Origin of the sequence: Thioalkalivibrio sp. ALE28 (genome assembly GCF_000377425.1) — a bacterium.
In the GTDB taxonomy this organism is placed as follows: Bacteria; Pseudomonadota; Gammaproteobacteria; order Ectothiorhodospirales; family Ectothiorhodospiraceae; genus Thioalkalivibrio.
Map to the genome: position 1 here is coordinate 1 of NZ_KB898096.1, position 114760 is coordinate 114760.

Below are 114760 nucleotides of genomic sequence, written 5' to 3' on the forward strand. Positions count from 1 at the left end.
CCCATCACAAGCACATGAAGAGCACCAACATGCTCGAGCGGCTGAACGAGGAGATCCGCCGCCGGACCCGGGTGGTCCGGATCTTCCCCAACACCCACAGCTGTCTACGCCTGGTACGGGCCCTGGCCGTCGAAATCCACGAAGGCTGGCTGGAGGACAACCGCTACCTGAACATGGATCTGCTCAAAGAGCACAAGAAAATCCTGCTGAGGCAGGCCGAGGCCGCCTGAGCCATACCGACCAACCGAACATGGCTGACTCACTTCTGCACAACTTGACGCACACAACCTACCGGGCCGTTGCCTCGATCCGCCCCTGCAGTCTTGCGATCCGTGCTTTGGCCCGGGGCCCGGATGCCAGTTGCCCGGCATACTGCAGCGCGCGTTTCCAGTCCCGGCGCTGGTGCTCGTGGTATTTGGCCAGCGCCTCCAGTGCCTCCTGGACGCCCTGCTCCGCCAGCGCCTCCCAGACGGGCACGGCCTGGTCATATCGCCCCTCGCGACGCCATTCGCGCGCAAGCCACAACCGGCCGGCTGGCGACAGCTGGTGCTGGTGGGATTCGAGCAGCCGCCGGGCAGTGTCCGCGCCCTGCAGGCGTTCCTGTAGGCGCGCGGCGCCCTCCACCGATGCCCCATGGGCCGCGGGCTGTAACAGCACGGACGCCAGCACCGGACCCAGCAGGGTCAGGGACAGGATGTCGTCGGTGTTGTGCCGGACGACGCGTTCCAGTTCCTCGCTGCGCCCGGAGACAAGATAGTCCTTCCAGGCCCACGGGGCCTCGGCCCCGGGCAGATCGTCCTGACGATCGAGTCCCAGCAGGCGCTCCTCGACCGTTCGCAGGCGACAGTCCGGCCAGGCGTGGCTAAACAGGCTGCGCACCGGGCGCAGGAAATCGGTGTGCGCGGCCTCCTGCGCATCCGGGCGTCGCTGCATACGACGACGATCTCGGAGCAGCGGCAGATCGAAGGTCTTGCCGTTGTAGCTGACGAGGTGGTCGCACTCGCTCAGCGCGGCGTCGACCGCTTCCAGCAGGGCCCCCTCGCCCGCGAACGCCGTCGTCAACCACTGACGCAGGCGGACCCGGCCATCCCAAAGGGTCGCCAGCCCGACCAGAAACGCGACCGTCCCGGCACCCCCGGCGAGGCCCGTGGTCTCGGTATCGATAAAACCCAGGCGCTGATCGGTGTTCCAGAACGGCATTGCCGGTTCGCGCGCCCGTGCCAGGGTATGTCGGCCATGGGCGTGGCAATCTGGCATCGCGCGGTCGAGCTGGATCACCTGTGGCGTCAGGAGTTCGCCATCCAAGCGCCTGGCCAGCTCTTCGGGCGGGGTGGCGGATTCGGCGGCTGTACGGTTCGGCCGTGTTCGACCGGTGCCCGCCCCACCCATACGGTCGAGCCGGGCCCGGATCTCGTCCAGCACGTTGCCCTTGCCCGATGCGGCCCCGGCACTGTGAGGATCCGCCGAGGTCCGGCCAGGGGCCGGCGGTTCGCTACCGGACTGGCGGCGCAGGGTGTTCAGGCGGTCATGCAGACCCATGGGATTCCAGGCCCTCCAGGACCGTGATCGCAGCCTGTTTCGGCGAGAACCCGCGCACCTCGTCACTGGCCAGGATGGGTCCGATGCAGCCCGGACAGCCGTGGGCACAGTCGCACTGCCGGATGAGGGTCAATGCGTCGCCGATGACCCGTTGGCGCGCATCGAACAGGGGCGCGGACAGGCCGACGCCGCCCGGATAGTGGTCGTACAGAAACACGGCCGGGCGAAAGCGGCCCGCCTGTTCCGGATCGCACTCGCCGCCATCCAGCGTGCGCAACTGGCCGCGGCCGTTCGCGCCCACGGTGGCAAACCAGCGGGCATCACCATCGCCCACCGCCCGGCCCAGATCCTGCGGCTCGGACATCACCACCAGTGCGGCCACGTGGTGCATGGCGTAGGCGGCACCGAGAAAGCCATCCAGGGCCTCGTGGCGAGAGGCGAAGCGCTGTTCCAGCGCCTCGGGTGCCATCTGCCACCAGACGGCCGTGGTGTGCATCTCCTGGTCCGGCAGGTGGATGTTGCCGTAGCCGATGTTCTCGTGGGTGTAGTAGCGGATCTTCTTGTAGCCGGGAATGCGCCGGACGATGTGGACCTCGCCGCGTGCGGCCTCGCCCTGCCCCGCCGGGCTGCGTTCGAAGCCGTCGAGGATCTTCAGGCGGGTGTAGTCGATGGCGTCGGTGTAGTAGTCCGCGCGGGTGCGCGTGACGAAGGCCTTGCGCCCGGTCCAGTCCAGCCGCTCAACTTGGTAGGGCACGGCCTGGACCAGATAGATCGCCCCTTCGTACAGCGTCTCGGCCGCGCTGGAGAAATCCACCTCGGCGATGATCTGTTGCTGGCCGTCGGTCGTGTCCACGACCACGAAGTTGCCCTCGGCGACGGAGCGCAGGCTGACGCTCTGGGCGGGGTAGCTGTCCTCGGTCCAGTGCCAGGTATCCGACTCGCGGTGCAGGACGCCCTGCTCCTCCAGATAGGCCAGCAGAGACTCCAGATCCTCGCCACCAAAGGTCTCGCCCTTGCGGAAGGGCAGCTCGAAGGCCGCGCAGCGCACGTGATCCAGCAGGATCAGAAGCTGATCCGGCGCGATGCGCGCCTGTTCCGGGGACTGACCGAGGAAGAACTCCGGGTTCCGGATGATGTACTGGTCCAGCGGATCGGAACTGGCGACCAGCACGCCCAGCGACGGGCGGTTACGCCGGCCGGCCCGGCCCAGACGCTGCCAAGTGCTGGCAATGGTCCCGGGGTACCCGGTCAGCAGGCAGACATCGAGGCTGCCGATATCCACCCCCAGCTCCAGCGCGGAGGTGGCGATGACGCAATCGACGTTGCCGCTGCGCAGCGCCTTCTCGGTCTGGCGGCGCTCGTTCGGGAGGTAACCACCCCGGTACGCCGCGACGCGCGAGGCCTTGCGCGGGTCGTTGTCGAACACGTCTTTCATGTAGCGGGTGATCACTTCGACCATCAGTCGGGTGCGCGCAAAGATGATGGTGGTGAGCTTGCCGCGCAGGGCCATGCGTGCGATTCGCGTGACCTGGGAACGGGCCGAGGCGCGGATGCCGAGATCCGCGTTGACCACCGGCGGGTTCCACAGCAGCAGATGGCGTTCCCCGGCCGGTGCCCCGCTCTCGGTGATCGCCGTCACCGGCTCGCCGACCAGACCCGAGGCCAGTTCTTCCGGGTTGGCGATGGTCGCCGAGCTCATGATGAAAACCGGGTCCGCCCCATAGAACCGGCAGATACGGCGTAGCCGCCGCATCACGTTCGCCACGTGGGAACCGAACACGCCGCGATAGGTGTGCGTCTCGTCGATCACCACGTACTGCAGGCTCTCGAAGAACTGGGCCCACTTGGTGTGGTGCGGCAGGACGCCCTGGTGAAGCATGTCCGGGTTGGTCACGACGATGTCGCCCCGGGTGCGCACCGCCTTGCGGGCATCCCCCGGGGTATCGCCGTCGAAGGTATAGGCGCGCACGCCGAGGTCCCCGGCCTCATTGAGCTCCATGAGCTCCGCGACCTGGTCCTGCGATAGCGCCTTGGTCGGGAACAGGTACAACGCCTTGGCCTTGTTCTCGCGGGCCGCTTGAAGGACCGGAAGGTTGTAACAAAGCGTCTTGCCGGACGCGGTCGGGGTCACGACCACCGTGTGTTGTCCGGCGCGGATCTGGTCCCAGGCGGCACGCTGATGGCTGTAGAGCTGTTCCACGCCCCGGGCTCGGAGCGCGCCGGCAATGGCCGGATCAAGATCCGCGGGCAGGTCGGCGTACTGGGCGGGGCGCGCCGGCAGGACCAGCTCACCGGTAATGCGCTTGGCGTAGCGCTCCTTGATGCGCTCGACCAGTCGCCGCGCGCCGGCGCCTTCGCCCGGCCCCTCCACGTGTGATTCGGGTTCGGTGAGTTCGGGGAGGACGCGCGCCGGTTCGGTCATGGCAATGTTCTCGCGGGAGCCGTACAGTGGCGATCATAGCCCGGAGAACAAACGGAGAACAATGTTCTCTTCCCTGCGCGATCACGATCCTGGAGAACGGATGCCATGGAGGCACTGACCCCGCACCAGCGTCGGGTGCTTGAGGCCCTGCAGCGCTTCGCGGCCGAGGGGCACGCGCCAAGTCTGGACGAGTTGGCCGAGACCCTGGGTCTCCGCTCACGCGGGTCCCTGCACAAGCACATTCGCGCCCTGGAGGCGGCGGGCTACGTAAAGCCCGCCCAGGGACGCCATCGAGGCATCCGGTTGGCCGATGACGTGCTGGATTCGCCTGTCGCCGAAGGCATGACGGGACCCGGCTCATGGGGCTCCGGCACCCTGCCTCTTCTGGGCCGCATCGCGGCGGGCCAGCCAATCGAGGCGCTGGCGCACCCCGAACCCGTGGAGGTACCGCCGGCCCTGCGCGGGCATGGCGAGTGCTATGTCCTCGAGGTAAAGGGCGACTCCATGCAGGACGCCGGCATCCTCGACGGCGACTGGGTGGTCATCGAGTCGCGCAGCCATGCCCGCAACGGTGAGATCGTGGTCGCCCTGATCGACGACGGAGACGCCACCCTCAAGCGGATCGAACAGACCCCGGATGGCGTCCTGCTGCATGCGGCGAACCCGGCCTACGCGCCGCTCTTGGTCGCCCCGGACCAGGTCCGCATCCAGGGAGTGCTCGTCGGCCAGATGCGCCGTTACTCCTCGTCGATGTAGTCCTTCAACAGGCGAAGTCGAACGGGTGCAGCGGCGGCTCGGCCGGGTGGATCCAGGCGGGTTTGCCCTGCCTCCACTGCCAGGCCGCCAGACCCGCGGCACACGCGGCCACCGAGTGATCACTGACCTGGTCGAGATCGCACACCCCGTAGAGCCCCTGCCCCTCCAGCCAGGCCAGCAGCTCGCGGCGCGCCTCCGGCTCATGCTTCATGGCCTTCAATGTCGCCACCGAGGCGCCCCTCAGGACCATCGCCACGGTGGGGTGCACCTCCACCACCCGGGCGTCCGGACGCTCGCTGCCGAGCATGCGGCTGACCGCCACACCCCGCAGCGTCAGGTAGGCCATGCGCGGTGCGGAAGGGGCCATGACGGTTCCGGCCGGCAAACCGTGTTCGACCGCCACGCGTCGCAGGGACTGGTCGGATGTGCGACTGCCTCCGGTGGGCCAATACGACAGGGGCGCATCCAGCCCGACAATCGCGCCCGCGGGTATCCGGTCCAGGATCGCCTGATCGTTCGCTCCCGCCAGCAGCTCCAGCAGATGGAGCGCGCCACCCTGTTCGCGGAACACGGCGACGGAGGTATGCGCGGCACTGCCGGGGCCGGACAGGTCCACCCCGATGATCGTCTGCCCCATTCGATCGACCTCGGCTCGCTGCTGACGAAGGGCCACCATCGCATCGATCCTGACCGGATGCGATCAAAACCGGGATCGCGTGGTCCGAAAGGAACCGTCACAAACATGGTGAGCAGCGCAGCCAATGAATTCTCCAGATGTGGAACGCGACCGAACCGTTGACCCGGACGAGGTGCAACGCTACCGCGCCCTGGCCGAGATGTGGTGGCAACCGGATGGAAGACTCTGGCCCCTGCACGTGCTCAATCGACTGCGCAGCGACTACATCCGGGATCAGCTCTGCCGGTCGCTCGGATGCGACCCGGAGGCCGACCGCCCCCTGGCCGGCCTGCGCATGCTCGATATCGGCTGCGGCGGCGGCCTGCTGAGCGAGGCGATGGCCCGCATGGGCGCGGACGTGCTCGGGGTGGATGTTGTCAACCGCAACATCGCCGCGGCGCGGCATCACGCCGGGGAACAAGGCCTGGATGTCCGCTACGAGGTCAACACCGCCGAGGCCCTCGCCGCACGCGGGGAAGCCTTCGACGTGATCCTCAACATGGAGGTGGTCGAACACGTCGCGGACCTGCCCGCGTTCATGGGGAGCGTCAACCGGATGCTCCGTCCCGGCGGCCACACCTTCGTGGCCACCATCAACCGCAATCCTCTCTCGTTCGTGGTGGCGATTGTCGGCGCCGAGTACCTGTTCCGCATCCTGCCCCGGGGCACCCATCAGTGGAAGCGCTTTGTCACGCCGCGAGAAACGCGGGAGCTGCTGGCCCGGGACGGCCTGGAGCCCGTGGCGCAGACGGGGGTCAAGGTAAATCCACTTAACCGCCGGATGTGGCTGTCGCGATCCATGAGCGTCAACTACATGATCCTGGCACGAAAGGCTGCAGCCTGAAGGCCGGGCTCGCTGTATGACGCTCTCGCTGGTGCATCATCCCGACTACACGATCGACCTGCCCGATGGGCATCCGTTTCCGATGGCGAAATTCCGGGTGCTCCGGGAACGGCTGGAGACGGAGCTGGCCGACACGGCAGTCACCTGGCTGCAACCGGAGATCGCCGCGCGGGCAACCCTGTTGCGGGTACATACGCCCGAATATCTCGACGACTTCCTGTCCGGCCGGACCAGCAAGGCCGCCCAGAGGCGCAGCGGGTTCCAGTGGTCCGAGGCACTGGTGGAGCGCGTGCGGCTGGAGACCGGCGGCACCCTGCTGACCGTGGAGGCCGCTCTGGCCGAGGGTCTGGCACTGAACACCGCCGGCGGCACCCACCATGCCCACGCGGGGTTCGCGAGCGGGTACTGCCTGATCAACGATATTGCGGTCGCAGCGGCCCATGCGCGCGCCGAGGGATGGGTCCGGCGCGTCCTGATCGTCGATCTCGACGTCCACCAGGGCGACGGCACGGCCGCGATCTTCGCGGACACCCCCGAGGTCGTGACCTTTTCCATGCACGCGGGGACCAATTTCCCGGCCCGCAAGACCCCCGGCGACCATGACATCGAACTGGCCCGACACACCGGCGACGATGCCTATCTGGCGGCCCTGCGGGATGTGCTGGCGGTCCTGCTACGGGACGTGCGTCCCGATCTGGTGATCTACGACGCAGGCGTCGACGTGCATGGCGCGGACCGACTGGGACACCTGGACCTGACGGATGACGGGATCGAGGCCCGTGACCGGCATGTGCTGCAGGTCTGCCGCGAGATGGCCACACCCGTGGCGGCGGTCATCGGCGGGGGCTACGACCGCGACATTGCTGCGCTCGCCGATCGCCATGCGATTATCCATCGGACCGCCGCGTATCTGTGACAAGCCCTTGCCCCGGGCAACCGCATGGCCCACTAGTCGTACGGCGGTGCCTGATCTTCCGGACCGGTATCACCGTCGGATATGGCTACGACCAGGCAGGAGGCGCGGCTGCCATGGGTGGTCAGCACCCGCCACTCCTCCACCGCCAGGCCGGCGGCGGCGAGCTGCGCGCGGAGATCGGCCTCGTAGGTCACGTGCCCGAAATCGATCGTTGTGATCCGTCGCAGCAAGGGTTTCAGGATCTCCATCCAGCGCACAGGGCGCCGCTGGATTGTCTGGGTGAACATGAAGCGGCCACCGGGTGCCAGCAGGCCCTTGCAGTGGCGCAGTGCCTGTTCCGGATCGGGTAGCAGCATGAAGCTGGCCGAGAAATACACCACTTCGTAGGGCCCGGCCGCGTGGTCGTACACCGATTCCTGGCGCACCTCGACGCAGTCGGCCAGCGATGACCCCTCCAGCCGCTGGCGGGCCCGCCGGACGTAGTCGCCATCGATGTCGATGCCGGTCAGCCGCAATCGCTTGCGCCTCACGTCCCCGGCATTCGCCAGCAGCGACCCGGCCGTGCCGATGCCCACATCCAGCACCCGGGCCCCGTCGGGCATCCGCTCCAGCGCCGCCGCGTACCAGCGAGCCGTCAGCCGGAGAATCAGGAAATCATAGATCACACTTCGCATCGGACTCCTCGGCAAAGCCCGGACGGGTATCGCAGAGACGAACCGGGCCCTGCGCATCCTCGCAGTTCGCCCTGTCGCCTTCCATCCCGATCGCCCGTTCCGGTACACCCCCATAAGTGGCATTTTGCTTGCATATCGACCCGAGAGGGCGGAAACGGCAACTATCCGTCGCACGACGGTGGGCCCGTCCCTCAATGACGAAAAGGCAATGATTGCCAAGGAGGGTCACAAGATGATCAATCTGTTCCTTACCCGACGCCAACTGTTCTTCCTGGTGCTGGGCACCCCGCTGGTTACGGTCCTGCTGTTCGTTCTGGGCGTCTTTTCGGGTGCCGCCATCGGCGCCCCCGGGCCACTTGTCGGCGAACCCGAACCGGCGGGGACCGAGACCACCACCAACTCCACTACGGCCTCTGAAAGCACCCGTACCGGCCTGCTGGATGCCGCGGCACCCTTGCCGAGCCGCGACGGCGATGACGTTGCATACCCGCTCTTCTCACCGGCGCACCATTTCGGCCACATCGAGAGGGAAAACCGGGAAGCATCGGGGGTAGAACCTGCACCGCACCGTCAGGATGGGCCAACCGAAGACGCCACGGCATCCGATCCGCTGTATTCCATTCAGGCCGGCGTATTCACCGAACTGGAGAACGCCAGGAAGCTGCATCAGACACTGAAGGCGCGCGGGCTTACCAGCCGGCTGGAAGTGGTGGACGGACCCGATCCGGCCTCCGAACGCTACCGGGTTCGCATCGGGCTGTTCGACTCGCGAGTAGCCGCGACGGCCGCTCTGGATGCACAGGAAGGGGATACGCTCGCAGATGCGTTTATCGTCGAGCGTCCGTTGAACCGCTCCTGAAGTCGCGCCTCAGTCCGTTCGTGGCAGGCTGCCCAGGTAGCGTTCCTGGTCCGGGCTTTCGATCGCGCCGGGACGGGCGGACCGAACCTTCCGGATGGCCGCCTCCGGTGCTAGCCCGCGTTCGATGAGGGTCAGGGCGGCAATTGTACCCGCACGGCCCTGACCACCCCCGCAATGGAACGCCACGCGCTCCCCGTCCCGCAACCACTGGTGGATCCGTGGGCCGACGTCCCTCCAGCCCGCCTCCCAGGGGCGGTCCGGGGCAGCCATGTCGCCGATTGGAAGATGCAGCCAGCGCATGCCCGCCGCCTGCACGCGCGCGCCCAGATCCGCCACCCCGAGATCCGACAATTCGCCTGGCTGGTTCAGGGTGACCACCACGCTCGCGCCCCAGCTGCGGAGCGCGTCCAGATCCGCCTGGACATCCTGCAGTGCACAGGTCGTTCGATCCCGGCGCTTGCCGGGGCATCGCGTCATGCCGATCGCCCCACCCTCGGGAAGCTGGATCGCCCCAATGTCGAGAGCGGGCTGTTCGTCGGTACCGGGCTGCATCACAAGGCGCTCCAGCGCGTCGGGAATGGCCCTTCAGTGTAGCGCTGGAGCAGACAGCCGGTGCTACCCATTCCTGCGCGAACGTGCCCGGTTTCTTGCGTATGGATCGATACTGTTTTTCTATACAGCATATGGAGCCCACTTCATCCCCTCGACCCGAACCCCCTGCCTACGCCGAACTGACGAGCCTCAGCAACTTCTCGTTCCTGCGCGGGGCATCACACCCGGAGGAACTGGTCGAGCGGGCGCGTGCGCTGGGCTATCGCGCGCTGGCGCTGACCGATATCGCCTCGTTGGCGGGCGTGGTACGCGCGCACGCGGTGGCGAAGGACTGCGGGCTACACCTGATCCTGGGGGCGACCTTCCGGCTCGCGGACGGCCCCGCCCTGACGCTGCTGGTGCGCAATGCGGCGGGCTACGCCGCCCTGTGCCGGCTGATCACCCGGGCCCGCGGCGCGGCGGACAAGGGGCACTATCATCTGTCGCGAGCCGATCTCGACACCCTGCCCGCCGAGGCCCGCACCGGCTGGCACGTCCTGCTGCGCATCGAGCCCGAGATCGCGGAGCCGACGCTCGCCGAAGCGGCGCCGGCGCGCTTCACCAACGGCGAGCGCTGCCTCCGCCCGCGCGACGTCGGCCTGGACCCGGACGGCGCCCTGGCCCCGCAGCGGCAGACCCTGACCGCCGAGCCGCTGGGCTTTCCCTACCACGAGTCGCCGCACGCCGGGGGTTCCGATGCCCACGTCCAGTCGCGCCGCTCCGTGCAGGAGTCGCCACAGCACCTCGGCGTACCATTGCAAGGTAAGGCGGACGATCAGCAGATTGTAGATCGCGCTACGAATAGAAGATTCGTCGATTATTCGACGGACCGTTGAATGAGGTCGGTGGGGTAGCCACCATACCGGACACAACGGGCCCACAGGGGTTGGTGGAACAAGGACCAGCGCTCGGCGATCGCACTGTGTGAATAGTCTACGTGAAACACACGCCCGCTCTTGAGAGAAAAGCCCACCACCGTAATCACTTCGTAATACCTTTACCCTACTTTACGACTACGTCGGGCCCGCATATTGCTTGCCGCTTGCCGCATCCGCTCACACCCACCTTCCCGAACCTCAGCACAAATGGCCTCCCTTGCTGGCGTGACGTTCCCCGCCACGTTATCCTTGAGTATGTCCACCTTCCAAACGGTTCGATGAACGCCTACCGACGAAGAACCAAAACCGCAGGCTTTGGCAGCCGCTCGATTAAGCATGATGAAATCGACCTCAAGCTCGCCTTGGTCAGCAGATATTACGCAAATCGAACGATCGCGGAGTCCCTAAATGACTGAGGCCACCATTGCAGGTTCGGCGCTTGTTCGAATTCTAGTTGTCGATGATGAACTACCGATCATCGAGGAGCTAGTAGAGTGCCTGGAAAGCACCGGCCACCCTTGCTGCACTGCGCAATCCGCAGAAGAGGCACGAGAGAAGTTCCTGAAACATCCTGATATCGGGATCATCCTGACGGATATCAAGATGCCTCAGGAGGATGGAATCCAGTTTGTGGACTGGCTGGTGCGACAACATGACGATGAGCGGGTCTTTGAGACCGCCGTGTTTACCGGACACGGGTCTCACGAAAAGGCAGTAGAAGCAATGCGTGCCGGAGTGCGGGACTACTTCCAAAAACCACTCGATCTTGAGCATGTCACCCAATCAGTCGAGAACCTGCGCGAGCGTGTACTCAAACGCCGGGCGACACAAAGGATACCCGGCGAAGTCGAGAATCGGCTGGAGTCACTGGGGAGCTCCCTATCTGAGATCTCGGAGAACCTCGCAGTTCTGCGCAGTCAGGTCGGCCTGGACACCGCTGAGCAGAAACCCGCGCCCCAGTCGGCCTCTCACCTTCCCCACGTGAATCATTCCGACTTCGACCGACTGACTGCACGTCAAAAAGAAGTGGTAAAACTGGTGGCCAATGCATACAGTAACTACCAAATTGCGTATGAACTAGGCATTACCGAGAACACCGTAAAACTCTATGTCTCCCAGGTTTTGCATACCCTAGGCCTCACCAACCGGACGCAACTCGCGCTCGCAGCGACCCGGGAACAGTTCAGCGATCATCATCAGTCCCATCCCGCGCAGGATTAATATGCGCACAAAAATGCACACGCGCACACTCTTCCTTCCGACGAGGGCACCAAACGGCGCCGCGCCGCTAGAGCCAGGAAACGGCACCCGCTGAGCATGTGGGAGCGGGCGGCTACACGGCCCGTGTTCCACCTACCCGCGTCGCGACAGGCAACCGGATCCTGAACCTCGCTCCCTGGGGTGTGTTCTCGACTTCGATCGTGCCCCCCATGTCCTTCACGATTCCGAAACTGACCGACAGCCCCAGCCCCGTGCCCTTCCCCACCTCCTTGGTAGTAAAGAACGGCTCGAATACCTGGTCCATCCGGTCCGGTTCGACCCCACCTCCCGAGTCCTCCACTACCAGCTCCACCAAACCCTCACCGGTGCAGGGGGCGACGCTTAGTTCTATCCGGTCGTCGCAGGCCTCGGGATTGCACTGCCCCGACTCGTCGGCTGCCGAGCGTTTCTCCCGAATGGCATCGCGACTGTTGATCATCAGATTCATCAGCACCTGCTCCAACTGGTCGCGATGACCGAGGACCTGTTCCGAACCCGTACCGGCAGAAATCATGCGGACGTCAATTCCTTCGCATTCCAGCTGTTCGCGTATCAGGATCTGAGAGTTTCGAGCGGCCTCGGTCACGGAGAACAAACCCGGCTCCGGGGCGCTCTTGCGCCCGAACATCCTCATCTGATCAATGATCGAGGATGCACGAGAGACCTGATCTTCAATCCGATCAAGCTTTCCGAGGAGCGCATCCGCTGCCGGGGTGCCCTCCTCAATATGACGGCGGGCATTGAAGGCAGCCATCCGGACGACATTAAGCGGTTGGTTCAGTTCATGCGCCATGCCGGTCGCCATCTCGCCTATCGTGCCCATCTTCGCTGCGTGGATCAGCTTCTCCTGGGCCTCTTTAAGGTCCGTGTGGTCATGCCCCACCACCTGGACTTCGAGCAGATCACCCTCGGTGGAGAAAAATCCACGTTCAGCCCACGTGATCCAGCGTGCACCGCGGCCCGGTACCTGGACCCTCATCTCGTATTCCTGGACGGGCTGTCTCGGGGAAAGCCGCGCGATACGCTCACCCACGCGAGAACGTTCTTCTTCCGGCAGGAATGAAAGCCAGTCCCGGCCTTCCACCGAATGGCTGCCTTGACCGAACGTTTCGACGAATGCCTGATTCGCGAACTTGAGCCTGAAATTCGTGCCGTAACGGCAGATGAAGGAGGGGGCGTCATCCACGATGGCCTTGTAACGCCGCTGGCTGGCGTAGACCTCGGCCTCGACCTGCTTGTGTTGCGTGACGTCCAGAAAGATTCCGACGACTTCATCCGTGACATCCGCGTCGCCACCCGTGCGGTTCGCATCTTCGAACACCCAGCGATAGGTTCCATTCTCGTCCCGGAGACGATAGATCGCGGAGAAATGGCCGCTTTCGGCAAGAGTCGACAGGCGATCACGAATCACATGCAGATCGGCAGGATGGACGCGGGCGGCCAGTGCACGTGATTCCGGAAAGTTCTTCTCGATCCGCCCCAGCACTCTCTGGAACGATTCACTCACGTATTCGAGTTCAAGGTCCTCCGAACCAAACCGACACACGTACACGGCCATGGGGGCACAGTTAATGAGATTTTCGAGGCGGCGTGTAGCCTGGCGCGCCTCGGTGGTCTTCCGGTGGGTTTCGGTGATCTCGGTCAGCGTTCCCCGCACGACCCGCTGCCCCTTCTCTGGGGCCGCATACCACGCGCGCACACGGAACCACCTGAATCCATCCAATGATTCGGGTGTCGGGACCTGCAAGTCCAGTTGCGCAGCCTGCCCCGTCGCGTCTACGTCGTGAATCATCCGCTCCAGGCGCTCCGAGTCACGATGCGAGAAGCAGCCACAGAGCGTCTCCAGCGTTCCCGTCTGACCGTCCGGTAACGGGACAAGCCGCCGGGTACCTCTGGACCAGATCAAGGTGTTGGTCAGTGGACACCATTCCCAGTGGCCCAGATCATTCGCCGTTTCGGCGTCTTGCCAACGCTGGCGCTCGTCGCGTAACGCAACACTGGCCGCGCTCAACCTCAGGAATGCGGCAAGGACATCGGACACGGGCGCCAGCGCATCGAGTTGCTCCTGGCCCATGTTTTTTTCCGCGCGAACCGACTCCGCAATCAGGCTTCCGACAAGACATCCCTCGGCCAGCAACGGAGAGATCAGCACAGACCGGGCGAACCGCCCCGCCATGACCCGTTCCACGGACGCATCCAGCCCCGGCATAGGCTCCGCGGGGGCACGCCTACTTTCATGAACATATCCTTCCCCTCGGGCCAGACGTGATGCGAGATCCGGCAACACGCAGTAACGCTCTGGACCAATCGCCGGCGCGGAACTCGCCTGCAGCGACTCCCACTGGGCCACGACGCGCAGGATCGCCCCGGACCCGTGCCGGGCCCGTTCCACAATCAGCAGACGGTCCGCGCCCATGACCTGACCGATGCGCATACAGATCCTGGGCAACGGTTGAAGCTCGGGCGAGGGATGCGCAAGTGCGAGGGTGCGCGCGACGTCGCCCAGTACTGTCGGCCAGTCTGCCTCACGGGTGCTCATGCCCGGCCTCCGTGGAAAAAACCGATACGCGGCCAGGAGTCGCCCGGGATGATCGGTCTACCTCGTCCCACTGCACGTCCGCTGTTCAGCGACCAAAGAGAGCCCCCCCAAAAGAACGCCGATGCATGGATACGATCCGGGCTGCGCCGCGTATCAAGCTCCGGGAGAATGGCGCAACAGGGCACAGCAGAACCTCCATGCACATCTTGCTAGAAGTCGATGGAGGAGCGTGCCCGCAGTTGCGGCGGAAGTCGCGGGACCGCCCCCACCAGGGGCAGCTCGATCGGCACCAGAACCGGAGCCGCCTCGTAGGGGTACGTCACCTCGACCTGGAGCAACCGATCTTCTATCGAGCTGCTCACCGTAAACTCCCCCGGGGAAAGCGCCACCATGAGCGAATCCTCCAGGAACGCACGGGTGCGGCCTTCTGCTCGGGCACGCAGCTGATCCTCGTAGTCCTCCTGACGCGGATCCACGGCCACCGCCACCCGCGCGCCCTCGGCGACCGCCATGTGTATGCTTTGCGAGATCAATAGCGGGAAGGCATACGAGACCAGCGCATAGAAAATCGCAAAGAACAGCACGAACACCAAAGCGAACTCGATCGCCACCGCCCCTTCCTGGCATCGGGCCCCACGCCGCGCTCTGTACTGACGTCTCATGCTGACAACCCTCCCCACTCGGCCTACGCTCTGAGCACTCGGCCCAACGCCAACCAACCGCCATGCCCTGTCGCACCGTCCGGCGCATCGGCTAGCTCTCCGTGGGGCAAGCCGACCGAGACGTGCCATCCGCCTTCTTTAGCGAACCAGGTCAACCCCACCCTCCCGCAGGTCCATGAGCGTGACCTCGACCTGCCCGATATCCGCACCCAGAAAACGCAGGACCGGATCGGCCAGGCCCTGCCCAATCTCCTCTACGACTGGAACCAGGATGGGCTCCAGAACGGCGTCCAGTAGGGGGCCGGCAAGCTCGGCCGGAATCCCCTCATCCTGAAGCTCGATCAGCAGCGAATCCTCGAGTTCGATCAATGCCTCGCCCAATGCCTCTCCCAACGAAACGCTGTGTGTCGCAGAGTCACTTGGCAAATCCTCGGGCCCCTCCACCTCGAAGACCACGCTTTCCGGAGCCGCGTTGCCCAGGCCGGCCTCGGCCCGCAAGTCCACGCGATAGGTCTCGCCCACGACGGGAAGGACACTGCCCAGCCCCAGCGCATCCTGCACCTCGATCTCGATCCACGCTGGCGGCCACTCCGGCTCCCCGGTTACCGTGATTTCGTCAAAGTGCCCGATCCCTGCTGTTGCAGCGCTTGGCCGCGTCCCAATCCCGACCTCGACCGGCGTTCCTCCCGATTCACGACAGGAGAGCCGTTCCACCCACACCTCCCCCTCGGCGGCCGCGACCGCGACCCCCAGCTGCGTCCGGACCGCCTGCCCCAGCAACTCGAACGCGAGATACGTCTCCACCTGCAAATGCACCTGGGCCGTCGTGACGTGGGTTCGCCATTCGCCGTTGTCGTCTCGCCCCGGCGGTCCAATGGCGATCTGCGGGGGTTCGATCACGCGCAATTCCGCGACCACATCGGCGCCACCGATACCGCCCAGCGCCACCGGAAGTTCCATGTCCAGGCGTACCGCCTCATCGCCTGTCGCGACCATGGCAGCAGCCATTAACGTGTCGAGCACGCCAAGACGAGCACCGAACACCGCATCGCCGTCGACGCCTTCATACACGTTCATGAATGTGCCCAGCCGGATGAGGGTATCCGTAACCGAACCCGTGGCGAGAAGCTGGTTTCTCAACACGCTCGCATTCACCGCGCCCGGATTCTCTCGCCCCACGGCCTCCACCAGCACGTCGATCAGGTCGCCCAGGAGCACCTCGCTCATCAGCACGGCATCGGCATCGAGTACGCGTGCATCGGCCGCAATCAAGCCAAGGCCCTCGGCGAGCTCATCCAGACGAATCGAGGTCTGCGCCAGCCCCTCGTAGGCCCCGACAGACAACTCCATATCGGCACCCAGCATCTCGTTCAGCAGACTGTTCAGCAGGGCCCCCTCACCCGAACTCAGGTTGGCGAGCCTGGAACCTGCGGACACAGCAACCACGGGGTCCCGCCGAGCAACCGCTTCCGCGGCCAGCTGCGTCTTTTCACCGAACAGACCACCGAGAACCAGGCTGGTGGGGACTTCGTTGCGAGCCACCACCCGCACGGCTTCGGGGTGGTCCCGTTCATCGACCTCGAATCCGCGCACACCGTCCTGCCGTACGACGCGACCCAGCAGGACGGCATCGGACTCCTGATCCAAGCGCCCCGAATAGCCGTTGGCAAGCGCATTCGCCTGCGCCGTACTCGCAGCCTGGGTATGCGTAGCCGCACATCCGGTATGTCGCAGAGCCGTCTCCAGCGCGGCCGTATCCGCAATGCGCTGTAAACTTCTCTGCTCCACGAACAGACGCCCCAGGTCAATGACTAGAGCAAGAGCCAGGATACCCGCCATCAACGTCACCGCAGCGACCAGGCCGATCGCGCCCCGTTGGTGGCGCCCCCCCATTCGGGGCGCACGGGTGTAACGCGCCACGGCTGGCGCCCTACTGGCCTTCATCGGGCCGGACCGAGCCTCAACGTGTTCCGAAGCTGTCACGAGGGAAATAGGTCTCCGGAATCGGGTGCTCGAAGGACTCCAGGTAACGACCGAGCGCACGCGTGCGGGCGGCTTCGGGCAGGCCCTGTGTTGTTGGCGAGGCCTGTTCACCGCCCCGCTGCACCTGTAGCCAGTCGCGGGTCGCCTCGCCCACCGGCTCCGTGACCGGCCGAACCTCCTCTGACCCGTCTGCACGAACCACACCGGATATACCCAACAGAAACCCTGTCAGTACCGCCACCACGGCCGCGGCGGAAACCCGGAATTCAAGACCACGTGTGTTCATCTGGCCACTCCGCTTTATTCATTCGAAACTCGGTCCGTCCGGCATACCCAACTCGCCTTCCTGCGGACTCTGCTGAAGCAAACCCTCCATGTCGCCCGATGCTTCCAAGTTCCGGAGTTCATCCAGCGCCCGGAATCTTTGATCGAGCCGAACGATCAGGTCCTCTCCGACTTTGTATTGCCGCATGAGTTGATCCATCCCTTCCGTATCGTCACGCTTCATGAGCACCAGCAATAGATTCTCGAGCGCACGTTCGTCTCCATTGCTCAACTCCAGGGCCGTCCTCAGTTCGAACTCGGCGGCCTCCTCCTGTCCCTGAATCAGCAGTACGAAGCCGTAGTCATTGCGTACCCGAGCCACATTCGGGAGTTCTTCACGAGCAATCCTCAGGGTCTCCGCCGCTTCGCCGTAGCGACCTGCGCGCACGTCCAGTAGTGCCAATCCATGATGGGCGACGCCCCGGAAGCAAGCGTGGTCGCGCAGCGCCTCGAACTCGTCACGCGCCTCATCATGCCCAATCCGACCCAGAATCTGTGCTCGGGCAAGCTTCACCTCGGCGGCTTCCTGTCCTAGCGAGTCCAGTTCCGCAAGAGCCGCGTAAGGCCTCCCATCGGCCATCATCTCCTCGGCCAGTTGCATCCCCATCTGCGCGTCCGAATCCAGTGCGGACTCGCAGGCACGAGCATTACCCGTCGAAGACTGCTGGCCTCCTCCCGTAGTGGCCGCGCACCCTGACAACAGAACCACTCCACACACCAGCACCACGGTTCTGCTAGCCATGGAGTCCCCCCAGAGCCGATATCAGACTCACAAAACCCGGTGCGGCCAGCACCGCCAGCAATGCGGGAAACAGAAAGACCATCATGACAACGCTCATTTTGGCGGACATCTTGGTAACCTTTTCCTGCACCCGCGTCTGCTGGCGGTCCTCAATCAGTGTCATCAGACGTTGCAGTGGCTCGCGCACGCTGCCCCCCTGTTGTACAAGCTGTTTCACAATCAGCACCGTATCGTCCAGTTCCGGAACCACCAGGATGCGGGCCATATCTCCCAACGCCTCGTCCAGCCCCAGCCCTGTCCCAACTCGCTGCAACGCTATATCCAGTTCCCGAGCCAGATCGGGTGCAAGTGCACGCCCCTCCTGTGCCACCACTCGCAGTGCCCCTTCCACGGAATGCCCGGAATCAAACAGAAGCCTCAGCAATTGCACCACAACCTGTACCTGATCCCCAATGCGCGTCTGACGACGGTAGGCCACGGTCGCGAGGATGTGTCGCGGCAGCACAAACGCAGCAAGCCCCAGCAAGGCAACGATTACCACCGTCTCCGCATCCAGGCCACCGGCCGCCATGAACATCAGCACCGAAACGATCAGGACTCCCCACGGCAACGTGCGCAGCAGCAAGGCCGCCACTGCTCGTTCACGCGCCCGAACGAGTCCAGCCCGCCGCAACAACAGATCCATATCGAGGTCGGTAGCGGGACGCATCAGTACCGCTTGCCAGAGCGTGCCCTTCCGCGCCGATGTCTTGCCCGGAATTTCCCGCATGCCCAGGGCACTGGACTCGCCGATGCGTTGCGCAACTAGGCGATGTTCGCGCATCCGCATCAGGAGGGTGGCCGCCAGCAGGCTCACGGCCACGCCCGCCATCAGGATCGCCACGACGATGAACGTCCAGTGCATCATGTCGTCCCTGCCCCCCTCATAACGACCTCATCATGCGCCACAAGAAGAGCACGCCCAGCGCCTGCCAGACCACCGCGCCACCCAGCACCCAGGGACCCTGGGGCGTCTCCAGCAGGGTTGCGTAGTAGTCCGGGTTCATCGCCACCGTATAGGCCGCAATCCCGACCGGAAGCACTCCGAGGACAACCGCACTGATGCGAGTTTCGCCGGTAAGCGCCTTGAGCTGGCGGTAGGCACGTTCGCGACGCCTCAATGCCCAAACGACCTGATCCATCAAGTCCCGCGCGCTGCCCCCGTACCGAAGGTTGAACCGCACCCCCAGCGCAACCAGCCGCAGGGAATCGAGCCGATGGATCTCCGCCGCCTCGTGCAGCGCCTCGCCCAGACTGCCGCCCAGCTCCACCTCCCGGCGCACCCGCCGCATCACGTCCTGTAATGGCGGGCGGGTCTCCTCGGCCGCGGCCCACATCGCTATCGTCAGGGTGCGACCGGCCTGCAGACCACGACTGACGTGCTCTACAAAACCCGGAAGCTGGGAAACGATCTGGCGTGTTCGCCGACGCCCCTGAACTTCGATCAACCCGTAAACAAGCCCCAGCCCGAGTACGATCCCAAGCACCGCCCCCGGCACACCGGCAAACAGCATTCCGAGCAAGGCTGCGAGGGACCAGATCACCAGAATGAAGTATCCGTGCACACGCTGGTCGGCCAGCCCGGACCGCAAGAATAGGCGTTCCACCGGCCCGGGTACTCGGACGCGGGCCGAGGCTGGCGAAGCCCCCAAACGCGCGTATACCCGTTCCGCATCCCGGCGCGGTTTCACCAATGACAGCGCCACAATGGCCATTGCCATCAGCACGACCGACAGCGTCAGAAGGGCATACGAATAGAACTCCATACGCAGTCTCCCGAGGGTCGTGATTTGCCAGGACGCAAGCCGGACTCACCAGTGGCCGCGTAGTTTGCTGCCCGTCACGGGCGCGTCCTGGTGGACGAACGCCTGACGCTCGCGATCGAACTCGAACAGCACACTCATCACGTACTGTCCATCACGAACCGCAGCCAGCTCACTGATCTCGCTTACGTAGCGCCGTCCGTTCGGCAATCGCCCGAGCTGTACCACCAGATCCACCGCCGCCACGATCATCTGGCGTACAGTGGCTTCCGCAATCTGACGCCCGGCCATGCCGAACAGCATCTCCATCCTCAACAGTGCATCCCGTGCGCTGTTCGCGTGCACGGTGGACATTGAGCCGTCATGCCCGGTGTTCATCGCCTGCATCATGTCCACCACTTCGTCACCCCGGACCTCACCCAGAATGATCCGGTCGGGGCGCATGCGCAGGGCATTCCTGACGAGGTCCCGTGCGCTGACCTCGCCGTAGCCTTCGACATTCGGAGGGCGTGTTTCCATGCGTACCACGTGTCCGTGATCGAGACGCAGCTCAGCCGTGTCCTCGATGGTCACGACACGTTCATCCTGCCCGACAAATCCACTCAGTACGTTCAGTAAAGTGGTCTTTCCGGTACTGGTCCCGCCGCTGACTAGAATGTTGGCCCGCCGGCTCACCGACGCTCGCAAGAACCCCAGCATCTCGTCGTTCATCGTGTGATGGGCAACGAGGTCGGTGGCTTTCAGCTGCTCATCCGGAAACTTGCGGATCGACAGGCAGGGGCCGTCCAGGGCCACGGGAGGGATGATCGCGTTGACCCGGCTCCCATCCGGCGTACGGCCGTCGACCATGGGGCTGGCTTCGTCTAGCCGTCGCCCGAGTGGTGCCAGAATCCGTTCAATGACCCGCATCACGTGGGCATCATCGACAAACTGGCGATCGGTTTCGTACAGGCGCCCGCCCCGCTCCACCACGATTCGGCGAGGACCATTAACGAGTATCTCGGACACCGTCGGGTCGGCCAGAAGACACTGCAGTGGCCCAAGACCCACCAGCTCGTCGACCAGATCTTCGGTCAAGCGGTCCAGGTCGTGTCTCGTCAACGCCAGCTGATACCCACTGACAAAGCGAGCGACCTTGTCCCCGACATACTCCAGAACAGCGGGGCGGACCCAATCCAGCACCTCGACGCCGTCTTCCTCGATGGCATCGATCAAGTAGCGATGCAACCGATTCTTCAGCTCCTGCTCGTCAGGCTGGTCACGCAACGCCAGCCCCGCGCCAAAGCCCCCCACCTTCACGACCGCCTCCGGAACACCAACCCCCAGCTTCCACGTCTCTCCAAAGACGTCGACCCCAGCGTACGGTCCACCAGCTGTCGGAGGGTCTTCAGATATCGGTCCCCAGGTGCCAACTCGAACAGGCTTTTTCCGAGATTGATCGCTCGCAACCGCAGGCCCGGGTTACTCCTCAGCGTTCCGACCAATGGCGCACCCAGTCGGCTGGCGACCGTAGCCGCTTCAGGTGCCGCCCGAGGCAGATACCGATCCACCACAATCCCCAGGGATTGCACATGGGTCCCTCCTTCGCGCATCCGCTCCAGCAATCTCTGGTTCTGCCGACAACTGGGCACTGTTTGGTCCACGACCTGAAAAACATGGTCAGCGTTGTTCAGCATCGACCGCAGAAACTCTCCGTCCGGAAGCCCTCCGAGATTCACAATCACATGGGTGAAATGGCGTCTCAGGGCACCCAGCAAGAGATGCAATTCGGTGGTGGATACGTCCTCCGCAGCCTGATCCTCGGGCATGGAAAGCACCTGAATACCCGAGGCGTGCCGGGACAGGGCCGTTTCCAGCAGGGTGGGGTCCATGCGCCGTACGTTCCTCATGGCGTCGAAGAACGTGAAGTTCGATTCCATGCCCAGCAACGCCAGTGAGTCGGCGGGCGGGAGGCCCAGGTCCACGAGGACAACGCTGGCCTCCGGGACCGCTTCGTTAACCGTCAGCGCCAGATGCGAAGCAAAAAATGCGTTGTCCACACCGGGGCGAGCATTGATGGTGGCCAGAACCTGGGCCCTGGCCGTCGGATCCGCGCGCTCGAGCGGTGAGCGTTCGAGGCTACGGCGAACAAGCGCACGAACCTCACTGGCACGGGACCCGACGGTAATAAAGTCCCGCGCGCCGGCCCTCATCGCCGCCAGCAGCTCGTCCTGCGAGACCCCATCGCCGACCGCCACAACCGTCAGTAGAGGCCTGGATGCCAGCACCCCCTCGATCAGCGTACTGGCCCGCGCCGTGTTCTCGCGGCTGATCCCGACGAACAGGATGGGTGCATCGCTCAGGTCCAGAACGCCCATGACCGCATCCAGGTTCTCGCTGCCCGCAGGGATGACCGTACCCAGATCACTCAAACTCAGCTTGAGCCATTCCAGCTCTGGTCCGTCCGGAAGAGCTGCGACAAACCGGTACAGCACGTCGTCACTCAACCCGTTAGTTGTCATTCCAGAGCCCATCCTCCCCGAAGCGGGACGCCTCAAAGCGACCATCCTCCAGGAACCACTGTTGTGCGGCATTCGGCCGATAGTTCCGGTATCCCTCACCCGGCATATCCGGCAACTGGGCATCACGAGCAAGCGGCTGCACCAGATGGGGTGTCACGATCATGATCAGCTCGCGATCGTCAGCCTGAATATTGGACGAGCGAAAGAACGCACCGAGAACCGGGATGTCTCCCAATCCGGGAAACTTGTCCACTTGAGATGCGGTACGACTACTGACGAGCCCCGAGATCACGAAGCTCTCGCCGTCACCGAGCGAAACCGTGGTATCCGTGCGGCGCACACGGATCCCCGGGACATGGATGTCGTTGACCCGGATGCCGGCCGAATCATCCAGTTCGCTGACCTCCGGAGCCACTTTGAGCGTCATGCGATCACCATCAATGACCGTTGGGGTCAGCGAGACCCGTACGCCGAACTCCTTGAACTGCACACTGATGGAGTCCGAACCACTGCTGGGTACGGGAACCGGAAATTCTCCGCCGGCATGGAATACCGCACTCTGGCCACTCAGGGCCACCAAACTTGGCTCGGCCAGCGTATATGCGAAGTCGTTACTTTCCAGGGCATTCAGCAGTGCCAGAAAACGATCGCCACCTCCGCCATAAAAGACGTTGAATCCGGAATTCGACGGCGGAATGCCCGCCGAACCTGGCCCAATCGCACCGGGACGCACGCGGCCATCTACGACCCCGGGAGAGCCCAACAGAAAGTTGGAAGAACTTCGCCGACCGAGGATCGAAGCCCCCAGCTCGCGCATCTTGGAGCGACTGACCTCTACCAAGCGAATATCCGTCTGCACCTGCATCGGCAAGTCCGCCACCTGAGCGCTGCTCCGTTCCTGTTCCAGAACGTCCAGGGCTTCCCGGCTACTGACTCGAATGAGGGAGCGTTCGGGTTCGGCGTGGCATTGGGTCCAGACGTACAGCGAGGTCAACCCCCCGTCGATCCCTGTCACGAGAATGGTCTGCCGATCCAGCACATCGACATCCGCCACCTCCGGATCCCCAACCGCTACTCTTTCGATTGAGGCAGGGAACTCCCGGGTCTGTTGGACACCCGCATCAAGATGCTGAATTCGCGGCATCCAAGGCTCATCGCCGCCACAATCTGCGCCGGCTGCCGCCATGGACACCAGGCACATCAAACCCGCCACAAGCGGCTCAATCCGCCTCCGCGACCGGAGCGGTAGCCCATGGCCGATTCCCAGCATTCTCTCGAGCCCCATCGCACCGTCCCCCTGTCTCAATCCTGTGACGGCCGCACCGATTCACGCTGGACTCCGCGATGCAGGAACACCGGAGGCACTGGCGCCGCCTCCCCGTCAACCTCGGTTTCCACCGCAGGTTGTGGCGTCAGCGGTTCCAGTGCCGCGCGATCAACCCCAACCCGATCGTCCCGACCGCCGGGCGTCTTCAGTTCCTCGATCGCCATTGGCAGGCGTTCGCCCCGCACGGCCTCCTCTGCAGCCACAAACGCGTCGGCGTCGAAATCGGACCTACGATTGCTGGACGGACGCGCCGCCAGACGCAGCACACCGGCCCTGTCAGCCAGCATCAATGTGGTGGCCTGTTCGAGGGGCACGGCCAGAACCGCCGTCTGAGCACCGCGCTGTCGGCGTTCTCCAGCCTCGTCTTCTGTGTCGACCATTCCATCCGGCGGAATCGAGAGTTCGGACCCATACGCCAGCACGCGGAGATCCTCGTGCACTCGCTGCGCGACCCCGCTGCCACCGCGGCTATCGAGATAGAGGAGCACGTCCACACGATCGTCTGGTGCCAGGTAGCCACCGGCCCCGACGACATCGTCCACTTGAATGGCGACCGCTCGCTCACCCGGCCGCAGGCTCCGAGTTAGCTGACTGGCACGGAAAAAACGCCCCTCGAGCAACAACTCGCCAGACCGGATTCGACCGGCCGTGGTCAGACCCACGACCTCTTCCTTATCACTGAATGCAAGCGGGGGGAGGGAGCGGAGGTGCTCCGTGTACAGGTCGTCCGCTGTGACTTGGGTCCCAGGTTCAAGATCCCGCGCCGCAAAAACGACGGGAGTCCCGGGCTCGGCCACAACGGCCTCGCCTACGCCATCCTCCGTCTCGGAGGAGGTGCCCTGTCCCGAAAACGAAGGCTGGTCCGGCTTATCGTGCTGGGAAATCAGAATCCCCGCCCACGCCAAAACCAGCGCGGAGAGCAGAAACAGACCTGCCAGCGCGATCAACACGCGACTGTTCATGAAGTCCCCTGCTACAAGTGTCCCGAGCCGTTCGGCGCGCCCCCTGCGAATCGAACGGGCTCCGGACATCACTACCCGATAGTAGTCAGCACAACGGTATAGACCAAACGTAGTTAATTTTCACTTTTCACACACTACTTCTTTCCAACTAGGCCTTTGGATTTCCAAACCGGTCACACCCCCATGACCACTCGGAATTTAAGTGCATTTTCGTATCACTCCTGTTCCTTGTTACGCATCCGGGTGCGACTACATCGCACCAAAGGAGCACCAACAATGATAACGATGCTTAAACGGCTGGCAGCGGACGAGGAAGGGGCCTCGGCCATTGAATATGCCTTGATTGCTGCATTAATCGCAGTTGCCATCATCGCGGGAGCGACGGCGCTCGGGGAGGACCTGGGAGCGATCTTCAGCCATATCTCGGGGGTACTGGGATCGGAGGTGCCTGACTGAGAACTACGCTTGAGCAACGCACTTGCACGAAATGTGATCGCCTGACGCGTGGGAGCCAAGTTGTGTGATCTTTATCACCTTTCTGGCGATCGTATGGGCGGGAACCTGCGGTGCGTTCGACGTCAACCGGGGACAAATCCCCAACATCCTGACCATTCCCGCGATTGTTGCGGGGATGGTCAGTCTTTTGCTGACCCAGAATGCGCTTATCGGAAGCGCAACCATCCTTAATACGGCGCTCGCAGCGACCCTCGCCGTGATACTGACGTTGCCCGGGTTTGCACTGAGACAACTGGGTGGTGGCGACGTCAAGATGCTTCTGGCCATCGCCCTGATGGCTGGAATTGCGCCCACGCTTACCGCGTTCGTGGTCGCAAGTCTCTCGGTTGCAGTGGCCTTCCTGGCAAGGATGCTTAGCAACGGAGAGGGCCGACGAACATTGCCCACTAACCCGGAAGCCAGATCCGTTCCGTCCCGAGTCCGGCTTCGTTATGGACCCGGCCTGGCCGCAGGTTTCATTGGGCATCTTCTATACAGCGCCTTCTTCGCCTCCGCATAAACCCGGCGGACCCTCCGCGCGGTTTCCGAGAAACGGAGCCCATGCACCCATGTCATTACACTTCGGGCAACAAATTAACCCCTGAGATCCCAACTCAGACGAAGGTTGATGCGCCCATCCCGACTCCCGGTTTCCACGTCCTGGTCACCAACAGGGACCGCATACTCGATCCCGAAGCGGTACATACGCCCTCGAGCCACCTCAATCCCGACCGCGGCTGACGCGATGTCATGCTCCACCCTTCTCTGGTTGAACCGCGTAGCCGCTCCATCCAGGACAACATACGGTTCGACCCGGTCGATCCATTGACCGTCAACCGCGCGCAAATATCGAAGTTCAACCTCTCCAGCGGCGCCGTAGTCGCCCTTCGCCTGACCTTCACTGTATCCCCGCCCAAAGCGATTGCCCCCGTAATGCCCTCGCTCCGGCTCGGGCAACGTATCCCCGGACCAGAAGGCCGCTACGCGCGTGCCCAAGCGCCAGGTTTGATCAAACGTCTGAATCCATCGGCCCTCAATTCCGAGTCGGGTGAAATGGAGTTCCTCTGACCGCTCCAGTGGCACACTCGCTTGCGCGTTCTGCAACACCAGTTCATTACGATTCCCGCCAAGGTCGACTCCCTGGCGAACGTCAACCCGCAACTCAAGGCGCCGCCCGTCCCTTGCCTTGCGCATCGTAGAGCGCAACTCCGCGACGGAGTAGTCCAGGTCCTGCTGCAGGGTCACATCGTTCCCGAGATCGTACTGCGACCGCTGTTCCCGACGATCCAGCCGGATGCCGGCCGTCCATGACAGGCTCGGAGACAACAGCACCGGATAGTCGAGTCCAGCGGTGTATCGGTCTGCGACTTTGTCCTGCCATAGCCGAACATCCCCGTTCCGCGGCAACGAGGCTTCCTGCTCCGTATCAAAACGACTGGCGCTTGCCTGGAACTGCAGGCCATCGGTCCCGATCTCCTGCTGGTACTCGGCGGCATAGAACCGTTCCTCGTTTTCACCAACCGGGATCAGACTCGACAGTGACAGGCGGTCCGCGAAGCGTGTGTTGGACTGGAGCCGGATGTTGGCCAGCAACCGAAACTCGTCCACGTCGCCACCCGTGACCGCGAAACTGGGCGCTACCCGGCGCATACCGCTTTCCTGCACCCGCAGCGTGGTCGCGCCATTGGGCGTACGGGGTACCGGCGCATTTACCTCCAGGTCCGCTCCAGGGATGCGGGCGATCAACACCGTGTAGCGGTCAAAGGTTTTCTGCGTTAAAGGGCGTTCTCCAACCACACGTTCGGCGAGTGCCTGCACCCTGTTTCTAACGGGTGCGTGATCGACCTCAATCTCCGTACGCGCAATAAATCCCTCCACCACGAACACTCTGACGACCCCATCGGAAAAGCTCTGCCGAGGCAGGTAGGCATAGGAGAGCGGATACCCCGCATCCTGATACCGCCGGGTGATTCCCTGGACGGCGTCCACGATCTCTCCGACGGTGACACGCGTTCCAGGCATTCCCTTGAAGTCACGCGCCAGATCCTCGACCTCGAAGACGGTACCTCCGAGAAAGTTGACATGCGAGACCTCGACCGTTGCATCACGTGTCAGCTCTTCGGCCGGATCCGGCAAACTCACCCGTGCCCGTGTCCATTCCTCGTCCCTCTCCTGCAACAGCTGCAGGCCTGGGGATAACGACGGGCTCTGCTCGTCCACCACATCGGGCAGATCCTGTGCATACACCGGGCTCCCACTCATTAACAGGCCCGCTGCCAGCAACCCCGCGCACCAGTACGTCCTGCACTCTGTTCCGGCCCTGACGCACGAGGCACGCCGTGTGCGTCTGCCATTCCCGATCCTTTCCATGTGCCCCCCCCCAAAACACGCTAGCCCGTCCGCGCCCGGGCACAGACGATCCCGAGATTCCGGGAGCGAAAGGCCCGTGACCGGCCCACCAAGAAGGTCCGGCTGGTGACTCCCCTGCCGAACCTCCTTTGCCGGGCATTCCAATGAACTCCGCCCAGCGAGCTAGTGGCGCGTCACTGATTCGTCAGAGTGCCCAAAGCCCCGCCAAGAGCCTCCTTCAGGCCGTCCAGCGCTTCCGACTGGTCCTCTCCTCCGTCCAGGTCGTTTTCGATTCGACCGAGCCCGTCGGTCAGGCTATCTGCCGAACCCAGATCCGATTCCGGAACCACGCCGCCCAGGCCGTCTGCGAGACCAGGGGCCACGGCGAGCAGTCGACCGACCTCCCCAACCATCAGGTCTGTACCCCCCATCGACAGAGGCGACTCGTCGGCCAGTCCCGTCAGCACACCGGCCGAACGCGAGAGGTCCTCCAATGCAGCAGGGGACAGGTCCAAACCATCCTTACCAAACCGTTCATCGAACGTCCCCAGTTTCGCGACCAGCTCGTTAACAGGGTCGCCACCATCCAGACCATCTGGGAATGATTCGCGAAAGCGGTCCTCAAGCTCCCCAATGTCAATCGGTGCGTCACCCTCGTCTGAAGCGGTCAGGAGCTGACCTGTCGACGACAACAGATGGCCACCCCCTGTCATAATCGACTCCGCACCCGCCAAACGCGGATCCAGCGCGCCGAACTCTTGCGCACTAGCCACCACCACGGCCGCGGCCTCGTCAAGCAGCTCGCTCGCAACCGGTCCAATCAGAAGAGCATCGCCCGCTTGTCCCAATCCGTCCTCGGTTTTGATCAGGACCGGCCGAACGACCGCACTCAGCTCGGAGGTCCCTGCACCCAGAACCTCCCCCCCGGTAAACTCGGCCGAAAGGCGGTCACCAAAAGCAGTCAGCTTGATTCCAAGCTCACTCACGATCCCACCAAGCGTCGACACCGCGCCGCTCTTTTCGTCCATTTGCATTAGCACCGGCAAGCTGTTCAGGGACTCGATCATGGCACCAAGAGCCACGACCGCCTCGCCGCCACCGGCGGCCAGCCCTCCCCCTGACGCGGCAGTCGTCCCGAGGAAGTTCTCCTCAGAACGATAATGTCCCAGCCCATCGTCCACTCCCGACGAGAAAGTCTGAATTCCCCCTCCAAGCGCGATCAGAACCTCGCCGGTGCCCGACGTCACCTCTCCGCCAACCGGCATCTCGGTCTGGCTGATCTCGCCACCGAGCATGGCCACGGTTTCGCCAACACCATCCCCCGACTCAGCCCCTGACTGCGCGGTCTGTTCAATACCGGAACCCGACGGTCCGCCCGAGTCACTCTCATCCTCCCTGACTAGCGACGAGCTTCCCGAGCCTGAACACGCTGAGAGCAGAAACAGAGAAACCAAAGCCGCCGCGAGCATCCGATTCTTATATTGTTCAATCATCGCCATCACTCCTATATCCGGCACTACCGACACAAAGTAGTTCTGGACCTACTTTGTTAACGTAAGCGATGGGGATCGTTCGCGTGATCCCCCTCACACCAAAATCGTGATAGGAATGACTAAAGAAAGCACGACCTCTTTAGACCTAGTACTTACGGATTACCCGGCCTCTCTTATCTCTTCATGATTAACGCGAACCCACTAACACCAAATCACTGATCGTTTGCCCTTGACAGCGACCAATATTAAACATACTAATATATCCCCCGACGAGCCTTCTCCTATGTTGGACGCTATAGTTGACAGGCCTTTCCACACACGGTGAAATAACTTCACGAAAATCCGGATAACGTAATAATCGTGTTCCATCTCTCATATGAGAGATCTCCAAACTGTCCTGAGAGATACCCCCTGTCTCGAAGGCAGTGCTTTCCTTATGGAAAGGGCATGAGGAGGCGAGATTATTCTTCCTCCTCTTTTTTTGACTCTTACACGATGACCCGGCAAACCCAGAACGCCGCGTGAGCTGTTCCACCCTCATGAACCCAGCGCACCACAAGTCCGTCAATGGGAAAGTGCCCGACCTAAGGAGACGCTGATTTCATCTCGCGTTCGCGCTCGAGTCGGTTTTGCGTGCGAACAAGGCGCGACGACTGCCGTGCGGTCATTCTGCACAAGGGAGCCGCAACGCCGTGCGCGCGCCCGTTTTTGATCAACAACGGGCGGACGATCCCCTTCCTTCATTAATTTGTGGGGTTGGAACCCCAGGTCCCCAATCCTGCGTTGCGCCCCGAAGTCATCAAAAACGTGCGGGTAGAACCACTACCCGCTGGCCGACGCGCCTGGTCTCGGAGAACCTGGGGTACCAACGCGGACGCGCGATTCAATCGGCGTCTCCCTAGACCCCCACGGGCAGGCACATTGATATTCAGCGTCTCCCTCATTTTTTTGGTTGAAGATCAGTGGCCCCGCCTCGAGACCTGCTCGTGTCCGACAATCGCACGGGTGACCGAATTCTCCGGGGTCTCCCGGAGAAAGCCTATCTACGCCTCCGATAACGAACGCGCGCCCCGCATTAACGAAAGAGCCGCTCGGACAGCCCGGCTATGAGGGCCAATCCGAACGGCTACTGGGCGACGGCCAAGGCAACGCCGCTTCGCTTCAGGAAACTCCTTCCGGCTTAGATCACCAATCGAAATCGTCCGCCTCTTCCTCATAACCTGCCACTGCCTGCAGCACTTCCTCGAGCACCCCCGGCGAGCGGCGCAATTGCATAAAGCTGTTCGCCCCAATCATTCCCAGGTCAGGCCAGTGCACCGCCATGCGAAAGCGCATATGCAACGCCTCGATGGTGCCGTCGTGCACCAGGATCTCGTACGGCAGGTAGGCCGTATGGCGAAACTCGCCTACATCCACAGTGTTTAGCTTGTGAACGTCCGAGGCATCCTTCGGCGCTCCCTGCCCCTCCCGGACCGAGATACCGTAGAGCGTTACATCGTGTTCAGGAATCTCCAGCTTGTAGATTTTCCGAACCCCGCTTTCTCCCGACGACAAGCTCTCCTCAAGCACCGACATCGCCGCTTCGCTACTGGCATGGCTCCCCAGCTCGTACGGCGCGTCGAAACGCTCCATACCCATCATGTAGCGATAGCGCCTCAGTTCGCGCTCCGAAAGGCCGTCTTCGGAGCCGAAGGTATGCTCGTACCCGATCGCTTCCTTCAGCTCGTCTTGCACTGCCGACACATCCTGTTCCACGCGGTAGGCGTGACTGAAGTACTCCAGGTTGTTGTAACTGACCTGTACCTCTCCATTGACCTCGGTGATGGCGACTCGGACTGGTGCCAAGTACGCGGAACGGGGGTTGTCTTCAGCAACTGCCATCAGGTCGCCATGCGTTGCCACGACCACATGCGCCGTTTCGCTAACCGGATACTCTCCGACCAGCTTGAAACCCCCGTCTTCCAGCGCGCCGGATACGCGTTCCGCCACCTCCTCCACGCTGCCGTTGTCTGCCGTTTCCGCAAGCACAAAAGGCTTTAGTGGTTCAGCCGCCAGCGCTCCGGGCGATGCCCCAAGCGCCGCCGCCACGAGAGCGATACACATTCCATTTAAACGCTTATAGCTTGTTACCATTTTACTATCCTCACCTTGGGTGGTTAGGTCTTGGACGTACCGGTTTTTCATCAAGACCAACTGGCCATACGGCTAGAACCGGTATCCGATCCCTACTTCGATTTCGTACTGACTCATTTCAATCTCTACATCCTGCTGATCAAAGAACGCGTGTTCCCCCCGCACCGACTCCTTCGGCGCGTACATTGCAGAGAAACTCAGCTCCATACGATCGCCTATCTGTCGCGTGGCGCCGACCGTGTAGTGTTCCTTGATGACACCGGGGGCCAGGATATTAAGGGTCACCTCATCCGCGCTGACAGGATTCTGGCCGTAGTTGTATCCGGCACGGAACGTCCAGTTACCACGGGTCTCGTATTGCACCCCGACCTTGTAGATATCAATATCGTCCCATCCAAAACCTGGACCTCGCGATGAACCCAGGCGCTCGCCATCCTCGGTCAGGCGTGTGACCGAGTTACCGACCGAATCCACCTCCGAGTAGTTAATCTGCGAGTAGTCCGCGGCAACGGTTAGGCGTGGGGTGATGTAAATTGCGGCACCGACACCCCATGTGGACGGGATATCGAAACTCCCCTGCTCCGCAAACAGGCCCCGATAGTCGTCAAAACCTCCGTGCCGCTGACGCGACTGATAGCTCGCACCCACAGACGCCCAGTCCCCAATGTCGGTCTGCATGCCAAGGCGTACGCCGTAGCCCCAGCTGTCGTCATATCCGTTGTCACTAACGTGGTCCGGACTCTCGCTGAACTGTTCGAACTGGCCCAGACCATAGGCCTCGAAACGCTGGTAGCTGATGACTGGGCTGAATCCAAATCGCCACTGCCCTTGCTCACCAAAACTGGTGGCAAAGGTAGGAAGGACCATTAACTGCATCAAATCCACGCCGGCCGCCCCCTCGCAGAAGGGTCCAGTCTGCGTTCCGATTGGGGAGCCTGCCGGGCCCGAACAACCCTCGTTATTCTCAAAACCCGGGTAATTGGTGTTCAGGCCACCATTCCCGACAACCGTAACGCCCCAAGATGACCGCTCATCGATCTGCCGTACGAAACCGAATGAAGGGATGAAGAAGTTACGCTCGCGACTTTCTATTTTTTGGTTGTTGGTATTAAGCGGGACCAATGTCTCTTCCACAAGCGAAAGGAACAAAGCATCCATCGCTGCGGCGACTCGGTCAGGTGATTCGTCGAGATCGTCGGCGATCTCCTCCAACGTGCTTGCGTCTAGAAGAGCCCCAGGGTCGTCCAGGAGACCACCATCATCGTCACCGGACAGCGCATCCTCCAGCTCCTCGACCGAAACGCCTAGTTCATTGGCGGCGGCGGCAAGTCCTTCTTCTAGGTTCTCTTCGGTTATGTCGAGGTTCTCGGCGATCGTCTCGAAGTCCGTTGGCTCGAGACCCGGGCCAAATACCTCATAGGACCGTTCGGGTCTGAAGTACGCGAGTGCCCCATCGATACGAGACTCCATTCCGGCAATCCCGGCCGGGTTGGTTGCAGGAGCGAAGGCATCTTGGGAGATTGCCATTCCAACGCCCCCCATACCCTTGGCCTTGGTTCCGAATCCATGTGCAAAGTAGCCGTTGGTCGCATGGGAGAGACCGCTCGAACCGACTAACAGTGCTACCGAAACGGTCAGCATTGACCGTTTTATCAAATGATTCCCCATAACATCCTCCTGAGATGGCTCTCAGTTCTATTGTTTTATGGCCTTTTCCAGCTGGAGCCAGATATCTTGAGAAAAGCCCGCTGGAACGCCGGGGCCTCCAGTGAAGGGCCTCCGGTTAAGCCCCTGTGGCGCTTGAAGGCGAGCCGTCAATAGTCAAACGCCGAGATCATGCTATTGGTGGAGAGATGCAAAAAGCACGATGCCCTTAGGCCTACTACTTTGGATGTATCGCCGCGTAGATAAGTGTTCGAGGTACGGAATAGATCTTAGGTTTTTCTAATCTTGTAATGTGCTAATTCTGTTTGCTGTTAGTGTTCGACAGCGGGCGCTCGAAAAGCGTGAGCATATGCAAACAGTTCGATCGGCGCCGGATAGTCGGGGTTAGAGCGTTAGAGCGTTAGAGTGGCGATCATTCCGGCGCGGTCTCGCCCACCGGTACAGAAGAAGACCACGCCCGGCACAACCGCACCGTTGTCCGGGCGGGTAGATCCGTTTGCACATCGCGTGTACCGCGCTCGAGCCGACGCCGGTCGACCTATGTGCCGTGGAAGAGGCTCATGGCGATGGCGCCGGCGGGGTCGCAGGGTGCCGATGGTCAGAGATAACGGTACCGGGAGGTTGGTTACCGCTCATCGCTGTTCACTCGCGGCGATGGAGTTTCCAACGTACCCGGCACGTTTGTTCCGGACAGTCCCGCAACACCCACCAGAGTCAGGGTTCTTGCTCAACCCATTTACTGTTTATATACACAGTATATGGGTCGGACCTCCAACTCCGCTGTACATACCCCTGACTACGCCGAGTTGACGAGCGTCAGCAACTTCTCGTTCCTGCGCGGGGCCTCGCACCCGGAGGAGCTGGTGGAGCGCTCCCGGGCGCTGGGCTACTGCGCGCTGGCGCTGACGGATATCGCCTCGCTAGCCGGCGTGGTCCGCGCCCACGCGGCGGCAAAGGACTGCGGCCTGCACCTGATCCTGGGGGCGACCTTCCGGCTGGCACACGGCCCCGCCCTGACCCTGCTGGTGCGCAATGCGGCGGGCTATGCCGCGCTGTGCCGTCTGATCACCCGGGCGCGCGGGGCGGCGGACAAGGGGCACTACCACCTGACGCAGGCGGACCTCGACGCCCTGCCCGCCGAGGCCCGTGCCGGCTGGCACGCCCTGCTGCGCATCGAGCCCGAGATCGCGGAGCCGACGCTCGCCGAAGCGGCCCGCTGGCTGGCCGGGTGGGCCGTGCCGGACCAGGCCCATCTGGCAGTCAGCCAGTTACGCACGCCGGAGGATGCCCCGCTCGCGACCCGCGCACGGCAGCTCGCCGAAGCGACGGGGCTCCCGATCGTCGCCTGCGGCGATGTGCACATGCACGCTCGCGGCCGGCGCGCCCTGCAGGACGTGCTGACCGCCCTGCGCCTGCGCACCACCGTCGCGGAGGCGGGGCAGGCGCGCTTCCCCAACGGCGAACGCTGCCTGCGCCCACGCGACGACCTGGCCGCGCTCTACCCCGCCGCCTGGCTCGCGGCCAGTGTGCGGATCGCGCGGGACTGCGACTTCTCGCTGGACGCGGTCACCTACCGCTACCCGACCGATCCCCTGCCCTGGGACACGAGCCCGGCCGCCTACCTGCGCGAGGAGACTCTGAAGGGGGCGCGTGGCCGCTGGCCCGACGGCATACCGCCGAAGGTGACGGAGCAGATCGAGCGCGAGCTCGAGATCATCGCGCAGCTTGGCTACGAGCCCTACTTCCTGACGGTCTACGACATCGTGCGCTTTGCCCGCAGCCGCGGGATCCTGTGCCAGGGGCGCGGCTCGGCGGCGAACTCCGCCGTTTGTTATGCCCTCGGCATCACGGCAGTGGATCCCTCGCGCTCCAGCATGCTGTTCGAGCGCTTCATCTCCGCCGAGCGTGGCGAGCCGCCGGATATCGATGTCGACTTCGAGCACGAGCGCCGCGAGGAAGTGATCCAGTACATCTACCAGCGCTACGGCCGCGAGCGCGCCGCACTGGCCTGTACCGTGATCCGTTACCGCCGCCGCAGCGCCCTGCGCGACGTCGGCCGCGCGCTGGGCATCTCGCGTGCGCGGCTGGACGCCCTGACCGCCAACCTCGCCTGGTGGGACGACGGCATTCCCGCCGAGCGCCTGCGCGAGGTCGGGCTGGACCCGGACGGCGCCCTGGCCCGCCAGTGGCAGACGCTGACCGCCGAACTGCTGGGCTTCCCGCGCCACCTGTCGCAGCACACCGGCGGCTTCGTGATCGCCGACGGCCGGCTGGACGAGCTGGTGCCCATCGAGAACGCGGCCATGCCGGAGCGTTCGGTGATCCAATGGGACAAGGATGATCTTGATGCCGTCGGGCTGCTCAAGATCGACGTGCTGGCGCTGGGCATGCTTTCCTGCGTGCGCCGCGCGCTGGAGCTGATGGCGCAGCACCGGGGCCGCGACTGGGGCCTGGCCGACATCCCCGCCGAGGACCCGGCGGTCTATCGCATGCTGCAGAAGGCCGACACCCTGGGCGTGTTCCAGATCGAGTCACGTGCGCAGATGAGCATGCTGCCGCGCCTGAAGCCCGCGAATTTCTACGATCTGGTGATCGAGATCGCCATCGTGCGCCCCGGCCCGATCCAGGGCGAGATGGTGCACCCGTATCTGAAGCGCCGCGCCCACCCGGAGCGGGTGCGCTATCCGAATGCCGAAGTGAAGCGCGTGCTCGGGCGTACCCTCGGCGTGCCGATCTTCCAGGAACAGGTGATCGAGCTGGCGATGGTCGCGGCCGGCTTCTCCGCCGGCGAGGCGGACGGGCTGCGCCGAGCGATCGGGGCCTGGCGCCGCACCGGCCAGCTCGCGCGCTACCGCGAGCGCCTGATGGAGGGCATGCGCAGCCGCGGTTATCCGGAGAAATTCGCCGAGCAGTTGTACAAGCAGATCCTCGGCTTTGGCGAATACGGCTTCCCCGAGTCGCACTCGGCCAGCTTTGCCCTGATCACCTACGTCTCCTCCTGGCTCAAGTGCCACGAGCCGGCGATCTTTGCCTGCGCCCTGCTGAACAGCCAGCCGATGGGCTTTTACGCCCCGGCGCAGATCGTCGCCGATGCCCGCCGCCACGGCGTGGAGGTGCGCCCGGTGGACGTGCGCTGTAGTGACTGGGAGTGCACGGTGGAGCCGGTCGCCAATAACGACGCGCTGGCCTTGCGTCTGGGCCTGAACCGTGTCGGCGGGCTCGGTCGCGATGTGGCCGAACGCATCGTCGCCGCACGCGCCAAGCGCCCGCTCGCCGACGTGCCGGATCTGGTGGCACGCGCCGCCCTCACCCGCGCCCAGGCCAATCGCCTCGCTCGCGCCAACGCCCTGAAGGGCCTGGCCGGCAACCGCCACCAGGCACGCTGGGCAACAGAGGCGGTGGAGGAACCCCTGCCGCTGTTCGCCGAGACCTCCGGCGAGAGCGTGCGCGAAGCCGATGTGACCCCGTTGTTGCCGCGCCCGGATGCGGTAGACGAACTGGTGCAGGACTACGCCACCCAGGGCCTGAGCCTGGGCCCGCACCCGCTGGCCCTGATGCGTCCGTTCCTGGAGCAGCGTCGGCTGGCCACCGCCGCCCGGCTACTCGAACAGTCCGGCTTTAGTGGCGCCCGCTACGCCGGGCTCGTGATCACCCGCCAGCGCCCCGGCTCGGCCAACGGCACAGTCTTCCTGACCCTCGAGGACGAGAGCGGAACGCTGAATCTCATCGTCTGGCCGGACCGCGTGGAGCGCTTTCGCGCCGAGGTCCTGCACGGCCGCCTGCTGGAAGCCCACGGCGAGTGGCAATACAGCGAAGGTGTCGGCCACCTGATCGTGCAACGCCTGATCGACCGCAGCGCCTGGCTGGGCGAACTCGCCACCCACTCCCGCGATTTCGGCTGAACCGGGGATGGGCTGGCTACGAATTCCCGGAGGTTTTGCGCACGGTGCCCGCCATCGCCATGCAAAAGACTTCCAGGTCATTCAGATGATCGGTCAAAATCAGACGAACCTTTGCCGGATCGACGCTCTGATATCCGTGGACCAGGATGTTGCGAAACCCTGCCATTGCCGCCAGGACTTCTGCCAAATCCGATTCGATCACATCATCCCAAGCGAGGAGAAAGAACAACTGCCGGTTACTCTCCGGCTCCCCCAGCCGTCGTTCCGAAACCCAGTGTGAGGCAACATCCAGAGCGGCCTGAATGGCCAACTGCAGGGTGTGTTCGACGAATCGCCGTTCCCTGACATCACTCTCCAGTTGCTCCGGGCGGGCCAACTCCTTTAACTCCCGCACACAGGTCTCGATAAAAGCCAGCTTCTTCTGCAGTAGGGCGCGATCCATCATGCGTTTCCTGCCTGGCGATATTCCTCCAGGTATGGGAGAAGATCGAAATACCGGTTACGGGCATCCACTTCGAAGGCAACCCTGCGGGGCGCGTCGGATTCGAACACGACAACGCCATCCCGTAGTACACGGTGGATCAGATCCGCGCCTGCCTTTTGGAGATCGATCAAGTCGACCGTGCACCCGGTCGCGTCTTCGAGATCCATCTGCAGGAGCGCAAGTGGATTAAGGAGACCCTCAGCCACGGGCTCGACCATCAGCACCGCGAGGTCAATGTCACTCCCCACCCGCGCTTCTCCACGGCTGTGACTACCGAACAGGTACGCACAAACCACCCCCGGCTCGGTCGAGAGGCGCTCACCCAGAACACGGGCGATCTTGGGGATTTCGGTTCCAGAGACCATTTCCGGATTCTCCGGCGCGCATCGCGTGTTTGCAAGACACGCTTCAGCCGTCTCCGGGTGGTGTCAAACGCGGCCGGTGAGGTGGCCGATGCGCTGGCTGAGTTTTTCCCAAGCGCCCTCCAGGGCGGCCAGCGGGTCGCGGCGGCGCAGGGCCCGGCGCGAGTGGATCCACTGGCCGGTCGGCCCGGCCGGTTCGGTATCGTGAGCGGCCTCGATGATGCGCGCGACGACGGCGAACTGGTTGTACTCCTCCAGCACGCGGCGCCGCGCCTCGAGGATGTGCGGCAGCCGCTGTTCGTATTCGTTGTCGCGGATCGCGCGGCGAATGCGCTCGGCCGTCCCTTCGACATCGTCGATGTCGATGGCAATGAAGCTCTCCGGCGGGAAGTAGTCCGCGGCATTCGGCGCGCCGTAGTAGAACGGCAGCGTGGCGCCGAGGAAGGCGTCCGCCAGCTTCTCGGTCCAGTGATGCGGCCCCACGTAGTTCTCCACCGCGACGTGATAGCGGTAGGCATCCAGGCATTCGGCCTTGTCGTCCAGCGGCTGTACGCCCTTGCCGAAGATCTCCAGCTCCGGCAGTTGGGCCTTCAGCGCCCAGGTGAAGTCGTAGCGCCGCCGATGCAGGGTGTGCCGTTGGCGCTTGGCCGAGCACATGGTGGCGATGTCGCGGGTCTTTTCCAGCGGCGGGTTCGCCCGCATGTCGTTGTACGGCCGTTCACCCTGGCTGCCGAAGCCGTAGTACCAGATCATCCCCTGCTGGGAATGGATGCGCCGCCGGTGCTTGAGCGCCCATTCCGGGTGCGAGGTCAGTACCCGGCCGAACTGGCGCGTAAAGCGCCGGCCGTAGGACTTGATCGAGGGCGGCTCCATGGTCACCAGCAGGGTGTGCTCGGCGCCACAGGCGAGGCGTTCGCTGTAATGCCGGTTGCGCCCGGTGTTGGACGGGAATTCGTCGTACACCACCAGCCAGTCGTACTCGGTGGCCTGCGGGTCGAAGGTGAACTCGCAACGCCCCCAGCGCGCCTCGCCGTCCGGCAACTGGTGACGCCAGATCGCCTCGCGCATCGTCGACAGGAACTTGACCCGGATCCGGTCCGTCGGCGAATCGCTCACCGGTTGGCTCCGCCGTGTTCCAGGAACTCGGCATAGGCCCCGGCCAGCCCTTCGTCGAGCCCGATGCGGGCCTTCCAGCCCAGCGCCGCGAGGCGCGACACATCCAGCTGCTTGCGCGGGGTGCCATCCGGCTTCGAGCGGTCAAAGCGCAGCTCGCCCCGGAAGCCGACCACGCCGGCCACCCGCTGCGCCAGTTCGGCAATGGTCAGATCCTCGCCCGTGCCCACGTTGATGTGGCTCAGCATCGGCTCGGTGTGCTCCGCGTACGTGGTCTGGTCGAGGTTCATCACGTGCACGCAGGCCCCCGCCATGTCATCCACATGCAGGAACTCGCGGCGCGGGGTCCCGCTGCCCCAGACGGTCACGTAATCGGCGCCGGCCTGTTTCGCCTCGTGAAAGCGCCGGATCAGCCCGGGGATCACGTGGCTGTTCTCCGGGTGGTAGTTGTCGCCCGGGCCGTAGAGGTTGGTCGGCATGACCGAGCGATAGTCCGTGCCGTACTGCCGGTTGTAGCTCTCGCACAGCTTGATGCCCGCGATCTTGGCGATGGCGTAGGGCTCGTTGGTCGGCTCCAGCGGCCCGGTCAGCAGGGCGGCCTCCGCGATCGGCTGCGGGGCCTCGCGCGGGTAGATGCAGCTGGAGCCAAGAAAGAGCAACCGCCGTACGCCGGCGCCGTGGGCGGCGTGAATTACGTTGGTCTGGATCGCCAGGTTGTCGCGGATGAACTCGGCCGGATAGGTGTTGTTGGCGTGAATCCCGCCCACCTTCGCCGCCGCCAGATAGACCTGGTCCGGGCGTTCCACGCGCATGAACGCCTCCACCGCGGCCTGATCGGTCAGGTCGAGCTCGGCGTGGGTGCGGGTCAGCAGCTCCACGCCCGGCCAGTCCTCGAGCTGGCGGCAGATGGCGCTGCCCACCATCCCCCGATGCCCGGCGACGAAGACGCGCTGCGGCTTACTCATGGCGGCTCAGGGTGCGGTAGCCGTGGTCGCGCACCAGCTCGTCGCGTTCGGCGCTTCTGAGGTCTTCGCGCACCATCTCGGCCACCAGTTCCTCGAAGCGGATGCGCGGTTCCCAGCCCAGCTCGCGCCTGGCCTTGCTGGCATCCCCCAGCAGGGTCTCGACCTCGGTGGGCCGGAAATAGCGCGGGTCTACCGACACAATGCAGCGGCCCTTGTCGTCAAAGCCCTGCTCGTCCACGCCCTCCCCGCGCCATTCGATGCGCATGCCCAGCTCATGGGCCGCGGCGTCGACAAAGTCGCGTACGCTGTGCTGTTCGCCAGTGGCGATCACGTAGTCGTCCGGGGTGTCCTGCTGCAGCATCAGCCACTGCATCTCGACGTAGTCGCGGGCATGGCCCCAGTCGCGTTTCGCGTCCAGGTTGCCGAGGTACAGCCGTTCCTGCAGCCCGAGTTTGATGCGCGCGAGGGCGCGGGTGATCTTGCGGGTGACGAAGGTCTCCCCGCGTACCGGGGATTCGTGGTTGAACAGGATGCCGTTGCAGGCATACATGCCGTACGCCTCGCGGTAGTTGACCACGATCCAGTAGGCATACAGCTTGGCCACCGCATAGGGGCTGCGCGGGTAGAACGGGGTGGTTTCGTCCTGCGGCGTGGCCTGCACCTTGCCGTAGAGCTCCGAGGTGCTCGCCTGGTAGAAGCGCGTGGTCTGCTCCATGCCGAGGATGCGGATTGCCTCCAGCAGGCGCAGGGTGCCCAGGGAATCCGAGTTGGCGGTGTATTCCGGCTCCTCGAAGGAGACCGCCACGTGCGACTGCGCGGCCAGGTTGTAGATCTCGTCCGGCTGCACCTGCTGGATGATGCGGATCAGGCAGGTTGAGTCGGTCAGATCGCCGTGGTGCAGGATGAAGCGGCGATCGCTCTCGTGCGGGTCCTGATACAGGTGGTCGATGCGATCGGTATTGAACAGCGAGGAACGACGCTTGATGCCGTGTACCTCGTAGCCCTTGTCCAGCAGGAACTCGGCCAGGTAGGCCCCGTCCTGTCCGGTGATCCCGGTGATCAATGCCACTTTGGCCATATCGACTCCCGCTGCCGGGCGGCGTGCGCCCCACGCCCCGCCCAAAACGCGGGATCATACCATTCCCGCCCCCGGCGGCACGTGCTTCAGGCGCGCCCGTAGACGTCCTCCAGGCGCACGATGTCGTCCTCGCCCAGATAACTGCCGGACTGCACCTCGATCAGCTCCAGCGGCAGCGCGCCGGGATTCTCCAGGCAGTGCACCTGCCCGATCGGGATGAAGGTCGACTCGTTCTCGGTGACCAGGTAATTCTGTTCGCCGTTGGTAACGCGCGCGGTACCGCTGACGACCACCCAGTGTTCCGCCCGGTGGTGATGCATCTGCAGCGACAGGCGCGCGCCGGGATTCACGGTGATGCGCTTGACCTGATAGCGCGACCCGGTATCGATGGATTCATAGCAGCCCCAGGGCCGGTACACCACGGTGTGGTCCACGTGCTCGCTACGGTCGGCCGCCTGCAGGCGTTCGACGATGCGCTTGACGTCCTGCACCCGGTCGCGGTCGGCCACCAGCACGGCGTCGCGGGTGGCCACTACCGCCAGATTGCGCAGCCCGATGCCCGCGACCAGCAGACCATCGGCATCCACCACGCAGCCCTCGCTGTCTTCCAGCAGGCAGTCCCCGCGCAGCGTGTTGCCCTGCTCGTCCACGCCCCGCACCCCCGCCAGGGCCGACCACGAGCCGATGTCACTCCAGCCAGCCGCCAGCGGCGTGACGGCGGCGTGCTCGGTCCGCTCCATCACGGCATAGTCGACCGAGATATGGGGGGCCGCCGCAAACGCGTCGGGGTCCACCCGGAGGAAGTCGAGGTCTTCCCGCGCGTTCTCCAGGGCGCTCCGGCAAGCAGACACGATGACGGGTTCGAAACGTTCCAGTTCTTCCAGATACTGCGACGCCCGAAACACGAACATCCCGCTGTTCCAGAGGTAATCGCCGCGCTCGATGTACTCGCGGGCCGTGGTCGCGTCCGGCTTTTCCACGAAGCGGGCGACGCGCGCGCCATCCGCGCCCAGTGCCTCGCCCTGCTGGATATAGCCATAGCCGGTCTCCGGCGCCGTGGGCACGATCCCGAAGGTCACGAGATGCCCCGCCTCGGCCAGCGCCATCGCCCGCACCACCGCGTCCCGGAAGGCCTCGGGATCGCCGATGTGGTGATCCGCCGCCAACACCAGGAGCAGCGGATCGCGCCCCTCGGACCGCGCCTGCAATGCCGCCAGCGCGATCGCCGGGGCGGTATTGCGGCCCTCGGGCTCCAGCAGGATGCGTGCCTGCTGTACGCCTGCCGCGCGCAGTTGTTCGGCCGCCAGGAAACGGTGCTCGACATTGGCCAGCACCAGCGGCGGGGCCGCGCCCAGACCGTCCAGTCGCTGGGCGGTCTGCTGCAGCAGGGTCTGTTCCCCGGTCAGGGGCAGGAACTGTTTCGGATAATGGCTGCGGGATACCGGCCACAGGCGGGTGCCCGAGCCGCCGGCCAGGATCACCGGTTGCAGTTCGATCCGGCTTTGCGTCTGTTCCATCGTCCTTAACCCCGTATCAGGCGGGAAATCTCGTCCACGCGGCGCTCCAGCAGGGCCGGGTCCGCGCGGGTCTCCACGTTCAGGCGCAGCAGCGGTTCGGTATTCGAGCTGCGCAGGTTGAACCGCCAGTCGGCGAATTCCAGGCTGACGCCATCCGTGTGATCCTCCTCCCCGCCCTGCCCGGCGTAGGCCTGCAGCACGCGCTCGCTGGCCGCTGCGGCGTCCTCCACCTCGAAGTTCAACTCGCCGCTGCAGGGGTAGCGGGCCATGCGCTCGGCGACCATCTCGCCCAGGGACTGTTCGCGCCGCCCCATCAGTTCGGCCACTCGCAGCCACGGCAGCATGCCGGTATCGCAGTAGTAGAAATCGCGGAAATAGTGGTGCGCGCTCATCTCGCCACCGTAGATGGCGTCCTCGAGGCGCAGCCGCTCTTTCATGAAGGCATGCCCGGTCTTCGACTGGATCGGCTCGCCGCCCGCGGCGCGCACCATCTCGATGGTGTTCCAGGTCAGGCGCGGATCATGGACGATACGCTCGCCGGCATGGCCGTCCAGGCAGGCCTCCGCGAGCAGGCCGACGATGTAGTACCCCTCGATGAAGTTCCCCTGGGCGTCGAACAGGAAACAGCGGTCGAAGTCCCCGTCCCAGGCCACGCCCAGATCCGCGCCATGAGTCCGCACCGCATTGGCGGTGGCGGCGCGGTTCTCCGGCAGTAGCGGGTTCGGGATGCCATTGGGAAATCGACCGTCCGGCTCGAAATTGACCCGGATCAGCTCGAACGGCAGATGCGGCTCCAGCGCCTCCAGCACCGGGCCCGCGCCGCCGTTGCCCGGATTGACCACGATCTTCAGGGGCGGCAGGGCCTCGCGCTGGATCGAGGCAAGCAGCCGCGCCACGTAGTCGCCCCGGTGGTCCAGATGCCGGATCTGCCCATTGGGCATGGGCCGGAAATCCCCCCGCTCGGCCCGGTGACGAATCGCCTGCAGGCCCGAGTCGCCACTGATCGGGCGCGCCTCGCTGCGCACCAGTTTCAGGCCGTTGTAGTCCAGCGGGTTGTGGCTGGCCGTAACCATGATCCCGCCACCGGCGCCGTAGTGCGCCGTTGCGAAGTAGACCTCCTCCGTGCCGCACATACCGATGTCCGCCACGTCGCTACCGCCCGCGGTCAAGCCCTCGATCAGCGCCCGCGCCAGTTCCGGGCTGGACAGGCGAATATCGTGGCCGACCACGGTTCGCCCCGGCCGAATCTCCTCGGCAAACGCACGCCCGATGGCCCTTACCACCTCCGGGTTGAGCTGATCCGGCACCCGCCCGCGTACGTCATAGGCCTTGAAACAGTCGATCTTCATTCACGTCCCTTTTCCGCATTCTTCGCGACAACGGCGCGCAAGCCCTTCCCGCGTATTCCTTCATGATACATAGCCGGAACGCCGCGCGAGGCCCTGCCAGCATCACCGGCGTCAGTAGCGTTACTTGACGTTCCGCGCGCATGCCCCCGAACATGGTGGGTTGATCAAACGAGGAAAAGCCGATGAGTGAGCCGCAAGTGAAGACCGAGGAGAAGAAACAGCATTTCGACGACATCTACGTCGCCGAGACGCCGGTACCGTTCAAGGAGCGCATCATCGACGCGCTCGACTACATCTCCGACGACTTCAACCGGCAAACCTTCGACCGGCTGATCCTCCCCTGGGCCGAGAAGCAGGCGGCCGCCGGCAAGCCCCTGAACTACGTGGACCTGTGCTGCTGCTTCGGCAACACCACCATGGCCGCCATCCACAACATGGATGTCGAGGCGATCCGCGCCAACTGGGCCGACGAACAGGCCTGCAAGACCGTCGCCGCGCCGCGCCGCCTGCCGATGAAGACCACCGGGATCGATATCTCCGGCAATGCCCTGGCCTACGGCAAGAGCGCCGGGCTGTTCGACGAGACCTTCGAGGCCGATCTGAACCAGCCGGCGCCGGAGACCCAGGCCGCGATCGAAAAGGCCATGGCCGACGCCGATATCGTGATCTCCACCGCGTCGCTGGTCTACCTCGACCCGCCGGCCATCGAGAAGCTGGTGCGCTCCTTCGCCGAGACCCCGCGCGAGGGCTATATGCTCGTCAACTTCCTGAACCCCTTCGCGCTGGAAAAGGCCGACGCCACCAAGCGCCTGCTGCTGGAACACCTGGAGTTCGTGGGCAGCACCGCCAGCCGGCACCGCCGGCTGTCGCCGCTGGAACAGGAGAACTACCCGGGCGAAGACTGGGCACTGCTGGAGATCTGGGTCCTGCGCCGCCGCGCGTAGGCCGCGGGCGCGGCTGGGGCGCGACGCCGCGCCCCGCATATCGTCCCTGAAATTGCCCGCTGAAAGCGAAAGGGCCGGCCCATTCGGGTCGGCCCTTTTTGCTGGCTGGGGGTGTGTCGGGTTTGAGTGCTCGGCTCAGAGCAGCACGACGCGGTTCCGACCCGACTCCTTGGCCTGGTACATCGCCTCGTCCACCCGACGGGCCAGCGTCTTCGGCGTATCGCCCGGGCGCATCTCGCTGACACCGAAACTGGCCGTCACCGAGATCGGGCAGGGTGTTTCCATTGCGGCCACCGCCTTGCGCAGTTTCTCCGCCATCGCCTCGGCCCCGGCGCCGGGCGTCTCGGGCACCACCACCATGAACTCCTCCCCGCCCCAGCGACCGAGGGAATCCGCCTCGCGCAGGGCGCCGCGGACGGTTTCCGCGAGGCGCTTGAGCACCTCGTCCCCGGTCTCGTGGCCGTAGTCGTCGTTGAAGTCCTTGAAGCGGTCGATATCGAACATGATCAGGGACAACGGACGCCCGTAGCGTCGGCTGCGCTCCATCTCCGCCTCGAGGGTATCGCCGAGACTCAGACGATTGGCCAGACCCGTCAGCCAGTCGGTGTGCGCCAGCCGCCGGATCTCGTCTTCCATGCGCACCCGATCGGTCACGTCCTTGCCGATCGACACGTAGTGGGTTACTTCGCCCCCGGCATTGGTGACCGGGCTGATGCTCTGCTCCATGTGCATCAGGGAGCCATCCCGGCGCCGATTCACGAACTCGCCGCGAAAGGCATCCCCCCGCTTCAGCGTGTCCCACATCTCGCGATAGAAATCGGCATCCTGCTGGCCGGATTTCAGGATGCGCGGAGTCTGCCCCAGGGCCTCGTTGCGGCTGTAGCCGGTCTGTTCCTCGAAGGCCGCATTCACGTAGGTGATGGTGCCCTCGGGGTCGGTAATCAGGACCGGGTCCGCGGATACCTCCAGCGCGGTGGACAGCAGCCGGATCTCGTCATCGCGGCGCCGTTCGTCGGTGATGTCCTGCTGCACCGACACGAAGTGGGTCACCCGGCGGTCGTCATCCTCCGCATACACCGGCGAGATGTGCCAGCGAACCCGATACCAGGAACCGTCCTTGCGGTAGTTGATGGCCTCGCCATCGAAACACTCCCCGCTGGCCAGGGCACCCCGCATCCGGTCCAGCACCGCGCGCGAGGTGGCCGGGCCCTGCAGCATGCGCGGGGTCTGGCCCAGGGCCTCGTCGCGATCGTAGCCGGTCATGTGCTCGAAGCCGGCATTCACGTAGACGATCCGCGGGCCCGCATCCAGATCGGCATCGGTGATGACCACCGAGTTGTGCGACTGCTCGATGGCCGCATCCAGAAGGCGGAGTTTCTCGAACCCCTCGATGAACGACATGGGCGGCATGGCACGGCCTTCCGGAAACGAATGGGCGCGGGGACGGGCCCCGCGAAGTGTACGGCCGAGGAATCGGACTCGTCCGCGAAGGCGGGGTTCAGTCCATATCGGCCATCTCGAGGATCGAGCCGACGATGTCGCTGGTGGTCACGATGCCCTCGAGCTCGTTGCCCTTGAGCACGACCAGCCGCCGGATCCCCTGGCTCACCATCAACCGCGCCACATATTTCACGTCCATCTCGGCGGGCACCGTGATCACGGGCTTGGTGCAGACATCATAGACGTTCGAGAGGTCAATATCGCCCTCCTCCGCCACGATCGTCTTCAGGATCGTGGTGTAGGTGATGATGCCGTAGGCATCGTGGGCGTGCTGCTTCTCCACCACCAGGGACTTCACGCCATGCTTGCGCATCAACTGCATGGCCTCGCGCAACGGCGCCAGGGGGGACACGGTCACCACGTTGGGTCTGAGAATCTCGCTTACCAGCATAATCGTCTCCGTCAGAGTTCTTCCTTGACCTGTTCCTGGAACTGCTCGATCTGGTTGCGCCCGATACCGGCCAGGTGGGCAAGATCCACCGTAAAGGCAATCCCGCGCGGATCGTTCGCCAGATCGAGTTCCCTGGAGATGCATTTGAGCACGCCCAGGGCCACCTTCTTTTCCAGTACCCACAACAGGACCGACTGACTCCCCTCGTAGGTCATGCCGAGGAAGGTCTTGCGCGCCTCGGCCCCGATGCCGCGCGCGTCCATGATGGTTACTCCACCCGCGCCGGCCTCCTTGGCCGTGGCGATTGCCTGTTCCTCCAGGTCATCCGAGAGGACGGCCACCAGTGCGGAAAATCTCATTGCGCTACTCCTCCTGGTTACGCGTGAACCAGCGTTCGTACAGATCCACGGCGATCGCGTAGAGCATCACCGTGACGATGGGAAAGATGGACGCAAACGCGATCAGGCCGAAGCCGTCGATCAGGACGTTGCGGTCCTCCAGGTGCGTCGCGAGACCAATCCCCAGTGCCGTCACCAGGGGTACGGTCACCTCCGAGGTGGTCACGCCGCCCAGGTCGAAGGCCAGCGCCACGATCTGCTTCGGCGCGAGGATGGTCAGCACGATCACCAGCAGGTAGCCGCCCATGATGTAGTGGTGGATGGAATCGCCCGCCAGGATCCGGTGCACCCCGATAGTGATACCGATGGCCACGCCCAGCGCCACCAGGATGCGGATCACATCGCCGCGCAGGGAGCCGCGCGCCGCCTCCTCCGCCTTCTGGCCGATCGCGATCAGGGCCGGTTCCGCCATCGTGGTGGCAAAACCGATGGAGAACGCGAACAGATAAACCCACAGGAACAGCTCGTTGGTGATCAGCTGCTCGGCCATGCTCTCGCCGATCGGGAACAGTCCCAGCTTGAGCCCGACCACGAAGGCGTACAGGCCCAGCACCACCAGCACGAAACCGAAGATCACCCGCGGCAGATACGGGATGCGCTTGCGCAGCACGAAATACTGGAACACCACGATCACCGCGATGATCGGCGCCACGTCGCGCAGCATCAGCAGCAGGTCCATGCCCATCGTGGCCAGCCAGTGACCCTCGGCCCCCGGCAAATCCGTGTCCGGATCCATCGCGGCGGTCTCGGCGTTGGTCGGCGCCCCGATATCGGCGCCGGTGAACACGATGATGCCGTAGAGCTGCACGGTGATCATCGGCACCATCACGGCCAGCGCCACCAGCCCGAAGCCGTCACGCAGCGGATTCCGCCCGCTGATCGAGGCGGCCAGCCCCAAACCCAAAGCCGCCACCAGGGGCACGGTCACGATGTTCGTGGTCACCCCGCCGGAGTCGTAGGCCAGACCGACAATCTCTTCCGGGGCAAAGAAGGTGACCAGCACCACGAGCACGTAGCCGGTCAGGATGTACCAGTGCAGCGGGTGGCCCAGCACCGTGCGCAGGATCCCCAGCGCCACCACGGCCCCGACTGACAACGCGACGATCAGGCGCAGCACGAATCCCTCGATCCGCCCCTCGCTGATCAGCTCCGCCTGCTCCGCGACCGCGATCAGGGCCGGTTCCGCGATCACCGTGGCAAAGCCAAGGGTAAAGCCGAACGCCATCAGCAGCAGCAGCGAACCCCGCCGGGCCAGCGCATTCGATAGGTTCTTGCCGATGGGAAAGATGCCCATCTCCAGACCCTGCAGGAACAGCGCCACGCCAAAGACCACGATGGCCAGCCCGACCACCATGGACAGCAGGCCATCCGGCACCGTACGCAGCACCAGCGCCTGGAACACCGCCACCACGATCACGATGGGCGCGAGATTGCGCGCCGCATGACCCAGGGTGTGGAGAAAGTTCATGCGCTCCCTTCCCGGGATATGACCCCGGAATCAATTCCCCGCCTGGCGGTCGCAGGGTGTATGGAATCCCTGCAGATACCCTATCGCGCCGTGGTGGTCGGCGCCACGGGCGGCCTCGGTGCCGCGTTCGTGCAACACCTGGAACAGGACCCGAACTGCACGCAGGTAGTCGCACTCGGTCGCCACAGCGACCCGCCCGTGGATCTCCTCGACGAGGCCAGTATCGAACATGCCGCCGCCTGGCTGCGCGAGCAGGCACCGGAATGGGACCTGATCCTCGATGCCACCGGCATCCTGACCATCGACGGCCAGGGCCCGGAGAAGCGCCTGCGCGACCTCGATCCGGCCGTCATGGCCCGAGCCTTCGCCATCAACGCCATCGGCCCGGCGCTGTTGTTCAAGCACCTGGCACCGCTGCTCCCGCGCAATCGCAAGGGGGTTCTGGCCACCCTGTCGGCCCGGGTCGGCTCCATCGAGGACAATCACCTCGGCGGCTGGGTCAGCTATCGCGCCTCCAAGGCGGCACTCAACCAGATCGTGCGGACCACCGCCCTGGAACTGCGGTTCAGCCACCGTCAGGCGGTCGTGGTCGCCCTGCAGCCCGGCACCTGCGCCACCCGGCTTTCAGAGCCGTATCGGTCCCGCGCGCCGGAGGTGCTGAGCCCCGAGTACGCAACCGGCCGCCTGCTGGATGTTCTGGACCGGCTGGACGCCGAGCAGTCCGGGAGTTTCCACGACTTCGAGGGCCAGCGACTGCCGTTCTGAAAACCATCAGCGGAAATGATCTGCATCAACGAATGCTGATACGCGCGGCGCGATAGTACCTCCGAACGACCATCACGCCTTCGGAGGAACCGAACATGCGACACACCCTGACCTTCCGCTCCCTGGCGCTGGCCGGCCTCCTGGCCCCCGCCGCCCTGATCCCGGCCCACGCCACCGCCGCCAACGCCGACGTCTCCGCCGGCGACTGGCTGCTGCGCGGCGGCCTGACCCACGTGGCCCCCAAGTCCGACAACGGAACTCTAGCCGGTTTGGGCGACGCGGCTGTAGACGTCGGTTCCAACACCCGTCCCTCCGGCAACATCACCTACATGATGACCGACAATCTGGGCCTGGAGCTGCTGGTCGCCATCCCGTTCAAGCACAACCTGAACGTCGGTGGCGTCGACATCGGCAGCACCCGCCACCTGCCGCCGACCCTGAGCCTGCAGTACCACTTCAACACCGGGTCCGCGGTGCGCCCGTATGTCGGTGCCGGCATCAACTACACCTACTTCTTTGACGAACCCGATGGCCTCGACCTGGATGATTCCTGGGGCGCCGCGGTGCAGGCCGGGATCGACTTCGCGGTGGACGACAACTGGTTCGTGAATGCCGAAGTGCGCTGGATCGACATCGACACCGACGTGTCGCTGGGTGGCGCCCATCTCGGTACCGTCAACATCGACCCCTGGACCTTCGGGATGAACGTCGGCTACCGCTTCTGACGCATACCCTGAAGCAAGACGCCGGCCTAACCGCCGACGTCTTCCACGAGGCCGAGGACCCGCGCGACGCGATCCTCGGCCTCTTGTGTTTCCAGACCCCGCGATTTCGGCGCACCCCAGACGGGGCCGGGCCACGCCGGGTCCCCCTCGAAGCGCGCCACGTGGTGCAGATGCAACTGCTCCACGATGTTGCCCAGCTTGGCCACGTTCAGCGCTCGCGGGACGAAGGCCTGCTCCATCGCCCGGGCCAGGGCGCGCGATTCGCGGGCCAGCTGGGTGGCATCCTCCACCGCGAGTGCATGCAGTTCCCGCAGGTCGGGGCGCCGCGGGACCAGGATGAACCAGGGGTAGTCCCAGTGATCCATCAATCGGACGCTGGACAGCGGCCACTCCGCCACGGCCCAGGTATCCGCGACGAGCCGCGGATCGAGTCGAAACTCAGTCGTCATTGGCCAGCTCCTGCCAGATGCCGGGTTGCGACCAGAGGCCCGTCTCCCAGTCCCCGCCTGCGGTCCTTAGCAGATAGCTATAGTGCGACCGATGGCGCAAGGCGGCCGCGGCACTACGCCGGGCCTCCGCATCCGGGCCGCTGATCACCACCAGTTGCGTGCCGGGGACCGTCCAGGCCCGGGCGCTGGTTCCCGTTTCCAGGCCCGGTTCCACGGCCGCAGGCTCCGGTGCGAGCCCGCGCACGTCCAGCCATTCCGCCACGGCGGCATGCGTGCCCAGCAGGATCCGCGTGCCCCCCATGCCCTCCGCGACCTCGGGCACACGCCCCAGCCAGGGCGCAACCTCCGCGGCCCCGGCATCCCCGAGCGGGAACACCCGCACATCCGGATCCAGAGCGCCCTGGCGCAGGATGTCCGGCGACTCGCCATCGGCCAGATGCCGGAACAGCCGCCAGTCCGGATCGACGGCGACCGCCCGCGGCCGCCTGTCGGTCTTGATCGAAACTGGCCGGGACACGCTCTCCAGCTCGATCCAGTGCGTTTCGCGCCCCTCCTCGGTCTTCAGCACCAGCGGCACACGCAGGTGCCACGGGTCGTCGTCATCCGCTTGACGCAGTTGCCCCGTCACCTGCCACCCGTTCCCGCGCGGCTCCAGCCGCAGCGCGGCCAGTTCCGGCGTCGGCGCCCCCGCACGTTCGATCCATTGCTCGAAGAACGGGCGCAGGTCCTCCTCCGTCTCCCGGTCGAAAGCTTCGATCACGGCCGCCCAGTCGGCCTCGCGAAAAAGCCACTCGGCATACAGCTCGCGCACGCCGGCGCGCAGGGCCTCCTCCCCAATCCGGTCCTCCAGCATCCGCCACAGCATCGCTCCGCGGTGATACCCGGCAATCCGCGCGGCGCCGGAATTCCCGCCCCGGAAGCTACCATGTGGCCGGTCCTGCCCAATGGGCAGGGCCGCGTAGTCACGCAGCCACTGCCCGCGCTCCTCACGCCCCTCACCACGATCACGCTTGAATTGGTAATCGGCCATGAAGGTGGTCAGCCCTTCCGACCAGTTGCCGCCCGAGGCGTCCACGTACACCCCCGTCCCCCACCAGGCGTGGAGCACTTCGTGTCCGAGGGAGGTATGGGGGATAAACGGCAACGGAATCACGCGCTCGCCCATCAGCGTAAAACCCGGGAAGGCCAGCCCCACCGGCCGCGGACTCGCGGCGATGGTGAAAGTGTCGTAGGGATATGGCCCGATCGCCTGGCTGAAGCGCTCGATATAGCCTGCCGCCTGCTCGCGATAGGTCGCGCCGAATTCGGCCTCCAGGCGAGCCGGAAACAGCGTGCGCACCGTGACCGTTCCAACCTCCTGCTCGACCGCGTCCCAGGGTCCGGTGGCCACGGCCAGCGCGCGTCCCGCCGGGTGTTCGAAGGTCGTGCGGTACCGGTCGCCTTCGCGCTCCTCCGCCACCTGCGAGCCGGATGCGACCGCCCGATGGCCGCCGAGACTGGTCACTTCGATGCGCACGGCATGCGGCTCCTGCTCCGGTCGGCGCGGATACCAGTCCGCCCCCGCCGGCAGATATCCGCCCTCCGGGGCCAGGAATCCGCTTCCGGGTCGCGCATCGTCCAGTGCGGGCAGACGTGCGCCGTAGCGAATCACCAGGGCGCCGGCATCGGCCTCCGGCGCGCGCGCCAGCTCCAGCCAGCCATCTCCGCTACGCTCGAAGTCGACGGGGTGCCCGCCCAGCGAGACGGCGTCCACGGCAATCCCCGGATCGAGCCGGAAGCGCCGCAGAGTGGCCGGATCCACCTGCGCCGGGTCCGCCTCGAAGCGGCCCTCCAGCCGCGACTGGCCGGGATCCAGTTCCACCTGCACCACCACCCCGGCAACAGAGGCCGCGCCGGGGAGCGGCGCCAGAAGCAGTCCTACGGCGATGATGACGCCCGCAAGCAAGCCGGTTCGCATGGTTCAGTCCCCGCGCGGGAAACGCGCTACCCGCTCGAGCTGCTCGCCCTCGCGCTCGATCTCCAGGGGCAGCCAGGTACCGGGCGCGACGGCCCGCACCACGCGCTGCAGGTCGCTCGCCGCGCGGATGGATCGGTCCCCGGCCCGCAGGACGCGGTCCCCCGCTTGCAAGCCGGCGGCCTCGCCCACCGAGTCCGGCTGGACCCGCAGGATGCGAATACCCGGCTGGTCATCGGCCTCCAGGTGTACCCCAAGCAGGGCCCCCGAAAGTTCGAATCGATCGTCGCGCGGGACCCCGAATACGGCATCCGCCAGGTCCGGGTCGGTTTCCGCGCATTCCCCGGGCTCACGCGGCAAAAGCACCGCCGTGTCGGTCACGCCCAGATCGGCGAGCTGGTGGGGTACCCCGTAGCCGTATTCCAGATGCCCCGAGCCGATGATCGCCGCCACCAGCGGAGGACGCTCGCCGCCCGCCTCGAGATGCGCGGAGATGGCGCCCGCCATCATGCGGTCCCAGGCCACCTGGGTCGCGACAAAGCGCTCCGCATCCGGCCCCATCCCGGCCGGGTGGCGTTCCAATACGGATTCCAGATACGCGCGGTACCCGTCGCTGGGCGCGGCCGGGGCGGACACGCCGTCGCGTGCCTCCTCGTCCAACGCGTCCCAGCCTTCATGGCCCAGCCGCCGGATCGACTCCCGCTCCAGGTTCAGCGCCAGCAGGGGCACGTCATGCAAACGGGCGAAGTGCAGGATGGGCCAGTACAGGTCGGGATCGAAACCCCAGTGGGTATACCAGCCACTCGCTTCCAGGAAGGCCTCCGGGTCCAGTTCGCCCGCGACCCAGGCATCCAGGACCGGCTGTTTGGAACGCGGCAGCATCTCGAGGCCGATCACCAGGTCCGGGCGATACCCATGCAGTGCCGCCAGGGTCGCCAATTGCCAGCGATGATGATCCATTCGGTCATGGCGCTCGCCCAGCAGGACCGCATCACGCCTTGCCAGGTCGGCATACAACTCGGCCGTATCCAGCCGCTCGCCGCCCGGCGCCGACCAGACGCCAGCGGCGGCACAGTCATCACCGGCCTGGGCAACGCTCACCAGCGAAACGGCCAGCAGACCCGAAGAAACCAGCCGTTTCAGCATCCGAAATCCTGCATTCATGCATCGCTCCTCGTCCCGCCCGTTCTACCCGGCCGCTCGTGCCAGGCACGTAACGGCCAACCCTCCTGAAGACTCTGCTAGACCGCCGGCGTTCCCCCGTGGCCCCGGCTCGGTTAGCCTGCCGGGATGAATACATCCCCGCAAAGCCCTTCCCGCATGGCCTGGCTGGACCAGGCGATAGGTGTCCTGCGCTCGCTGATCATCTACCGCCGCCCTGGCCGGCAGCGAGGCCTGCAGCGCATGTATGCCCCGTTGGTCCAGCCCGGCGACCTGGTGTTCGACATCGGGGCCCACGTCGGCGACCGCACCCTGGCCTTTGCCGCCCTGGGCGCCCGGGTCGTGGCACTGGAACCCCAGCCCCAGCTCCTGCCCTGGTTGCGGCGCGCCGTGCGCGGCCGGCCGGGTATCGCGATCCGCCGCGAGGTCGCCGGGCCGCGCCCCGGCTCCGCGCAGTTGCAGATCAGCCGGCGCCACCCCACGGTCTCCTCGGCTTCGCGCCCCTGGGTCCGATCGCTGCGCAACCACAACCGGAGCTTCCAGCACGTGCACTGGGACGACGAGATCACGGTCCCCATGGTCACCCTCGACCAGTTGATCGAGGAATACGGCACCCCCGCCTTCTGCAAGATCGATGTCGAAGGCCTGGAGGCCGAGGTCCTGCGCGGACTCACCCACGCGGTCCCGGCCCTCTCGTTCGAATTCGTCGCCGGTGCGCTGGACGTCACCCGCGACTGCCTCCGGCAACTGGACGCGCTCGATACCTACGAGTACAACCTGATCCCCGGCGAACAACGCCGGTACCGCTTTGCCCAATGGCAGTCCGGCGCGGAAATCCTGACCTGGCTGGAGGCACACGGCGACCGCCTGGGTTCGGGCGATCTCTATGCCCGCCGCCCTGTCGCTTGACGCCACGCCCCCAGGCGGCAAGGCTGGACGCATGAGTGCCCGAGACCTCCTCTGGTGGCAGGACCGTACAAGCGCCGGGATCGCCGAACTCGCCGCGCGCGACGCCGTTGCGCTCCTGCCCCTGTCGGCGATCGAGCAACACGGCCCGCACCTCCCGCTGGACACCGACTACCGCATCGGCCTCGGTCTCCTGCAGGCGGCCTGCAAGACCCTTCCGGAGGATCTGCCGCGGGTCGTCCTTCCGCCCGTGGCCGTCGCTACCAGTCATGAACACACTGACTTCTCTGGCACGCTGACCCTGCGCCCCGAGACCGCGCTGGCCCTGCTGCGTGATCTTGGCGAGAGCGTAGCGCGAAGCGGTCTTCGCCGACTGCTGATCGTGAACAGCCACGGCGGCAACACCGCGATCTGCGACCTGGCCGCGCTGGAGCTGCGCCGAGCGCACAGCATGCTGGTCGTCAAGCATCACTACTTCACCCAGCCCCCGTCGTCCGAATTCGGCATCCCGGCCGAGGAACTCCGCCACGGCCTGCACGGAGGGCTGATCGAGACCGCGCTGATGCGCTTCCTCGCGCCGGAGACCGTCCACATGGACGCGGCCGCGGACGCGCCGTCGCTGGGGGCCACGCTGGCCGAGACAATGGAGGTGCTGGAACCCGAGGGCCGCGCGTCCTTCGCCTGGATGGCGCAGGACCTCAATCACTCAGGGGTCGTGGGCGATGCCCGCGCGGCGACCGCGGACCTCGGCGAACGCCTGGTGGCGCACTATGCCGGAATCCTGGCCGCCGCCATCCGGGACACGGCCCGCTTCGATCTGGCGCAACTGCGCGCCTGACCGGTCCCTCAGCCGCGCTCGGCCTCCGAGGCCAGCAGTTCCTGCAGCCAGTGACCGCCGCGGTCGGCCTTGGTGCTGAGGTAGCGCAGGTTGTGCGGATTCAGCTTGCCGTGCACCGGCTCGCGCGCCACCACGTCGATGCCGCCGGCCCGCAGCGCCTCGATCTTGCCGGGGTTGTTGGTCAGCAGACGGACGGTATCGATACCCAGGAATTCCAGCATCTCCACGGCCGCATCGTAGCGCCGCCCGTCCGCCTCGAAGCCCAGCTGGCAGTCGGAGTCGATGGTGTCCAGACCGGCCGTCTGCATGGTGTAGGCGCGCAGCTTGTTGGCCAGCCCGATGCCGCGGCCTTCCTGCGCCAGGTACAGCAGCACGCCCCCACCCGACTCGTTGATGGTCTTCACACCCAGCCGCAACTGGTCGCCGCAGTCGCAGCGCAGGCTGCCGAACAGATCGCCGGTCAGGCAGGCCGAATGCAGTCGCACCGGGACCGCCTCGGGCCAGTCCCGGGGCTCGCCGATCAAAACGGCCACATGCTCCAGAATCCCGTTACCCTCGCGGAACAGCATGAAGCGCGTGACCGGAGCATCCGCGAGCGGCACGGGGGCCTCGCTGACGTAGGCCAGCTCCAGCCGCGGATGCTGGGCCACGGCCCGGGCCTCCTGCTCGTCTACATCCAGGAACATGCCATCGGCAAGCGCCGACTGTATCGCCTCGGGCACCGGTTCGGGCACCGGGGCGGCCACCACCGCCGGCAACAGGCGACCCGCCCGCACCAGTTCCAGGGCGGCGACTTCCGCCGGCAATGCCCGCGTCACCGTCGGCTGGCCGAGGGCGGCATCGGGGTGTCCGGCCTCGTTCGAGGCCTCGGGGGCACTGGCCAGAGTAAACAGCGCCTCGGGATCGGTGTCCGGGGCGAACTCGAGGGCCACGCCCTCCCAGCCTTCCTGCAGCGGCTGGGCCCAGCCCATTGCAGAGGCCCGGTGCGCAGTTAGAATCAGTCGAGGCGACGCCCCGGTCATGTGGGTCAAACGATCCAGCAGAACGGGGGTCAGACCCTCGACGGCCGCAACGAGTACACTCGACTGCGAACCACTTACCAGGACCGGATGGCCCCGGCGCAGATCAAAGATCCCGCGATCGGCGTTGTGCATCGGGTACGTCCATAGGGAGTTTTGTTTATGACCCGCCCGCAACCCGCGAATTCCCCGAAGGCGAGCCCCGGATACTCCAGACGTGTCATCAGGAACCTGCCGGATTCGGGACTGATCGGCTACGCGTGCGGGAGATCGGCCCCTAGCCTACCCCAACTGGCCGGTCGCGGTCCCGTAACCCCGGAATTTGCAGCATGACGGCATATCCGGTCACCGAGGAACAAGCCTGGCGCTGGCTGCTGGCCCAGCGGGCCGATCCCGGGTGCTGCCCCCTGCCCGGGCCCCTGGCGCCGGGTGCCCACGAATTGCTGGATCTCTACGGCCCGATCGTCGAGGCGCCCAGCATCACCGTGGCCCAGCTCGGGCAAAGCCTGGACGGACGCATCGCCACTGCCAGCGGCCATTCGCACTACGTTACCGGCCCCGAGGATATCGAGCGCCTGCACCGCCTGCGGGCCCTGGTGGATGCCGTCATCGTCGGCGCCGGAACCGTGGTCGCGGACGACCCCCGTCTGACCGTGCGCAAGACCGAGGGCCCGAATCCGGTGCGCGTGATCCTGGACCCCGACGGCCGCATCCCCGCCGATGCCCATGTCTTCCGCCATGCCGAGGTCCGCACGCTCGTCCTCCACGCGGCCGGCTACGGCCCCTGCGGGCTTCCCGAACACGTGGAATGCCTGGAGATGCCCACCGGGGACGACGGGCGCTTCGACCCGGCACAGATCCGCGGGCGGCTGGCGGAGATGGGCCTGCACCGCCTGCTGGTCGAGGGTGGCGGGCAAACGGTTTCGCGCTTCCTGCAGGCCGACACCCTGGACCGTCTGCACCTCACCATCGCACCGATGCTGATCGGGTCCGGGCGCCCCGGCGTCACGCTGCCGGAGATCGACTCGCTGGATCAGGCCCTGCGCCCGCCCTGCCGGATCTTCCGACTGGGGGGTGACACCCTGTTCGACCTGGACCTGCGCAGCAAGCCCTGAGGCCGGCCGGCACGGCGTGGCCTCAGCTCAGGTTGTCGCGAATCGCGCGGGAGACCGCGTCCAGCTCGGCCGGCACCTTGGTCGGCTGCACCACGCTCTGCGCGATCGCGGTGTCCGGGTCCTTCAGTCCGTTGCCCGTGAGCGTGCACACGACCGTCGAGCCTTCCGGGATCTTGCCGTCGCGGATGTCGCGCAGGGCGCCGGCCAGGGATGCGGCCGAGGCCGGCTCGCAGAACACGCCCTCCTTCTCGGCCAGCAGCTTCTGCGCGGCAAGGATCTCGTCGTCCTGGCATTCATCGAACCAGCCACCCGACTCTTCGCGCACCTTCCACGCCATGTCCCAGGACTGCGGATGGCCAATGCGAATCGCGGTCGCCACGGTATCCGGGTTGTCCACCATCGCGCCGCGCATGAACGGCGCGGAGCCCGAGGCCTGGTAGCCCACCATATGCGGGCGGTTACCCACCATGCCGCCTCCGGCATATTTGCAGTGGCCCTTGCAATAGGCGCAGGCATCGGTCACGTCGTCACTGCTCTTGGCCGCCATCTCGCTGTAGCCGATCCAGTGCGCGGTGATGTTACCCGCGTTGCCCACCGGCAGGCAGTGATAGTCCGGGGCCCGACCCAGCTCCTCGACGATTTCGAAAGCGGCGGTCTTCTGGCCCTGCAGGCGATACGGATTGACCGAGTTCACCAGGGTCACCGGGGTGTTGGAGGCCACTTCCTTGACCAGGCGCATGCCGTCGTCGAAGTTGCCCTCGATCTGAATCACCGTCGCGCCATGCATCATCGCCTGGGCCAGCTTGCCCATCGCGATCTTGCCATCCGGGATCACCACGAACGCGGTGATCCCGGCGCGGGCGGCATAGGCAGCCGCCGCCGCGGAGGTGTTGCCGGTGGAGGCGCAGACGATCGCCCGCGAGCCCTCTTCCACCGCCTTGGTCACGGCCATGGTCATGCCGCGGTCCTTGAACGAACCGGTGGGGTTCAGGCCCTCGAACTTCACGTAGATCTCGACCTCCCGCGCCAGATCACGCGGGATGTTGTTCAGCCGGATCAGCGGCGTGTTGCCCTCGCCCAGCGAGATGATGCGGGTGTCGTCATGCACCGGCAGGCGGTCGCGGTAGCGTTCGATCAGTCCGGTATAGCGGTGTCCAAAGGCCATGATGTTCTCTGTCGTTGCGGTTGCAGTCCGGGCGCCGGGATCAGCGCGCCAGCCCTTCCATGCGGATACGGGTAATCGGGGTCAGCAGGTGATCCAGCGCCTCGAGCGCGGTAATCGCCTCGTTCATCGCACCCTCGCGCACCTTGTGCGTCAGCATGATGATCGTCGCCTCGCCGCGCTCCGGATCCGGTTCACGCTGCAGGATCGCCTCGATGCTGATGCCGTGCTCGCCGAGGATGCGGGTGATGTCGGCCAGCACGCCCGGACGGTCCTGCGTGCGCAGACGCAGGTAGAACGACGTCTCGACGTCCGCGAGATCCAGCACCGGCTTGTCCGACAAGGCATCCGGCTGGAAGGCCAGATGCGGCACGCGATTCTCGGGATCGGTGGTCAGGGCACGCACCACGTCGACCAGATCGGCCACCACGGCCGAGGCGGTGGCCTCCGCGCCCGCACCCGCACCGTAGTACAGCGTCGGGCCCACGGCGTCGGCGTTGACCAGCACCGCGTTCATCACGCCGTCCACGTTGGCGATCAACCGGCGTTCCGGGATCAGCGTGGGGTGTACCCGCAGCTCGTAGCCCTTGGGCGTGCGCCGGGCGATACCCAGGTGCTTGATGCGGTAGCCCAGCTCGGCGGCGAAACCGACATCCTCGCGGGTGATGTTGCTGATGCCTTCCACCGCGACCCGGTCGAACTGCAGCGGAATGCCAAAGGCAATGGAGGCCAGGATCGCGAGCTTGTGGGCCGCGTCGATGCCTTCCACGTCAAAGGTCGGGTCGGCCTCGGCATAGCCCAGTGCCTGGGCCTCGGCCAGCACGTCCTCGAAATCGCGACCCTTGTCGCGCATCTCGGTCAGGATGAAGTTGCCGGTGCCGTTGATGATGCCGGCCAGCCATTCGATCTGGTTGCCGGCCAGGCCCTCGCGAATCGCCTTGATAATCGGGATGCCACCGGCCACCGCGGCCTCGAAGGCGACCATCACGCCCTTTTGCTGGGCGCGTTCGAAGATCGTGTTGCCGTGCAAAGCGATCAGGGCCTTGTTCGCGGTGACCACGTGCTTGCCGGCGTCGATCGCGGCCAGCACCAGGTTCAGGGCCGGGTCGGTCCCGCCCATCAGTTCGACGACGACCTCGACCTCGGGGTCATTCACGACCGCCGCCGGATCGGTGGTCAGCCGAATCTGCGAACAGTCACATTCCCGCTCGCGGTTGACATCGCGCGCGGCGGCCGCCACGACCTGGATATCGCGACCCGCGCGGCGGGCGATCTCGGTGCCGTTGCGCGCGAGCACGTTCACCGTGCCGCAGCCCACCGTACCCAGTCCAAGAATTCCGATCTTTACCGGCGTCATAGCCTTGCTGTCCTTGACGTCAGGCGCCGTCCGGCGCCCGGTGTTGATTGCATTCGGAGCGCGGCCCGCGCGCCTCAGGCGTTCGAACCCGAGCTTTCCTCGGCCGCGTCGGCGAGGATCGAGTCGGCCCGGAACATCGCCTTGATCCCGCGCAGCGCCTGGCGGGTGCGCTGTTCGTTCTCGATCAGGCTGAAGCGCACGTGGTCATCGCCATAGTTGCCGAACCCGATGCCCGGCGAGACGGCCACCTTGGCGTCACGCAGCATCTTCTTCGCGAACTCCAGCGATCCCATCTCGCGGTACGGTTCCGGGATCGGGGCCCAGACGAACATGGTCGCCTTCGGCTTTTCCACCTGCCAGCCGAGCTTGTTGAGGCCGTCGCAGAGTACATCCCGGCGCACGCGGTACAACTCGCGGATCTCCTCGACACAGTCCTGCGGACCTTCCAGCGCCGCGATCGCGGCCACCTGGATCGGGGTAAAGGTCCCGTAATCGAGGTAGGACTTGATGCGCGCGAGGGCGGCCACCAGCGTCGGATTGCCGCACATGAAGCCCACGCGCCAGCCGGGCATGTTGTAGGTCTTGGACAGGGTGTAGAACTCCACCGCAATGTCCTTGGCACCCGGCACCTCGAAGATCGACGGCGCCTTGTAGCCGTCGAAGCTGATCTCGGCATACGCCAGATCGTGCACGATCCAGATGCCGTGTTCCTTGCAGATCGCCACCACCCGCTCGAAGAACTCGAGGTCCACGCATTGCGTGGTCGGGTTCGCCGGGAAGTTCAGGATCAGCATCTTCGGCTTCGGCCAGGAGTCCTGGATTGCGCGCTCCAGCTCGGCGAAGAAGTCGACATCCGGCGTCAGCGGCACATGGCGCACATCGGCGCCGGCGATCACGCAGCCATACGGATGAATGGGATACGCCGGGTTCGGCACCAGGACGGCATCCCCCGGCCCCAGGGTCGCCAGTGCCAGGTGCGCCAGGCCCTCCTTGGAACCGATGGTCACGATGGCCTCGGTCTCCGGGTCCAGATCCACGTCGAACTGGGTCTTGTACCAGCGGGTGATCGCACGACGCAGGCGCGGGATGCCCTTGGACACGGAGTAGCGATGGGTATCGCCGCGCTGGGCCGCCTCGCACAGCTTGTCCACGATGTGCTGCGGCGTCGGCTGGTCGGGGTTGCCCATCCCGAAGTCGATGATGTCCTCGCCACGGGCGCGGGCCTCGGCCTTCAACTGGTTCACGATGTTGAAGACGTAGGGCGGGAGGCGCTCGATACGGGGGAAGACGTCGGTCACGGGTCTGGGTCCTGGTTGGGGCCTTGGCGGTTGTTTTCCGGGACCCTGAAGGCCCCTCCGGATGCCGCACCGGAAAGCGCGCCAAAGTATAACCCGGGCCCGGACCTGTCAACGAATCGGGGCGCCGCTGCCCTCTGGTGAGGGCGCGCATTCTTGAGTCATTCACGGCGCCGGAGTAGCGTACGCAGCATGCTGTTCTCCGAAGTCACCAGCGAAGAGTCCTACATCGTGACCGGCTACGAGACCGGTCGCGTCGGGATCAATCAGGTGGCCCACAGCCGCAGCCTGATTGTCCGCCCGCACCAGCTGCAAACCGACTGGCCGGTGCAGGCGGCGGACGAGCTGCGGGTGGATCACCTGCAAGCCGTACTGGACACCCCGCCCGAGGTGCTGCTGATCGGCACCGGCGAGCTGCAGCGGTTTCCGGACCGTGCGGTCTGGCGACACCTGCGGGCGCAGGGGCTGGGCGTGGAGATCATGGATACCGCGGCGGCCTGCCGCACCTACAACCTGATCATGGCGGAGGGCCGCGACGTCGCCGCGGCCCTGATCATCGAGGGGTAAGTCGTACCACCGCCCGGGGAACCCGGGTCAGGAGTTCGGCAGGACCTCGTCGCCCTTCATCCCGCGCGATTCGAGCAGCTTGCGCAGCCGCTTGAGGGCATCCATCTGAATTTGCCGCACGCGTTCGCGGGTCACGCCGATCTCCGACCCCACCTGCTCCAGCGTCGAGCGTTCGAAACCGTGCAGCCCGAACCGACGCACCAGCACCTCGCGCTGCTTGTGATCGAGTTCCGCCAGCCAGGCCTCCACCAGATGGTGGAGGTCCTGATCCTCCAGCAGTGTAGAGGGCTCCGGGGCATTCGCATCGGCCAGGATATCGGTCAGCGAGCGGTCCCCGTCCGGGCCCGACGGCAGGTCCATCGAGGTCGAGGGTTCCGACATCGCGCGCAGCTTCTGGATCTCGGCCACGGGCTTGCCGAGGCGCTGCGCCAACTCCTCCTCGCTCGGGTCGCGGCCGAGTTCCTGGGTCAGGTTGCGCGCGATCCGCGCATGCATGCGCAGTTCCTTGCTGACATGCACGGGAATGCGGATCGTCCGCCCCTGATTCATCAGGGCCCGCTCGATGGTCTGGCGGATCCACCAGGTCGCATAGGTGGAAAACCGGAACCCCCGCTCCGGGTCGAACTTCTCGACCGCGTGCATCAGACCGAGGTTGCCTTCCTCGATCAGATCCAGCAGTGGCAGCCCCCGGTTGAGGTAACGCCTGGCAATCTTTACCACCAGCCGCAGGTTGCACTCGATCATGCGGCGCCGACCGGCGTCATCGCCCTGACGTGCCAGCCGGGCGTACTTGCGTTCTTCATCGGGGGTCAGCAGCGGGCGGTACTCGATATCGCGCAGGTAGATCTGGATGGCATCCAGCTCGGCCGGCCGGGCATCACGCAGGGTCTTCGGCCGCACGGGGGCCTCGGTTTCCGGCTCAAGGCCAACCGTGACCTCGGGGGCCACCTGCGCCGCGTCGTCCTCGGCATCTTCAGGATCTTCGGGGGCTTGCATGGACTCGACCGGCCGGGCCAGATCTTCGGGCAGCGCCTCCCCGTCTTCGTCCTCGGCCGGGCCTTCGGTCAGGCGTTCGTCATCCAGTTCCGGGTCCACCGGCTGCCGGGTCTTGGCCATGTAGTGTCCTGCTCTTGATCGTTTCAGCGATCCGGGAGATAGCGCGTCGGGTCTACCGGCGTCCCATCCACCCGGATCTCGAAATGCAGCATCGGGCGCTCGGCCCCCGACGAGCCCAGACGCGCGATCGTGTCACCCGCCTGCACCCGGTCACCCTCCGAAACCAGCAGTTCATCGTTGTGCCCGTAGGCGCTGAGGAACCGCGCATCGTGTTTGAGGATGACCAATCGACCATACCCCACGAGACCGCCGCCTGCATAGACCACTTCGCCGGCCCGCGTCGCGCGGACGTTATCTCCACGTTCGCCGCCGATCGCCAGGCCTCGCCGCGTGCCGCTACTGGAGAAGCCGCGCAATACCTGGCCGTCCGCGGGCCATTGCCAGCCCCCCGGATCGGCAGGCGCCGAACTCGGACTGGAACTCGAACTGCTGGAGGTCGAGCTGGACGCCCCACTGCTGGAGCTGCTGCCACTCCCGGAACTGCCGGACGAGGACGATCGCGAACTCGGCGCGGACGATGCCTGAGGCGCGCTGGGCGGGGACGAGCGGGCGGCGCCCCGCAGCCGCAGGCGCTGACCCGGGTGGATCAAATAGGGGGCATCGATCGCGTTGCGCCGCGCGAGGTCACGCCATTCGAGCCCATAGCGCTGGGCAATTCGATAAAGCGTCTCGTTGCGCTGCACGACGTGCGTATCCGGCATCGAGGCCCCGCTCCCGCTGGGGGCCCGCGCCGCGCAACCGGCCAGCGTGCCCACGATCAGGGCCAGCAGTACGATCGTCAGCACCCCCTGAACCGCGTGCAGGCGCATCGGTCAGTCCATGACCAGGTAAACCGCCATGACCGCGACCAGCAGGATCACTGCGGCCCAGCCCAGGCGTTCCATGTACGGGCGCAGGTGCTGCTCCGCGCGCGGACCGGCCCAGGCCATGAACAGCGCCACCAGAAAGAAGCGCAGCCCGCGCCCGACCAGCGAGGCGATGAAGAACGGCAGCAAGGCCATCGACAAGGCCCCGGCGGTGACGGTGAACAGCTTGTAGGGGATCGGCGAGAAACCGGCAATCAGCACCACCCATACCCCCCAGGTCGCGAACCAGGCCTCGGCCTGGCGCAACTCCTCGCCATACCCCACCTGCTGCAACCAGGGGCCGATCCACTCGAACGCCAGCCAGCCAATCAGGTAACCCAGCAGACCGCCGAGGGCAGAAAACAGTGTCGTCAGCGCGGCCAGACGCCAGGCCGAGCGCGGGCGAGCGGCCGCCATGGGCGCGAGCATCACGTCCGGCGGGACCGGAAAGAACGAGGATTCGGCGAACGAAAGCCCGGCCAGATAGCGCGGCGCATGGGGGTGACGGGACCATCCCATCACCCGGTCGTATAGGGGCTCGAAGAGCTTCATCGGCGCCACACCACCATCGGCTCAGTCACACCCACCCGGAAGGGGCGCCACCCGCGTCACTGCTCGGCCCCCGGCAGCATGGGCACGAACATCACGGCATCCAGGATGTCGCGCACGTAGGCCTCCTCCGTCCGGGTGTAGCGCACCAGTTGCTGGCGCCCGTCCGGACCCTCCACCGGCGCGACCAGTCGGCCGCCCAGCGCCAGCTGGGTCAGCAGCGCCTCCGGCACCTCCCGGGGAGCGGCGGTCAGGATGATGCCGTCGAACGGCCCCTTCTCCGGCCACCCTTCCCCACCGTCGCTATGGCGCAGGTTCACGTTGTTGATCCCCAGACGACTGAGAAGCTCGCGCGCGTTGCGGCTCAGCGCCTGGATGCGTTCCACCGAAAACACCCGATCCACGATCTGGGCCAGCACGGCGGCCTGATAGCCCGAGCCCGTCCCGATCTCCAGGACCGTGCGCGGGCGATCACCTTCCAGCAGGGCCTCGGTCATCCGCGCAACGATAAAGGGCTGGGAAATGGTCTGGCGATGACCGATCGGCAAGGCCGTGTTCTCGTAGGCACGGTGCCCCAGAGCCTCTTCCACGAACAGGTGGCGCGGGATGCTGCGCACGGCCTCCAGGACCCGTGGATCGCGAATCCCCTGCCCCTCCAGGATCCGGACCAGGCGATCGCGCGCCCGCTGCGAGGTCAGGCCCGCGCCGGCGGCATCAGGAACCATGCCCAGCCTCCGGCAGGGAATCGTCCAGCCAGCGCCCTACCGTATCGATCGCGTCAAAGCGGGTCAGGTCCACCTGGATCGGCGTGACCGAGACATACCCCTCGCGCACCGCATGGAAATCCGTACCGGGCCCGGCATCCTGTTCCGAACCGGCCGGCCCGACCCAGTAGATCGGACGCCCGCGGGGGTCCTCGTCCGCGATCATCGGCTCGGCCCGGTGGCGATGCCCCAGGCGCGTGGCCTGGACCCCGCGGATCTCCGCGCGCGGCAGATCGGGGACGTTCACGTTCAGGATGGTGGCCGCCGGCAGCGGCACGCGATTGATGCGGTCCAGCAGCTCGACCACCACGCTCGCGGCGGCGTCGTAATGGCGCAGGTCCGGCCCCACCAGCGAGACCGCGATCGCCGGGAGCCCCAGGAAGCGCCCCTCCATGGCGGCGGCGACCGTGCCCGAATAAAGCACGTCATCCCCCATGTTGGCACCCGCGTTGATGCCGGAGATCACCACGTCCGGTTCCTGCTGCAACAGCCCGGTGATCGCCAGGTGGACACAGTCGGTCGGCGTCCCGTCCACCTGCACGTCACCCCCCTGAAGGTGACGCGTGCGCAGTGGCCGCACCAGGGTCAGACTGTTGCTGGCGCCACTGCGATCGCGGTCGGGCGCCACCACATGGACCTCGGCAATCCGGCGCAGATGCGTCGCCAGGCACTGAATGCCCGGGGCGTGAATTCCATCGTCGTTGCTAACCAGAATGCGCATGCAGGAAAGGGGCCGTTGAGAGGGCTCTTAATATACTGGAAACCGTCCGGGCCGGGCCCGTCGCTCGACACGATCGCGCCCGCCCCCCGAAAAGTGCGAGTATCCTGCCATGAACTCCGGGGATGATCCCAACGATTTCGACGAATTCCTGCAGGCGGTTGGCAACGTTCGTCGACTCCACAGCGATCAGGCCGACGTGCGGCCGCCGCGGCCCGCCGCCCGGGCCCGCCAGCGCGACGCCGACGAGGCCCAGGCCCACGCCGACTGGCTCAGCGATCCACTCAACGCCGCTGACCTGCAGCCCGGCGATGAACTCCGCTTCGCGCGCCCGGGTATCAGCCAGCGGGTATTCCGCAAGCTGCGCGGCGGGCATTACCGCATCCAGGACGAGATCGACCTGCATGGCCTGTTCGCCGACGAGGCGCGCCGCGCCATCGGCCTGTTCCTGGACGACGCCCGCCGGGAAGGCGCCCTGTGCGTTCGCATCGTGCATGGCAAGGGACTGCGCTCGCGCCAGCAAGGCCCGGTCCTCAAGGGCCTCACCGACCACTGGCTGCGCCAGCGCGACGATGTGCTCGCCTTTTGTTCCGCACGTCCGGCCGACGGTGGAACCGGGGCGGTCTACGTCCTGCTCAAACGCCCGCGCAACCCGGATTCCGCTCGCTGAGGGAGACGCTGATTTAATCGCACGTCCGCGTTGGCGCCCCCCCAGTTGTTCGAGACAAACGTTCCGAGACAAGGCGCGTCGTGCAGCGGCTAGTGGTTCTACCCGCCCGTTTCTGATGGATTCGGGGCGCAACGCAGGATCGGGCCATATTCATTCAGAATCGGGGGACACCGACCCCACAAGCCATAGAAAGCAGGGGCTCGGCCGCCCGTTGTTATCAAAAACGGGCATGCGCACGGCGTTGCGGTTCCCTTGTGCAGAATAACTGCACGGCAGTCACCGCGCCTTGTTCGCACGCAAAAGCGACTCGAGCGCGGACGTGCGATTAAATCAGCGTCTCCCTGAGACCCCATGCGAACGGGCCGTGACCGCCCCAACCAACGGCGCACTCACATACGGCCCTTGCCATATTCGCAATTCGCGATATTCACGCTTAGACTGAGTCGAGGCCTGTGAGGTGTTTTACGGAATTGGCTAGCCCGGCCGGCTATCCTTTCCGTACGCCCTTCCTTGCATTCCAACCACGATCGGTCCATGCTTTGTACAGCTCTTGTATAGGTACAGGACGCAACGGACTCTGCACTGCGAGGTATTTGCCATGAAGAACTGGAAGCTTGCCCCCCTGGCCCTCGGCCTGATCGCATTCACCGCCGGCAGCGGCTACGCCAGTGCCGACACGATGCCCCAGCTGAGCCAGGATGATCTGCAGGAACGCATCGCCGCCAATCGTGACGCCATCCAGAAGTTCGCCAGCACCCTGCAGGGCGAGCTGATGTCCGCCATGCAATCGGGCGGCCCGACCGAGGCCATCCAGGTCTGCAACGAACGCGCCCCCGAGATTGCACGTGACATCTCGGCCGAGACCGGCATTGAGATCGGTCGCACCAGCCTGAAGCTGCGTAACCAGAACAACGCCCCGGACCGCTGGGAACGCCTCACCCTGCAGGGCTTCGAGGCCCAGCACGCGGCTGGTACCCCGGCCGCGGATCTCCCGCCCCGCTTCGGCGTGGTCGAGGCCGAAGACGGGGAGCCGAAGTTCCGCTTCATGGCCGCCATCCCGACCGGCGGGGCCTGCCTCACCTGCCACGGATCCGAGGTCAGCGGCGAAGTAAAGCACGCGCTGGAACGTCTGTACCCCGAAGATCAGGCGACCGGCTTCCGCGAGGGTGACGTGCGCGGCGCCTTCACCGTGACCCAGGAGATGTGAATCTTCGTGTGGCTCCGGCGAACAACCCGGACCCCATCGAGAAAGGCCGCCTTCGGGCGGCCTTTTTTATGTCCGCGCCACGCGAAAACATCCCGGCTGGTGTCCGCTTTTTGAACACAGTGGCACCGGAACGTGCTATTTTCGTGCCATACAAGCGCGGAGGTTGCGCCCGGTACAGGGCCCTGGCGCGCTCGACTCGCAGACCAGATCGCTACACGTTTATGACCCGAACGATAGACGCCGAACTCCTCGCCCTCGCCGTGGATGCCTCCAATGACGGCATCGTCATCGCCGAGCGCGAGGGCGATGACAACATCCTGATCTACGTCAATCGGGCCTTCGAAGAACTCACCGGCTACCGCTCCGAAGAGATCCTCTACCGCGATTGCCGGTTCCTCCAGGGCAGCGACACCGATCAGGAGGTGCGCCAGGAGATCCGCTCGGCCATCGAGGAAAACCGCCCCTGCCGCGTGACCCTGCGCAATTACCGCAAGGACGGCAGCCTGTTCTGGAACGAACTGTCGCTGACCCCGGTATTCAACGACGAGGACCGGCTCACGTACTACATCGGCATCCAGAAGGACATCACCGACCGCGTGGAGGCCGAACAGCGCGCCGAACGCGCCGAAAGCAAGCTCAAGAACTCCGCCTGAGCCCGCCCCGGTCAGCCCGACCGGTCCGCGTCCCGCGCGTTGCCAATCGCGTCCAGGACCCCCGTCGCATATTCCCCGGCCCCCAGTTCCAGCGACAACCACAGGTCGTCGCCCTCCCAGCGCCATGCAACGGCCCGCGGTACCATGCGCAGTGATCGGCGGGCGGCCCGGACACCCTCCTGCTCCAGCCCTTCCGCCAATACCGGTTCTTCTGCAGCGATGGCCGCCTCCAGCGCCGCCACCTCGCCCGCCGTCAGCATGGCGCCACGGCCCCACAGGGGCCCGGTCGGGTGGATGTCGAGACGGGCGGCACGGGCCTCCAGCTCGGCATCCACCTCCGGTACCGCGAACACGCTGCCGGAGCCTTCCAGATTGGCCACGTCCCCCGGCAACAGCCGATCCCAGTCGCCACGGCGCACGCGGGCCGCGAGTACCGCGTTGAAGATCGCCGAGCGCGCGGCGGAGAGCAGGAGACTGCGCTGATTGCGGCTGCGCGGCGCCCGCCCGCCACCCAGCCAGGCGCGCGCCCGTTCCAGGTTATCGCGACCAAAGCGCTGCGCGCCGAAGTAATTCGGGATGCCCCCGTCACGCACCGCCGCCAGGATCGATTCCGCCGCCGCCCGGTCACCCTGCACGGCGCCCAGTCGGATCTCGAAGCGGTTGCCGGCCAGGTGGCCGGTGCGCAGCTTGCGCGCGTGGCGCATCACGCGCAGCACCCGCATCCAGCTGCCCGTCGCCTCGGCCTCCTGTGCGGTATTCCAGGCCTCGGCCCGGCCGGCCCAATCCGGCTCGGACTCGGGCGGGCACTGCACGCTGAACCACTGGCGGGTAACGGCCTGACGGTCCTTGCGCCCGGCGTAGCTCACCCGGCCGCGTCCCGCACCTGACTCGCGTCCCAGCCACACGGCCACGTCCTCCGAGTTCAGCAGGCGCTTCTCGATCTCCAGCCAGACATGCTCGCCTTGCCCCTCGGGCGTCGTGGCGGGTACTTCCTCGACCCGAAAGTCCTCCGGCTCCGCCTTGATCGTGGCGACCAGCGGTGGCAACCACGGGTAGGGCGTGGTGTCGTTTTCGGTTTCCCGGCTCATCGCGGCGTGGCCGGGCGGGCGACATCGTTGCGGATATACTCCGGCTGCGCATACTCGGGGGCCACGGCCTCGCCGCGCTCCCAGGCGTCCACTGCCAGCAGGGCGATCTCGCGGGCATCCGGCAGCGCGTCGGGATCCACGGCGGCCATGGCCAGCCCGTGCGCGGCCGCCAGTTCGGGGAAGGCGGCGAACGCGGATCCCAGACCGAAACGCTCGCCCTCGGGCCAGGCAGGCGCCAGGCTGACAGGCGCCCCGACCTGTTCCGCCGCCGTCTCCACGCGGTCCCCCCGGACCGGACAAAGGCTCCAGTAGATCTCGCCCATGCGCGCGTCCAGTGCCGCCAGTACGGCTGCCGGCCGTCGCCCCTCCCGGAGCGCCTGCTGCGCCAGCGCCTGCAGCGTAGAGACCGGCACCACGGGGCGATCCAGCGCGAAGGCCATCCCCTGTGCCACGCCCAGGCCGAGGCGGACGCCCGTAAAGGCCCCCGGCCCGCGTCCTACCGCCACACCATCCAGGCTGGCACGCGGGATATCCGCCTCGCGCAGCAGCTGTTCCACCTGCCCCAGGATCAATTCCCCGTGGCGCCGCGCCGCGCGCTCGGCAACGCCAAGGATCTCGCCATCGACATACAGCGCGGCCGAACACTGTTCAGTTGCGGTTTCGAGCGCAATCAGGCGCATGTATTCGTCTCCCGGGCCTGCTCCAGAAAGCGCAGCGCGGCCGCCGGTTCCCGGGTGCGATGGAACGGCGGCAGGCTGGCGAGAAAACGCCGACCGTAGGATTTTCCGGTCAGGCGCGGATCGCACAGGGCCAGGATGCCGGCATCATCAGCATCCCGGATCAACCGCCCCGCGCCCTGCTTCAGGGCCAGCACGGCCTGCGGCAGGGTGAACTCCATGAACGGCGACCGACCTTCGGCCTCCAGCGCGGACGCGCGCGCCTGCAGGACGGGATCGTTGGGCGCGGCGAACGGCAGGCGATCGATGATCACGATCGACAGCGCCTCGCCGCGGATGTCCACTCCTTCCCAGAAGCTGTGGGCCCCCAGCAGCCAGGCCGTCCCCGACTCGCGAAACCGCGCCAGCAAATCGCCCCGCGGCTGTTCGCCCTGGACCAGCAGCTCGCGATCGCGGGGCAGTTCGGCGCGCAGGATAGCGGCCGCCTCCTGCAAGGCCCGGTGACTGGTAAACAGGAAGAACCCGCCCCCCGGGTTGTCCCGCAACAGCGGCCACGCCCAGGCAATGCAGGCCCGGGTATATCCCGGATCGTTGGGATTGGGCAGCGGTGGCTGCGGATGCACCAGGCAGGCCTGACGGGGAAAATCGAAGGGACTGTCCAGGCGTTCGCTGGCCACGTCCGCGGGGAGTCCGAGGCGCCGCGCCGCATGGCTGAAGTCCTCTCCCACGGCCAGCGTGGCCGAGGTAAAGATCCATGCCGCCGGGCGCGCGGCCCGGCGCTGCGCGAGCGGACGCGCCGCATCCAGCGGCGTCCGATGCAGCGTCAGGCTCTGGCTGAAGCGCTCGGCCCAGGCCACGGTATCCGGGGTCTCCTCGCGCCATTCCCGCAGGCGCTCCAGCAACAGGGCGCTGCGCCCGCGCAGCTGCTCCAGCCCCGGCGCCCGTGCCGCGGCGGCCTCCAGCGCGTCCCCGACGAACCCCAGGGTCGCGTCGAGGCGGTCCAGCAACGGATCCAGGGCACCCTCCGGGTTGACCGTATCCCAGCTGGAACGCCCCTCCCAGGTCCGCGAGGCCTCGAGGAACTCGGCGACGCACGCCTCCAGTTCCGCGACCCGCTGGCGAATGTCCAGCATCTCCGGCGCATGCTGTTCCTGTTCACGCCGCGTGTCCCGCGCCAGCTCCCGCAGGGCGCGCGTGCCCACGGCAATCCCGAAGAACGATCCGGCAATATCCGGCAACTGGTGCGCCTCGTCGACGATCACCGCGTCCACCTCGGGCAGCAGTTCTCCGAAACCTTCCTCCTTCAGGGCCATGTCCGCGAGCAGCAGGTGGTGGTTGACCACCACTACGTCCGCCTCCTGGGCACGCTTGCGCGCCTGCACCACAAAGCAATCGTTGTAGTTCGGGCATTCCCCGCCCAGGCAGTTGTCCACGGTCGAGGTCACCTGCGGCCAGAGTCGCGAGTCCTCCGCGAGGACCCCGGCCAGCCCCAGATCCCCGGTGTCACTAGTGCGCGCGAACCGCTGCAGGGCCTCGATCACCGGCAACTGGTCACGGCGTACTCCGCCACCGGTCGCGCCGCCCGCCTCGGCCGCTGCCAGTTCCAGGCGATAGTGGCAAAGGTAGTTGGCCCGGCCCTTCAGCAGGGCTGCGCGCGGACGATAGCCCAGCGCCTCGCAGACCACCGGCAGGTCGCGTTCGAAGAGCTGGTCCTGCAGGGTCTTGGTACCGGTGGAGATCAGGGCGCGGCGGCGCGCCTGCAGGATCGGCACCAGATAGGCGAAGGTCTTGCCCACCCCGGTGGCCGCCTCGACCAGCAGAGCGGTGGGTGCGGTGGCCAGGGCCTCCTCCACCGCCACGGCCATGCGCTGCTGCGGCTCGCGCGGGCGAAAGCCGGCAACGGCCTCCGCCAGGTCGCCCCCCGGGCTCAGGGCGTGAACGGCCGTCGATCCCGCCGCCGCGTCAGACAACGTCGGCTTCCAGACGGCGGATCGCCTCGCGGGCCTCCTCGGCACCGGCGGCATCGCCCAGGGCCTCGCGCGCCGCGAGGATCACGCGCCAGTTTTTCAGCCCGAGCTCGCGGTCGGTCCCACCCGCCAGCCGTAGCGAACGCTCCGCCAGGCGCTCGGCCTGTTCGTGGCGACCCTGTTCCAGACGCAGCGCGGCCATCTGATGCCAGAGGCCCGCATCCCGTGGCGCGATGCGCAAGGCCCGTTCCAGGCGTTGTTCCGCCCGCGCGGTATCCCCGGCCTGGCGCGCCGACTCGGCCTGCTGGGCCAGCTGCAGGGCCGCGCCAGGGGTCGGGTCGCGTTCCCGCTCGGGGGTATCACGCTTCTCTTGCGCCGGATCCTCATCAACGGCCCTCTCGGTCGCGTCGGGCGCGGGCGCGCCGGCGTCGCGCGGCGCCGGGGTCGCGCAGGCCGCCAGTACAAGCGCCAGCGCGAAGACACCCGCGCCCTGTACCGCCCGCCAGCCGCCCTTGGCCATCCGCGCCTTCCGGGACCGGTCCTCTGCAATACGGAACATCTTCACCGAAATAACCTCTCGAACCAGCCCTGCGAGCCGGAATCACTGCCCAGGTCGCACTCGGCGCGCCCTTCGGGCCCCGAATTCTGCCAGAACGGCAGCGTCTTCACCGCCTCGCAGGCATGGTCCTCGTTTTCCACCCGCAGGCCGGAGGCCAGGTCCACCTCCTGATAGCCCACGCCGGGGTGGCCTTCCAGCCGCAGAGAGTGCACGCCCACCCCGGCCATGATCTCCGCCCAGACCGGCGCGGCGGAGACGCCACCGGTGAGTCCAGTCGGGCGATTGTCGTCCATCCCCAGCCAGACCACCGCCACATGCCGATCATCGAAGCCGGCGAACCAGCTGTCCCGAAAGTTGTTCGTGGTACCGGTCTTGCCAGCCACCACCTGACCACTCAGCCGCGCCGCGATCCGCCGCCCGGTCCCCTCGCGAGTCACGTCGTGCAGGGCATGGGTCAGGACGCGCACGGAACCATCCGACACCGCCCCCTGGAGCGACAGGCCGTAGTGGGACAGGACCTCGTCGTTCTGGTCCAGGACATCCCGGATCACCCGGGTACCCGTCGCGTAGCCGCCGTTCGCCAGCGCCTGGTAGAGCCCGGCCACCTCCAGCGGTGACAGCTCGATCGCGCCCAGCGCCAGCGAGGGCAACGGGGCCGGCGTCCGCTGCAGCCCCAGCGTCTGCAGCAGGTTGACCACCTGGGAAATACCGATCTCCTCCGCCAGGCGGACGGTCGCCACGTTGTAGGACTGCACCAGGGCCTCCCAGGCCGTGACCGTCCCCCGGTTCTCGCGATCGAAATTGCGCGGCGTCCAGGGCTCCCCGTGCGGCAGCTGCAGGGTCAGCGGGCTGTCATCCAGGAGGGTCGCCAGGGTGTAACGATTCGGGTTGGTCAGGGCCGCGAGATAGACGAACGGCTTGATCACCGACCCCACCTGGCGCTGGGCCTCCACGGCCCGGTTGTACCCGGGATAGCGCGGGTTGCGATCCCCCACCACCCCCAGCACTTCGCCCGCCTGCGGATCGGTCACGACCGCCGCGGCCTGCAGGTTGTCGAGGTCGGAACCGCCCCCGCGGCTCCGGACCAGCTCGTCCACACCCCGCACCAGGCGATCCTCCAGCCGCATCTGCACCACCGGATCCATGGTCGTGAAGATCCGCAGGCCCTCGCTGCGCAGATCCTCGTCCGCGTAGTCGGCCCGCAGCTCACGCCGCACCAGGTCGAGAAAGGCCGGGAAACGGCTGCGCCCCTCCGGCATTACCGGGGAGACATCAAGTGCGGTTGCCAGGGCCCGATCCACGCGCTCGCGACTCGCCAGACCGGTCTCCGCCATCGCCTCCAGGACCCGGTCGCGGCGCTGCGTGGCCCGCTCCGGGAAGCGGCGCGGATCGTAATAACTCGCTCCCCGCGCCAGACCGACCAGCAGCGCCAGCTGATCCAGGCGCAGTTCGTTCAATGGACGCTGATAGTAGAACTGGGCCGCCTGGCCAAAGCCATGGATCGCCCGCTCGCCGGTCTGCCCGAGGAACACCTCGTTCAGATACGCCTCGAGGATCTCCCGCTTGTCGTAGCGGTGTTCCAGCAACAGGGCCATCACCGCTTCATTCAGCTTGCGGCTCAGCGTCTGCTCGCGCGTCAGGTAGAAGTTCTTGACCAGCTGCTGGGTCAGCGTGCTGCCCCCCTGGACCGTGCGCCCGGCACGCAGGTTGGCGACCGCCGCGCGCCCGATGCCCACCGGATCAATCCCGCGATGCGACATGAACCGCCGGTCCTCGATCGCCAGCAGCGCCCCGATCAGCTCGCGCGGTACCTCGTCGATATCGACCAGGATGCGATCCTCACCATGGGTCGGATAGATGCTGCCAATCAGCAACGGCTCCACCCGCATCAGGTCCACATTGCGGCCCCCGGACTGCTCCGCCACCGACTGCACCCGGCCGTTCGCCAGGCGCACGCGTACCGAATGGGCCGGCTCCGGTCCGTCCCCAAACGTGAACGGCCGGGTGGTCAGCCGCACGGTACCACCGCTGACGTGAAACTCGCCCGGGCCCGAACCCTCCGGCGTCTCGCGGTAATTCAGCGCGCGCAGCTCCATCTCCAGCGCATCCGCCGTCAGCGGGCGGCCGGCATACAGCTCCAGCGGCCGCGCATACACCCGGGCGGGCAATGCCCAGCGCTGGCCCTCGAACCGTTCGCGGATCTCGCGGTCCAGATGATGGACATAGAGCCCCCCGATCCCCACGGCGGCCAGCAGCAGGCCGGCCAGGGTCCAGCCCCCCGCGCCCAGCAGGCGCCGGACCCGCCCCCTGCGGGGCGCGTTTCGATGACGGGGACGCTGGCGGCTCTTTCGTGGCATGGACTGGCTGGGGGGCGACGTGACCGGAACGGCTGCAATGGTAACCTGACCGACAAGCAAAAACGGGTGCATGCCCGGCGATTCCGGGAAAAACATCCGGCGCCGACGCTCGCCCGCCTGAACCTCCAAGCGGAGCCCCCATGACCGAACTGGAACAGCACCAGAAACGCCTGCGCCAACTGGTCCAGGGCAACGGCTTCCCGACGCCCCTGCCGGACACGGGAGCGGTTCGGACCATCGAGACCCATATCTCCACCGTGATCCTCGCCGGCGACGAGGCCTACAAGTTCAAGAAACCGCTGGATCTCGGCTTTCTCGACTTCACCACGCTGGACGCCCGCCGCCATTACTGCGAGACCGAGCTGGAGATTAACCGCCGCCTGGCGCCCCAGCTCTATCGGGAGGTCGTGACCCTCAATGGTGACGACGCGCATCCGGTCATCAATGGCGACGGACCCGTGCTCGACTACGCCGTGCGCATGCGTCGCTTCGACCGCGAGCGTCAGCTCGACCGACTGCTGGACCGGGACCGGCTCCCCACGGCGGCCATGGATGCGCTCGGTCACTACATCGCGGCCTTCCATGAGCGCACCGAGCGGACCGATGCTCAATCCGAGTACGGGACCGCCGAGGCCGCGACCCAACCCATGCTGGACAACTTCCCGGCCCTGTCCGAATCGGTCACCGGCGCCTCGGATCGGGCGCGCCTCGAGCGCCTGGAACAGTGGACCCGATCGGAAATCAATCGGCTGTGGACCCTTCTTCAGGAACGACATGATACCGGGTTCGTGCGCCACGGCCATGGTGACCTGCACCTCGGGAACCTGGTCTACGTCACGGGCGAAGACGGCGACGAGGTCCCGGTCGCCTTCGACGCCATCGAATTCGATCCCGCCCTGCGCTGGATCGACGTGATGTCCGAGATCGCCTTCACCACCATGGATCTCCTGGCCCGCCGCTCCCGCGCCCATGCCTGGCGGCTGCTGAATGCCTATCTCGAGGGGCGCGAAGACTTCGAAGGCCTTGCCCTGCTGCCGCTGTACCAGGTCTACCGTGCCCTGATCCGGGCCAAGGTCCAGGGCATACACGGAGCCGAGCCCCAGCTGCCGTCCGATGAACAAGCGGCCCACCGGGCGGAGATGAGTCGCTACCTCGCCCTCGCGGACCGGTTGACCGAGGCTGGCTCGCCGCGCCTCGTCCTGATGCACGGCGTCTCCGGCAGTGGCAAGACCGTCGTCAGTACCCAGGTGCTGGAGGCCCTGGGGGCGATCCGGCTGCGCTCCGACATCGAGCGCAAGCGGATGGAGGAGCCGGTGGACTACAGCGCCGCCGGGCGCGCCCGGATCTACGAACACCTGTTGCAGCGCGCGGAACGCCTGCTGTCGCTCGGACTCACCGTCGTCGTGGATGCCACCTTCCTCACCCGCGAGCAACGTGCTCCGTTCCAGGCCCTGGCCCGACGCCATGCGGCCGGGTTCGCCGTGGTCGCCTGCCAGGCGCGCGAAGACGTTCTGCGCGAGCGCCTGGAGCGCCGCGCCCGCGCGGGCACCGACGCCTCGGATGCCGGTATCGAGGTCATGCAACAGCAGCAGCCCCAACAGGAATGGCCGACCGATGCCGAAGGCTGCATCGAGGTCGCCCCGGAGGCACCGCTCGACCCTGACGCCCTCGCGCACCGCCTGCTCCAGCCCGTCGCAACCTGAGCAACGCGCTACAATGAGGCCCACGAGCACCACAGTCCGCCCGGAAACCGGAGACACCCCCATGCATCGTTGCCGTACTGGCCCGTTCGACCGCCTCCGCCAGGCCCTTGCACCGCTCGCCGCCTACGGGCTGCTGGCGCTGGGCTCTGCGGCCCAGGCCGATGCCCTGCTCCACTATGTGGACGACGAGGGGCTGGAGAGCCAGATCCTGGTACGTGGCGACATCGTTCGCATGGAGCTGAACGAGGCGATCAGCGGCACCTCCGGCTATATGCTGTTCGACGCCACCAACGACCAGCTGACCGTAGTGGACGACACCGAACAGACCTACACCCCGCTGACCCGCGAGGTTATGGACCAGCAAATGCGCGCGATGACCGATATGGTCAGCGATCTGCGTCGCCAGATGGAGCAGCTTCCGCCGGAGGTGCGCCAGCAACTGGAAGAGCAACTGGGCATCGGCGCGGAAGGCTTCGATGCCGAAATCAGCACCCGGACCACCGGCGAGCAACGCGAGATCGGCGATTTCGTCTGTGACGAGCACGAGGTCCTGATCGACGGTCAGGTGCAGAGTACGGTCTGCGTGTCGGACCCGGCCCGTCTGGGATTGGAGGAACACGACTTCGCCACCCTGGGCGCCCTGATGGATCGCCTGTATGAGCTGTCCCTCAGCGCCCTCGAGGCCGGTGGCCCGATGGCCTCGCAGATGGGCGCATCCCTGCTGCCGCGCGTGGATGGCATCCCCCTGGAGGTCAGCGAACACGACGGCGTGACCACTCGCCTCGCGGGCATCTCCACCGACGACCTGAGCCCCGAGCTCTTCACCGTCCCCGACCGCTATGCCGAACGCGATCTTTTCTGACACCGTCCCGCGCTTCCTGCCCCTCGCTCTGGTGGGCGGCGGCCTGCTGTTCCTCGCGGCCTGCAGCGCCGGCCCCGAGCCGCGCGGCACGGAGACCGCCACCGCCATCGCCACCCCCCAGCCGCTGCCGCAGGGCCCGATGAGTCCCGCACCCGAGGCCGGTCTGGAGCGCTCGGAGGTCGTCCTCACGGCCCTGGGGCACCTGGACACGCCCTATCGCTACGGGGGAACCGACGCCTCCGGACTCGACTGTTCCGCCCTGGTGCAGCGCGCCTACCGCGAGGCCGGTCGCAGCGTGCCGCGCACCACTCGCGACCAGGCCCGGGCCGCCACGCGGCGCGACGGCGCCCCGGCGCCGGGTGACGTCGTGTTCTTCGCGATCAACGGGAGTCAAATCGATCACGTCGGGGTCTACGTGGGAGACGGACGTTTCGTACATGCACCCAGCTCCCGGGGCCAGGTGCGTATCGAGCAACTGGACAACCCCTACTGGGCCCCTCGAACCCGGTTTGCCGGTCATTTCTTCGACTGAACCCGGCATCCCGGAAAACGCGGTGCCGGCCGCCCCGAGGGGCGTTGGCGGCGACACCCGCCCTCGCTCATCCAGCCTTCGAACCCGCTACCTGAGGAAGGAACCATGAAAACGACCAACCCCGTAACACGCGCATTGCGGACCTCGGCCCTCGCCATCACCCTCGGGCTTGGCGTCGGCTTCGCCACCAGCACCGCGCACGCATTCGGCCCCGAGACCGTGATCGAGACCCAGGAACGCGTGGTGTACAGCGTCGAGGGCGAGTTCGACTTCTACTACGAGATGATCGAGGACGCCATCGCCGCCGAGGGACTGGTGATCAACAATCGCGGCTACATTGCCGACATGCTGGACCGCACCGCCGACCAGGAAAGTGGCGAAGGCCTGTACCTGAACGGCATGTCCGTGGACTTCTGCAGCGCCACCTACTCGCGCGCGACCATGGATGCGGACCCGCATAACATCACGTTCTGCCCCTACGTCATTGCGATCTACGAGCTCACGGATGAGCCCGGCACCATCTACGTGGGATATCAGCGCGTTCCGGAGATCGGTGACAAGGCTTCCGCAGAGGCCCTGCGCGACGTCAACGAACTGGTCGAACGGATCGTGCAGAACGCCCTGTCCTTCTGAACGGGACACAAGCCTCACCACGAAAAACGCCCGGCAGCCTCTCGGCCCCGGGCGTTTTTTCATGGCCCAGCCGTGCTCGGCCTGAACCGGATTGCTGCCCGAACCACTCGGATCAGGGCGTCTGGTCTTCTTCCGCCCCTTCCTTCTTCACCGGCAGCAGGACCTGACGGTCAACGCCCAGCATCAAGGCCGCCGTCGCCGCGATGAAGATGGACGAGTAGGTCCCCACAATCACCCCGATGATCAGGGCGATCGAGAAGTTCTGCAGTGCAGCCCCACCGAGGAACGCGAGCGAGAACAGCACCAGCAGGGTTGTCATACTGGTGACGATGGTACGCGCCAGGGTCTTGTTGACCGCGTTATTCATCACCTGCTCGGTACCCTGCTTGCGCAGCACCCGGAAGTTCTCGCGTATTCGGTCATACACGACGATGGTGTCATTCAGCGAGTAGCCAATCACCGCCAGTACCGCCGCCAGCACGCCCAGGTCGAACTCCAGCTGCAGCAACGAAAAGATGCCCAGGGTGATCAACACATCGTGCACCAGCGCCAGCACCGAACCGATGGAGAACCGCCACTCGAAGCGAACCGCCACGTAGATCAGGATGCCCGCCAGGGCATAGATCATCGCCAGGCCGCCCTGCTCGCGCAGCTCCTCCCCAACCGCCGGGCCGACAAACTCTACCCGGCGCAGGTCCGGCTCCTGCGGTCCACCATCCTGCAGCGTGTTCAGCACGCGGTTGGACAGCATGGCCGGATCGTCGTCGTCCTCGCTTGGCGGCAGACGAATCAGGACATCGCGCGAGGTCCCGAAGGTCTGCACCTGGGCCCCGGCAAAGCCACCGGCCGCGAGGGTCTCGCGGATCGGATCCAGCTCGACCGCCTCGGGATAGCCGACTTCCACCAGGGTGCCCCCGGTAAAGTCGATCCCGAAGTTCAGACCACGGGTCGCCAGCATGGCGATGGAAGCCAGGATCAGGATCAGCGAGATGGCGATCGTGATCTTGCGCTTGCCCAGGAAATCGATGTTCGATTCGGCGAAATTCAGATGCGGAAGCATGCGGGTCTCCCGGCGCTCAGATGGCCAGGCGCGTCAGCCGGCGCTGGCGCCCGTAGGTCAGATTGACGATGGCGCGGGTCACGATGATCGCGGTAAACATTGAAGCGATGATCCCGATCGACAGCGTGATCGCGAAGCCCTTGATCGGACCGGTACCGAACAGGAACAGCACCAGGGCCGCAATCAGCGTCGTCACGTTGGCGTCCGCGATGGTCGTGAAGGCCCGGTCATAGCCGGAGGAGATCGCCGCCTGTGGCGACAACCCGTTGCGGATCTCCTCGCGTATGCGCTCGAAGATCAGCACGTTGGCGTCCACCGCCATACCGACCGTCAGCACGATCCCCGCGATCCCCGGCAGGGTCAGTGTCGCCTGCAGCATCGAGAGCACCGACACGATGAAGATCAGGTTAAGGGCCAGTGCCACGTTCGCGATCAGGCCGAACACGCGGTAGTAGAGGATCATGAAGATCATCACCGCGATAAAGCCGATCACCACCGACTGCATGCCGCGGTCGATGTTTTCCTGCCCCAGGCTTGGCCCGACCGTGCGTTCTTCCACGATGGACATCGGCGCGGCCAGCGCCCCGGCACGCAGCAGCAGCGCGAGGTTGCGTGCCTCGCGGGTGCTGTCCAGCCCCGAGATCTGGAAGCGCCGACCCAGCGGTTCGTTGATGCGCGCAACGTTGATCACCTCTTCGCTGCGCGAGGTCCGCAGGACCTGCTCACCGTCTTCCTCCACCGTCTCGGTGGTCGTCTCGATGAACACCGAGGCCATCAGGCGCCCCACGTTGTCCGAGGTCACCCGCGAGAAGATCCGCGCCCCCTGGCCATCCAGATTGATGAACACGGCCGGCCCGCCGGTGTCTTGCGCAATACCGGAAGAGGCGTCGGTGATGTAGTCACCGGTCAGCATGACCTGGCGCTGCAGCAGCACCGGCGTCCCGTCACGCTCGCGATACAGACGCGTGCCCGACGGCGCACGGCCGGACTCCGCCGCCTCCATCGGGTCCCCGGATTCCGAAACCAGGCGGAACTCCAGCGTCGCCGTCGCACCCAGCACCTCCTTGGCCCGGGCGGTGTCCTGCACGCCCGGCAGCTGCACGACGATGCGGTTCTCGCCCTGCTGGGCAATGATCGGCTCGGCCACGCCCAGTTCATCGACGCGCGAACGCAGGGTCGAGATATTCTGCTGCAGGGCCTGCCGCCGCAGTTCGGTCAGGTGGTCGTCGTCCAGAGTCGCCACCATGCGAATGGAGTCGCCGGAGCCGCGGACGTCCCACTCCAGTTCCCCGCGGTACTCGCGGTTCAGCCAGCTTTCGGCCGCTTCATAGTTCACCTCGTTGCCGAACATCACGGTGAGGTCGCTGGAGCTGCGTTCGATCGTGTCAAAGGACAGCCGTTCGTCGCGCATGCGCCCGCGCAACTCGTTCGCGTAACGCTCCATCGCCGTGCCGATCACCGCCTCCAGATCCACCTCCATCAGGAAGTGCACACCGCCGCGCAGGTCGAGGCCCAGAGCCATCGGCTGGCCATTGATCGCCCGCAGCCAGTTCGGCGTGGCCGGGGCCAGGTTCAGGGCCACCGTATGGTTGTCGTCCAGGGCGTTGCGCAGGATCTCGGCGGCGGCCGACTGCTCGTCGGTGGTCTCGAAGCGCAGCAATATCTGGCCGTCGTCCTGCTCCTCGACCTGCTTCGGCGTCACGCCCTGGGCACCCAGGATGGTGCCCATGAGGTCCCGGATGTTCTCGTCGATCTCGCCGGTCATCGGATTCCCGATCTGGACCGAGGGGTCCTCCGGAAACAGGTTGGGCGCGGCGTACAGCCCCGCACCCAGAACGACCACGACGATCAGGGCGTACAGCCACGCCGGATAGGAATTGCGCATATTCGGAGACCCTGAAGGGCGGGGTTTAAAGGTCTTTGAGCGTGCCCTTGGGCATCACGGAGGCGACCGACTGCTTCTGCACGGCCACGTTTACGCCATCGGCGATATCAACCTTGATGAAGTCGTCGCTGACCTCGGTGATCTTGCCGGCCACACCGCCGTTGGTGACGATCTCGTCACCCTTGGACAGCGCCTCGACCATGTTGCGATGCTCCTTGGCGCGCTTGCTCTGCGGACGGATGATCAGGAAGTACATGATCGCGAAGAAAATAACGATCATGATCAGGAACTCGATCATGCCGCCGCCGGCGGCTCCGCCTTCCTGGGCATGCGCTGCAGAAATCAGAAAGTCCATCGAAACACTCCGTCTGTCGGTTCGGGTCGAGCCCCGCCCCGCCGCGAAAAGCGCAGCCGGACGGCACGAAAAATAACGCGCGGATTATGGCACAGGCGGGACGGCCATGCCGCGCCGCGCATAGAAATCGGCGACGAACGCATCAAGCGCCCCCGCCGCGATTGCCTCGCGCAGGCCGCGCATCAGGTCCTGGTAGTAATGCAGGTTGTGCGTGGTCGCCAGGCGCGAGCCGAGGATCTCGTTGCACTTGTCGAGATGCTTGAGATAGGCACGCGAATAGTGACGACAGGTGTAGCACCCGCATTCCGGGTCGATCGGCCCGGTATCCTCGCGGAAACGGGCATTGCGAATGCGCAGCACACCCTCGCGGGTGTACAGAAAGCCGTTGCGCGCGTTGCGGGTGGGCATCACGCAGTCGAACATGTCCACGCCGCGACGCACTGCCTCGACGATATCCTCCGGGCGTCCCACGCCCATCAGGTAGCGCGGGCGATCGTCCGGCAGCAGCGGCAGGGTCACATCCAGCGTCTGCAGCCGCTCGTCTTCCGGCTCCCCCACCGACAACCCGCCGATCGCGTAGCCGTCAAAGCCGATCGCCTGCAGGCCTTCCGCCGATTCCCGGCGCAGCTCCGGATACATCCCGCCCTGCACAATCCCGAACAGGGCCGCCGGGTTGTCGCCGTGCGCCGCGCGGGAACGTGCCGCCCAGCGCAGCGACAGCTCCATGGACTGGCGTGCCTCGTCCTCCGAGGCGGGATACGGCGTGCACTCGTCGAAGATCATCACGATGTCCGAGCCCAGCTCGCGCTGCACCTGCATCGACGACTCCGGCGTCATCAGCACCTTCGAACCATCCACCGGCGACTGGAAACGCACCCCCTCCTCCGAGATCTTGCGCATCTCGGCCAGCGAAAAGACCTGGAATCCCCCGGAATCGGTCAGGATCGGTCCCTCCCAGTGCATGAAGTCGTGCAGATCGCCATGCGCCCGGATCACCTCCGTGCCCGGCCGCAGCATCAGGTGGAAGGTGTTGCCCAGGATGATCTCCGCCCCGAGGTCGCGCAGCTCCTCGGGGGTCATCGCCTTGACCGTGCCGTAGGTCCCCACCGGCATGAATGCCGGCGTCTCGACCGTCCCGCGCGGAAAATGCAGGCGGCCGCGCCGCGCCGGGCCATCGGCGGCCAGGTTTTCAAACTCCATCAGGGCCTCCGGTATCGGCGCTCAGGCTGGGCGGGAGGTCATCGGCCCGCCCCGGCGCCAGCCACATCGCATCGCCGTAACTGAAGAACCGGTACCGCTGCGCGACCGCATGGGCGTAGGCATCCAGGATCCGGTGATAGCCCGCGAACGCCGCCACCAGCATCAGCAGCGTGCTCTGTGGCAGATGAAAATTGGTCACCATCCGGTCCACCACGCGGAACGTGTAACCCGGCTGGATGAACAGCCGCGTTTCGCCCTGGAACGGCTCAAGCGCGCCCCCGGCCGCTGCGGTCTCCAGCGAGCGCACGCATGTCGTGCCCACTGCCACCACACGCCCGCCGCGGGCCTTGCACGCCGCCACGGCGGCGCAGGCCTCGGGCGAGACCTCCAGCCACTCCGCATGCATCTCGTGCGCGGCGGTGTCCTCCACCTTGACTGGCTGGAAGGTCCCGGCCCCCACATGCAGGGTCACCGTCGCCGTCTCCACCCCGGCCTCGCGCAGCCGCGCGAGCAGCGCGTCGTCAAAATGCAGCCCCGCGGTGGGGGCGGCGACCGCACCCTCGCGGCGGGCGAACACCGTCTGGTAGCGATCCGCGTCATGGGCCTCGTCAGCCCGCTCGATATACGGCGGCAGTGGCACATGGCCGTGCGTGCGCAACAGAGCCAGCACGTCCCCGGCCTCCACCAGAACCAGCCGGAAGAACGGCCCCTCGCGCCCGGTCACCTCGACCGTGAAAGCATCCGCGAGCCGCAGGCGGGTTCCCACCTTTGGCGCCCGGCTGGCCCGAACCATGGCCAGCACCTGCCCGGTCGATTCGATGCGTTCGACCAGCACCTCGACCTGGCCCCCGCTCTCCTTCTGCCCGAATAATCGCGCCGGTATCACTCGGGTGTCGTTCAGCACGAGCAGATCGCCCGGGCGCAGCAGGTTCTCGATCTCCGCAAACCCGGCATCCCGCGGGCGCTCGTCCTCCAGCACCAGCAGGCGCGACCCCACACGGTCCGGCAGCGGATACTGGGCAATCAGCTCCGGCGGGAGCTCGTAATCAAAGTCGGCAACACGCATGGCGCGCGATGCTACCACGCGCCACGCCAGCGCGACGCGGCATGCCCCGGCCCGCGAAGCCCGTTTCTGCCGCGGGAAACCTGCGCTACACTACGGTCGCGCTGAACAAAGTCGACCTGGCTTTTTCAGCGCGCGCAGCGCTGCAAACGCGTTTTGCAGCCTGCTTTGGAATCCACCCCCGTTGAGGGCGATTCCGACGGCACATCCGTGTGCCGCGGGGAGACGCCGACCCATCGGCATCTCTCCGGCACCCCACAAGCCGGGATGGCGGAACTGGTAGACGCGCCGGACTCAAAATCCGGTTCTGGCAACAGAGTGCGAGTTCGATTCTCGCTCCCGGCACCATCATTTTCTCGGGCCCTCCGCCAGGGCCCGCCCGGGGCGCACGACTCCCCGACACCAGGCCGGTGTAGCTCAGTTGGTAGAGCATCTGATTTGTAATCAGAATGTCGCAGGTTCGACTCCTGTCGCCGGCTCCATTTTTCGGGCTCCCACAGCCAGTGGTGTTCTCTCCTGACGCACATCCCTACCTTGACGATCGCCCCGCGGGGTGTAATCTCGGAGATACGAGGTTGTCCAGAGGCGCCCCACAGGGAAGCCGAGTCAGCAGGCCCGGCTTTCCCCCGGGCTACGCCCCGCAGACAACCCCCTCGGGCTCTGCCCCAAGGAGGCGTCATCATGTCCACAGACCGCTTTTTCATGTTGTTCGCAGGGATCGTCGTGCTGGTCAGTGCCCTGCTCGCCTGGCTGGTCAGCCCCTGGTGGCTGCTGCTCGCGGCCTTTATCGGCGTCCACCTCATTCAGGCCGCGTTTACCGGCTTCTGCCCCCTGATCATGATCCTGAAGTCGATGGGGCTGAAGCCTGGCGAGATCTTCCGCTGAGTCCCCACAGGCCACTTTGGGCTCAACGTTCCCCGTAGGGTGCGACCGCCCCGCACCCCTTGTAATCACGGGCGACAGACTACATATTAGCGATTACTAATACGAAACCCGGAGGCATCATCCATGAGCATTGACCGCATCGTCCTCGCCTTTGCCGGCACCGTCGTGATCATCAGCGCCATCCTCGCCTGGCTCTTCACCCCGATGTGGCTGATCCTGACCCTGTTCGTTGGCTTCAACCTGCTGCAGTCCGCCTTCACCGGCTTCTGCCCGCTGGCGATGATCCTGAAGGCCATGGGCGTGAAGCCCGGGGAAGCCTTCAACTAAGCCCCTCGACCAAAGCATCGCCTCGCGAGGCCCGGGCGCCATTGGCCCCGGGCCTTTTCTTTTGGCGTTCCCCGGTGCGCGATACGGTGGCCTACACTCACGGGAATAACCCCCTGCGCGAGGTGCCCGCATGCGCTTCCGAGACCGCAATGAAGCCGGTGAGCGGCTCGCCCGCGCCCTGGACCGTTATCGAGGTCAGCCCGGGGTCGTCTATGCGTTGCCACGAGGCGGGGTGCCGCTGGGCGCTGTGGTCGCCCGGCACCTGGGCATGCCGCTGGACCTTTTGATCCCGCGCAAGATCGGTCACCCGTTCCACCCCGAGTACGCCATCTGTGCCGTACCGGAACACGGCGAACGGGTCTGCAATCCGCGCGAGGCGGAGCGCGTGGATCCCGACTGGCTGGAGCAGGCCGAGGCGCGCGAGCGCTCGGAGGCCCGGCGCCGGCGCGAGTTGTACTGCACCGCACCCGTGCCGGAGGTGACCGGCAAACTGGCCATCATCGTCGATGACGGGATCGCGACTGGCCTGACCATGCGGGCCGCGATCCGCGACGCCCGCCAGCGCCGGCCCCGCCACCTCGTCGTGGCCATCCCCGTCGCGCCGGCGGAGACCGCCGCGATGCTGGAAACCGAGGCAGACGAACTGGTCACCCTGGATATCCCGGAATATTTTCGCGGGTCCGTCGGGGCTTATTACGAAGATTTCGAGCAGACCTCGGATGACGAAGTCATCGCCTTGCTCGCCTCGGTCCACCAGTCGCAACGACCCGATGTCTCCCGCTGAGGACCGTAACGTAAGCCTCGTCTTGGATGGCGATCCCCACCAGGGCATCCTCGACCTGCCCGGGTCGCCCCTCGGACTGGTCATCTTCGCGCATGGCAGCGGCAGCAGCCGCCTGAGCCCCCGCAATCATCAGGTCGCCAACACCCTGCAGGACAGCGGCCTGGCCACCCTGATGTTCGACCTCCTGACCGAGGAGGAGGAGCGGACCTACGCCAACCGCTTCGACATCGAGCTGCTCGGCCGGCGGCTGGTGCAGGCCTGCCAATGGGCGACGGCACAGCCCACCCTGGCAGCCCTGCCGCTGGGACTGTTCGGCGCGAGCACCGGCGCGGCCGCTGCCTTGCGGGCCGCCGCGGCCGCGCCACAAGCGATCCGGGCGGTCGTCTCGCGCGGCGGCCGTCCGGACCTGGCGGGTAACGCCCTGCAACGGGTGGAAAGCCCCACGCTGCTGATCGTGGGCGGCCTCGACACCACCGTCATCCAGCTCAATCGCCAGGCGCAGGCGCTGATGCACGCCCGTTGCGATCTGGAGATCATCCCCGGTGCCACCCATCTGTTCGAGGAACCCGGCACGCTGGAGCAGGCGGCGGACCTCGCGGCGGCCTGGTTCCGTCAGTGGCTCCCTACGGCGTGATCGCCACTTTCAGCACGCCGTCGCGCTGATGCGAAAACAGGTCGTAGGCGGCCTCGATATCGGCCAGCTTGTAGCGGTGCGTCACCATCGGCGTCAGGTCCACGCGCCCCGAAGCGACCACCTCCATCAGCCGCCGCATGCGCTCCTTCCCGCCGGGGCACAGCGTCGTCACGATGGTGTGGTCCCCCAGACCGGCCGCGATCGCATCCAGCGGCATCGAAAGCTTGCCCGAATACACCCCGAGACTGGATAGCGTCCCGCCCGGTTTCAGGATGCGCAGGCAGGCCTCGAAGGTTTCCTGCTGCCCCAGGGCCTCGATGGATACATCCACCCCGCGGCCCCCGGTCAGGTCCATAATCGCTTCGACCGGGTCCTGTTCGTGGAAGTTGATCGCCACATCCGCGCCCAGCTTGCGGGCAGTCTCCAGGCGTTCCGGCACGCCATCGACCACGATGATCCGGGTCGCGCCCATCAGCTTGGCACCCGCCGTGGCACACAGGCCGATCGGGCCCTGCGCGAACACCGCCACCGTGTCGCCGATATGGATGTGCCCGCTCTCCGCACCGCCGAAACCGGTGCTCATGATGTCGGGACACATCAGGACCTGCTCGTCACTGAGCCCGTCCGGCACCGGGGTCAAGTTGGCCTGGGCGTTGGGAATACGCACGTACTCCGCCTGGCAGCCATCGATCGTGTTCCCCAGCTGCCAGCCCCCCATGGCCTTGCCACCGCACTGACTGGAGATGCCTTCCTGACAGGAATGGCACTGCCCGCAGGGCGTAATCGCACCCGCGATCACACGCTGCCCCACCTCGTAGCCGGTCACCGCGCTCCCCAGCTGTTCGATCACCCCGACGGGTTCGTGCCCGACGATGCGCCCGGCCTCCACGGGGTACTCGCCCTTGAGGATATGGATATCGGTCCCGCAGATCGTGGTGGTCGTCACCCGCAGCAGGGCATCCGTCGGCCCGGTCTCCGGGATGGGCCGATCCTGAATCTCGATCCGACCCGGCTCGACGAAAACCGCCGCCTTCATCGTACTCATGCTCGCCTCCTCGGGTTGTGGCCGGTTGCTGCATCCGGCTTCATGCACAACCTGTTTATCGAACATAGCAGGCCGTCCGCCTGGTCACTTGGGCCGCGCCTTGCGATCGCGACCCGACGATCGCCTGCCGTACAATAAGGCTACATCCGCCGTTCAGGATCGCATGTGATCTCGCTCATCCCCCGCCTGTTTCAACGCGCGCCGGCCCTCGACCCGGAAAGCCGTGCCTGGGTCCACGCGATCTTCGACTGGGCCGGGAACGAACCCCACCTGGGCCCGCTTCTGCGCAAAGCACACCTGGTATTGCCCACGGCCGAGCACTTCCCCGGCCAGGCGGACAACCGGCAGGCGATGGCACAGCTGGTCTTTGATCGCGTTCTGGAGCATGCCGGGCTCGCCGACGGCCCGTTTCGGCTCTCGCATCCCGGCAACCTGATGGACGCCCCGGTCCCGTGGGACGCCATGGGCACGGCACGCGCCGCCCCGAGCGGAGCGACAGCCCAGAGCTCGGGAGTGGGTATCCCCTACGATCCGGAACTGGTCCCCCATTCCCAGGCCCTGATCGCCCACTTCGCACGCGAGATCGCCCTGCGTCTGCTCGCCACGGCGCGCCAGACCCCACCGGCCCTGGAAGGCAACGAGGCGCACATCGCGGAGCTTCTGGCCACCCGCATGGGCTTCGGCGTAATGCTGGCCAATACCGCCTTTCAGGTCCGCGTGAATCAGTGCGGTGCCTGCAAGGGCCCGTCTGCCGAACGTGAAGCCGCGCTGTCCCGCGATGATCTTGCCTATGCCCTGGGTCTGTTCTGCCGCGATCAGGGGATACCGCCGGGACGCGCCCGCGCCCATCTGAATACCCCGCTTCGGCCCGCCCTGCGCCATGCCCTGCGCGACCTCGCCCGCCGTGATCGCGAAGTCGCCAGCGGCGCGGCCTGAGCCAGCTCGACGACCACTCGCGCCAGCGTTATTTGATGCGTTTTATAAAGAAAACACAGTAACTTACCGACGAAACGGATCGTTTCCTCAAGCAGGCTGAGCAGCCGGTCCGCGCGCATCGTGGACCGCTTGAAGGGCACGACCGGGCGATCTAGTGATCAGGGTGCGAAACCCCGGCTCCCTGGAGGCCCGTAATGAAGACTCTGCGCTACGCTCTTGCCGCCCCCATCGCCCTCGTACTGGCTGCCGCGCCACTGCACGCCAGCGAGGGGACGTTCGATACCCCCACCCTGATCCCCGAACTCGCGGTCAAGGCCGCCGAGGCGGCGGTACAGGCCTGCCGCGATCGCGACACCCAGGTGACCGCGGCGGTGGTCGACCGCCACGGGACGCCCCAGGCGCTCAAGCGTGATCGCTTCGCCGGGCCACATACCGTGGACACCGCTATCAGCAAGGCCTGGACCGCCGTCAGCTTCCGCACCGACACCCTGGAACTGCGCGAAATGACCGATCCCGGCGCGGCCGGTTACGGGATCCAGCATCTGCCCCGGGTCAGCATCCTGGGCGGGGGCAAGCAGATCATGGCCGGGGGCCGCATTATCGGCGGCATCGGCATCTCCGGCGCGCCCAGCGGTCAGATCGACGATGAATGCGCGGCCGCCGGCATGGACGCGATCGCCGACGACCTGCTCTGATCCACGCGACGCGGGGGCCTTCCCGCCGCGCGCGGCAGGCCCCCGCTCGATATCACCCTCCCTTCATGCCCCCAGCAAACCGCTGCGCTGCAGCCCGTCAAAGATAAACTGCATGGCCAGCGCGCTCAGCAGGACCCCCAGGATGCGCGTCAGCACATGCGCCCCGGTCACGCCCAGCCAGTGCTGCAGCCGCGAGGCCACCAGAAGGCACACCAGCGCGAGGACCATCACGGCGACCAGCGCGCCCAGCACCACCACCTGAGCGGCGGGATCGCCCTCGGCCCGGCTCATCATCAGAATGGCGGCCCCCATCGCGCCGGGGCCGGCCAGCAACGGCGTCGCCAGCGGGAAGATCGACAGGTCCTTGCGCGTCCGCGCCTCCTGCGTCTCCGCCGCCGTCGCCGATACGCCGCCGGAACTGCGGGCGAACACCATATCGATCCCGATCAGCAGCAGCAGGATACCGCCTGCGGTATACAGCGCCGCCAGCGAAATGCCCAGAATCGAAAGCAGCGCCTCTCCGACCAGCGCGAACAGCAGGAGAATACCGCCGGCCACCAGCGCCCCGCGGATCGCCATGGCTCGCCGCTGGGCCGGGCTCATGCCCTGACTGAGCACCGCGAACACCACCGCCACATCCACCGGCCCGATGGTCACGAAGAACGTGGTCAGTGCGACGATTCCCAGTTCCAGCATGGCGGATCCCTCCTCTCGCGGCCCCTTCCGGGGGGCATGGCACAAACCTGAATGAGCCCGACACTTCGAGGTGTAAGTTGCCCTTCGTGTTTCACGAACCTACTTTAGCGCGCTCTGAAATACCGATTGGGGAGCCATCCAGCCATGAAACGTCGTGTTGTCGGTCAGCTGACGCTGGCCAGTCTGCTTGCGTCACCCGCCCTTGCCCACGCCCAGGACGCCGCGCACACTCTGGGCACCGTGTCGGTCACGGCGACGGGCTACGAGACGCTGATCGACGAGACCCCCGCCTCGGTCACCGTGATCGAGTCCAGCGAGATCCGCAACCGCGAGGCGCGCACCCTGGGCGATCTGCTGCGGGGCCAGCCGGGTATCGCCACCGCGGTGGACGGATCGGTGGGCTCCGATCCGATCATCCGCGGCCTCAAGCGCGACCAGGTCCTGGTGCTGGTGGACGGCGTACGCATCAACGCCATGCAGCCGCCGGCGCGTGGCTCACTGGCGTCCTACGTGAACGTGGACCTGATCGAACGCATCGAGATCGTGCGCGGTCCGGGCTCCGTACTCTATGGCGCCGGCGCCATGGGCGGCGTGATCAACATCATCACCCGCGGCGGCGACTTCACCGAGGAGCCCGAGACCCGTGGTTTCTCGCGCCTCGGTGTCACCTCGGTGGATGACGGCATCCGCGGCGCGGTAGGCGTGACCGTCTCCAACGACCGCAACGTGCTGGACCTCTCCACCGCCTACCTGAACACCGACGACTACAAGAACGGCGACGGCGACCGCCTGCGCGATTCCGGCACCGAACAGAACGCCTACCACCTGCGCTATCGCGGCAAGCTGGCGCCGGGCCACGAGGTCCAGTTCCGCGCCCAGCGCGACGAACGCAAGGACGTCTGGTACCTCGCCTCGCGCACCTTTACGCCGAACGACGGGCAGCGCCCGGCAGGTGTGAATACGCACTACACACCGCGCCAGACACGTGATCTCGTCGAGTTGAGCTATGAAGGCGAATTGGGCGGTGCCTGGGCACCGCGAGTAGAGGCTTCCATGTATCGACAGGAACTCTCCCGCGGGAACTACGACTGGAGCGAACGCCTGCAACAGGACTACAGGACTTCCGATACTGACTTCACGACGGACGGCCTTCGCGTGCAGACCGAACTGGTCCCCACCGATGACCAAATCCTGCTGGTCGGGGCCGAAGCCTGGCGCCTGCAAGCCAGCCCAGTTTCCTTTGTGGGTGCTCCCCCCGATTACGAGCCCGTAATTAGGATGCCGCTAGTCGAAAACGGAAAGATCGAGTCCGCCGGCGTCTTCATCCAGCACGAGACTTACCTTGACTGGGCGACCGTCAACCTTGGCGCCCGTTATGACGAGGTGCGCGGAAGCGCCGATGCCGCCATGGGGGTTTCCGAACCGCTGGACAAGACCGATCGCAACTTCAGCTGGTCGGCCGGGCTCACCTGGCACCTTGACGAGGCCTTCAACCCGTACTTCAGCCTGTCCGAGGGCTATCGCTCCGCCAGTCTGCTGGAGCGCTACCTGACATATCCCTATAGCGACGGCTTCACCTGGCAGAGCAATCCGCAGCTGGATCCGGAACGCAACCGCACCTTCGAGGTGGGCGCCCGCGGCAACATCGGCGCGACCTCTTACACCGTCTCTGCCTACGAGAGCCGCATCCGCGACTATATCGGTGGCCAGGTTACTGCACCCGGATTCAAGCAAACCATCAACCTCGACGAGGCGCGCATCCATGGTGTCGAGGCTCTGGTGGAGCACGCCTTCACCGACGCGATCACCGGCTACGCAAGCGGCACGTGGATCCGCGGGCAGAACCGCGACAGCCGCTTCGACGAACCGCTGACCCAGATGCCGCCGCCGGAGGCCAGCATCGGCCTGAGCCATACCGTGGCCCAGGGCTGGCAGTGGGATGCGCGTGTGCGCGCCGTAGCGAGTCAGAGCCGCACGGCGGACACGTTCACCGACGGAACCGAGCGCAACACCTCCGGGTTCGCCACCGCCGACCTCGCCGTAGGCTACCGCTTCGGGCCCAGCGCGGGCTTTCGTTCCAACGAGATCACCTTCAGCGTGACCAACATCGCGAACAAGACCTACCGCGAGCATGTCAACGAAATGACCGAAGCCCGCCTGGACCCGGCCAACGGTGTCCAGGACATCTGGGCCCCGGGCCGCAGCTTCGGGCTCACCTGGAATGCAGAATTCTGAGCGACCGCCTCACGAAAAAGACAAGGAAACCGCTATGCGTTTACGCGTAATCGACTTCGGCCAGCAGCCGGCCGTGCGCTCCCAGGCCGTCTACCACGGCATCGCCGAGGCCATGGGCAAGGACGACGACCCGGTGCTCACCCTGGTCAACCCGGACGATCCCTACGTCTGCGTGGGCCTGCACCAGGAGATCGCCCTGGAGGCGGACGAGGACTTCTGCAAGGAACAGAACCTGCCCATCATCCGCCGTCACGTTGGCGGTGGTGCGGTCTATCTGGACCACAATCAGATGTTCTTCCACTTCATCTATCCGTCGTCAAAGGCGCCGCGGATCGTCTCGGACATCTACAAGAAGTTCATTGACCCGGTGATCAACACCTATCAGGACCTGGGCGTGAACGCGACCTTCCGTCCGGTCAACGACATCCACGTGGCCGGCCGCAAGATCGGTGGCACGGGTGCGGCGAGTATCGGCAATGCCACCGTGATGGTCGGCAGCTTCATGTTCGACTTCGACACCGCCACCATGGCGCGCTGCCTCAAGGTGCCGTCGGAGAAGTTCCGCGACAAGCTGCGCGCCGGCATGGAGGACTACATCACCACGCTGTCCCGCGAACTCGGGGAGATGCCGGACCGCGAGACCGTGCGCGACGCCTTCCTGAAACGGGTGGCCAGCGATCTCGACGTCGAGGTCGAGATGAGCGAGCCCACCGCCGAGGAAACCGCCGCCATCGAGGAACAGATGGCCGAGCTCACGGACCCTGAATGGACCTACCGCAAGGGCCGCAAATTCGTGGAGATGGGCGTCAAGATCGCCGCGGGCACCCACCTGACCGAGGGGGCCCACAAGGCCGCCGGCGGCCTGATCCGGGCCCAGCTCATGGAGAAGGACGATCACATCGCGGATCTCCTGCTGTCCGGCGATTTCACGGTCTTCCCGGAAGACGGCATGGACCGCATCGCCGACGCCCTGCACGGCCAGCCGCTGGACCAGGAGGCCCTGCAAACCGCCGCGACCGCCTGCATGCAGGAGATCGGCCTGGATGCCCCGGGTATCGAACCCGGCGACATCGCCACCGCGATCCTGGCCTGCGTCCACCGCGAACCGCACTGATCCGCCCTGCACCACAGGTGGTGCAAACGAAAACGGCCGGCGCCCTGCACGGGGCGCCGGCCGTTTTGCGTCATGCCGCTTGTTCGGGCGGTGCGCTGATCAAGCCGAGTCGAGGAACTCGGCACGGCTGGGCGCGGTAGCCAGCCGCGACCGGTCCCCCGCATAGGGCTCCGCTCCCGCCGACGCGCGTTCGGCGGCCTGCAGGGTCGCGCCCGCCCACTCCGGCAAATCGGACGAAATCCGGTAATAGATCCAGTTGCTCTCCCGCCGCGTCCGCACCACCTTGTGCTGACGCAAGGCCGCCAGGTGACGCGACACCTTCGGCTGGGACATCTCCAGAGAATGCGTCAGCTCGCACACACACAGTTCCCCTTCCGCCTGCATCAGCAACAGCGACCGCAGCCGTGTCTCGTCCGCCAGCAGGTTGAACAAATCCGTTGGTTTAAGCGACATATTGCACCCAGCAAATCAGGGTTGGCGAACTATATCCCGACAACGCAGGTTGGGCAATTCAACGAGCCAGGCATACTTGGCCCCACCGGTAAGACGCAGCGAGCCCATCGGATATTTCGGCTGCGCCCCAAAACGATTCGATCCGCCCGCGCGCCTGGCCTCCAAACGAGGGACGATCAGCATCACGTTCGATCTCGTCCCCGCCCAGGAACGACTGCCAGGCAGGGACGCCCCCAAGAAAGTCCCGAAGTTTTCGCTTGTTAGGGCTTCGATTCGTGTATGATGCCGGGTTGGCAGTTGCCATCCGATTTTCGCCGGGCCTTTGTTTCCGGCCTGTGTGAGTACCCCCCAATGTCCGATTCCCCCTCCTTCTCCCAGCTCGGGCTTTCCGAGTCGCTGGTTCGTGCCCTGTCGAATATGGGCTTCACCACCCCGACCCCGGTTCAGGCCGCCTGTATCCCTGCATTGCTGGAAGGCCGCGACGTCCTGGGCGAGGCCCAGACCGGCACTGGCAAGACCGGCGCCTTCGGCCTGCCGCTGATCGACCTGATTGACGCCGGCGAGCGCGTGCCCCAGGCACTGGTGCTGGCCCCGACCCGCGAACTGGCCAATCAGGTCGCGGGCGCGCTGACCGAATTCGCCTCCGGGTTCGACGGCATCGACGTGCTGCCCGTCTACGGCGGTCAGCCGATGGGCGAGCAGCTGCGCGCCCTGCGCAAGGGCCCGCAAATCGTGGTCGGCACCCCTGGCCGCGTGGTGGACCACATCAAGCGGGGCACGCTGAGCCTGGAGGCCCTGCGGGTCGTGGTGCTGGACGAGGCCGACGAGATGCTGCGCATGGGCTTTGTCGAAGAGATCGAGTGGATCCTGGAGCAGACCCCGGAAGCGCGTCAGACGACCCTGTTCTCGGCCACCATGCCGGGTCCGATTCGTCGTATCGCGCATCGCCATATGCGCGAGCCGGAAGAGATCAAGATTGGTGCCGGCAACGAGGCCGGCACCGATATCGACCAGAGCTACTGCCTGGTCGACGCCCGCCACAAGCTGGAGGCCCTGACCCGGCTGATGGAAACCGAAGAAGACCTGGATGGCGCGGTGGTCTTCGCCCGCACCAAGGCCTCCACGGTGGAGATCGCCGACGCCCTCGGCCTCGCCGGCATCAAGGCCTCGGCCCTGAATGGCGACATGGAACAGGGCGAACGGGAGCGCGTCGTCAGCGACCTGCGCGACGGCCGCCTGGACGTGATCGTTGCGACCGATGTCGCCGCCCGCGGCATCGATGTGCCGCGCATCAGCCACGTCTTCAACTTCGATGCCCCCGGCGATGCCGAGGTCTATGTGCACCGCATTGGCCGTACCGGCCGTGCCGGGCGCAAGGGCCGCGCGATCCTGTTCCTGGAGCCGCGCAAGCGCCGCATGCTCAAGGACATCGAACGCCTGACCGGCAAGCCGGTCCGCGAGCAGGCGCTTCCCGATCGCCAGGCCGTGCAGGCCCGTCGCGAGGCGCGTTTCGCGGAACAAGTCCAGGCCCTGCTGGGCAGTGAACAGGCCAGCGCGCACGACGCCCTGGTCGAGCGCCTGCTGGCCGACGGCACGGTATCCGAACGCGACCTGGCCCTGGCCCTGGTCGCCCTCGCCACCGCCGACAGCCCGCTGGATGCCAACGCCCGTCAGGGTACGGACCCGCTGCTGGCCGCCGCCCGCGCGCCCCATACCGACCGCGGCAACAGTCGTCGCGACGCGAAGCCCCGAGGCGAGCGCCCCTCACGCGGCAAGGATCGCGAGCCGGAAGCGGATATGGTGCGCTACTACATGCCCGTGGGCCGCAACAACGGTGTGGCACCGGGCGCCATCGTCGGCGCACTCGCCAATGAGGGCGGGCTGAACGGCCGCGACATCGGCCGCATCGGGCTGCGCGACGACCACAGCCATGTCGATCTACCGGCCTCGCTGGACGAGGCTGCCATTCGCCGCCTGGGCAACATCCACGTCGCGAATCGCAAGCTGGAGCTGACCCGCCAGGCGCCCCGCCCCGGCCAGTCGGCCCACCAGGACGCCGCACGGCCCGCCCCCGCGCGCAAGCCCGGCAAATCCCGCGATGAGCGGTCCGAGCCGGCGGCCCGGAAGTCGCGGCCCATGGGCAAGCCGGCACCCGCCAAGCGCGGCCCGGCCCCGGCCAACCGCAAGCGCCCGGCCTATGCGGCGCCGGGCAAACGCCCCGCCGGCAAGGGCACGGGGTCCCCGAAGGCCTCCGGTCCGCGCGCGGACGGCACGCTGATGATCAAGCGCAAGGTCGCGAACGGCTAACCCGCCCCAACCCGCGAAGACGACGGCTGGCTCAGGCCAGAAGCCCGCGACACCTCTGGATGCCGCGGGCTTTCTCGTTCAGGGCTTCAGAAATCGCCGGTACGGCCCGCCTCGACGATGCTGTAGATCGTGTCGCGGACCTCGCGCGCGGTCGCCTCGAGGTCCTCGGGCAGGTCCGTCGCGTGCAGCATCATGTCCATGTTGGTGGTCACGATCCAGCCCTGCCCCTCGTCGTCCTCCACCACGGCGATCCGGCAAGGCAGAAAGCTGGCGAAGATGATGTCGTGCTGCACCATCTGATTGGCAATCAGCGCATCACAGAAGGCCAGGATGCGCATGTAGTTGCCCTCGCCCCCCATCGCCCGCACCTGCTCGGACAGCGGCAGATCCGCGACCTCCTGGAAATTGCGCAGGTTGGCCCGCAGCTTCATCGACTCGATAGCGTCATCAATGCTTACGCCATCCTCGATGCGCACCAGCTCCACGCTGTGTCGAACCATCTGCTGCAGGGTCTCGCGATCCAGCTCCTCCACATCGGTGGAATCCGACGCAGCCAGAGGCAACGGCAGCAGCATCAACAGCAACACCAGCATCCAGACTTTCATCGCGCTCTCCTGATTCGGGTGGACGGAAGGGTTCGCCGGCCGGGGCGGCATGTGAATCCTTCCTTACCGAAATCTAGATCATGCTGGCGCGCTTCACCCGCTCTCCCGCACTGGACGACGGGAGATACCCCGCGATCAAAGCAATCTGCCCCGCCTGCACTAACGCCGGATCAGGCGGTGCAGAAGCTCGTACTTGCCGTTGGTGTGATCGGTGCGACCCGCCTCGTCACGCCAGTCCCAGCGATCCGCCGGAAACAGTTCCCACATGGCCGGCAGCGCGCAATGGAAGGGCGGCCCACCCTCCCGGCCGGTCTGCATGAAGCACGCAAACAGCTCACCGCCCGGGCGCAACCAGGCGTGCAGCTGGCGTTCATAGGCCGGCCACTGAGCGGGCGGCAGGGCACACAGGGAGGTTTGCTCGTAAACCCCGTCTACCGGTGCCTCCGGCCGCCAGGACAGCATATCGGCCTGAACCACATCGGCTTCCAGGCCGGCATGGTCCAGATCGCTCCGCAGCTGTTCGACGGGCGTTGGCGCCACGTCCAGTCCAATCACGCGAAAGCCCCGTGCCGCCAGGGTCGGGACTTCGTGGCCAAACCCGCAGCCGGGCACCACGATACGGGCCCCCGGCTTCAGGGCGGTGCGTTGCAACCATTGCTCCAGCGAGGGGCTGGGCCCACCGCGATCCCAGCGGGTCGAGCCCGCCTGATAGCGGGCCTCCCAGTCCGCCTCCGCATCGACGGAAGCGGAATCGGCAGGGGAACTTTCGGAATTTGGCATCGGACTCCTTCTCGGCACAGGATAGGAACCCGATAGACCATACCAAAGCGCCAACGACTCACGGAGAGCCCGATGGACCGGAACCAACTGCCCTACCGCATCCACCGCCAGGAACTCGGCCCCATGGAGAACTTCGTCTACCTGATCGAGGATCGCGCCAGTCACCGCGGCGCCGTGGTCGACCCCGCCTGGGAGCCCGAGGCGATCATCCGTCAGGCACGGGAGAACGACGTCGAGATCTCCGACATCCTGCTGACTCACAGCCATCACGATCACATCAACGGCGTCGAGGCCATCCTGGAGCAATACCCGAATGCCCGGCTACACCTGCTCAAGCCGGAGGCCGAATTTTGGGGCAAGCAACTGGAACGCCCGGAGCTGCACCACGGCGGCGATGCGATGCGCCTGGGCGATACCGAGATCCGCTTCCTGCATACGCCCGGCCACACGCCCGGCTCTGCCTGCTTTCACATGCCCGCGGGCGACGACCTCATCACCGGGGACACCCTGTTCGTCTTCGGCTGCGGTCGCTGCGACCTGGCCGGCGGCGACCCGGAACAGATGTTCCATACCCTGAACGGGCTGCGTGAAGGCCTACCGGCGCATACCTGCATCCACCCGGGCCACAACTACGCCGACAAAGCCGAATCCACACTGGAAGAACAGGACGCCGGCAACCCCTTCCTGCACTTCCACGACAAGGACGACTTCGTCCACTACCGCATGGTCGAGCACGACCGCGTACGCAGCACGCCCTACCACGCCATCCCCCGGAGCTGAGACGGGCCGAAAAACAAAGAATCCGTCCCGATGGCTTGCATCCCCCGGGACCAATCGCGATAATGCGCGCCTTCAGACGATGCGCCCGTAGCTCAGCTGGATAGAGTACCTGGCTACGAACCAGGTGGTCGGAGGTTCGAATCCTTCCGGGCGCGCCATATTCCAGAGAAAGGGATCAGCGACTTACAGTCGCTGGTCCCTTTTTCGTTTGTGGCTTCAGAAGTCCTGTGACCAATTCTGTGACCAACCTGTGCCGCATCGCGCGATCGGCCCCTCGGACGAGGCAACGGGATGACCTCATGGCGCTGTGTCCAAATCCCTACCCTACTCCGGCGCCTCACCATCCTCAGGTACATGCTCAAAGAGGTCACCCACCTGGCAATTGAAGTAGGTGCAGAGGGCATCTACAGCTGGGAGCTCCACTCGCGTCGCCGTTTCCTGATAGAGCAGCGTGACCGTGTTGCGGTTTAGTCCAGTAGCTCGAGCGACATCAGCGATTTTCAGCTTCTGCTCGCCCATCATCCTCGATAGATGGCAACGAATCATATTCTCCCCGACGTAATTGGATCCTGAATCGTATTTTTAGTTGACGAACGACATTCTGCGTCCTAGGATTTCTTTCAGGATGGCAAAAACAGCTACTGCGCGCTGTTACGCGATCCTGAAAACAACATTGTCCACTAGGAGCAGAAGATGGCACAAGAACGTACATACCTCACCACCGAAGGGCTCGCCGAACGCATCCACTACGACGCGCGAACCATCCGCGAGCGCCTCAAAGACAGCGTCCTGATTGAAGGCATCCACTATTTCCGGCCCTTCGGCGGCCGCAAGATCCTGTTCATCTGGGAAACGATCGAACGGGACATGCTCGGCTCCACCGATGACGAAATCGCCATCCCCATGGCGTCGGGGGGCACCTGCCATGGTTAACGTGCGACGGAGAAGGGAAACTGGAAAACTCGTCTTTGATTTTCGCTATCGAGGCCGGCGCTGTCGTGAAACAACGAAGCTGGATGACACTCCGGCCAACCGGCGAAGCATGGAGAAAATCGCGAAGAAGATCGAAGCCGAGATCACTCTTGGCACCTTCGAGTACAGCCAATACTTCCCGAACAGTAGCCGAGCAGCCAAGTTCGCTACGGAGGCGGCAGAACCCACTGCCACCGACGCAATCGACCAACCGGGGAGCACTCCCCTGTTTCGCGATTTCGCCGAACAGTGGCTGCAAGAAAACGAGGTCGCCTGGCGCTTCAAGACGCTGGAGACCAACCGCGGCTCCCTGCGACGGCACCTGCTGCCCTACTTCGGTGATCAAAGGGTCAGCGACATCAGCAAAGCGGACATCCTTGCCTTCCGGTCCGAGCTCGCCAAAGTTCCAGGCCGGAAAGGCAACGCGACCCTGTCCCCAAAGACCATCAACCACACCCTCGGGGTGCTCTCGATGGTCTTGGCCGAAGCCGCTGACCGCTTCCAGTTTACGTTCCCGATGAACAATCTGAAACGGCTCAAGCAACCTCGGAAGGAGATCATGCCGTTCACGTGGGAGGAAACGCAGCAGATCATCAATACGGTTCGAGACGACTACCGCGACTACTTCATCGTGCGACTTTTCACCGGGCTGAGAACCGGGGAAGTGCACGGCTTGAAATGGAAGTACGTGGACTTCGACAAGGGCCAGATTCTGATTCGCGAGACATACAACCAGGGCCGGACAGAATACACCAAGAACGACGGCTCACAGCGTGAAGTCGCCATGTCTTCCGTGGTCGCAGAGGCCCTGCAACGACAGTTCCGAGCCACTGGCAAACAGGAATACGTCTTTGTCACGAAGGCCGGCCGGCCACTGGACACCAAGAACGTCACTCAGCGGGTTTGGTATCCATTACTCCGCCATCTCGGGCTTGAGCCTCGCCAGCCCTACCAGTGCCGGCATACCGCCGCCACGCTTTGGTTGGCGTCTGGAGAGAACCCGGAGTGGATCGCCAGGCAACTGGGCCATACCACCACCGAGATGTTGTTCCGCGTGTATTCGCGCTACGTCCCGAACCTGACACGCCAGGATGGTTCCGCCATGGATCGTCTCCTGCGTTCTCTCCAAGGGAACGCCGAAGAGCATACGGAGGTGCGCAATGAAGGCTAACGACGTTCAAGAACTGCAGCGAATGGTTGGGATGGATGACATCGCATGCTATGAGCCCGTCATTTTCGCCGCACGGGTCGAAATCCAGTGCGAAGGCCGAGCGCCTAGCGGAGAACCCTACTACCGACTTCGGGTCTACGATTCGACCGGTTATTTCACGGCCTTCGCAAGGATTCGAGACTGGGAAGGACATCCCTTGGGAGGGGGTCAGTTCCGATCCCTGGCCCTCCACACCATCGAAACAGAGCGTGGACAGCGACACGTTGTGGCTTATCCAGAAGTCGGGTCGGCACTGCCCGAGAAGGGGCCGCTGGATCTTCTCCCCGTCCACCACGCACCCGACCCTGTCAGCCTGCAGCGTCTGGTCAATGTGGTCGAGAACCTTTCTGTCGAGCCCTACCGAGAATTCGTCAGTGAGGCCTTCTTGGATCAGGAATTCGCCATCCAGTACCTCACACTCCCAGCATCCAAGCGATGCCACCATGCCAAGAATGGCGGGCTGATCGCCCACAGCCTCGAGCTGGCCGAAGCGGTACATGCGGTGGGTCGGGCCATGGCATTGCCAACGCTACAAACGGAAGCCGGCATACTCCTGGCCCTGTTGCATGACATCGGCAAGATCGTCCTTGCTTCTGAATTCGCCGAACGGGTACCCACTCGCTCGCATGAAGAGCTCATCGAATACGCTCTCCAGGAACCGCTGCTTTCCCTAAAACGGATGGACTCAGACGCCTATCATACGCTGTGGGCGCTCATCGTGGCCTATCGCAATGGAGACAGCTATTCCGCACCAATGGCAACGGTTGTGCGAGGCCTGGATGGCTGCAGCGCACAAACGGATGCGACCTTGCAGAGCTCACCTCAGGCGCCAATGCACCGGTACTGGCAATCCCCATGCGGAGGTCGAAAAGTCTGGATTCCGCCCCTCGTCAAACACGACGCCCCGCGCCGCGCCCGATGACCCTATCCACGTAAAGCCCAGATCCCCTCAAGCCATACAAACGGGGATCGGGTTCTACCCCGTTAACGCGGACACTTACGAGAAGGTCCATACTGGGCCGAAGGAGTGTTCATGTCGAAACGTAAACGTTACACCCCCGAATACAAGCGGGAAGCGGTGGAGCTGGTCCGCCGATCGGGCACAAGCTGCCGGCAGATTGCCCTGGAGCTGGGGATCGGCCCGAACCTGCTGACCCGTTGGGTTCGGGAGGCGGAAGCCGGGGCCAGCAAGGCCTTTTCCGGTACTGGGACACCAAGGGATGAGGAGGTCGCGCGTTTGAGGCGCGATCTGGCCCGGGTGACCAAGGAACGGGATTTTTTAAGAGACGCGGCCGCGTACTTTGCCAAGGGATCATCACCCGGTACGAGATGATTCAGCGCTGCCGCAACGAGTACCCGGTGCGCCTGATGTGTCGGTGTCTGAAGGTCTCGCCGAGCGGTTTTTATGCTTGGGACGGTCGCGCGCCGAGTGCGCGTGACCAGGATAACCGACGGGTGCTCAACCGGATCCGGACGATTCATGCCGACAGTGGCGGTTCACTCGGCGCACCCCGGATCCATGAAGATCTGGTGGCCGCAGGCGAGACCGCCAGTCTGAACCGCGTGGCGCGACTGATGGCAGCGGATGCGATCCAAGGGTGTGTCGCCTTCCCGTAAATTCGGTCCATTGAAAACTGGAGGTCTCCGGGCACACTAGAGCCAAAGGAGGCCGAGATGCGCAAGAGTCGGTTTACGGAAAGCCAGATTGTTCAGACGCTGAAGCAGGTCGAAGGCGGCCGGAAGGTGAAGGACGTGTGTCGGGAGATCGGGGTCTCTGAAGCGACCTACTACCAGTGGAAGTCGAAGTACGGTGGCATGGAGGCTGCGGACGTCCGACGGCTGAAGGAGCTGGAGGACGAGAACAACCGGCTCAAACGGATGTATGCCGAGCTGGCCCTGGAGAACACGGCCCTGAAGGACGTGATCACAAAAAAGCTCTGAGCCCGGACGAGAAGCGCCGTGTGGTCACTGCGTTGACGCAGGACCACGGGCTGAGTCAGCGCCGGGCCTGTCAGGCGGCAGGGGTTGCGCGGTCGGTGGTGCGGTATCGCAAGCAACCGGACCGGGACGATGCGGTGATCGCGCTTCTGCAGGAGCTGGTGGAGCGCTATCCGGAGCGGGGCTTTGGCAAGCTGTTCAAGCTGATCCGGCGTCGGGGCATGCCCTGGAACCACAAGCGGGTCTGGCGCGTGTACTGCGCCCTGAAGCTGAACCTGCGGCGCAAGGGCAAGCGCCGTTTGCCACCACGGGAGCCACGGCCCCTGGCGTCGACCGAAGCCCCGAACGTGGGATGGTCAGCGGACTTCATGTCGGATGCGCTATGGGACGGACGGCGCTTCCGCACCTTCAACGTCGTGGATGACTTCAACCGGGAAGCGCTGGCCGTGGAGATCGATCTGAACCTGCCCGCACCCCGTGTGATCCGGGTGCTGGAGCGTATTGCCGCCTGGCGGGGCTATCCGCAGCAGCTCCGGCTGGACAATGGCCCCGAGTTCGTCTCGGCCGCGATCGCCGACTGGGCCGAACAGCGCGGCGTGGAACTGAGCTTCATCCAGCCGGGCAAACCGATGCAGAACGGCTTCATCGAACGGTTCAACGGCAGCTACCGCCGTGGGGTCCTGGATCTCTACGTCTTCCGAACGCTGACCGAAGTCCGGGAACACACCGAGCAGTGGCTGCAGGACTACAACGAAACCATCCCTCACGAGTCGCTGGGGGACCTGACGCCGGTCGAATACCGGCAGCTACACCACCCGGAAACCTCTAGTTATGCGTGGACCTAATCCGGGGAAGTGGACAGACCTTACTGCTCGCCGCCCTTGTCGGCCTGCTCCAGCCTCGAGTCGTCGAAGGCAACGACGCCCCCTGCCCCGATATCCGAATCCAGGCCGAGACGGGCCTCGTGCTGGGAACCGTGCGTACCCTGGCAGGTGCTCGGGGGTTCCTCGAACTGCATCCGCGCCATGGCATATCCACCAGCAGCGACGGTGTTGTCCATCAGGGACCCTGGGGCCACGCAGTGCTGTATCTGACGGGTCCACCGGAACAGCGCGTCGACCTGGAGCTGGCCGTGCAGCAGACCTCGGACCACCATACCGCAAGCTTGCAGCTCGCCGAGCTGATCGTACGCCATGGTACCGAGACAACGCGCCTGGAAGCCGCAGGCGAAATCCTTAGCGTGCGCCTGCCATCGCGAGAAAGACCGGATGGGAATGCCCGCCTGCAACTGGAAATCGGCGCCGTCGCCGCCTTTCGCCACCATGTTGAGGCCCAGCAGGCCCATTACCGACTGACGGCAGCCTGCCTGTCCACGCGGCCGTAACACGAGAGCCGTGGCAGGGATGCCCCGCCAACCAGCTTCGAGGGTGACACTCAGGTCGCGATCGGTATCGAAGGAGCGCGATACGGTAGCACCAAAGGCTCCGCAGTCACCGCGCCTTGTTCGCACGCACAAGCGTCTCGAGCGCGAGCGTGCACAATTAGGCAAACAGGTCCACCAGGGAACCCGGTTGGTAGCCGTCGACGGGTTGTTCGAACTGTTCCACGGGGCGTTTTACGTGAGTGCCCTGAATTTGCACTTCCAGTATCAAAGAGGTCACAGGCTGTCGGCGAATCTGTGGACGGGCGGTCGGGTCATCGCCGTAGTCAATCAACGCGCCCTCGGCACGATGCTTTTCGCGCACCAGAATGGTCGAGGCCTGAACATCATGTAACCGCATAGCCTCGAGTATTTGCTACGACGAGTCGGTCCGCCGGCCAATTGATCTCGAAGCGGAAGGACTTTCGTCACGCCGTGCCCAGCGGGCCCTTCGATGGCCCTCCCAAATCAGTAAAACGCTGGCTCCGGGCGACAAAATGCCGTTCCGACTTGAAAGCTTCTTAGCCGCGGGCCCCGCCGAACCCGGCCGCCACGATGCCGTGTTCGCCCCGTTTGCACACCCCAACCGCGCAACCATCGCCCGGTACGAGGCTCGCGGCGCACGAAATCCCGCAGCCCGCAGCGGACGTTCGTTGAATCAGCGCATCCCTGGACGCATAGAAAGCATTCGCGGCCAGCGCGTCTCACGGGGAAATCGGGCGTAAAGCCCAGAAACAAAAAAGCCCTCGCGAACGATCACATGACCACGACTACAGGGGGAGCGAGCCGCAGCCTTGCTTTCACGGGAACTTGGAGTATCCGGACGGAGGCTGGCAGCCACGTCCACGCCAGAGCAGGGTTCCCATTCGCGAGGGCTAAGCAGAATGCTAGGTGCCACAGCTCAGCGCGACAACAAGAATCCCTTCCACGATCGTTCCACACTGCAACAACCATCTTGCATGGATCGTTAGCGAAGCACGGTGCCGTGTTTACTTCGCGTGCCGATCCCCGGTCGCTCATCGGGTTGGACCCGGCGGGTGCGGCAAGTCGCATACATGCAATATTCGGTACCCGTCCCTCAGACGAGTCCATCAAGGTACTCATGCATGCGATTCCAGCCCGAGTCCGTCAGATTCACCCGGACCCGGCGCTTGTCCATAGGATCCTGAAACCGCTCCACTAGCTCCTCCTTTTCGAGCATGTCCAGATACCGCGACGTGGTCGACAGGGGGACCCGCGCGCCGACTGCCAGGCTGGATACGTAGGTCAGGTGTCCCGATAACTGGTTCTGCGCAAGGTCCAGCAGCATATCCCATGCGGGATCCGACAAAAGAGTGCCAGGGAAGTACTCCCGCCTCCGTTCGCGCTCGGCGATCAACCGGCGAACCTGATCCAGGAGCGAGGATGCCTCGACCGGATCGCCCGGGGGGCTCTGGCCCAGGGCGGGATCCTCGTGCGAATAAGGTCCGAGGTTACCGCGGGTCACCCCGACCCGCATGGCGACCTGGGACACCTTCGACTGCAGGTCGCTCAGAAGCGACCGCATCACATCATGCTCTCCCTCCCGCTGCCGGGCTTGGCGAGCACTCTCCATCGCCGCATGCACGCCATTCAACAGGTCAGTCCTCGATACGGGCTTGGTCAAACAATCCCGTGCCCCATGCCGCATGGCCAATACCGTCGCCTCCATATCGAGATGGCCGCTGACGCATACGATCGCCGGCGCGGCGTGTGGCGAAATGGAATCTCGTATCGCGTGCATCAGGGCGAACCCGTCCATTTCCGGCATCCGAAGATCCACAAGCACCGCAAGCAGCGACGGATATCCCCGCAGGAACGAGAGCGCCTGACGACCATTCTCCGCCCCAATACACTCGATCCCGTCGGAACCCAGCGTGGCGAGGATCTCGTCGAGTACCGTCGCATCGTCGTCGACAACCAGGACTTCGGGCTGCCGGGTTGCGGACGAAATGACCTTGCGGAGCGCTTCACCGTCGGGGTTGTCAACGTCCACGTCTATTGCTCCCTTGTGCGTCATCGAGGCTCATAGCTCGAGAAAACCACGCATTCCTCTCGCTTTCAGAAGTATCGCTCTCAGAATGGAAGGGTTGCATATAACCTCTGTGTTGTGGCGCCTAAGGCAAGTTGCGGCCCAACGCCATGCGGGCAGACCCAGAAACCGACCTGCAGCAATGAACGAAGGCCGCAAATTCGGCCGCGCGGTTGTAAAGGTGAGTCCTGGCGACACTTCCGTGAGGGTCTCGGCCGTTCGAACACTCCTTCCATATTGGAACCATTCAGGAAATACCCCATCGTACTTCGCGCCAGCGCAACGATAGACTGCGAACAGGTTCAGGGTGATCAAGGGCCCCACGGTCTGCGTACGCGCCCGCATGCGTACCCGACAGTCTTCCGAGACAAGGCGGGTCCTGCAACAGTGGTGGGCCTACCCAGCCGTTCATGCTGGAGGTGGCCCGCATCTCGCGAGCGTCCCGATCCCGCTAGGGGCCTCGGAGATATGGATGGAGACAAACTAGTGATCGAACACGTACTCGTCGTGGATGACTCGACGGAGACCACCGAGGAAATCATGGCCACCCTCGTGCGGCTTGGGGTCAAAAGTTATGCAGCGAATGACCTCAGCGCGGCCACCCGCCTCCTTAAGCGGACCCGAATCGACCTTGTACTGCTCGATCTCCGCCTCGGGAACGAAAACGGTCTGGACCTGCTACCCAGGGTAGCGGCTCTGCCCCGCGTGCCACCCCCGGTTGCCTTCGTATCCGGCCTGGACCCCGATATTCTGGTCAGCGCCGAGGATGCCGCGCGGCGCGCACGGCTGCCGGTTGCCGGACACCTGGCCAAACCCCTCGGACGGCAGCAGCTTGCGCAACTGCTTGACTCGGTTTCGCAGCGGCCGCTTCCGGAACATGTCGAGCCCCCACCAGTAGAGCCCATGTCCATGGCAGCCATGGAGCGCGCCCTGGAACAAGGCTGGTTGGTACCCTTCTTTCAGCCTCAGTATGACCTTGTGGACGGAACATTGAGCGGTTTCGAGGCGCTGGCGCGCTACCTCCCGCCAGACCGCCCCGAACCCGTCGGTCCGGCCGCCTTTGCGGTCTATCTTGATTCCGAACGTTTCGCCTGGTCGATCTTCGAGTCAATCGCATGTCAGTCGCTCGATCTCTTCACGCGCGTGAACCACGGCGACCCGCATACCCGCCTCAGCATCAACCTGCCCGCGGAAATCTTTGCCGACCCCCGCTTCCCGGGAGAGCTGATTCGCTGGTGCCGCGACCGCGCATTTCCGCACGACCGTCTTGTACTCGAGTTGACCGAAACGCGCCTCAATCTGACCCCCGAACAGCGTATGGGCCTATCCAAGGCCCGCATTTCCGGCTTTGAACTGTCCCTGGACGACTTTGGAAGCGGCGCCTCGAATCTGGACCGCCTGGCCCAGCTGCCATTCACCGAGGTCAAGATTGATGCGTGGTTCCTGCTTCATGGTGAGGACGAAGGGCGTAACCATCACCTTCTCGGCGATATTGCCCGCCTCTGTCGTCAGCGGAATATCCGTACGGTCGTGGAAGGGGTCGAGGATTCCGCCCTCCTGGAGCTCGCCATCCGCGACGGTTTTAATGTCGGGCAGGGGTATCTCTTCGGTCGACCGATGCCTGCCGAGGATGCATCCAGCCTGCCGCTGAAACGCGACGAAATCGCCAACCTGCGAACTATCACCATCAATAACGGATCGTCCCGTGCGGCCCACGATCCGGTACTCTCGCAGGACGAGTTGGCACTCCTGAACAGCCTGTGGGATGAAGCCGCATCACCGGAGCAGCCGGGCGCCACCGAATTGACCGCATCGCATCGCAGCGATCCCTCGCAGCCCTGGTGTCTGATTGTCGAAGACGATCAAGAAGTCCGTGAAGAGATTGTCATCACCCTCAAACAGGAGGGACAGGCATGCTGGACGGCCGAGTCTCTCGAAGATTGCCGCTGGACCCTGCGCAACATCGACTCCATCGGCGTCATCTTCCTCGACCTGTGCCTGCCCGACGGGAACGGACTCGAAATCCTCGACCCGCTTTTCAAGGCGGAGTACGGACAGGCTCCTGCGGTCGTGGTGCTGACCGGACACGGATCCCCCGAAATCAAGCGTTTTGCGCAACGCGCGGGCGCGACACTTTATCTGGACAAACCCGCGAGCGCGATCCAGATCCGTCAGGCGTTCTACGCGGCGCTTGCCCAGTATCGAACTCAGCTGAGCGCTTAGGGCAGGCGGATTATGCACTGGCTCGACTTGGCAACCCGGCCGTCCCGGGACCCAGCACCTCGCGTATCGGGAATTGATCCTGCCTCCCGGTATTCCGGGATCACCGGCGCAACACCGCGCCGTGCCAAAGCGAATTCCTACCCGACAAACGACTGGATGGTTTCTGGCGAACACCCGCCGTTGATGCGGCCGCCCCGCGAGAACACCATGCCGCCGTCTCGGACAAAATGCCGACAGGGGTGTCGCTACAGCCTGTTGTTACCCCAAAGCTGCGGGACTCGCGCGCAGCGTCAACCGCGTCTGCGTAAGGACACCAACTAATGGCGCAATCGGACGTCCGGCTCGGCCGATACCACCACCTGGCAGTTGCGGCTGGCCTGGCTTTAGCCGGCCACCTGATCAACTGGTTGCCCATTCCGCTTGGCTACGGTCTCGATCTGCTGCCCGGCCTCGTTTTCGCGTATATCGCATTGCTGCTGCTCGGCCCAGCCTGGGCACTGTTCGTTGTTGCCGTCAGCGTAATCCCTAGCTACTGGCATTGGGGAGTCCCCTGGCCCGCGATGGTCATCTCACTGGAGGTACTGATCGTCGGCCTACTGGCCCGGCGCTATCCAGCGATCCCGCTCGCCTTCTGGGTCGCAATCTTCTGGGTTGTTATGGGGACGCCCACCTGGCTGGTCCTGAATACACTGCTGATCCAGCTCGACCTGATCTCGATCGCGCTGATCGTGATTAAACAGGCAATCAACGGCATGCTCGCGGCCTCGATCGCCGCTTTGCTCGTGTTCGCGTCCGGTAGCGGCACTCACATTGTGGACCGTCAGGCGCGCACAGCCGTGTACTCCATGCATCACGTACTGATCAATGTGCTGGTTATCCTGTTCGTTATCCCCATTACGTTGCTCGCGGTTCTTCAGGGCCATCAGCTGCGCAAGACGGTTCAGGAAACCCTGTATCAGAACCTCGCGCACGGTCTTGATATGCTCGAACACCACGTGCAAACCGCCGCCCAGAGAGAGATCTCGGAGTTGCACCTCCAAGTTACCAGCATGCCCAACCCGGATCTGTCCTCCCTAAACCCCGATCCGGCCCGTGCACGCGGCGCCCCGGCACCACAAACGCTGCTCTGCCCAGCCGATGACGGCTCCGGTGCAGCTCGCCCACCAAGCTCTCAGCAAGCTTCCGATACGGCGCTTGAACAGGCGATCTGCAACTGGGCCCACGAAAAGCCCACCGGCGTCCGACTACATATCGCAGCTCCTGACGCAGACGCGCGACTGATCGTCTGGCGCACCCTTGATTTCAAGACCGATGGACAGCGGGTTGCCTTCACCCACGCCACGCCCGCCGAGTTATTCCGGCGCAATACCGTGGCGCCCCCGGTCAAGGACAACACCGAGCTCGCGCTTCGAAAACACGACGGCACAAGTGTCTATCTCCTCGGAAACAACGAGGCCACCGAAGTCATGGATTCAAGGGATTCGAGTCTGTGGAGCCGCATCGTCACCCACCAGGAACCCGTCTACCAATGGCCGGACGACCGCCCCGGCGAAAGCGCCATGCACCAGTGGTCCGGATTGACGCTCTGGCTGGCGCGGCCCTCGACCGCGATCCCGGGCAGCCTGCTCACCGCGACGTTGACTCCGGCCGCGGCCGTCGCATCCTACCGCGACTCGCTACTGACCCAGCTGACGATCCTGATGGTCATACTGGCGGCCGGCTTCGCTCTGATTCTTGGGATAAAGCGCGCATTCCGACAGGAAATCCAGCCCCACATCGACGCGGTCCTGGGCCTCGATGGAAATCAGGTGATTCCAGGCATTCCGTCGCGATTCATAGAAACGCATTTGCTGAACCAGTACCTGCGGCGAATGTCGCGCAAAATCCAGAGAACGACTCAGCGCTCACAGCGTGATGCCCGGCGGTTGGTTCGCCTGGTACGGAATGCCCCGGTGATCATCTGGGCCGGCCGGTTCGGCTCTGAGCGTACGATCGACCTGACCTTCGTCAGCCCCTCCGCTCGCCGGCTCACGGGGCACAGCGACTTTCCCGACACCGACAGCTGGCTGGAAATGGTCCACCCCGGGGATCAGGCCGCGGCCCGCGCGATGATTGGCCGCCTTTACAATGAAGGGTACGCCTCCTGCGAATACCGCCTGGGCGACCCAACGGGCCACTACACCTGGGTCTATGAAGAGGCCTCGCGCCTGGACGATCTCGAAGACGGCGAGGACGAAGTGATTGGCCTGACTGTGGACATTTCACGGATCAAGGCCACCCAGGAGCAACTGGTCAGGAACGCCAAGATGGCCACCCTGGGCGAGATGGCCACGGGAATGGCGCACGAACTCAACCAGCCGTTACAGGTCATCCAGCTTGCATCCGACAACGCGCGCGAATCGCTTTCTCCCGAGATGCCCGCCGAAACCGTCGACTACGTGCGCGCCCGGCTCGACCGCATCGCCCAACAAGCGGAGCGCGCCGCCGCAATCATCAACGACATGCGCGTGTTCGGACGCAGTCAGAAGAGTGAGGCACGGCAGGTTGCGATCGATTCCGTCGTCGATCACGTGCTCAGGCTGATCGGTCAGCAGATCAAGGCCCGAGGAATTGAAATCGTCGTGGATCATCAGCAACCTCGAGGTATCGTTGACGCCAAACGCACCGATCTCGAGCAGACGCTGGCCAACCTACTGACAAACGCACGGGATGCAATCGACGCCCGCCAGCAGCGCCGCCGCGACGATGAGCTCGGCTTTTTCGAGGGGCTCATACGGATCCGGACGTGTATCGATGACGAACGGCGGACGACTATTCTGGAGGTCGAGGATAACGGCGGCGGTATCCCCGAAGAGCACCTCGAGCACGTATTCGAACCATTCTACACAACCAAGGGCGAGACGCACGCAACGGGTCTGGGTCTTACCCTGGCCTTCGGCGTCGTACATGACCTCGGGGGCCAGATGGATCTCCGGAACACCGATCAGGGAGTGCGAATCACGGTCGCCCTGCCGTGCCACTCGATCGCCAACGATGGTGATCCGAACACCGGCGATCCGGAGCAAGCGGGTACCCCGTAATGACCGCCACCTTGAGCACCTTTACCACCGCAGGCCACACCCTGGACGCGCTGCGCGATACCGTCCGGACCGCCCTCGCGGGTCAACCGCCCGCCGGGTTGCTCATCATGACCGCGCAGGGTAACGATTACCTGCCGGAGGATATGGATGACCTCCTGCAATCGCTTCGGGTCCCGCTCCTGGGCGCTGCTTTTCCCGCCTTGATTTGGTCGGCGTCGGTGCACCACACCGGGGCTCTGGTCGTTCGGCTACCGGTTACGCCGCGGGTCGAGCTCTATCCACTGGGTAACGCGGCGTCGCACACAACCGACCGATACGCCGACCAGGCCCCGCATCCATCAATCGGCGAGGCCTCCGAGACAGGCGCCCAGATCCTGCTGACCGACGTCTATTCCAATCATCTCAATGGATTTCTCGAGACCTACTTCGAGCGACACGGTGCTGACCTTCACGCCATCGGGGCGGCAGCCGGAATACCCACTGCCGGAGCCAAGAACGCGGTCTACACCAACACCGGCACCCATCGCCACGTGGTCGTTGCGGCCACGCTGGGGCTGCGCCTCGCGACAGCCACCCGCCACGGGTTCTACCCCATCTCCCCCAGCCTGCGGGTGACAGCCGCCCAGGGCGACGTCATCGAAACCATCGAATCCAGCCCGGCTTTTCCGACCTACAGTCGCGTGGTCGCCGACCAGGCCGGGGCCCGCATCTTGCCGGACCAGGTTGCCGAACGCGCGGGACATTACCCGCTGGGGGTATGCGTCCTCGGCCGCGAGCCACTCATACGCGACCCTATTGCAGCGACCGAGCACGGGGGGTTGCGCGTACTCGCGGAGATCCCGACGGGATCCTATGTTCAGGTTTTTACCGGGGATCGCGACAGTCTGGTGGGCGCCGCGAAGGATGCCGTATCGGATATCGAGGACGCCTGTACCGATACCCCCGGAACGATGATGATTTTCGACTGCATCAGTCGGACCCAGATCCTCGGTGAGCAGTATCCACGTGAGATGGATGTGCTCTCGGACCATCCCACTGCCTTTGGGGCGATCACGGGTGGAGAACTCGCATACGCGGGCGTCGGCTTTCCCGAGTTTCTCAACAAGACCATCACCCTCGGTTACTTCTCGCAGCGTTTGGCACCGGCAAAGGTGGCCAAAGATGATTGAACGCGAGACCGAAGCGCATGCCTTGTTGCAAATATCGCTCGCGGTCGGCCGCAGCCTTGACCTGGGCGAGATGCTGGGCCACGCGCTGATCAAACTGGTTCGCACGGTCAATATCTCGGGTGCAATCGTCCTCGAGCGCAGCCCTTCAGCACAGGCGGACGCAGTGCAATGGACCCCCGTCCGTTCCATGCCGCGCGGGCTTGAGCACAAAAAACGGTGGCGCGCGGTGCTCCGTTCGCCCCAGCTCCAGTATCACTTCGAGCCTTCGACGCCCCTGCAGCCACCGTCCTTTTGCAAAGTGAATGGCGACGGCCAGTTCATCGTGTTCGAGCTTCCGGAGTTCGGTGCCATCGTCATCGGTGACTCGCCGCAATCCCTGCCAGACTCCTTCTGGGAGTCGTTTCGCACCATCGCCACGCGCCTGAGTGACGCATGCATGGCATGTCGGAAGAACGAACAACTGGCCCGGCGCCAGGCACAGGAATCCCTTCTGATTCGCTGGTCACTGGAACTCGCCCGGGCACCCCAGGATGCCCTGGAAGGCGTTCTTGAGGACAGCTTTTATGCGGTGGCCCTTGCCCTGCGGGCGGATGAAGCCACCCTCTGCCTGAACGCTGACGCCCCCACACTCTGCACGCCCGCTGTTCACTGGAGCACGGCGGACCGCTCACGAACCGAGCGACACGACGCTCGTCGATTGCCCGTCATCATCCCGGCAACGGATCAGGACCCGACCGGCCCCAGGTATGCGGAACATATCGCGTCTGAATCCGGGCTGGACTCACCCTACACCGCTCTTGCCAACCGCGGCATTCGCTCACATGTCACCATCCCGCTCGCCAGCGCAGTCGGAACGCTGGGTTTTGTGACGCTCAACTGGCGCTCGCCAGCCTATAACGGACAGCGGCCCGACGAGAACTTCCTGAGACTGATTGCCAATCTGTTCACCAGTGCGAAACTTCGTCTGGATCAACAATCCCGATTACAGGCGCTCGAACTCCAGCTGCGCGCGGAGTCTCGCTCCGCGTTGTCTCTGGCCAAAAAAGCCGAGAAGGCAAATCACGCAAAATCGCGGTTTCTTGCTGTGGTCAGCCATGAGCTGCGAACCCCCCTGAGCAGTGCCCTTCCAACCCTGGAACTTCTGGCGGATACGCAGCTCGATGCCAACCAGCGCGCGCGTGTGGACACACTGCTGCGCGCCACTAACCATCTGAACCAGATCGTCAACGATCTTCTCGACATCAGCGCGATCGAGAACGATACGATCGAGCTGCAGGAGTCCCCCGCCCATTTGCCGACCCTGCTGCGAGAGCTTGTCGACCAGATGGCGGCAATGGCCGGTGACAAAGGCAATCAGCTCTTGGTCGAGATCGACCCCGAACTGCCGGATTCTATCTACCTCGATCAGCGTCGCTTCAGACAAATCCTGTGGAACCTGCTCGGAAATGCGCTCAAGTTTACCCGCGACGGCACTATTTCCCTGAATGCGGCCGCGACCGGAATAACCATGCACGACCACGCTTCCGGAAGGCTGCAAATCAAAGTCAGTGACACCGGCGAAGGCATCCCTCAAAGCGATCAGGAACGGCTTTTCGAACCGTTCTACCAGGCTCACAAAAATCGCCAGAAGCCAAAGGAGGGAATCGGACTGGGGCTCGCAATCGTGGACGGCCTGGTCAGAGCGATGGGTGGTGTCCTCGACTTCGACAGCACCCCGGGACGCGGGAGCACGTTCCATTTCGACCTGCCACTAAAACCCGTGGGCGATTCCGAGCCAGCCTCTCCGGCACCCTCCCGCCCGCACACGCAGGCCGTCACGACGCCGGATGACACCCGCATTCTTCTGGTCGACGACGATGTCGACGTACGCGAAGCCGCCGAAGATACCCTGCGTCAGCTCGGATACGACGTATCCGTGGCCACGGACGGACAGCAGGCCTGCGAGCGGATCGCACTCCAGGACTACGACCTGATCCTGATGGACTGTCGCATGCCGGTAAAAGACGGCTTCCAGGCAACGCGCGAGATCCGCGGAACGCTACAGGAACAGCCACACCGACCGCGTCCGGTGATCGTTGCGCTCACAGCGGCTGTGATGAACGATGATCGCGACGAGTGCCTGGCGGCCGGGATGGACGATATCCTGCCCAAACCCTACAACCGCCAGCAACTCAAGGAAATTCTGGCGCGTTGGATCGCGTAAGCCGGTCCAAACGACGATCTTTGCAAGGGCACTCCGGCATCCTCTGCTCCCACACGCTCCTTGCCAACATGACAATCGAGATGTCCGTGCCGCGGCGTTGGATCATCACAGACCGTCGATGCCGGGACGCGCCACACTATTCTGGTCAAGTGAGAACGGACACCCATTCTAAGCAACAGCCTTCGCCCACTCCCGCGGGGTGAGTTGGCCCAGGGCCGTGTGGGGTCGGACGCTGTTGTACTGCATTTCGATGTACTCCACGACATCCAGTCGGGCGGCCTCGCGGGTACGGTAGGTCCGGGCGTCGGTCCATTCGCTTTTCAGCGCGCCGAAGAAGCGCTCCATCACCGCGTTGTCCCAGCAGTTGCCCTTGCGGCTCATGGAGGGCACGAAGCCCAACGCATCCAGCCGTTCCTGGTAGCGCGTGGCGGCATACTGGCTACCCTGATCCGAGTGATGGATGAGCCCCGGCGCCGGTCGCCGGTGCCGGACCGCCATCTCCAGCGCCTCCAGGGTCAGCTCCACCGGCATGCCGTCGGCCAGGGCATAACCGATGACCTGGTGGTCATACAGGTCCAGG

Annotated in this window: 103 protein-coding genes, 3 tRNA genes and 4 pseudogenes (1 of these 110 cut by a window edge); 46 read left to right on the top strand and 64 right to left on the bottom strand. The window is 65.2% G+C overall.

Features of this window, described 5'->3' with window-relative positions:
- Positions 1–230 (top strand): transposase (locus D105_RS14110; protein WP_026280900.1); only part of this gene is annotated, 230 nt, incomplete at its 5' end.
- A 58-nt stretch (positions 231–288) separates the two neighbouring features.
- Here D105_RS14110 and D105_RS0105070 read toward each other — a convergent pair.
- Both D105_RS0105070 and D105_RS0105075 read right to left on the bottom strand, forming a co-directional pair.
- A complete protein-coding gene (locus D105_RS0105070; protein WP_018877711.1) occupies positions 289–1539 on the bottom strand; it encodes a ribonuclease H-like domain-containing protein in 1251 nt (416 codons plus the stop codon).
- A complete protein-coding gene (locus D105_RS0105075) occupies positions 1526–3961 on the bottom strand; it encodes a DEAD/DEAH box helicase (RefSeq protein ID WP_018877712.1) in 2436 nt (811 codons plus the stop codon). Before D105_RS0105075 ends, D105_RS0105070 begins: the two co-directional genes overlap by 14 nt.
- Positions 3962–4066: 105 nt before the next feature.
- On the opposite strand from D105_RS0105075, the gene lexA reads away from it, so the two are divergent.
- Positions 4067–4717, top strand: coding sequence for a transcriptional repressor LexA (lexA, locus tag D105_RS0105080; RefSeq protein WP_018877713.1), 651 nt, complete (start codon positions 4067–4069; stop codon positions 4715–4717).
- A gap of 4 nt (positions 4718–4721) precedes the next feature.
- Here the strand turns inward: lexA and D105_RS0105085 are convergent, their stop codons facing one another.
- Positions 4722–5393 (bottom strand): DUF429 domain-containing protein, encoded by a 672-nt coding sequence (locus D105_RS0105085; protein WP_018877714.1) that lies wholly within the window; start codon positions 5391–5393, stop codon positions 4722–4724.
- Positions 5394–5478: 85 nt separating this feature from the next.
- Between D105_RS0105085 and ubiG the strand changes: the two genes are divergently transcribed.
- Together ubiG and D105_RS0105095 are read left to right on the top strand one after the other, a co-directional pair.
- Positions 5479–6237 (top strand): bifunctional 2-polyprenyl-6-hydroxyphenol methylase/3-demethylubiquinol 3-O-methyltransferase UbiG, encoded by a 759-nt coding sequence (gene ubiG, locus D105_RS0105090; RefSeq protein WP_026280414.1) that lies wholly within the window; start codon positions 5479–5481, stop codon positions 6235–6237.
- 16 nt (positions 6238–6253) lie between these two features.
- On the top strand, positions 6254–7153 hold the full coding sequence (locus D105_RS0105095; protein ID WP_017942527.1) for a histone deacetylase: 900 nt from the start codon (positions 6254–6256) through the stop codon (positions 7151–7153).
- A gap of 32 nt (positions 7154–7185) precedes the next feature.
- Here the strand turns inward: D105_RS0105095 and D105_RS0105100 are convergent, their stop codons facing one another.
- Positions 7186–7827 (bottom strand): bifunctional 2-polyprenyl-6-hydroxyphenol methylase/3-demethylubiquinol 3-O-methyltransferase UbiG, encoded by a 642-nt coding sequence (locus tag D105_RS0105100; RefSeq protein WP_018877716.1) that lies wholly within the window; start codon positions 7825–7827, stop codon positions 7186–7188.
- A 232-nt stretch (positions 7828–8059) separates the two neighbouring features.
- Here D105_RS0105100 and D105_RS0105105 point away from each other — a divergent pair, with 232 nt between their 5' ends.
- Positions 8060–8686, top strand: a complete 627-nt coding sequence (locus D105_RS0105105) for an SPOR domain-containing protein (protein WP_026280415.1) — start codon at positions 8060–8062, stop codon at positions 8684–8686.
- Positions 8687–8695: 9 nt separating this feature from the next.
- Here D105_RS0105105 and D105_RS0105110 read toward each other — a convergent pair whose 3' ends face one another.
- On the bottom strand, positions 8696–9238 hold the full coding sequence (locus tag D105_RS0105110) for a cyclin-dependent kinase inhibitor 3 family protein (RefSeq protein ID WP_018877718.1): 543 nt from the start codon (positions 9236–9238) through the stop codon (positions 8696–8698).
- A 131-nt stretch (positions 9239–9369) separates the two neighbouring features.
- On the opposite strand from D105_RS0105110, the pseudogene D105_RS14545 reads away from it, so the two are divergent.
- Positions 9370–9825 (top strand): annotated as a pseudogene (locus tag D105_RS14545) (PHP domain-containing protein); the annotation flags it as partial.
- Between the two features lie 134 nt (positions 9826–9959).
- Here D105_RS14545 and D105_RS15045 read toward each other — a convergent pair.
- Positions 9960–10080: pseudogene (locus tag D105_RS15045) on the bottom strand (SAM-dependent methyltransferase); the annotation flags it as partial.
- 483 nt (positions 10081–10563) lie between these two features.
- On the opposite strand from D105_RS15045, the gene D105_RS0105120 reads away from it, so the two are divergent.
- Positions 10564–11376 carry a response regulator transcription factor gene (locus D105_RS0105120; RefSeq protein WP_018877720.1) on the top strand — a complete coding sequence of 271 codons (813 nt, stop codon included), beginning with the start codon at positions 10564–10566 and terminating at the stop codon, positions 11374–11376.
- A gap of 112 nt (positions 11377–11488) precedes the next feature.
- Here the strand turns inward: D105_RS0105120 and D105_RS14115 are convergent, their stop codons facing one another.
- The 11 genes from D105_RS14115 to cpaB all read right to left on the bottom strand — a co-directional run bounded on the left by D105_RS14115 (position 11489) and on the right by cpaB (position 24257).
- The gene (locus D105_RS14115; RefSeq protein WP_018877721.1) at positions 11489–13954 is read right to left on the bottom strand and encodes an ATP-binding protein; all 2466 of its coding nucleotides are present in this window, start codon (positions 13952–13954) and stop codon (positions 11489–11491) included.
- A 209-nt stretch (positions 13955–14163) separates the two neighbouring features.
- A complete protein-coding gene (locus D105_RS0105130) occupies positions 14164–14565 on the bottom strand; it encodes a TadE/TadG family type IV pilus assembly protein (RefSeq protein WP_018877722.1) in 402 nt (133 codons plus the stop codon).
- A 189-nt stretch (positions 14566–14754) separates the two neighbouring features.
- Positions 14755–16560, bottom strand: coding sequence for a TadG family pilus assembly protein (locus tag D105_RS0105135; RefSeq protein WP_018877723.1), 1806 nt, complete (start codon positions 16558–16560; stop codon positions 14755–14757).
- A 16-nt stretch (positions 16561–16576) separates the two neighbouring features.
- Positions 16577–16885 carry a DUF3613 domain-containing protein gene (locus tag D105_RS0105140; RefSeq protein ID WP_018877724.1) on the bottom strand — a complete coding sequence of 103 codons (309 nt, stop codon included), beginning with the start codon at positions 16883–16885 and terminating at the stop codon, positions 16577–16579.
- A gap of 18 nt (positions 16886–16903) precedes the next feature.
- The gene (locus tag D105_RS0105145) at positions 16904–17530 is read right to left on the bottom strand and encodes a hypothetical protein (RefSeq protein ID WP_018877725.1); all 627 of its coding nucleotides are present in this window, start codon (positions 17528–17530) and stop codon (positions 16904–16906) included.
- Between the two features lie 127 nt (positions 17531–17657).
- Positions 17658–18572 carry a type II secretion system F family protein gene (locus tag D105_RS0105150; protein WP_018877726.1) on the bottom strand — a complete coding sequence of 305 codons (915 nt, stop codon included), beginning with the start codon at positions 18570–18572 and terminating at the stop codon, positions 17658–17660.
- Positions 18573–18588: 16 nt separating this feature from the next.
- Positions 18589–19470, bottom strand: coding sequence for a type II secretion system F family protein (locus D105_RS0105155; protein WP_018877727.1), 882 nt, complete (start codon positions 19468–19470; stop codon positions 18589–18591).
- A 45-nt stretch (positions 19471–19515) separates the two neighbouring features.
- Positions 19516–20766 (bottom strand): CpaF family protein, encoded by a 1251-nt coding sequence (locus D105_RS0105160; RefSeq protein ID WP_018877728.1) that lies wholly within the window; start codon positions 20764–20766, stop codon positions 19516–19518.
- Positions 20763–21968, bottom strand: a complete 1206-nt coding sequence (locus D105_RS0105165; RefSeq protein ID WP_051075161.1) for a pilus assembly protein CpaE — start codon at positions 21966–21968, stop codon at positions 20763–20765. The genes D105_RS0105160 and D105_RS0105165 overlap by 4 nt, the downstream gene beginning before the upstream one ends.
- Complete coding sequence (locus D105_RS0105170; RefSeq protein ID WP_018877730.1) at positions 21958–23253, bottom strand: type II and III secretion system protein family protein; 1296 nt, start codon at positions 23251–23253, stop codon at positions 21958–21960. Before D105_RS0105170 ends, D105_RS0105165 begins: the two co-directional genes overlap by 11 nt.
- Positions 23254–23270: 17 nt before the next feature.
- A complete protein-coding gene (gene cpaB / locus D105_RS0105175) occupies positions 23271–24257 on the bottom strand; it encodes a Flp pilus assembly protein CpaB (RefSeq protein ID WP_026280420.1) in 987 nt (328 codons plus the stop codon).
- A gap of 276 nt (positions 24258–24533) precedes the next feature.
- Here cpaB and D105_RS0105180 point away from each other — a divergent pair, with 276 nt between their 5' ends.
- Together D105_RS0105180 and D105_RS14125 are read left to right on the top strand one after the other, a co-directional pair.
- Positions 24534–24713 carry a Flp family type IVb pilin gene (locus D105_RS0105180; RefSeq protein ID WP_018877732.1) on the top strand — a complete coding sequence of 60 codons (180 nt, stop codon included), beginning with the start codon at positions 24534–24536 and terminating at the stop codon, positions 24711–24713.
- Between the two features lie 64 nt (positions 24714–24777).
- The gene (locus D105_RS14125; RefSeq protein ID WP_018877733.1) at positions 24778–25272 is read left to right on the top strand and encodes a prepilin peptidase; all 495 of its coding nucleotides are present in this window, start codon (positions 24778–24780) and stop codon (positions 25270–25272) included.
- 74 nt (positions 25273–25346) lie between these two features.
- Here D105_RS14125 and D105_RS0105190 read toward each other — a convergent pair whose 3' ends face one another.
- The 4 genes from D105_RS0105190 to D105_RS0105205 form a co-directional block, all read right to left on the bottom strand.
- Complete coding sequence (locus D105_RS0105190) at positions 25347–26999, bottom strand: ShlB/FhaC/HecB family hemolysin secretion/activation protein (protein ID WP_196801060.1); 1653 nt, start codon at positions 26997–26999, stop codon at positions 25347–25349.
- 296 nt (positions 27000–27295) lie between these two features.
- Positions 27296–28600 carry a collagen-like triple helix repeat-containing protein gene (locus D105_RS0105195; protein ID WP_018877735.1) on the bottom strand — a complete coding sequence of 435 codons (1305 nt, stop codon included), beginning with the start codon at positions 28598–28600 and terminating at the stop codon, positions 27296–27298.
- A 1179-nt stretch (positions 28601–29779) separates the two neighbouring features.
- A complete protein-coding gene (locus tag D105_RS0105200) occupies positions 29780–30727 on the bottom strand; it encodes a hypothetical protein (protein ID WP_051075162.1) in 948 nt (315 codons plus the stop codon).
- 72 nt (positions 30728–30799) lie between these two features.
- Positions 30800–32395, bottom strand: coding sequence for an OmpP1/FadL family transporter (locus D105_RS0105205; RefSeq protein WP_038032752.1), 1596 nt, complete (start codon positions 32393–32395; stop codon positions 30800–30802).
- A gap of 755 nt (positions 32396–33150) precedes the next feature.
- On the opposite strand from D105_RS0105205, the gene D105_RS0105210 reads away from it, so the two are divergent.
- A complete protein-coding gene (locus D105_RS0105210; RefSeq protein WP_038032754.1) occupies positions 33151–36294 on the top strand; it encodes an error-prone DNA polymerase in 3144 nt (1047 codons plus the stop codon).
- Between the two features lie 16 nt (positions 36295–36310).
- Here D105_RS0105210 and D105_RS0105215 read toward each other — a convergent pair whose 3' ends face one another.
- From D105_RS0105215 to D105_RS0105245, 7 genes are all read right to left on the bottom strand, one after another.
- Positions 36311–36736: a HepT-like ribonuclease domain-containing protein gene (locus D105_RS0105215; RefSeq protein ID WP_018877739.1), complete on the bottom strand. Its 426-nt coding sequence runs from the start codon at positions 36734–36736 to the stop codon at positions 36311–36313.
- Positions 36736–37143: a nucleotidyltransferase domain-containing protein gene (locus tag D105_RS0105220; RefSeq protein WP_018877740.1), complete on the bottom strand. Its 408-nt coding sequence runs from the start codon at positions 37141–37143 to the stop codon at positions 36736–36738. Before D105_RS0105220 ends, D105_RS0105215 begins: the two co-directional genes overlap by 1 nt.
- A 63-nt stretch (positions 37144–37206) precedes the next feature.
- Positions 37207–38256: a glycosyltransferase family 10 domain-containing protein gene (locus D105_RS0105225; protein ID WP_018877741.1), complete on the bottom strand. Its 1050-nt coding sequence runs from the start codon at positions 38254–38256 to the stop codon at positions 37207–37209.
- Entirely contained in the window at positions 38253–39218 is a 966-nt protein-coding gene (locus D105_RS0105230; protein ID WP_018877742.1) for a GDP-L-fucose synthase, read from the bottom strand. Before D105_RS0105230 ends, D105_RS0105225 begins: the two co-directional genes overlap by 4 nt.
- The gene (gene gmd / locus D105_RS0105235) at positions 39211–40296 is read right to left on the bottom strand and encodes a GDP-mannose 4,6-dehydratase (protein WP_018877743.1); all 1086 of its coding nucleotides are present in this window, start codon (positions 40294–40296) and stop codon (positions 39211–39213) included. The genes D105_RS0105230 and gmd overlap by 8 nt, the downstream gene beginning before the upstream one ends.
- A gap of 86 nt (positions 40297–40382) precedes the next feature.
- On the bottom strand, positions 40383–41813 hold the full coding sequence (locus tag D105_RS0105240) for a mannose-1-phosphate guanylyltransferase/mannose-6-phosphate isomerase (RefSeq protein WP_018877744.1): 1431 nt from the start codon (positions 41811–41813) through the stop codon (positions 40383–40385).
- A 5-nt stretch (positions 41814–41818) separates the two neighbouring features.
- The gene (locus D105_RS0105245) at positions 41819–43162 is read right to left on the bottom strand and encodes a phosphomannomutase/phosphoglucomutase (protein WP_018877745.1); all 1344 of its coding nucleotides are present in this window, start codon (positions 43160–43162) and stop codon (positions 41819–41821) included.
- A 182-nt stretch (positions 43163–43344) separates the two neighbouring features.
- Between D105_RS0105245 and D105_RS0105250 the strand changes: the two genes are divergently transcribed.
- The gene (locus D105_RS0105250; protein ID WP_018877746.1) at positions 43345–44106 is read left to right on the top strand and encodes a class I SAM-dependent methyltransferase; all 762 of its coding nucleotides are present in this window, start codon (positions 43345–43347) and stop codon (positions 44104–44106) included.
- 135 nt (positions 44107–44241) lie between these two features.
- On the opposite strand, the gene D105_RS0105255 is transcribed toward D105_RS0105250, so the two are convergent.
- From D105_RS0105255 to D105_RS0105270, 4 genes are all read right to left on the bottom strand, one after another.
- Positions 44242–45516: a diguanylate cyclase gene (locus tag D105_RS0105255; protein ID WP_018877747.1), complete on the bottom strand. Its 1275-nt coding sequence runs from the start codon at positions 45514–45516 to the stop codon at positions 44242–44244.
- An 88-nt stretch (positions 45517–45604) separates the two neighbouring features.
- Positions 45605–45997 (bottom strand): CBS domain-containing protein, encoded by a 393-nt coding sequence (locus D105_RS0105260; RefSeq protein WP_018145798.1) that lies wholly within the window; start codon positions 45995–45997, stop codon positions 45605–45607.
- Positions 45998–46008: 11 nt separating this feature from the next.
- Positions 46009–46356: a hypothetical protein gene (locus D105_RS0105265; protein WP_018875386.1), complete on the bottom strand. Its 348-nt coding sequence runs from the start codon at positions 46354–46356 to the stop codon at positions 46009–46011.
- A gap of 4 nt (positions 46357–46360) precedes the next feature.
- A complete protein-coding gene (locus D105_RS0105270; RefSeq protein ID WP_018867419.1) occupies positions 46361–47863 on the bottom strand; it encodes a DUF1538 domain-containing protein in 1503 nt (500 codons plus the stop codon).
- Between the two features lie 60 nt (positions 47864–47923).
- Between D105_RS0105270 and D105_RS0105275 the strand changes: the two genes are divergently transcribed.
- Together D105_RS0105275 and D105_RS0105280 are read left to right on the top strand one after the other, a co-directional pair.
- Complete coding sequence (locus tag D105_RS0105275) at positions 47924–48628, top strand: SDR family NAD(P)-dependent oxidoreductase (protein ID WP_018877748.1); 705 nt, start codon at positions 47924–47926, stop codon at positions 48626–48628.
- Between the two features lie 95 nt (positions 48629–48723).
- Complete coding sequence (locus D105_RS0105280) at positions 48724–49353, top strand: OmpW family protein (protein ID WP_018877749.1); 630 nt, start codon at positions 48724–48726, stop codon at positions 49351–49353.
- A 26-nt stretch (positions 49354–49379) separates the two neighbouring features.
- Here D105_RS0105280 and D105_RS0105285 read toward each other — a convergent pair whose 3' ends face one another.
- From D105_RS0105285 to D105_RS0105295, 3 genes are read right to left on the bottom strand one after another with little or no spacing between them, the layout of a single operon-like run.
- Positions 49380–49802 (bottom strand): HIT domain-containing protein, encoded by a 423-nt coding sequence (locus D105_RS0105285; protein WP_018877750.1) that lies wholly within the window; start codon positions 49800–49802, stop codon positions 49380–49382.
- Positions 49792–51759, bottom strand: a complete 1968-nt coding sequence (locus tag D105_RS0105290; RefSeq protein ID WP_018877751.1) for a M1 family metallopeptidase — start codon at positions 51757–51759, stop codon at positions 49792–49794. The genes D105_RS0105285 and D105_RS0105290 overlap by 11 nt, the downstream gene beginning before the upstream one ends.
- A gap of 3 nt (positions 51760–51762) precedes the next feature.
- Entirely contained in the window at positions 51763–52920 is a 1158-nt protein-coding gene (locus D105_RS0105295; RefSeq protein ID WP_026280210.1) for a ChaN family lipoprotein, read from the bottom strand.
- 126 nt (positions 52921–53046) lie between these two features.
- On the opposite strand from D105_RS0105295, the gene D105_RS0105300 reads away from it, so the two are divergent.
- Both D105_RS0105300 and D105_RS0105305 read left to right on the top strand, forming a co-directional pair.
- Entirely contained in the window at positions 53047–53826 is a 780-nt protein-coding gene (locus D105_RS0105300; RefSeq protein ID WP_038032756.1) for an FkbM family methyltransferase, read from the top strand.
- Positions 53827–53857: 31 nt separating this feature from the next.
- Positions 53858–54661, top strand: a complete 804-nt coding sequence (locus D105_RS0105305; RefSeq protein WP_018877752.1) for a creatininase family protein — start codon at positions 53858–53860, stop codon at positions 54659–54661.
- An 8-nt stretch (positions 54662–54669) separates the two neighbouring features.
- Here the strand turns inward: D105_RS0105305 and ribA are convergent, their stop codons facing one another.
- Entirely contained in the window at positions 54670–55815 is a 1146-nt protein-coding gene (gene ribA / locus D105_RS0105310) for a GTP cyclohydrolase II RibA (RefSeq protein WP_026279290.1), read from the bottom strand.
- A gap of 194 nt (positions 55816–56009) precedes the next feature.
- On the opposite strand from ribA, the gene D105_RS0105315 reads away from it, so the two are divergent.
- The gene (locus D105_RS0105315; protein ID WP_018877753.1) at positions 56010–56795 is read left to right on the top strand and encodes a RibD family protein; all 786 of its coding nucleotides are present in this window, start codon (positions 56010–56012) and stop codon (positions 56793–56795) included.
- Positions 56796–56817: 22 nt separating this feature from the next.
- Here D105_RS0105315 and thrC read toward each other — a convergent pair whose 3' ends face one another.
- The 3 genes from thrC to alaC all read right to left on the bottom strand — a co-directional run bounded on the left by thrC (position 56818) and on the right by alaC (position 60612).
- Positions 56818–57960, bottom strand: coding sequence for a threonine synthase (thrC, locus tag D105_RS0105320; RefSeq protein ID WP_018877754.1), 1143 nt, complete (start codon positions 57958–57960; stop codon positions 56818–56820).
- Between the two features lie 40 nt (positions 57961–58000).
- Positions 58001–59314, bottom strand: a complete 1314-nt coding sequence (locus D105_RS0105325) for a homoserine dehydrogenase (RefSeq protein ID WP_018877755.1) — start codon at positions 59312–59314, stop codon at positions 58001–58003.
- Between the two features lie 74 nt (positions 59315–59388).
- The gene (alaC, locus tag D105_RS0105330) at positions 59389–60612 is read right to left on the bottom strand and encodes an alanine transaminase (RefSeq protein ID WP_018875376.1); all 1224 of its coding nucleotides are present in this window, start codon (positions 60610–60612) and stop codon (positions 59389–59391) included.
- Between the two features lie 189 nt (positions 60613–60801).
- Between alaC and D105_RS0105335 the strand changes: the two genes are divergently transcribed.
- Positions 60802–61176, top strand: coding sequence for an Mth938-like domain-containing protein (locus D105_RS0105335; RefSeq protein WP_018875375.1), 375 nt, complete (start codon positions 60802–60804; stop codon positions 61174–61176).
- Positions 61177–61203: 27 nt separating this feature from the next.
- Here D105_RS0105335 and rpoS read toward each other — a convergent pair whose 3' ends face one another.
- Genes rpoS through surE form a run of 5 tightly spaced genes read right to left on the bottom strand, consistent with a single transcriptional unit; the run spans position 61204 to position 65171 of the window.
- Positions 61204–62292: an RNA polymerase sigma factor RpoS gene (gene rpoS / locus D105_RS0105340; protein WP_018867405.1), complete on the bottom strand. Its 1089-nt coding sequence runs from the start codon at positions 62290–62292 to the stop codon at positions 61204–61206.
- A 23-nt stretch (positions 62293–62315) separates the two neighbouring features.
- Positions 62316–63101 carry a peptidoglycan DD-metalloendopeptidase family protein gene (locus D105_RS0105345; RefSeq protein ID WP_026279289.1) on the bottom strand — a complete coding sequence of 262 codons (786 nt, stop codon included), beginning with the start codon at positions 63099–63101 and terminating at the stop codon, positions 62316–62318.
- Between the two features lie 3 nt (positions 63102–63104).
- Positions 63105–63689: a YqaA family protein gene (locus D105_RS0105350; RefSeq protein WP_018867402.1), complete on the bottom strand. Its 585-nt coding sequence runs from the start codon at positions 63687–63689 to the stop codon at positions 63105–63107.
- A 56-nt stretch (positions 63690–63745) separates the two neighbouring features.
- Positions 63746–64411 (bottom strand): protein-L-isoaspartate(D-aspartate) O-methyltransferase, encoded by a 666-nt coding sequence (locus D105_RS0105355; protein WP_018867401.1) that lies wholly within the window; start codon positions 64409–64411, stop codon positions 63746–63748.
- Positions 64401–65171 (bottom strand): 5'/3'-nucleotidase SurE, encoded by a 771-nt coding sequence (surE, locus tag D105_RS0105360; RefSeq protein WP_018875374.1) that lies wholly within the window; start codon positions 65169–65171, stop codon positions 64401–64403. The genes D105_RS0105355 and surE overlap by 11 nt, the downstream gene beginning before the upstream one ends.
- A gap of 109 nt (positions 65172–65280) precedes the next feature.
- Between surE and D105_RS0105365 the strand changes: the two genes are divergently transcribed.
- From D105_RS0105365 to D105_RS0105375, 3 genes are all read left to right on the top strand, one after another.
- Positions 65281–65838 carry a Smr/MutS family protein gene (locus tag D105_RS0105365; RefSeq protein ID WP_018867399.1) on the top strand — a complete coding sequence of 186 codons (558 nt, stop codon included), beginning with the start codon at positions 65281–65283 and terminating at the stop codon, positions 65836–65838.
- A 598-nt stretch (positions 65839–66436) separates the two neighbouring features.
- A complete protein-coding gene (locus D105_RS0105370; protein ID WP_018867398.1) occupies positions 66437–67045 on the top strand; it encodes a DUF3365 domain-containing protein in 609 nt (202 codons plus the stop codon).
- Positions 67046–67266: 221 nt separating this feature from the next.
- Positions 67267–67698, top strand: coding sequence for a PAS domain S-box protein (locus D105_RS0105375; RefSeq protein WP_026280423.1), 432 nt, complete (start codon positions 67267–67269; stop codon positions 67696–67698).
- A gap of 11 nt (positions 67699–67709) precedes the next feature.
- Here D105_RS0105375 and truD read toward each other — a convergent pair whose 3' ends face one another.
- The 5 genes from truD to mrcB are packed head-to-tail and all read right to left on the bottom strand — an operon-like array spanning position 67710 to position 74346.
- Positions 67710–68786: a tRNA pseudouridine(13) synthase TruD gene (gene truD / locus D105_RS0105380; protein ID WP_018877757.1), complete on the bottom strand. Its 1077-nt coding sequence runs from the start codon at positions 68784–68786 to the stop codon at positions 67710–67712.
- On the bottom strand, positions 68783–69466 hold the full coding sequence (gene tsaB / locus D105_RS0105385) for a tRNA (adenosine(37)-N6)-threonylcarbamoyltransferase complex dimerization subunit type 1 TsaB (RefSeq protein ID WP_018877758.1): 684 nt from the start codon (positions 69464–69466) through the stop codon (positions 68783–68785). The genes truD and tsaB overlap by 4 nt, the downstream gene beginning before the upstream one ends.
- A complete protein-coding gene (locus D105_RS0105390; protein ID WP_018877759.1) occupies positions 69457–71433 on the bottom strand; it encodes an ATP-dependent DNA helicase in 1977 nt (658 codons plus the stop codon). Before D105_RS0105390 ends, tsaB begins: the two co-directional genes overlap by 10 nt.
- On the bottom strand, positions 71426–71950 hold the full coding sequence (locus tag D105_RS0105395; protein WP_018877760.1) for a tetratricopeptide repeat protein: 525 nt from the start codon (positions 71948–71950) through the stop codon (positions 71426–71428). The genes D105_RS0105390 and D105_RS0105395 overlap by 8 nt, the downstream gene beginning before the upstream one ends.
- 41 nt (positions 71951–71991) lie before the next feature.
- Complete coding sequence (mrcB, locus tag D105_RS0105400; RefSeq protein ID WP_018877761.1) at positions 71992–74346, bottom strand: penicillin-binding protein 1B; 2355 nt, start codon at positions 74344–74346, stop codon at positions 71992–71994.
- Positions 74347–74486: 140 nt separating this feature from the next.
- Here mrcB and D105_RS0105405 point away from each other — a divergent pair, with 140 nt between their 5' ends.
- From D105_RS0105405 to D105_RS0105420, 4 genes are all read left to right on the top strand, one after another.
- On the top strand, positions 74487–76049 hold the full coding sequence (locus D105_RS0105405) for a bifunctional aminoglycoside phosphotransferase/ATP-binding protein (protein WP_018877762.1): 1563 nt from the start codon (positions 74487–74489) through the stop codon (positions 76047–76049).
- Between the two features lie 61 nt (positions 76050–76110).
- Positions 76111–76911 carry a hypothetical protein gene (locus tag D105_RS0105410; protein WP_018877763.1) on the top strand — a complete coding sequence of 267 codons (801 nt, stop codon included), beginning with the start codon at positions 76111–76113 and terminating at the stop codon, positions 76909–76911.
- Positions 76889–77443: a C40 family peptidase gene (locus tag D105_RS0105415; protein ID WP_018877764.1), complete on the top strand. Its 555-nt coding sequence runs from the start codon at positions 76889–76891 to the stop codon at positions 77441–77443. The genes D105_RS0105410 and D105_RS0105415 overlap by 23 nt, the downstream gene beginning before the upstream one ends.
- 105 nt (positions 77444–77548) lie before the next feature.
- The gene (locus D105_RS0105420; protein ID WP_026280425.1) at positions 77549–78076 is read left to right on the top strand and encodes a DUF302 domain-containing protein; all 528 of its coding nucleotides are present in this window, start codon (positions 77549–77551) and stop codon (positions 78074–78076) included.
- Between the two features lie 112 nt (positions 78077–78188).
- On the opposite strand, the gene secF is transcribed toward D105_RS0105420, so the two are convergent.
- The 5 genes from secF to queA form a co-directional block, all read right to left on the bottom strand.
- Entirely contained in the window at positions 78189–79136 is a 948-nt protein-coding gene (gene secF, locus D105_RS0105425; RefSeq protein WP_018877766.1) for a protein translocase subunit SecF, read from the bottom strand.
- 16 nt (positions 79137–79152) lie between these two features.
- Positions 79153–81021: a protein translocase subunit SecD gene (gene secD / locus D105_RS0105430; protein ID WP_018877767.1), complete on the bottom strand. Its 1869-nt coding sequence runs from the start codon at positions 81019–81021 to the stop codon at positions 79153–79155.
- A 25-nt stretch (positions 81022–81046) separates the two neighbouring features.
- Positions 81047–81376, bottom strand: coding sequence for a preprotein translocase subunit YajC (gene yajC, locus D105_RS0105435; RefSeq protein WP_018867385.1), 330 nt, complete (start codon positions 81374–81376; stop codon positions 81047–81049).
- An 84-nt stretch (positions 81377–81460) separates the two neighbouring features.
- Complete coding sequence (gene tgt / locus D105_RS0105440) at positions 81461–82576, bottom strand: tRNA guanosine(34) transglycosylase Tgt (protein ID WP_018877768.1); 1116 nt, start codon at positions 82574–82576, stop codon at positions 81461–81463.
- Positions 82566–83642: a tRNA preQ1(34) S-adenosylmethionine ribosyltransferase-isomerase QueA gene (gene queA, locus D105_RS0105445; protein WP_018877769.1), complete on the bottom strand. Its 1077-nt coding sequence runs from the start codon at positions 83640–83642 to the stop codon at positions 82566–82568. Before queA ends, tgt begins: the two co-directional genes overlap by 11 nt.
- Before the next feature lie 258 nt (positions 83643–83900).
- On the opposite strand from queA, the gene D105_RS0105450 reads away from it, so the two are divergent.
- From D105_RS0105450 to D105_RS0105475, 6 genes are all read left to right on the top strand, one after another.
- Positions 83901–83987: transfer RNA gene (locus D105_RS0105450), tRNA-Leu, on the top strand.
- A 58-nt stretch (positions 83988–84045) separates the two neighbouring features.
- A tRNA-Thr gene (locus tag D105_RS0105455) sits at positions 84046–84121 on the top strand.
- Between the two features lie 199 nt (positions 84122–84320).
- Positions 84321–84524, top strand: coding sequence for a DUF2892 domain-containing protein (locus tag D105_RS0105460; protein ID WP_018867382.1), 204 nt, complete (start codon positions 84321–84323; stop codon positions 84522–84524).
- Between the two features lie 123 nt (positions 84525–84647).
- Complete coding sequence (locus D105_RS0105465) at positions 84648–84851, top strand: DUF2892 domain-containing protein (RefSeq protein ID WP_018867381.1); 204 nt, start codon at positions 84648–84650, stop codon at positions 84849–84851.
- A 130-nt stretch (positions 84852–84981) separates the two neighbouring features.
- Entirely contained in the window at positions 84982–85635 is a 654-nt protein-coding gene (locus tag D105_RS0105470) for a phosphoribosyltransferase (RefSeq protein ID WP_026280426.1), read from the top strand.
- Complete coding sequence (locus D105_RS0105475) at positions 85622–86269, top strand: dienelactone hydrolase family protein (RefSeq protein WP_026279285.1); 648 nt, start codon at positions 85622–85624, stop codon at positions 86267–86269. The genes D105_RS0105470 and D105_RS0105475 overlap by 14 nt, the downstream gene beginning before the upstream one ends.
- Here the strand turns inward: D105_RS0105475 and D105_RS0105480 are convergent.
- Positions 86259–87314: an NAD(P)-dependent alcohol dehydrogenase gene (locus D105_RS0105480; protein ID WP_018877771.1), complete on the bottom strand. Its 1056-nt coding sequence runs from the start codon at positions 87312–87314 to the stop codon at positions 86259–86261. The two genes, D105_RS0105475 and D105_RS0105480, sit on opposite strands and share 11 nt — an antisense overlap.
- Before the next feature lie 165 nt (positions 87315–87479).
- On the opposite strand from D105_RS0105480, the gene D105_RS0105485 reads away from it, so the two are divergent.
- On the top strand, positions 87480–88250 hold the full coding sequence (locus D105_RS0105485; protein ID WP_018877772.1) for a hypothetical protein: 771 nt from the start codon (positions 87480–87482) through the stop codon (positions 88248–88250).
- A 194-nt stretch (positions 88251–88444) separates the two neighbouring features.
- Positions 88445–88945, top strand: coding sequence for a heme-binding protein (locus D105_RS0105490; RefSeq protein ID WP_018867376.1), 501 nt, complete (start codon positions 88445–88447; stop codon positions 88943–88945).
- Between the two features lie 63 nt (positions 88946–89008).
- Here the strand turns inward: D105_RS0105490 and D105_RS0105495 are convergent, their stop codons facing one another.
- The gene (locus D105_RS0105495) at positions 89009–89641 is read right to left on the bottom strand and encodes a MarC family protein (RefSeq protein WP_018877773.1); all 633 of its coding nucleotides are present in this window, start codon (positions 89639–89641) and stop codon (positions 89009–89011) included.
- 144 nt (positions 89642–89785) lie between these two features.
- Here D105_RS0105495 and D105_RS0105500 point away from each other — a divergent pair, with 144 nt between their 5' ends.
- Together D105_RS0105500 and D105_RS0105505 are read left to right on the top strand one after the other, a co-directional pair.
- Positions 89786–91876 carry a TonB-dependent siderophore receptor gene (locus D105_RS0105500; RefSeq protein WP_018877774.1) on the top strand — a complete coding sequence of 697 codons (2091 nt, stop codon included), beginning with the start codon at positions 89786–89788 and terminating at the stop codon, positions 91874–91876.
- 34 nt (positions 91877–91910) lie between these two features.
- On the top strand, positions 91911–92990 hold the full coding sequence (locus D105_RS0105505; protein WP_018877775.1) for a lipoate--protein ligase: 1080 nt from the start codon (positions 91911–91913) through the stop codon (positions 92988–92990).
- A 99-nt stretch (positions 92991–93089) separates the two neighbouring features.
- On the opposite strand, the gene D105_RS0105510 is transcribed toward D105_RS0105505, so the two are convergent.
- The gene (locus D105_RS0105510; protein WP_019592984.1) at positions 93090–93443 is read right to left on the bottom strand and encodes a metalloregulator ArsR/SmtB family transcription factor; all 354 of its coding nucleotides are present in this window, start codon (positions 93441–93443) and stop codon (positions 93090–93092) included.
- A 351-nt stretch (positions 93444–93794) separates the two neighbouring features.
- Here D105_RS0105510 and D105_RS0105515 point away from each other — a divergent pair, with 351 nt between their 5' ends.
- Positions 93795–95750 carry a DEAD/DEAH box helicase gene (locus D105_RS0105515; RefSeq protein ID WP_018877776.1) on the top strand — a complete coding sequence of 652 codons (1956 nt, stop codon included), beginning with the start codon at positions 93795–93797 and terminating at the stop codon, positions 95748–95750.
- Positions 95751–95836: 86 nt separating this feature from the next.
- Here the strand turns inward: D105_RS0105515 and D105_RS0105520 are convergent, their stop codons facing one another.
- The gene (locus tag D105_RS0105520; RefSeq protein WP_018875348.1) at positions 95837–96355 is read right to left on the bottom strand and encodes a DUF302 domain-containing protein; all 519 of its coding nucleotides are present in this window, start codon (positions 96353–96355) and stop codon (positions 95837–95839) included.
- A gap of 159 nt (positions 96356–96514) precedes the next feature.
- Entirely contained in the window at positions 96515–97135 is a 621-nt protein-coding gene (locus tag D105_RS0105525; RefSeq protein ID WP_018877777.1) for a methyltransferase domain-containing protein, read from the bottom strand.
- Positions 97136–97207: 72 nt separating this feature from the next.
- Here D105_RS0105525 and D105_RS0105530 point away from each other — a divergent pair, with 72 nt between their 5' ends.
- A complete protein-coding gene (locus tag D105_RS0105530) occupies positions 97208–97915 on the top strand; it encodes an MBL fold metallo-hydrolase (RefSeq protein WP_018877778.1) in 708 nt (235 codons plus the stop codon).
- An 81-nt stretch (positions 97916–97996) separates the two neighbouring features.
- Positions 97997–98073 (top strand) — tRNA-Arg (locus tag D105_RS0105535).
- A 166-nt stretch (positions 98074–98239) separates the two neighbouring features.
- Here the strand turns inward: D105_RS0105535 and D105_RS14565 are convergent.
- The gene (locus D105_RS14565) at positions 98240–98461 is read right to left on the bottom strand and encodes a helix-turn-helix transcriptional regulator (RefSeq protein ID WP_081619277.1); all 222 of its coding nucleotides are present in this window, start codon (positions 98459–98461) and stop codon (positions 98240–98242) included.
- A 147-nt stretch (positions 98462–98608) separates the two neighbouring features.
- Here D105_RS14565 and D105_RS0105545 point away from each other — a divergent pair, with 147 nt between their 5' ends.
- The 5 genes and pseudogenes from D105_RS0105545 (at position 98609) to D105_RS0105570 (ending at position 102880) form a co-directional block, all read left to right on the top strand.
- On the top strand, positions 98609–98848 hold the full coding sequence (locus D105_RS0105545) for a hypothetical protein (RefSeq protein ID WP_018877780.1): 240 nt from the start codon (positions 98609–98611) through the stop codon (positions 98846–98848).
- Entirely contained in the window at positions 98841–100058 is a 1218-nt protein-coding gene (locus D105_RS0105550) for a site-specific integrase (RefSeq protein ID WP_026280427.1), read from the top strand. Before D105_RS0105545 ends, D105_RS0105550 begins: the two co-directional genes overlap by 8 nt.
- Positions 100048–101019: a TraI domain-containing protein gene (locus tag D105_RS0105555; RefSeq protein WP_018877782.1), complete on the top strand. Its 972-nt coding sequence runs from the start codon at positions 100048–100050 to the stop codon at positions 101017–101019. The genes D105_RS0105550 and D105_RS0105555 overlap by 11 nt, the downstream gene beginning before the upstream one ends.
- 111 nt (positions 101020–101130) lie before the next feature.
- A pseudogene (locus D105_RS15245) lies at positions 101131–101696 on the top strand (transposase); the annotation flags it as partial.
- Between the two features lie 75 nt (positions 101697–101771).
- Positions 101772–102880, top strand: a protein-coding gene (locus tag D105_RS0105570) for an IS3 family transposase (RefSeq protein WP_155987694.1) whose coding sequence is annotated in 2 segments (ribosomal slippage) — positions 101772–102024 and positions 102024–102880 — 1110 coding nt in all. Because the reading frame shifts where the segments join, the coding sequence is not laid out codon by codon here.
- Between the two features lie 20 nt (positions 102881–102900).
- Here D105_RS0105570 and D105_RS0105575 read toward each other — a convergent pair.
- The 3 genes from D105_RS0105575 to D105_RS0105585 form a co-directional block, all read right to left on the bottom strand.
- Positions 102901–103380 (bottom strand): hypothetical protein, encoded by a 480-nt coding sequence (locus D105_RS0105575; RefSeq protein WP_018877785.1) that lies wholly within the window; start codon positions 103378–103380, stop codon positions 102901–102903.
- Positions 103381–103576: 196 nt separating this feature from the next.
- The gene (locus tag D105_RS15055) at positions 103577–103816 is read right to left on the bottom strand and encodes a hypothetical protein (protein ID WP_155987695.1); all 240 of its coding nucleotides are present in this window, start codon (positions 103814–103816) and stop codon (positions 103577–103579) included.
- Positions 103817–104533: 717 nt separating this feature from the next.
- Positions 104534–105469 (bottom strand): response regulator, encoded by a 936-nt coding sequence (locus D105_RS0105585; protein WP_231366843.1) that lies wholly within the window; start codon positions 105467–105469, stop codon positions 104534–104536.
- 522 nt (positions 105470–105991) lie between these two features.
- On the opposite strand from D105_RS0105585, the gene D105_RS0105590 reads away from it, so the two are divergent.
- From D105_RS0105590 to D105_RS0105605, 4 genes are all read left to right on the top strand, one after another.
- Positions 105992–107728 carry an EAL domain-containing protein gene (locus D105_RS0105590; RefSeq protein WP_018877788.1) on the top strand — a complete coding sequence of 579 codons (1737 nt, stop codon included), beginning with the start codon at positions 105992–105994 and terminating at the stop codon, positions 107726–107728.
- A 320-nt stretch (positions 107729–108048) separates the two neighbouring features.
- Positions 108049–110808, top strand: a complete 2760-nt coding sequence (locus tag D105_RS0105595; RefSeq protein ID WP_018877789.1) for an ATP-binding protein — start codon at positions 108049–108051, stop codon at positions 110806–110808.
- On the top strand, positions 110808–111977 hold the full coding sequence (locus tag D105_RS0105600) for an FIST signal transduction protein (protein ID WP_018877790.1): 1170 nt from the start codon (positions 110808–110810) through the stop codon (positions 111975–111977). The genes D105_RS0105595 and D105_RS0105600 overlap by 1 nt, the downstream gene beginning before the upstream one ends.
- Positions 111970–114180 (top strand): ATP-binding protein, encoded by a 2211-nt coding sequence (locus tag D105_RS0105605; RefSeq protein ID WP_018877791.1) that lies wholly within the window; start codon positions 111970–111972, stop codon positions 114178–114180. The genes D105_RS0105600 and D105_RS0105605 overlap by 8 nt, the downstream gene beginning before the upstream one ends.
- 168 nt (positions 114181–114348) lie before the next feature.
- Here D105_RS0105605 and D105_RS0105610 read toward each other — a convergent pair.
- Positions 114349–114760 (bottom strand): annotated as a pseudogene (locus D105_RS0105610) (IS3 family transposase); its annotated part runs 532 nt beyond the window's last position; the annotation flags it as partial.

Bases quoted from the DNA above. Each gene is read 5' to 3' on its own strand.
- D105_RS0105075 (WP_018877712.1), bottom strand. From the start codon at position 3,961: ATGACCGAACCGGCGCGCGTCCTCCCCGAACTCACCGAACCCGAATCA.
- D105_RS14115 (WP_018877721.1), bottom strand. From the start codon at position 13,954: ATGAGCACCCGTGAGGCAGACTGGCCGACAGTACTGGGCGACGTCGCG.
- D105_RS0105505 (WP_018877775.1), top strand. From the start codon at position 91,911: ATGCGTTTACGCGTAATCGACTTCGGCCAGCAGCCGGCCGTGCGCTCC.
- tgt (WP_018877768.1), bottom strand. From the start codon at position 82,576: ATGGAGTTTGAAAACCTGGCCGCCGATGGCCCGGCGCGGCGCGGCCGC.
- D105_RS0105495 (WP_018877773.1), bottom strand. From the start codon at position 89,641: ATGCTGGAACTGGGAATCGTCGCACTGACCACGTTCTTCGTGACCATC.
- D105_RS0105510 (WP_019592984.1), bottom strand. From the start codon at position 93,443: ATGTCGCTTAAACCAACGGATTTGTTCAACCTGCTGGCGGACGAGACA.
- D105_RS0105355 (WP_018867401.1), bottom strand. From the start codon at position 64,411: ATGGTTCCTGATGCCGCCGGCGCGGGCCTGACCTCGCAGCGGGCGCGC.
- D105_RS0105295 (WP_026280210.1), bottom strand. From the start codon at position 52,920: ATGAATGCAGGATTTCGGATGCTGAAACGGCTGGTTTCTTCGGGTCTG.
- D105_RS0105465 (WP_018867381.1), top strand. From the start codon at position 84,648: ATGAGCATTGACCGCATCGTCCTCGCCTTTGCCGGCACCGTCGTGATC.
- rpoS (WP_018867405.1), bottom strand. From the start codon at position 62,292: ATGGCCAAGACCCGGCAGCCGGTGGACCCGGAACTGGATGACGAACGC.
- D105_RS0105085 (WP_018877714.1), bottom strand. From the start codon at position 5,393: ATGGTGGCCCTTCGTCAGCAGCGAGCCGAGGTCGATCGAATGGGGCAG.
- D105_RS0105500 (WP_018877774.1), top strand. From the start codon at position 89,786: ATGAAACGTCGTGTTGTCGGTCAGCTGACGCTGGCCAGTCTGCTTGCG.
- D105_RS0105315 (WP_018877753.1), top strand. From the start codon at position 56,010: ATGACGGCATATCCGGTCACCGAGGAACAAGCCTGGCGCTGGCTGCTG.
- D105_RS0105525 (WP_018877777.1), bottom strand. From the start codon at position 97,135: ATGCCAAATTCCGAAAGTTCCCCTGCCGATTCCGCTTCCGTCGATGCG.
- D105_RS0105285 (WP_018877750.1), bottom strand. From the start codon at position 49,802: ATGACGACTGAGTTTCGACTCGATCCGCGGCTCGTCGCGGATACCTGG.
- D105_RS0105230 (WP_018877742.1), bottom strand. From the start codon at position 39,218: ATGAGTAAGCCGCAGCGCGTCTTCGTCGCCGGGCATCGGGGGATGGTG.
- D105_RS0105515 (WP_018877776.1), top strand. From the start codon at position 93,795: ATGTCCGATTCCCCCTCCTTCTCCCAGCTCGGGCTTTCCGAGTCGCTG.
- secF (WP_018877766.1), bottom strand. From the start codon at position 79,136: ATGCTTCCGCATCTGAATTTCGCCGAATCGAACATCGATTTCCTGGGC.
- D105_RS0105490 (WP_018867376.1), top strand. From the start codon at position 88,445: ATGAAGACTCTGCGCTACGCTCTTGCCGCCCCCATCGCCCTCGTACTG.
- yajC (WP_018867385.1), bottom strand. From the start codon at position 81,376: ATGGACTTTCTGATTTCTGCAGCGCATGCCCAGGAAGGCGGAGCCGCC.
- D105_RS0105095 (WP_017942527.1), top strand. From the start codon at position 6,254: ATGACGCTCTCGCTGGTGCATCATCCCGACTACACGATCGACCTGCCC.
- D105_RS0105260 (WP_018145798.1), bottom strand. From the start codon at position 45,997: ATGCTGGTAAGCGAGATTCTCAGACCCAACGTGGTGACCGTGTCCCCC.
- D105_RS14565 (WP_081619277.1), bottom strand. From the start codon at position 98,461: ATGATTCGTTGCCATCTATCGAGGATGATGGGCGAGCAGAAGCTGAAA.
- mrcB (WP_018877761.1), bottom strand. From the start codon at position 74,346: ATGCCACGAAAGAGCCGCCAGCGTCCCCGTCATCGAAACGCGCCCCGC.
- D105_RS0105135 (WP_018877723.1), bottom strand. From the start codon at position 16,560: ATGAAGGCCAGTAGGGCGCCAGCCGTGGCGCGTTACACCCGTGCGCCC.
- D105_RS0105270 (WP_018867419.1), bottom strand. From the start codon at position 47,863: ATGAACTTTCTCCACACCCTGGGTCATGCGGCGCGCAATCTCGCGCCC.
- truD (WP_018877757.1), bottom strand. From the start codon at position 68,786: ATGAGCCGGGAAACCGAAAACGACACCACGCCCTACCCGTGGTTGCCA.
- D105_RS0105470 (WP_026280426.1), top strand. From the start codon at position 84,982: ATGCGCTTCCGAGACCGCAATGAAGCCGGTGAGCGGCTCGCCCGCGCC.
- D105_RS0105120 (WP_018877720.1), top strand. From the start codon at position 10,564: ATGACTGAGGCCACCATTGCAGGTTCGGCGCTTGTTCGAATTCTAGTT.
- D105_RS0105145 (WP_018877725.1), bottom strand. From the start codon at position 17,530: ATGGGGATGCAACTGGCCGAGGAGATGATGGCCGATGGGAGGCCTTAC.
- D105_RS15055 (WP_155987695.1), bottom strand. From the start codon at position 103,816: ATGCGGTTACATGATGTTCAGGCCTCGACCATTCTGGTGCGCGAAAAG.
- D105_RS0105530 (WP_018877778.1), top strand. From the start codon at position 97,208: ATGGACCGGAACCAACTGCCCTACCGCATCCACCGCCAGGAACTCGGC.
- D105_RS0105195 (WP_018877735.1), bottom strand. From the start codon at position 28,600: ATGGCGATGATTGAACAATATAAGAATCGGATGCTCGCGGCGGCTTTG.
- D105_RS0105460 (WP_018867382.1), top strand. From the start codon at position 84,321: ATGTCCACAGACCGCTTTTTCATGTTGTTCGCAGGGATCGTCGTGCTG.
- D105_RS0105475 (WP_026279285.1), top strand. From the start codon at position 85,622: ATGTCTCCCGCTGAGGACCGTAACGTAAGCCTCGTCTTGGATGGCGAT.
- D105_RS0105250 (WP_018877746.1), top strand. From the start codon at position 43,345: ATGAGTGAGCCGCAAGTGAAGACCGAGGAGAAGAAACAGCATTTCGAC.
- D105_RS0105200 (WP_051075162.1), bottom strand. From the start codon at position 30,727: ATGGTAACAAGCTATAAGCGTTTAAATGGAATGTGTATCGCTCTCGTG.
- D105_RS0105220 (WP_018877740.1), bottom strand. From the start codon at position 37,143: ATGGTCTCTGGAACCGAAATCCCCAAGATCGCCCGTGTTCTGGGTGAG.
- D105_RS0105405 (WP_018877762.1), top strand. From the start codon at position 74,487: ATGACCGAACTGGAACAGCACCAGAAACGCCTGCGCCAACTGGTCCAG.
- D105_RS0105110 (WP_018877718.1), bottom strand. From the start codon at position 9,238: ATGCAGCCCGGTACCGACGAACAGCCCGCTCTCGACATTGGGGCGATC.
- D105_RS0105210 (WP_038032754.1), top strand. From the start codon at position 33,151: ATGGGTCGGACCTCCAACTCCGCTGTACATACCCCTGACTACGCCGAG.
- D105_RS0105520 (WP_018875348.1), bottom strand. From the start codon at position 96,355: ATGAAAGTCTGGATGCTGGTGTTGCTGTTGATGCTGCTGCCGTTGCCT.
- D105_RS0105480 (WP_018877771.1), bottom strand. From the start codon at position 87,314: ATGAGTACGATGAAGGCGGCGGTTTTCGTCGAGCCGGGTCGGATCGAG.
- D105_RS0105240 (WP_018877744.1), bottom strand. From the start codon at position 41,813: ATGGAACAGACGCAAAGCCGGATCGAACTGCAACCGGTGATCCTGGCC.
- ubiG (WP_026280414.1), top strand. From the start codon at position 5,479: ATGAATTCTCCAGATGTGGAACGCGACCGAACCGTTGACCCGGACGAG.
- D105_RS0105370 (WP_018867398.1), top strand. From the start codon at position 66,437: ATGAAGAACTGGAAGCTTGCCCCCCTGGCCCTCGGCCTGATCGCATTC.
- D105_RS0105165 (WP_051075161.1), bottom strand. From the start codon at position 21,968: ATGACAACTAACGGGTTGAGTGACGACGTGCTGTACCGGTTTGTCGCA.
- D105_RS0105550 (WP_026280427.1), top strand. From the start codon at position 98,841: ATGGTTAACGTGCGACGGAGAAGGGAAACTGGAAAACTCGTCTTTGAT.
- secD (WP_018877767.1), bottom strand. From the start codon at position 81,021: ATGCGCAATTCCTATCCGGCGTGGCTGTACGCCCTGATCGTCGTGGTC.
- D105_RS0105325 (WP_018877755.1), bottom strand. From the start codon at position 59,314: ATGACGCCGGTAAAGATCGGAATTCTTGGACTGGGTACGGTGGGCTGC.
- D105_RS0105345 (WP_026279289.1), bottom strand. From the start codon at position 63,101: ATGCGCCTGCACGCGGTTCAGGGGGTGCTGACGATCGTACTGCTGGCC.
- D105_RS0105300 (WP_038032756.1), top strand. From the start codon at position 53,047: ATGAATACATCCCCGCAAAGCCCTTCCCGCATGGCCTGGCTGGACCAG.
- D105_RS0105420 (WP_026280425.1), top strand. From the start codon at position 77,549: ATGAAAACGACCAACCCCGTAACACGCGCATTGCGGACCTCGGCCCTC.
- D105_RS0105375 (WP_026280423.1), top strand. From the start codon at position 67,267: ATGACCCGAACGATAGACGCCGAACTCCTCGCCCTCGCCGTGGATGCC.
- surE (WP_018875374.1), bottom strand. From the start codon at position 65,171: ATGCGCATTCTGGTTAGCAACGACGATGGAATTCACGCCCCGGGCATT.
- D105_RS0105555 (WP_018877782.1), top strand. From the start codon at position 100,048: ATGAAGGCTAACGACGTTCAAGAACTGCAGCGAATGGTTGGGATGGAT.
- D105_RS0105305 (WP_018877752.1), top strand. From the start codon at position 53,858: ATGAGTGCCCGAGACCTCCTCTGGTGGCAGGACCGTACAAGCGCCGGG.
- D105_RS0105575 (WP_018877785.1), bottom strand. From the start codon at position 103,380: ATGGGCCTGCTGGGCCTCAACATGGTGGCGAAAGGCGGCGACGGCGCC.
- D105_RS0105415 (WP_018877764.1), top strand. From the start codon at position 76,889: ATGCCGAACGCGATCTTTTCTGACACCGTCCCGCGCTTCCTGCCCCTC.
- lexA (WP_018877713.1), top strand. From the start codon at position 4,067: ATGGAGGCACTGACCCCGCACCAGCGTCGGGTGCTTGAGGCCCTGCAG.
- D105_RS0105255 (WP_018877747.1), bottom strand. From the start codon at position 45,516: ATGCCGCCCATGTCGTTCATCGAGGGGTTCGAGAAACTCCGCCTTCTG.
- D105_RS0105205 (WP_038032752.1), bottom strand. From the start codon at position 32,395: ATGGGGAATCATTTGATAAAACGGTCAATGCTGACCGTTTCGGTAGCA.
- D105_RS0105140 (WP_018877724.1), bottom strand. From the start codon at position 16,885: ATGAACACACGTGGTCTTGAATTCCGGGTTTCCGCCGCGGCCGTGGTG.
- D105_RS0105350 (WP_018867402.1), bottom strand. From the start codon at position 63,689: ATGAAGCTCTTCGAGCCCCTATACGACCGGGTGATGGGATGGTCCCGT.
- tsaB (WP_018877758.1), bottom strand. From the start codon at position 69,466: ATGCGCCTGATTGCGCTCGAAACCGCAACTGAACAGTGTTCGGCCGCG.
- D105_RS0105410 (WP_018877763.1), top strand. From the start codon at position 76,111: ATGCATCGTTGCCGTACTGGCCCGTTCGACCGCCTCCGCCAGGCCCTT.
- D105_RS0105395 (WP_018877760.1), bottom strand. From the start codon at position 71,950: ATGGCCAAGGGCGGCTGGCGGGCGGTACAGGGCGCGGGTGTCTTCGCG.
- D105_RS0105290 (WP_018877751.1), bottom strand. From the start codon at position 51,759: ATGCGAACCGGCTTGCTTGCGGGCGTCATCATCGCCGTAGGACTGCTT.
- D105_RS0105100 (WP_018877716.1), bottom strand. From the start codon at position 7,827: ATGCGAAGTGTGATCTATGATTTCCTGATTCTCCGGCTGACGGCTCGC.
- thrC (WP_018877754.1), bottom strand. From the start codon at position 57,960: ATGGCCTTTGGACACCGCTATACCGGACTGATCGAACGCTACCGCGAC.
- D105_RS0105545 (WP_018877780.1), top strand. From the start codon at position 98,609: ATGGCACAAGAACGTACATACCTCACCACCGAAGGGCTCGCCGAACGC.
- D105_RS0105215 (WP_018877739.1), bottom strand. From the start codon at position 36,736: ATGGATCGCGCCCTACTGCAGAAGAAGCTGGCTTTTATCGAGACCTGT.
- queA (WP_018877769.1), bottom strand. From the start codon at position 83,642: ATGCGTGTTGCCGACTTTGATTACGAGCTCCCGCCGGAGCTGATTGCC.
- D105_RS0105105 (WP_026280415.1), top strand. From the start codon at position 8,060: ATGATCAATCTGTTCCTTACCCGACGCCAACTGTTCTTCCTGGTGCTG.
- D105_RS0105595 (WP_018877789.1), top strand. From the start codon at position 108,049: ATGGCGCAATCGGACGTCCGGCTCGGCCGATACCACCACCTGGCAGTT.
- D105_RS0105245 (WP_018877745.1), bottom strand. From the start codon at position 43,162: ATGAAGATCGACTGTTTCAAGGCCTATGACGTACGCGGGCGGGTGCCG.
- D105_RS0105365 (WP_018867399.1), top strand. From the start codon at position 65,281: ATGAACTCCGGGGATGATCCCAACGATTTCGACGAATTCCTGCAGGCG.
- D105_RS0105150 (WP_018877726.1), bottom strand. From the start codon at position 18,572: ATGATGCACTGGACGTTCATCGTCGTGGCGATCCTGATGGCGGGCGTG.
- D105_RS0105335 (WP_018875375.1), top strand. From the start codon at position 60,802: ATGCTGTTCTCCGAAGTCACCAGCGAAGAGTCCTACATCGTGACCGGC.
- D105_RS0105275 (WP_018877748.1), top strand. From the start codon at position 47,924: ATGGAATCCCTGCAGATACCCTATCGCGCCGTGGTGGTCGGCGCCACG.
- D105_RS0105180 (WP_018877732.1), top strand. From the start codon at position 24,534: ATGATAACGATGCTTAAACGGCTGGCAGCGGACGAGGAAGGGGCCTCG.
- gmd (WP_018877743.1), bottom strand. From the start codon at position 40,296: ATGGCCAAAGTGGCATTGATCACCGGGATCACCGGACAGGACGGGGCC.
- D105_RS0105600 (WP_018877790.1), top strand. From the start codon at position 110,808: ATGACCGCCACCTTGAGCACCTTTACCACCGCAGGCCACACCCTGGAC.
- D105_RS0105070 (WP_018877711.1), bottom strand. From the start codon at position 1,539: ATGGGTCTGCATGACCGCCTGAACACCCTGCGCCGCCAGTCCGGTAGC.
- cpaB (WP_026280420.1), bottom strand. From the start codon at position 24,257: ATGAACAGTCGCGTGTTGATCGCGCTGGCAGGTCTGTTTCTGCTCTCC.
- D105_RS0105155 (WP_018877727.1), bottom strand. From the start codon at position 19,470: ATGGAGTTCTATTCGTATGCCCTTCTGACGCTGTCGGTCGTGCTGATG.
- D105_RS0105265 (WP_018875386.1), bottom strand. From the start codon at position 46,356: ATGAGATTTTCCGCACTGGTGGCCGTCCTCTCGGATGACCTGGAGGAA.
- D105_RS0105280 (WP_018877749.1), top strand. From the start codon at position 48,724: ATGCGACACACCCTGACCTTCCGCTCCCTGGCGCTGGCCGGCCTCCTG.
- ribA (WP_026279290.1), bottom strand. From the start codon at position 55,815: ATGCACAACGCCGATCGCGGGATCTTTGATCTGCGCCGGGGCCATCCG.
- D105_RS0105170 (WP_018877730.1), bottom strand. From the start codon at position 23,253: ATGGGGCTCGAGAGAATGCTGGGAATCGGCCATGGGCTACCGCTCCGG.
- D105_RS0105605 (WP_018877791.1), top strand. From the start codon at position 111,970: ATGATTGAACGCGAGACCGAAGCGCATGCCTTGTTGCAAATATCGCTC.